This is a genomic window from Rubrivirga litoralis, from assembly GCF_031846415.1.
GTDB classification, from domain to species: domain Bacteria; phylum Bacteroidota; class Rhodothermia; order Rhodothermales; family Rubricoccaceae; genus Rubrivirga; species Rubrivirga litoralis.
In genome coordinates this window covers 1-97,888 of record NZ_JAVRHT010000010.1, presented here as the reverse complement: position 1 = coordinate 97,888, position 97,888 = coordinate 1, and the positions used below count along the sequence as shown (strand labels likewise).

At 74.5% G+C, this 97,888-nt stretch carries 74 protein-coding genes, 1 tRNA gene and 1 pseudogene; 41 read left to right on the top strand and 35 right to left on the bottom strand.

Annotation, left to right across the window (positions count from 1 at the left end):
- Positions 1-36 precede the first annotated feature (36 nt).
- The gene (locus RM540_RS06080) at positions 37-498 is read right to left on the bottom strand and encodes a type I restriction enzyme HsdR N-terminal domain-containing protein (protein WP_311662657.1); all 462 of its coding nucleotides are present in this window, start codon (positions 496-498) and stop codon (positions 37-39) included.
- Entirely contained in the window at positions 495-935 is a 441-nt protein-coding gene (locus RM540_RS06075; RefSeq protein WP_311662656.1) for a hypothetical protein, read from the bottom strand. Before RM540_RS06075 ends, RM540_RS06080 begins: the two co-directional genes overlap by 4 nt.
- Positions 936-1,111: 176 nt before the next feature.
- Here RM540_RS06075 and RM540_RS06070 point away from each other — a divergent pair, with 176 nt between their 5' ends.
- Both RM540_RS06070 and RM540_RS06065 read left to right on the top strand, forming a co-directional pair.
- Positions 1,112-2,272: a S66 peptidase family protein gene (locus tag RM540_RS06070; RefSeq protein ID WP_311662655.1), complete on the top strand. Its 1,161-nt coding sequence runs from the start codon at positions 1,112-1,114 to the stop codon at positions 2,270-2,272.
- A gap of 216 nt (positions 2,273-2,488) precedes the next feature.
- Complete coding sequence (locus tag RM540_RS06065; RefSeq protein WP_311662654.1) at positions 2,489-3,400, top strand: MBL fold metallo-hydrolase; 912 nt, start codon at positions 2,489-2,491, stop codon at positions 3,398-3,400.
- A 15-nt stretch (positions 3,401-3,415) separates the two neighbouring features.
- Here the strand turns inward: RM540_RS06065 and RM540_RS06060 are convergent, their stop codons facing one another.
- The 9 genes from RM540_RS06060 to RM540_RS06020 all read right to left on the bottom strand — a co-directional run bounded on the left by RM540_RS06060 (position 3,416) and on the right by RM540_RS06020 (position 13,582).
- Positions 3,416-3,991, bottom strand: coding sequence for a DUF421 domain-containing protein (locus RM540_RS06060; RefSeq protein WP_311662653.1), 576 nt, complete (start codon positions 3,989-3,991; stop codon positions 3,416-3,418).
- 155 nt (positions 3,992-4,146) lie between these two features.
- Positions 4,147-4,317 (bottom strand): hypothetical protein, encoded by a 171-nt coding sequence (locus RM540_RS06055; protein WP_311662652.1) that lies wholly within the window; start codon positions 4,315-4,317, stop codon positions 4,147-4,149.
- Positions 4,311-4,823, bottom strand: coding sequence for a metal-dependent hydrolase (locus RM540_RS06050; protein ID WP_311662651.1), 513 nt, complete (start codon positions 4,821-4,823; stop codon positions 4,311-4,313). The genes RM540_RS06055 and RM540_RS06050 overlap by 7 nt, the downstream gene beginning before the upstream one ends.
- 232 nt (positions 4,824-5,055) lie before the next feature.
- Positions 5,056-7,077, bottom strand: coding sequence for a murein biosynthesis integral membrane protein MurJ (gene murJ / locus RM540_RS06045; protein ID WP_311662650.1), 2,022 nt, complete (start codon positions 7,075-7,077; stop codon positions 5,056-5,058).
- A complete protein-coding gene (gene aroQ / locus RM540_RS06040; protein ID WP_311662649.1) occupies positions 7,074-7,508 on the bottom strand; it encodes a type II 3-dehydroquinate dehydratase in 435 nt (144 codons plus the stop codon). The genes murJ and aroQ overlap by 4 nt, the downstream gene beginning before the upstream one ends.
- A 158-nt stretch (positions 7,509-7,666) precedes the next feature.
- Entirely contained in the window at positions 7,667-8,800 is a 1,134-nt protein-coding gene (locus RM540_RS06035; RefSeq protein ID WP_311662648.1) for a T9SS type A sorting domain-containing protein, read from the bottom strand.
- 279 nt (positions 8,801-9,079) lie between these two features.
- Positions 9,080-10,021 carry an MBL fold metallo-hydrolase gene (locus tag RM540_RS06030; protein ID WP_311662647.1) on the bottom strand — a complete coding sequence of 314 codons (942 nt, stop codon included), beginning with the start codon at positions 10,019-10,021 and terminating at the stop codon, positions 9,080-9,082.
- On the bottom strand, positions 10,018-10,347 hold the full coding sequence (locus RM540_RS06025) for a hypothetical protein (RefSeq protein ID WP_311662646.1): 330 nt from the start codon (positions 10,345-10,347) through the stop codon (positions 10,018-10,020). The genes RM540_RS06030 and RM540_RS06025 overlap by 4 nt, the downstream gene beginning before the upstream one ends.
- 100 nt (positions 10,348-10,447) lie before the next feature.
- Positions 10,448-13,582: an Rne/Rng family ribonuclease gene (locus tag RM540_RS06020; protein ID WP_311662645.1), complete on the bottom strand. Its 3,135-nt coding sequence runs from the start codon at positions 13,580-13,582 to the stop codon at positions 10,448-10,450.
- Positions 13,583-14,166: 584 nt separating this feature from the next.
- On the opposite strand from RM540_RS06020, the gene RM540_RS06015 reads away from it, so the two are divergent.
- Positions 14,167-15,348 (top strand): citrate/2-methylcitrate synthase, encoded by a 1,182-nt coding sequence (locus tag RM540_RS06015; RefSeq protein ID WP_311662644.1) that lies wholly within the window; start codon positions 14,167-14,169, stop codon positions 15,346-15,348.
- A gap of 111 nt (positions 15,349-15,459) precedes the next feature.
- On the opposite strand, the gene RM540_RS06010 is transcribed toward RM540_RS06015, so the two are convergent.
- Positions 15,460-16,155: a class I SAM-dependent methyltransferase gene (locus RM540_RS06010; protein ID WP_311662643.1), complete on the bottom strand. Its 696-nt coding sequence runs from the start codon at positions 16,153-16,155 to the stop codon at positions 15,460-15,462.
- Between the two features lie 181 nt (positions 16,156-16,336).
- On the opposite strand from RM540_RS06010, the gene sdhC reads away from it, so the two are divergent.
- The 9 genes from sdhC (at position 16,337) to RM540_RS05965 (ending at position 29,541) form a co-directional block, all read left to right on the top strand.
- Entirely contained in the window at positions 16,337-16,744 is a 408-nt protein-coding gene (gene sdhC / locus RM540_RS06005) for a succinate dehydrogenase, cytochrome b556 subunit (RefSeq protein ID WP_311662642.1), read from the top strand.
- A 33-nt stretch (positions 16,745-16,777) separates the two neighbouring features.
- On the top strand, positions 16,778-17,356 hold the full coding sequence (locus RM540_RS06000) for a succinate dehydrogenase/fumarate reductase transmembrane subunit (RefSeq protein WP_311662641.1): 579 nt from the start codon (positions 16,778-16,780) through the stop codon (positions 17,354-17,356).
- 95 nt (positions 17,357-17,451) lie between these two features.
- The gene (sdhA, locus tag RM540_RS05995; protein WP_311662640.1) at positions 17,452-19,203 is read left to right on the top strand and encodes a succinate dehydrogenase flavoprotein subunit; all 1,752 of its coding nucleotides are present in this window, start codon (positions 17,452-17,454) and stop codon (positions 19,201-19,203) included.
- Between the two features lie 207 nt (positions 19,204-19,410).
- Positions 19,411-20,121 carry a succinate dehydrogenase iron-sulfur subunit gene (locus tag RM540_RS05990; RefSeq protein ID WP_349256300.1) on the top strand — a complete coding sequence of 237 codons (711 nt, stop codon included), beginning with the start codon at positions 19,411-19,413 and terminating at the stop codon, positions 20,119-20,121.
- Positions 20,122-20,564: 443 nt separating this feature from the next.
- A complete protein-coding gene (locus tag RM540_RS05985; RefSeq protein WP_311662638.1) occupies positions 20,565-23,129 on the top strand; it encodes a transglycosylase domain-containing protein in 2,565 nt (854 codons plus the stop codon).
- A 289-nt stretch (positions 23,130-23,418) separates the two neighbouring features.
- The gene (locus RM540_RS05980) at positions 23,419-24,585 is read left to right on the top strand and encodes an ArsA family ATPase (protein WP_311662637.1); all 1,167 of its coding nucleotides are present in this window, start codon (positions 23,419-23,421) and stop codon (positions 24,583-24,585) included.
- A 128-nt stretch (positions 24,586-24,713) separates the two neighbouring features.
- Entirely contained in the window at positions 24,714-26,156 is a 1,443-nt protein-coding gene (locus RM540_RS05975) for an alpha,alpha-trehalose-phosphate synthase (UDP-forming) (RefSeq protein WP_311662636.1), read from the top strand.
- A gap of 297 nt (positions 26,157-26,453) precedes the next feature.
- Positions 26,454-27,164: a trehalose-phosphatase gene (gene otsB, locus RM540_RS05970; protein WP_311662635.1), complete on the top strand. Its 711-nt coding sequence runs from the start codon at positions 26,454-26,456 to the stop codon at positions 27,162-27,164.
- Between the two features lie 361 nt (positions 27,165-27,525).
- A complete protein-coding gene (locus RM540_RS05965; RefSeq protein WP_311662634.1) occupies positions 27,526-29,541 on the top strand; it encodes a glycoside hydrolase family 15 protein in 2,016 nt (671 codons plus the stop codon).
- A gap of 112 nt (positions 29,542-29,653) precedes the next feature.
- Here RM540_RS05965 and RM540_RS05960 read toward each other — a convergent pair whose 3' ends face one another.
- Complete coding sequence (locus RM540_RS05960; RefSeq protein WP_311662633.1) at positions 29,654-29,911, bottom strand: hypothetical protein; 258 nt, start codon at positions 29,909-29,911, stop codon at positions 29,654-29,656.
- 280 nt (positions 29,912-30,191) lie between these two features.
- Between RM540_RS05960 and RM540_RS05955 the strand changes: the two genes are divergently transcribed.
- From RM540_RS05955 to RM540_RS05930, 6 genes are all read left to right on the top strand, one after another.
- The gene (locus RM540_RS05955) at positions 30,192-31,082 is read left to right on the top strand and encodes an acyl-CoA thioesterase (RefSeq protein WP_311662632.1); all 891 of its coding nucleotides are present in this window, start codon (positions 30,192-30,194) and stop codon (positions 31,080-31,082) included.
- Positions 31,083-31,342: 260 nt separating this feature from the next.
- On the top strand, positions 31,343-36,319 hold the full coding sequence (locus RM540_RS05950) for a PAS domain S-box protein (RefSeq protein ID WP_311662631.1): 4,977 nt from the start codon (positions 31,343-31,345) through the stop codon (positions 36,317-36,319).
- A gap of 216 nt (positions 36,320-36,535) precedes the next feature.
- Positions 36,536-36,952 carry a response regulator gene (locus tag RM540_RS05945; RefSeq protein ID WP_311662630.1) on the top strand — a complete coding sequence of 139 codons (417 nt, stop codon included), beginning with the start codon at positions 36,536-36,538 and terminating at the stop codon, positions 36,950-36,952.
- A gap of 330 nt (positions 36,953-37,282) precedes the next feature.
- The gene (locus RM540_RS05940) at positions 37,283-39,412 is read left to right on the top strand and encodes a DEAD/DEAH box helicase (protein WP_311662629.1); all 2,130 of its coding nucleotides are present in this window, start codon (positions 37,283-37,285) and stop codon (positions 39,410-39,412) included.
- A 140-nt stretch (positions 39,413-39,552) separates the two neighbouring features.
- A complete protein-coding gene (locus RM540_RS05935; protein ID WP_311662628.1) occupies positions 39,553-40,428 on the top strand; it encodes a ChaN family lipoprotein in 876 nt (291 codons plus the stop codon).
- A 233-nt stretch (positions 40,429-40,661) separates the two neighbouring features.
- Positions 40,662-42,368, top strand: a complete 1,707-nt coding sequence (locus tag RM540_RS05930; RefSeq protein ID WP_311662627.1) for a DUF8614 domain-containing protein — start codon at positions 40,662-40,664, stop codon at positions 42,366-42,368.
- Positions 42,369-42,553: 185 nt separating this feature from the next.
- On the opposite strand, the gene RM540_RS05925 is transcribed toward RM540_RS05930, so the two are convergent.
- From RM540_RS05925 to RM540_RS05910, 4 genes are read right to left on the bottom strand one after another with little or no spacing between them, the layout of a single operon-like run.
- The gene (locus tag RM540_RS05925) at positions 42,554-43,192 is read right to left on the bottom strand and encodes a SixA phosphatase family protein (protein WP_311662626.1); all 639 of its coding nucleotides are present in this window, start codon (positions 43,190-43,192) and stop codon (positions 42,554-42,556) included.
- A gap of 31 nt (positions 43,193-43,223) precedes the next feature.
- Positions 43,224-44,117 (bottom strand): Pycsar system effector family protein, encoded by an 894-nt coding sequence (locus tag RM540_RS05920; RefSeq protein WP_311662625.1) that lies wholly within the window; start codon positions 44,115-44,117, stop codon positions 43,224-43,226.
- Between the two features lie 43 nt (positions 44,118-44,160).
- Complete coding sequence (locus RM540_RS05915; protein WP_311662624.1) at positions 44,161-48,024, bottom strand: BamA/TamA family outer membrane protein; 3,864 nt, start codon at positions 48,022-48,024, stop codon at positions 44,161-44,163.
- On the bottom strand, positions 48,024-48,863 hold the full coding sequence (locus tag RM540_RS05910) for an SdiA-regulated domain-containing protein (protein WP_311662623.1): 840 nt from the start codon (positions 48,861-48,863) through the stop codon (positions 48,024-48,026). The genes RM540_RS05915 and RM540_RS05910 overlap by 1 nt, the downstream gene beginning before the upstream one ends.
- Positions 48,864-49,308: 445 nt before the next feature.
- Here RM540_RS05910 and RM540_RS05905 point away from each other — a divergent pair, with 445 nt between their 5' ends.
- The 7 genes from RM540_RS05905 (at position 49,309) to RM540_RS05875 (ending at position 60,315) form a co-directional block, all read left to right on the top strand.
- Positions 49,309-52,788 carry an exodeoxyribonuclease V subunit gamma gene (locus RM540_RS05905; protein ID WP_311662622.1) on the top strand — a complete coding sequence of 1,160 codons (3,480 nt, stop codon included), beginning with the start codon at positions 49,309-49,311 and terminating at the stop codon, positions 52,786-52,788.
- 542 nt (positions 52,789-53,330) lie between these two features.
- Complete coding sequence (gene recB / locus RM540_RS05900; protein WP_311662621.1) at positions 53,331-56,999, top strand: exodeoxyribonuclease V subunit beta; 3,669 nt, start codon at positions 53,331-53,333, stop codon at positions 56,997-56,999.
- Positions 57,000-57,130: 131 nt separating this feature from the next.
- Positions 57,131-57,562 carry a PIN domain-containing protein gene (locus RM540_RS05895; RefSeq protein ID WP_311662620.1) on the top strand — a complete coding sequence of 144 codons (432 nt, stop codon included), beginning with the start codon at positions 57,131-57,133 and terminating at the stop codon, positions 57,560-57,562.
- A gap of 24 nt (positions 57,563-57,586) precedes the next feature.
- Positions 57,587-57,823, top strand: coding sequence for a toxin-antitoxin system HicB family antitoxin (locus RM540_RS05890; protein ID WP_311662619.1), 237 nt, complete (start codon positions 57,587-57,589; stop codon positions 57,821-57,823).
- Positions 57,824-57,865: 42 nt separating this feature from the next.
- The gene (gene recD, locus RM540_RS05885; RefSeq protein WP_311662618.1) at positions 57,866-59,731 is read left to right on the top strand and encodes an exodeoxyribonuclease V subunit alpha; all 1,866 of its coding nucleotides are present in this window, start codon (positions 57,866-57,868) and stop codon (positions 59,729-59,731) included.
- Between the two features lie 60 nt (positions 59,732-59,791).
- Positions 59,792-59,998 (top strand): DUF433 domain-containing protein, encoded by a 207-nt coding sequence (locus RM540_RS05880; protein WP_311662617.1) that lies wholly within the window; start codon positions 59,792-59,794, stop codon positions 59,996-59,998.
- On the top strand, positions 59,995-60,315 hold the full coding sequence (locus RM540_RS05875; protein ID WP_311662616.1) for a DUF5615 family PIN-like protein: 321 nt from the start codon (positions 59,995-59,997) through the stop codon (positions 60,313-60,315). The genes RM540_RS05880 and RM540_RS05875 overlap by 4 nt, the downstream gene beginning before the upstream one ends.
- A gap of 17 nt (positions 60,316-60,332) precedes the next feature.
- Here the strand turns inward: RM540_RS05875 and RM540_RS05870 are convergent, their stop codons facing one another.
- The 4 genes from RM540_RS05870 to RM540_RS05855 all read right to left on the bottom strand — a co-directional run bounded on the left by RM540_RS05870 (position 60,333) and on the right by RM540_RS05855 (position 64,801).
- Entirely contained in the window at positions 60,333-61,931 is a 1,599-nt protein-coding gene (locus RM540_RS05870; protein WP_311662615.1) for a glycerol-3-phosphate dehydrogenase/oxidase, read from the bottom strand.
- A 262-nt stretch (positions 61,932-62,193) separates the two neighbouring features.
- Complete coding sequence (gene glpK / locus RM540_RS05865) at positions 62,194-63,687, bottom strand: glycerol kinase GlpK (RefSeq protein WP_311662614.1); 1,494 nt, start codon at positions 63,685-63,687, stop codon at positions 62,194-62,196.
- A gap of 142 nt (positions 63,688-63,829) precedes the next feature.
- Positions 63,830-63,905, bottom strand: a tRNA-Gln gene (locus RM540_RS05860).
- A 53-nt stretch (positions 63,906-63,958) separates the two neighbouring features.
- Positions 63,959-64,801 (bottom strand): lysophospholipid acyltransferase family protein, encoded by an 843-nt coding sequence (locus RM540_RS05855; RefSeq protein WP_311662613.1) that lies wholly within the window; start codon positions 64,799-64,801, stop codon positions 63,959-63,961.
- 54 nt (positions 64,802-64,855) lie between these two features.
- Here RM540_RS05855 and RM540_RS05850 point away from each other — a divergent pair, with 54 nt between their 5' ends.
- The 8 genes from RM540_RS05850 to RM540_RS05815 all read left to right on the top strand — a co-directional run bounded on the left by RM540_RS05850 (position 64,856) and on the right by RM540_RS05815 (position 74,206).
- Positions 64,856-65,542, top strand: coding sequence for a hypothetical protein (locus tag RM540_RS05850; RefSeq protein ID WP_311662612.1), 687 nt, complete (start codon positions 64,856-64,858; stop codon positions 65,540-65,542).
- A 56-nt stretch (positions 65,543-65,598) separates the two neighbouring features.
- Positions 65,599-66,942 carry a Fic family protein gene (locus RM540_RS05845; protein ID WP_311662611.1) on the top strand — a complete coding sequence of 448 codons (1,344 nt, stop codon included), beginning with the start codon at positions 65,599-65,601 and terminating at the stop codon, positions 66,940-66,942.
- Positions 66,939-68,084 (top strand): bifunctional diaminohydroxyphosphoribosylaminopyrimidine deaminase/5-amino-6-(5-phosphoribosylamino)uracil reductase RibD, encoded by a 1,146-nt coding sequence (gene ribD, locus RM540_RS05840; RefSeq protein ID WP_311662610.1) that lies wholly within the window; start codon positions 66,939-66,941, stop codon positions 68,082-68,084. The genes RM540_RS05845 and ribD overlap by 4 nt, the downstream gene beginning before the upstream one ends.
- Positions 68,085-68,179: 95 nt before the next feature.
- Positions 68,180-68,881, top strand: a complete 702-nt coding sequence (locus RM540_RS05835; RefSeq protein WP_311662609.1) for a riboflavin synthase — start codon at positions 68,180-68,182, stop codon at positions 68,879-68,881.
- Positions 68,882-69,372: 491 nt separating this feature from the next.
- Positions 69,373-70,890 (top strand): tRNA (N6-isopentenyl adenosine(37)-C2)-methylthiotransferase MiaB, encoded by a 1,518-nt coding sequence (gene miaB, locus RM540_RS05830; protein WP_311662608.1) that lies wholly within the window; start codon positions 69,373-69,375, stop codon positions 70,888-70,890.
- 10 nt (positions 70,891-70,900) lie between these two features.
- Positions 70,901-71,281 carry a hypothetical protein gene (locus RM540_RS05825; RefSeq protein ID WP_311662607.1) on the top strand — a complete coding sequence of 127 codons (381 nt, stop codon included), beginning with the start codon at positions 70,901-70,903 and terminating at the stop codon, positions 71,279-71,281.
- Between the two features lie 140 nt (positions 71,282-71,421).
- Complete coding sequence (locus RM540_RS05820) at positions 71,422-72,348, top strand: cell division protein FtsX (RefSeq protein WP_311662606.1); 927 nt, start codon at positions 71,422-71,424, stop codon at positions 72,346-72,348.
- Between the two features lie 121 nt (positions 72,349-72,469).
- Positions 72,470-74,206, top strand: coding sequence for a vWA domain-containing protein (locus tag RM540_RS05815; RefSeq protein WP_311662605.1), 1,737 nt, complete (start codon positions 72,470-72,472; stop codon positions 74,204-74,206).
- A 95-nt stretch (positions 74,207-74,301) separates the two neighbouring features.
- On the opposite strand, the gene RM540_RS05810 is transcribed toward RM540_RS05815, so the two are convergent.
- The 10 genes from RM540_RS05810 to RM540_RS05765 all read right to left on the bottom strand — a co-directional run bounded on the left by RM540_RS05810 (position 74,302) and on the right by RM540_RS05765 (position 83,205).
- The gene (locus RM540_RS05810) at positions 74,302-75,408 is read right to left on the bottom strand and encodes a DmpA family aminopeptidase (RefSeq protein WP_349256299.1); all 1,107 of its coding nucleotides are present in this window, start codon (positions 75,406-75,408) and stop codon (positions 74,302-74,304) included.
- A gap of 105 nt (positions 75,409-75,513) precedes the next feature.
- Complete coding sequence (locus tag RM540_RS05805) at positions 75,514-76,281, bottom strand: aspartate/glutamate racemase family protein (protein WP_311662603.1); 768 nt, start codon at positions 76,279-76,281, stop codon at positions 75,514-75,516.
- A gap of 268 nt (positions 76,282-76,549) precedes the next feature.
- Positions 76,550-77,320 (bottom strand): flagellar biosynthetic protein FliR, encoded by a 771-nt coding sequence (gene fliR, locus RM540_RS05800; RefSeq protein ID WP_311662602.1) that lies wholly within the window; start codon positions 77,318-77,320, stop codon positions 76,550-76,552.
- 130 nt (positions 77,321-77,450) lie between these two features.
- Entirely contained in the window at positions 77,451-77,720 is a 270-nt protein-coding gene (gene fliQ, locus RM540_RS05795) for a flagellar biosynthesis protein FliQ (RefSeq protein ID WP_311662601.1), read from the bottom strand.
- An 89-nt stretch (positions 77,721-77,809) separates the two neighbouring features.
- Positions 77,810-78,679 carry a flagellar type III secretion system pore protein FliP gene (fliP, locus tag RM540_RS05790; protein WP_311662600.1) on the bottom strand — a complete coding sequence of 290 codons (870 nt, stop codon included), beginning with the start codon at positions 78,677-78,679 and terminating at the stop codon, positions 77,810-77,812.
- A complete protein-coding gene (locus RM540_RS05785; protein ID WP_311662599.1) occupies positions 78,672-79,310 on the bottom strand; it encodes a flagellar biosynthetic protein FliO in 639 nt (212 codons plus the stop codon). The genes fliP and RM540_RS05785 overlap by 8 nt, the downstream gene beginning before the upstream one ends.
- Positions 79,311-79,772: 462 nt before the next feature.
- Positions 79,773-80,648, bottom strand: coding sequence for a flagellar motor switch protein FliN (gene fliN / locus RM540_RS05780; RefSeq protein ID WP_311662598.1), 876 nt, complete (start codon positions 80,646-80,648; stop codon positions 79,773-79,775).
- Positions 80,645-81,652 (bottom strand): flagellar motor switch protein FliM, encoded by a 1,008-nt coding sequence (gene fliM / locus RM540_RS05775; RefSeq protein ID WP_311662597.1) that lies wholly within the window; start codon positions 81,650-81,652, stop codon positions 80,645-80,647. The genes fliN and fliM overlap by 4 nt, the downstream gene beginning before the upstream one ends.
- Positions 81,653-82,052: 400 nt before the next feature.
- Positions 82,053-82,832, bottom strand: coding sequence for a chemotaxis protein CheZ (locus RM540_RS05770; RefSeq protein ID WP_311662596.1), 780 nt, complete (start codon positions 82,830-82,832; stop codon positions 82,053-82,055).
- Positions 82,833-82,836: 4 nt separating this feature from the next.
- Positions 82,837-83,205: a response regulator gene (locus RM540_RS05765; protein ID WP_311662595.1), complete on the bottom strand. Its 369-nt coding sequence runs from the start codon at positions 83,203-83,205 to the stop codon at positions 82,837-82,839.
- 161 nt (positions 83,206-83,366) lie between these two features.
- On the opposite strand from RM540_RS05765, the gene RM540_RS05760 reads away from it, so the two are divergent.
- The 8 genes from RM540_RS05760 to RM540_RS05725 all read left to right on the top strand — a co-directional run bounded on the left by RM540_RS05760 (position 83,367) and on the right by RM540_RS05725 (position 94,964).
- Positions 83,367-86,003, top strand: a complete 2,637-nt coding sequence (locus tag RM540_RS05760) for a chemotaxis protein CheW (RefSeq protein ID WP_311662594.1) — start codon at positions 83,367-83,369, stop codon at positions 86,001-86,003.
- Positions 86,000-86,473 (top strand): chemotaxis protein CheW, encoded by a 474-nt coding sequence (locus tag RM540_RS05755; RefSeq protein WP_311662593.1) that lies wholly within the window; start codon positions 86,000-86,002, stop codon positions 86,471-86,473. Before RM540_RS05760 ends, RM540_RS05755 begins: the two co-directional genes overlap by 4 nt.
- Before the next feature lie 44 nt (positions 86,474-86,517).
- Positions 86,518-88,566 (top strand): methyl-accepting chemotaxis protein, encoded by a 2,049-nt coding sequence (locus RM540_RS05750; RefSeq protein WP_311662592.1) that lies wholly within the window; start codon positions 86,518-86,520, stop codon positions 88,564-88,566.
- Positions 88,567-88,661: 95 nt separating this feature from the next.
- A complete protein-coding gene (locus RM540_RS05745; protein ID WP_311662591.1) occupies positions 88,662-89,042 on the top strand; it encodes a response regulator in 381 nt (126 codons plus the stop codon).
- Positions 89,042-90,112 (top strand): protein-glutamate methylesterase/protein-glutamine glutaminase, encoded by a 1,071-nt coding sequence (locus RM540_RS05740; protein WP_311662590.1) that lies wholly within the window; start codon positions 89,042-89,044, stop codon positions 90,110-90,112. The genes RM540_RS05745 and RM540_RS05740 overlap by 1 nt, the downstream gene beginning before the upstream one ends.
- Before the next feature lie 87 nt (positions 90,113-90,199).
- A complete protein-coding gene (locus RM540_RS05735; RefSeq protein ID WP_311662589.1) occupies positions 90,200-91,021 on the top strand; it encodes a CheR family methyltransferase in 822 nt (273 codons plus the stop codon).
- Positions 91,018-94,551, top strand: coding sequence for a hybrid sensor histidine kinase/response regulator (locus RM540_RS05730; protein WP_311662588.1), 3,534 nt, complete (start codon positions 91,018-91,020; stop codon positions 94,549-94,551). Before RM540_RS05735 ends, RM540_RS05730 begins: the two co-directional genes overlap by 4 nt.
- Positions 94,533-94,964: a response regulator gene (locus tag RM540_RS05725; protein WP_311662587.1), complete on the top strand. Its 432-nt coding sequence runs from the start codon at positions 94,533-94,535 to the stop codon at positions 94,962-94,964. Before RM540_RS05730 ends, RM540_RS05725 begins: the two co-directional genes overlap by 19 nt.
- 461 nt (positions 94,965-95,425) lie before the next feature.
- Here RM540_RS05725 and RM540_RS05720 read toward each other — a convergent pair whose 3' ends face one another.
- From RM540_RS05720 to RM540_RS05705, 4 genes and pseudogenes are all read right to left on the bottom strand, one after another.
- Positions 95,426-95,899 carry a flagellar basal body-associated FliL family protein gene (locus RM540_RS05720; RefSeq protein WP_311662586.1) on the bottom strand — a complete coding sequence of 158 codons (474 nt, stop codon included), beginning with the start codon at positions 95,897-95,899 and terminating at the stop codon, positions 95,426-95,428.
- A complete protein-coding gene (locus RM540_RS05715) occupies positions 95,866-96,600 on the bottom strand; it encodes an OmpA/MotB family protein (RefSeq protein ID WP_311662585.1) in 735 nt (244 codons plus the stop codon). The genes RM540_RS05720 and RM540_RS05715 overlap by 34 nt, the downstream gene beginning before the upstream one ends.
- A gap of 51 nt (positions 96,601-96,651) precedes the next feature.
- Positions 96,652-97,440 carry a motility protein A gene (locus RM540_RS05710; RefSeq protein WP_311662584.1) on the bottom strand — a complete coding sequence of 263 codons (789 nt, stop codon included), beginning with the start codon at positions 97,438-97,440 and terminating at the stop codon, positions 96,652-96,654.
- A 190-nt stretch (positions 97,441-97,630) separates the two neighbouring features.
- Positions 97,631-97,888, bottom strand: a pseudogene (locus tag RM540_RS05705) (hypothetical protein); the annotation flags it as partial.

The following is a 97,888-nucleotide window of genomic DNA, read 5'->3' as shown; positions in this document are numbered from 1 at the left end:
CGCTCTCCCGCTCTCCCGCTCTCCCGCTCTCCCGCTCTACCTGCTCTCGCCCTCCCCGAACGCCGGCAGCGCGTCGACGAAGCGCCACCCCGCCCCGTCGCGGACGCAGCAGTACCGCGCGGCGCCGTTGTCGACGACGAGGGCGGGGGCGTCGAGGACGGCGTTGTAGCGGGCGAGCTGGTCGAACGTCTTCTGGCCGATGGCCACGCCCGGCGCCTTGCACTCGGCGAGCAGCCGCGCGCGCCCGTCGCGGCCGTAGGCGACCACGTCGGCGCGCCACGAGAGGCCGCGGTAGGCGAGCCCCTTCTCGACGGCCAGCAGGCCGACGGGGTAGCCCAGCGCCACGAGGTCGAGCAGGAGCTCCTGGCGGACCCGCTCCTCGGGCGTCAGCGCCACCCACCGCCGGCGGACCGGGTCGTGGACGAGCCGGCGCCCGCCGTCGTCGCGCGTGCGGAGGCCGCCCCGCCCGGGCGCCCCGCCCGCGTCCGCCCCGCTCACGCCTCCTGCCGGCGGACGAGCGCGCGGTAGGCCCCGACCCACTGGTCGGCGTCGCGCGTCATCTTGCTCACGTTGACGTCGGCAAAGCGGGGGACGAGGTCGAGGAGCACGGGGACGACCTCGTCCCATCTCTGGGCGACGAGGAGCTCTTCGAGCGACTCGGCCGTCCACCGCGTCCAGCGGTAGTCCTCGCGGAGCGCCTCGGCCTTTTTCCAGTAGCCGCGGTCGTCCCACGACTGGGCGCTCCCCTCGATCGTCCCCTCGATGCCGCGGAGGTGGAAGGCGAGGAACGCGGCGAGGTCCTTGGCCTCGGCGTCGAAGACGCCGGCGGCGAGGCCGGGGCGCTGGGCGAGCAGGCGGAGGGCCTCGGCGCACGAGCGGGTGTGCGCGCGGCGGCGCTTGGCCGGCGTGTCGCCGGCGTGGATGATGCGGGCCACGGGTCGTCGGGTCGGGGGGAGGCCCCAAGCTACGCGCCCCGGCCGCCGCGCCGGGCGGGGCGGCCGTGACGAGGGCGGGGCGGCCGCACGTCGCCGCCCCGCCCGGCGATCTTTCGGTGCCAGCGGGGCCGTGCCCTCGTTACACTCGCCGCCCCGCCCGCCTGCTCCGCCCGCCGTTGTCCGACTCCCGATTCTCGTCCCGCCGCGAGGCGCTCCGCTGGCTCGGCGTCGGCGCCGCCGGCGCCGCCCTGTCCGGGTGCGGCACCGCGTGGCGCCCGCCGCCCGCCCCGCCCGCTCGTCCGCCCGCCGGCGACGTGCCCGTCGCCGAGGCCGCCCCGCTGCCTGCCCCGCCTGCTGAAGCCGCGCCGCCTGCGGAGGCCGCCCCGCCCGCGGAAGCCGCCCCGCCCGCGCAGTCCCTCGTGCTCCCGCCGCGCCTCCAGCGGGGCGGGACGGTCGGGCTGGTCGCGCCGGCCGGCGTGATCGAGTCGGCGACCCAGGTCTCCGAGGCCATCCAGGACCTCCGCGCGCTCGGGTTCCAGACCCGCCTGGGCCGCAACGTCCTGGCCAAGCAGGGCTTCTTGGCCGGCACCGACGCCCAGCGCGCCGAGGACTTTATGCGGATGGTCGAGGACCCCGCGGTCGACGCCATCGTCGCCATCCGCGGCGGGTGGGGGGCCGCCCGGATCCTCCCGCTCCTCGACTTCGACGCGATCGCCGCCAACCCCAAGCCCATCGTCGGCTACTCGGACATCACGTCGCTCCTCGTCGCCATCTGGGCGCGGACCGGGCTCGTCACGTTCCACGGGCCGGTCGGCATCTCGTCGTGGAGCGACGAGGTGGTGGAGAGCTTTTTCCAGACCGTCGTCGACGGCGAGCCGCTCGCGCTCGCGCCCGAGACGCGCCTCATCCGGGACCAGACGCAGACGGTCCGGGGCGGGGTGGCCGAGGGGCCGTTCGTCGGCGGCAACCTCTCGGTCCTGGCCGCGCTCGCGGGGACGGGCTACCTCCCCAACACGGACGGGGCCGTGGTCTTCTTCGAGGAGGTGTCCGAGGAGGCCTACCGGGTCGACCGGCTCCTCACGCAGCTCGAGATGGCCGGCTTCCTCCGCGCCCCGGCCGCCGTCGTGTTCGGCCAGTGCGCGCGGTGCACCGACGGCGACTCGACGTGGTCCGCCGAGCGGACGATCCGCGAGCACCTCCGGGGCTACGACTGCCCGACCGTGTTCGGCGCCCCCATCGGCCACACCTCGCCGGTCTACACGGTTCCCGTCGGCCTCCCCGCCCGCGTCGACGCCGACGCGGGGACGGTCACGTTCCTGGGGTCGGCGGTGGCGTAGGCGGGGGATGAGGGATGAGGGATGAGGGATGAGGGATGAGGGATGAGACGCGGGGGCGGGGTGGTGCCCGTTTTGTTCCGCCCCGCCCGCGCACGACCCCGTAGGGGCGACCGGCGGTTGCCCGTTGCCGCCCCGCCCAGTGCCGCCCCGCCCGGTGCCGCGAACGCTTGGCGGGGCGGCGCGTTGACCGACGCCACCCCGCCCGCCGGACCGCCCATGACCGCCTCGTTCGCCGTCGACCCGTTCGCCCCTGGAGTCGCCCGAGTGCCCATCGGGTTCGTCAACGCCTACCTCGTCGGGACGCCGGGCGAGCCGTGGGTGCTCGTCGACACCGGCCTGCCGAAGACGGCGGCGCTGACGCGGGCGGCGGCCGAGGCCCGGTTCGGGGCCGGCGCGCGGCCCGAGGCCATCGTCCTCACGCACGGGCACTTCGACCACGCGGGCTCGGCGCTCGCGCTGGCCCGCGCGTGGGACGTGCCCGTCTACGCGCACCCGCTTGAGCTCCCCTACCTCACCGGCCGCTCGGACTACGCGCCCCAGGACCCGACCATCCCCGGCGCCATCTCCACCCTCAGCCGGCTCTTCCCGACGACCGGGTACGACTTCGGCGACCGCGTCCGCGCCCTCCCCGACGACGGCTCGGTGCCCGGCCTGCCCGGGTGGCGGTGGCTGCACACGCCGGGCCACACGGCCGGCCACGTGTCCCTGCTCCGCGACGACGATCGCCTGCTCCTGGCCGGCGACGCCTTTGCCACAATGGACCTCGACAGCTGGACGGCCCAGGTCACGAAGCCGAAGCAGATCGACCGGCCGCCGGCCCCGTTCACGCCCGACTGGGAGGCCACGCAGGCGAGCGTCCACCGCCTCGCCGAGCTCGACCCGACGGCGGTCGGAGCCGGGCACGGGCTGCCGATCACGGGCCTCAGCGTGGGCACGCTGCTGCGCGCCTACGACGGCCACGTCGAGGTCCCCGTCGGCCACCGCTACGGGCGCGCCCCGGCCGTCGCCGACGAGACGGGCATCGTGGCGCTGCCGCCGCCGGTGCCTGACCCGCTCCCCCTCAAGCTCGCCGCGGGTGCCGCCGCGCTCGGCGCAGCTCTCGTCTGGCGCCGCCGCGCCGGCTGGTAGCGCGGGCGGGGCGGCCTAACTCACACCGGGCTCGGGGTTCGTGAACGGTCCCTGCACGGGGTCGATGTCCCAGCGCCCCTCGGCGCCGTCGACGCCCGCGAGCGCCTCGGCCTTCCCGTCCTTCACCTTCGACAGAACCGAGAACGAGCCGTCGGACTCCAAGACGACGGCCGCTGTGTCCTCGACCGAGGCCGAGCTCGACGTGCGGATCGCGTTGCGGATCTCCTCGCGCGTGACGCGCTGGTCCCGCATGGCCCGCTCGATGTACTGGCCGTCGTGGAAGATGAGCGTCGGCTGCGACTTGATCAGCTTCTCGAAGCGGTCGGACCGGATGGAGAGCCAGGTGATGAGGGTCTGGAGCACGACGAGCGCCGCGATGGCTCCGACGCCCTCGGCCAGCGAGGCCGTCGAGAGCACGGTCGAGGCCAGGAGCGACCCGATGGCGACGGTCACGATAAAGTCGAACGCGTTCATCTTCGAGAGCGTCCGCTTGCCGCCCGCCCGCAGGACGACGATGAGGAGCGGGTAGATGAGGGCGGCCGTCAGGATCGTCTTGCCGAGCGACGTCCACGACTTGAAGAGAAAGTCCATGAGAGGAGGAGAGGAGGAGAGGAGGAGAGGAGGAGAGGAGGAGAGGAGGATGGGGCGGGCGCCGCAAAAAGTTCCGCCCACCCCGCCCGTCGTAGGGGCGACCGGCGGTCGCCCGTGGGCGGGGCGGTTCCGCCACGCGCGGGACACGGCCAGGGTCACCGCCCCGCCCAGTTCGTGAGGGCGGGGCGGTCTGGGACGTTCCCGCCCGTCGCCGCCCCGCCCACGTCCCGCAGCCCGACGGCGTTGCATGCAACGCCGCTACAGCCGCCGCCCCGCTCCGGCGTGGGCGGGGCGGTGGTCTTCCGCTGCCCGCTGCCCGCTACCACCCCGCCCGGCGGCGGCGGCCCGGCAGGCGGACGACGAGGCCGTCCATGACGAGGTGGCTGAAGTAGCCCACGACGGCGGCGCCGTAGAACGGGAGCCCCGCGAGCGGCGCGTCGGGCGCGAGGACCAGGGGCAGGGCCAGGAGCGGGCTCGGGATGAGCAGCATGGCCCACGTCGTGTGCGTCCACCCGCGGTGCTTCCCCAGCGCCGGAAGGATGCAGAACAGGCCGAGGTAGGCCGCCTCCTCGGTGTGCCGCGTCGCGATCAGGACCACGTCGACGACGAAGAAGATCGAGTAGAACAGGTTCTGCCCCTTCGAGTTGGTGTCGACGTCCGGCCACAGCCCGAACATCAGGCACAGGCCAAACAGAGCGATGGGGATGGCGACGAGTTCGAGGTCCGAAAACTGGCGGTACGCCTGGTCCACGGAGTAGACGAGGGCGAGCGCGGCCAGGTAGAGGCCGTAGAAGACGGTGGCGCCGGCGAGGTGTCCGCGGTATCCAGCCACAGGGCGGGGTGGTTCAAGGTTCGAGGTTCAGACGTTCAGGGTTCGGAGGGTCAGAACCCAAACGCCAGGGTACGGGCGGCGCAGAGCGTGCGGGCGGGGCGGGGCGGGGTGGACAACGTCGGGACAACGCGCCGCCCCGCCCTCGACGCCAGGGGCGGGGCGGCCCTCATCTTCCCGAACCCCGAACCCCGAACCCCGAACCCCGAACCCCGAACCCCGAACCCCGAACCCGCTACCCCCGCTTTGCGCGGCGGAGGAACCGGCCGAGCCAGGCGTCCGATTCGGGCAGCCCGAGCAGGTGGCCCAGCGCGAGGTAGGCCAGCCCGTAGACGGCGACGACGCCGGCCCCGTAGAGCCAGACCGGGAACGGGTCGGCCGGGACGAGCCACCGCACGGCCGCCGCGGGGATCGCCGCCAGCCCGGCCAGCCCGAGCATCCGCGCCGCCCCGCCCCACGGGAGCCGGAACGCCGGCTCGTGCGCCCGGAGCGCGCGGACGAGCCGCCACAGCTCGACCCACGCCCCCACCGCCGAGCCCAGCGCCAGGCCGACGGCGCCCAGCCGCAGCGGCTCGCCCTCGGACGGGATGCCCAGGAGCCCGCTCACGCTAAAGCGGTCGAGGTAGAACATGAGCGCGGCCCCGATGACAGCCGAGACCGCCACGCGCCAGACGGCGATCCGCGCCGGCGTCTTGGTGTCGTTGAGGGCGTAGAACGCGTTCTGCAGGAGCCGCCCCGCCGTCGTCGCGGTCATGCCCAGCGTGTAGGCCATGAGCACGAACGTGACCTGCCACGTGTCGTTGAGGTCGAACTGCCCCGTCTGGTAGAACGCGCCGACGACGAGCGAGCCGAACCCGAGGTAGCCCACGACCGTCGGGACGATCAGGTAGAAGATCTGCCGGACCGACCCCGACACGCGGCCGAGAAAGCGGTCGAGCTCGGCCTTCGAGATCCGGCTGAGCTCGGGGAGCTCGCTGGCCGCCACGCTCATCCCGAACAGCGAGATCGGCAGCAGGTACAGCGTCTGCGCGTAGCCGATCGCGCCCAGCGCGCCGGCGGCTACGAACGTCGAGAGCCAGAAGTCGAGGTAGCCCGAGAGCTGGTACGCGCCCCGCCCGAGCACAACGGGCACGAACGCGCGGATCGCCTCGCGCACGCCCTCGACGCGCAGCGACAGCCGCGGCCGGAACCCCTTCATCAGCTTCAGCGCCGTTGGGAGCTGGACGCCGAACTGGAGGATCCCGCCCACGATGCCGCCCACGAACACGGCGACGAGCAGGCGGCTGAGCGCGTCGGCCGGGACCACGTCGAGCGCGCCGATCCCCAGCGGGTCGTCGAAGTAGAGCGTCGCCCCGCCGAAGAGGGCCGCGATGAGGGCCACGTTCCACGCGACCGGCGCGAAGTACGACAGCAGAAACTTCCGGTGGCTGTTCAAGACGCCGAGCGCCCACGCGCTGAGCACCAGGAACGCCGTCATCGGGAACGTCAGCCGGACCACGCGGACCGACAGCTCGAAGCGGTCGACTACGATCGTCCCCGCCCGGAGCTTGTCGGCGTCGTCCAGAAACCCCGACGCGATGACGGCCACGAACGGCTCGGCGAGGAGCACGCCCAGGACGGCCGCGGCCGACGCGACGGCGGCCAGCAGCCCGAAGATGGCGCCGGCGAACCGCCCGGCCTCCTCCTCCCGGCCCTCCTCCAGCATCCGCGAGTAAATGGGGATGAACGACGCCGAGAGCGTGCCCTCGCCCAGCAGGTTCTGGAGGAAGTTGGGCGCCCGCAGCGCGAGCCGGTACACGTCGGCAAAGGCCCCGCTCCCGAAGAAGAACGCGACGGCCCGGTCGCGGACGAGCCCGATCACGCGGCTCGCGAAGATGCCGGCGGCCACGAGCAGCGCGCCGGAGCCCGCCCCGCCCGAGGCGCCCTTTTCACCCTGCCCCGCCCCGCCCTCGGCGTCGCTGGGCGGGGTGGCGCGCGGTGGATCGGCTGGGGGCGGGGCGGCCTCGGGGTCGACGTCGGCGGCCTCGGCCGGCGAGCCCGGCGCGGCGTCGGCCTCAGCGAGCGCCTCGGCGCCGGGGTCGGGCGCGCTCAGCCCGCTCGGGGCGAGCGCGTCGTCGGGCGACGGCTCGTTGGCTTCGCCGTCCCCTGCGGGGGTCTGCGGCTCCGCGACCGACTGCGGCGCCGGCCGCACGTCGTCGGGCCGCTCGGAGCCCGCCCCGCCCGGGCGGGGCGGCTCGCCTTCGGGGCGCTCGCTCACCGCTCGGCCCGGTCCGCGAGGTACTGCACCGCGAGCGAGTAGCCGGCCACGCCGAACCCGACGATCACGCCGGCGCAGGCGGGCGCCACCAGCGACCGGTGGCGGAAGCTCTCGCGGGCGTACACGTTCGACACGTGGACCTCGATGACCGGCACCGACACCGAGGCGACCGCGTCGCGGAGCGCCACCGACGTGTGGGCGTAGCCGCCCGGGTTCAGGACCACCCCGCCCCAGCCGTCGGACGCGTGGAGCGCGTCGACGAGGGCGCCCTCGCCGCTGTGCTGCTCGAACCGGAGGTCGACGTCGGGGAACCGCCGCCGAAGTCCGGCCTCGACGTCCGCCAGCGTCTCGGTGCCGTAGACGTCGGGCTCGCGGAGGCCGAGGCGGTTCAGGTTCGGTCCGTTGAGGACCAGGACGGGCGGGGCGGGCATGCGGGCAGCGGGGGGAGCCGCAAGGTACCGCCCTGCTCTGCCGCCCCGCCCGAGTCGGGAGCGGGGTGGGCCGAAACGAGCGAGGCCGGGACCCCCAGAGGAGCCCCGGCCTCGCCGGTCGAATCGTCCGCCCCGCCCACGCGGGCGGGGCGGATGCGTCAGCGCGCCACCGTGAGCCGGCGGGACTCGGCGAACGCCTCGCCCGACACGCGGACGACGTAGGTGCCGGGCGCGAGGTCCGCCCCGCCCAGCGCCACGCGCGCCGTGGCGCCCGGGCGGACGGCGCCGTCGAACGCGACGGCCATCTCGCGGCCGAGCACGTCGTACACCGTCACACGGACGGCCTGGGGATCGGAGACCGTGAGCTCGAGCGTGGCCCGGCCCGTCGACGGGTTCGGGAACGCATCGCCGATCGTCACGCCGGCCGACGCGGCCGGCTCGGACGAGACCGGCGGGGGAAGCGGGAAGGCGCGGATTGTGCCCGTCTCGCCCGTCGTCCCCGTGCTCGACAAGTTCGGGTCCGCCACGAGGATGCGGCCGTCGGGGAGTTGGGTAACGCCGAACGGGTTGATGAGGCTTGTCGTGATCACGTTGCTGACAGTCCCATCAGGGTTGTAGAGCACGAGGCTTTTGTCCGCCGTCACCGCGATCCGGCCGTCTGCGAGCTGCGTGAGCCCTCGGGGCGCCGACAGCGTCGCGAACGTCCCGAGGAGATTCCCATCGACGTCGAAGGCTAAGATCTTGTCGTCGGGGCCGTTGGGGTCCGTTGTGTTGCCCGCGTTCGTGCTCGCGACCAAAATGCGGCCATCTGCGATCTGGATGATCCCGTTCGGAGCGCTGAGCGGGGCAGTGGTAGTGTCCGCGAACACCGACCGCGTGCCGTTACTGATCCGGCTGATCCGGCCCGACCCGCCCTCTGTGATGAGGACGTCGTTGTTGGAGAGGAGGGTCAGGCCCTGCGGGTTGCTCAGGCCCGTCGCGAATAGAGTCGCGACCCCGTCCGAGATTCGCACGACCTGGTCAGGCTGGCGCCCGTTGTCCTCGTTAAAGTCGGCGATCAGCACGTCGCCGTCGGGGAGCTGGATGATGCCGGTGGGCGTGACGAGCGCCTCGCTCCCCGGGAACAGCGCGCCGCCGGCGGTCTCCTCGGTGACGATCGTGGCCTGGCCGCCGAACGCCTCCGTGACAACGACGCGGCCGTCGGCGAGTTGGGTGATCCCGAAGGGGGCGGCGAGGCCTGTCGCGTACTGCGCGCTGGCCGGGCCAGCCGCGAGGGCGAGCAGGGCGAGCATTGAGGCCGCGCGGGTCAGGGTTTGCCGGACGAGCGGGCGGGGCGGTGACAAAAAGGGCATAGAGGAAACCGTCGTGGTGGATCGGCGCAGGGCGCCAAAATGGAGGAGAGCCAACCCGCAAGGTAGATGCCGGATTCTGCGATGCACGGCCTTGCGCCGAAGTTGGAATTGGAGTGGGGGCGCTCCCTACGCCGCCCCGCCCGCCCCACGCGCGCCGCCGGCGCCGGCCACGTGCGCTGGAAACCCCGCCGCGCGTTGGCCCCTGGGGCGGGGCGGCCGCTACGCCGCGGCCACCTCCAGCACCAGCCCGTCGTACCCCAGGCGGACGCCCGGCGGCAGCGAGGCGTCGGCCTCGACGTGCGTGACCGCGTGCGTCACGTGCGTGAGCCACGTCTCGCGCGCGCCGAGCGACTGGGCGAACGCGGCCGCCTCGGCAAACGAGAAGTGCGACGGGTGCCGCTCGGGCCGGAGCCCGTCGAGCACGAGCGTCTCGACACCCTCCAGGAGCGCCCGGCTCGACGGCGGCACGCCGTTCACGTCGGTAAGGTAGGCGAACGCCCCGATCCGAAACCCGAGCACCCGGAACCGCCCGTGGACCGCTGGCACGGGCACGACCTCGACGCGCGCCGCCGGCGCCTCGCGCGCCGACGCGACGAACGGGCCGTCGACCGGGTGGAGGTCGAGGACCGACGAGCCGGGGTACGTCCGGTCGAAGATGTACCGGAACATGTCGCGGAGCGAGTCCGCCGTCGAGGGCTGGGCAAAGACGGGGACCGGCGCCTTCGTCTCAAAAAAGAACGGGCGGAGGTCGTCCAGGCCGACGACGTGGTCGAAGTGCTCGTGCGTCACCAGGAGGGCGTCGACGGCCGAGACGCCCGCCCGGAGCGCCTGCTCGCGGAAGTCCGGCCCGGTGTCGATCTGGAGGTGGACGTCACCGGCGGCCGTGTGCGCCACGACGTGCGCCGACGTCCGGAGCCGCCGGTCGCGCGGGTCGTCCGACGTGCACACGGCGCACCGGCACCCGATGACTGGGACGCCCGTCGACGTCCCCGTCCCCAGCAGCGTCACCGTGAGCGCCGGCGCCGTCTCGGCCGGGCGCCCCTCCGCGGGCTCGCCTGCCGTCTCCGCCCCGCCCGAACTCGTCTTCTCCACCCCGCCCGCGCGGGGCGGGGCGGGAGACGGGTGCGCATCGGGCGGGGCGGGGCGGGGCGGCGTGCTCACGCGGCGTCCCCGTCCTCCACCCCGCCCGCGTCGGGTCCGCCCGCGTCGGGTCCGTCGGCGCGGCCGGCGTCGGCGGCGGCCCAGGCGTCGTCGAGCGCGGCGCGGACGGCGGGGCGGAGGTAGAGCCCGTCGTGGTCGCTCGCGCGGACCGCCTCGGCCAGCACGGCGACCTGCGCCTCGGGCGGCTGCGCCCGGTTCACGACCACCACCTCCTCGCCGTCGACCACGCACAGGCCGCCCCGGAACGGCCCCCGCTCGCGCCGCACGCGCACGCCGAGCTGCCCGAGGGCGTCTTCCAGCGCAGCGATGACGGCGGGGGGCTTCACGGGGGGAGGAATGCGGGATGGGGGAGGGATCGAGGGATGCGGGGAGGGGAGGGACGGGCGGCCCCTCTGCTTATCCCTTTATCCCCCACCCCTTCATCCCTCACGCCGCGTACTTCTTCAGGAGCGGCCGGCCCGACTTCTGGTCGCGGACGTCGAACGCGAGCGGGTCGACCGTCGGGTCGTCGTCGATCTGGAACGGGAGCCCGCGCAGGCTCAGCCGCCACCGCGTGAGCGGCGATGGGAACCCGCGGCGCAGGTACGCGCCCAGCAGCGGGTGCACGCGGACGACGATCGGGCGGCCCTGGTACTCCTCGGCGACCGACTGCCGGTAGCTCTCGAGCCACGTGCGGATGCGGCCGGCCAGCGCCTGCGGCGTGACCTCCTCGGGGGCGAGGGCGGGGCGGTCCGCCGAACGGTCTGCTGAGCGGTCGCTCCGCCCCGCCCCGCGCGCGGCCGTCTCGCGCGGGTCGCCGCGGAGGTCGTCGGGCTCGGGGACGTCGTCGACGAGCGGGGCTTCGGGCTCGGCCCGGCCGCCGACCTCGCCGATCTCGCCGGCCCCGGCCGCCGCCGCCGCGGCGGCTCCGGCGAGAGGCTCGCCGTCCTCGTCGGTGGTCCGCGTCGTGATCGACGGGCGGAGCCGCTGGCGCGTGATCTGGACGAGCCCGAAGTCGGACATGGGCAGCAGCTTCGTCACGGCCCGGTCCTTCTCGAACGCCTTTTTCAGCGCGTCGGTCACCTTCTTGCGGTCGCGGTCGTACCGGAGGTCGATAAAGTCGACCACGATGATGCCGCCGAGGTCGCGCAGCCGGAGCTGCTTGGCGACCTCGCGCGCGGCCTCGACGTTGACGTCGATAAGGTTCTGCTTCTGGCTCTTGCCCCGCCCCGCCCGGCCCGAGTTCACGTCGACCACGTGCATGGCCTCCGTCGTCTCGATGTAGAGGTAGCCGCCGCCCTTCATGTTGACGCGGCGCGAGAACGCCTCCTCGACCTGCTTCTCGATGCCGACCGACCGGAACGCCGAGGTCCGCCCCTTGTGGAGCTCGACCTTGTCGGCCATCTGCGGCGCCACGGCCTTGACGTAGGCCTTGACGTTGCGGTACACCTTCTCGTCGTCGACGAGGATGCGGTCGTAGTCGTCCGAGAACAGGTCGCGGATGACCGACGACACCATGTTCACGTCCTCGTAGAGGAGGACGGGCGGGGAGGGCTTCTCGTTGAGCTTGTTCTCCATCTTCCGCCACTTGTCGGTCAGCAGGCGGAGGTCCTGGTCGAGGCTCTTGGCGTCGCGGCCCTCGGCCACGGTCCGCACGATGACGCCGAACCCGTCGGGCTTGAGGCTCGACGCGAGCGTCCGGAGCCGCTTCCGCTCTTTCGCGCTCTCGATCTTTTTCGAGACGGCCACGTAGTCGGCCGCCGGGACGAGCACGAGGAAGCGCCCGGCCAGCGAGAGGTCGGTCGAGACGCGCGGCCCCTTCGTCGAGATGGGCTCCTTCGTGATCTTGACGATGATCGAGCCGTCGCGCCGGAGGAGGTCCTCGTTGGACGGGACCGCCCCGCCCTTCGAGGCCCCGCCCCGGCCGCCTTGGGACGAGCCGCCCCGCCCGCGGCCGCCCTGCGAGCGGCCGCCGCGCCCGTTCGACCGGCCGCCGCTGCGCGAGCGGTCGCCCCGCCCGCCGTTGGTCTCGTCACGGTCCTTCTGGTCCGGGTCGTCGGACGTGCGGCCCGTCGTCTCCGTGTCGGCGTCCGCCGAGCGGCCCCGGCGCCCGCGCGGCTCGGCCGCGCCCTGGTCGGACGACGACCCACGGCGGGACCGCCGCCGCGACGAGCTCTTGTCGTCTGCGCCGGCGTCGGCCGTGTCGGCGGCCCGGTCGGTCGCCTCCCCGCCCGCGTCGTCGCGCTGCGAGCGGCGCCGGGAGCGCCCGTCGCCGTCGCCCTTGGAGCGGGCGGGGCGGTCGTCGGACGTCGTGCCGGAGCCCGATGTCAGGTCGATGGACGACGGCAGCGTCTTTTTCGAGGACGCGCGCCCCGAGCGGCGCTTGGTCGGCGCGTCGTCGGCCTTCGGCTCGTCGTCCGCCTTCTTAGCGTCCGCCTTTGCGGTCTCGCCCGCGCCGGCGTCCGCAGCCTTTGGGGACGGGCGGGAGCGGCGGCCTCGCGGCGTGTCGTCCTGGCCCTTCTTCTTGTCCTGCTGAGCGTTGTCCTGGCCTTCGTCGCGTCGCGCCTCGGCGCCCTGCTCGGCGGCGTCGGTCGAGGCGCCACGGCCCCGACCGCCCCGCCCACGGCGGCTGCGACGGCGGCGGCGGCCGCCGGAGGAGCGCTCGTCGGCGTCGTCGGACGAGGAGGTGTCGGCGGGCTCGGCGCCCGCCGTCGAGTCGTCGGCGCCCTCATCGCGGGCGGGGCGGCGGCGCGAGCGGCGGGACGGCGAGGCGGGTTCCGCGGCCGGCTCCGCCCCGCCCGTGGTTTCCTGCTTCGTCTCCGCGGGCGTCTCCTCCCGCTTGTCGCCCCGCTTGCGGGAGCGTCGGCCGGCCGGCGCGTCGGCCGGTTCCGCCCCGCCCTCGTCGGGCGACGCGTCGGCCGCGCGCGGGCGGCGGCGGCGGGCTGAGGTGTCGGACGCGCTTTCGGAGCGGGGCTCGTCCTGGGAGCGGTCCGCTTTGGAGCGCTCCGGCTTGTCCTCCGGCGCCTCGCGGGTTTTCGCCGTCCGGCGCGGGCGGGGCGGCGAGCTCAGATCGATGACGCCGGGCAGGCTCCGGCGGCCGTCGCCGGACTCTTCCTGCTCTTCCTCCTCCTCGCGCCGGCCGCGTCCGCGACCCCGCCCGCGACCCCGCCCGCGTCCCCGGCGGCTCCGGGACGACCGGGTGCGCGACTCTTCGGCGGGCGTCTCGACTTCGAGCGTCTCCTCGACGTCGGGCTCCGACGCGTCCTCGGCGATCCGCTTGGCCGGGGCCAGCGCGAGGACCGGCTCGTCGAGTCCGGGGACGTCCTCGCCGGCGAGCGCCTGGAGCTGGGGGAAGTTGTCGGTGAGGTCGGAAAAGTGGAGGAAGCAGTCCTGCTTTTGTCCGACGTCGACGAAGGCGGCCCGGAGCGCGGGCATCACCTTCTGGACGCGTCCGAGGTAGATGTTGCCGATCGTGCGGACGTTGTCGGGGTTCTCGACGTAGAGCTCGACGAGTTCACCGTCCTCGACGATGGCGATCCGCGAGCGGTCTTTGCTCGCGTTGATGACGATTTGCTTTTTCAAGGGGTACAGGGGCGGGGCGCTCGGGCCTCCGGGGGCCGCCCGGCGCCGCAGCGCGGGGTCGGGCGGTCGGGGCGGCTCGCCGGCCGGCCGGCCGAGGGGCGGGCGGGCGGGGCGGGGCCGGAGCCCGCGCGGCGACGCGCACGGAAGGCCGCGCGTCCAGCCAGACGGCCAGGAGCGCGGCCCAACGGGCGAGCGTGCGGAGCGGGAGGGGCACCGAGTGCATGGGCGACGCGGTCGCGTCGGGGGGCGCCGAGAACCGGGGTCCTGCCGCGAAGGCGGGGGAGGCCGGGAGCTCGGCGTCGCAGAGGGGGGGCGGGGCGGGGCCGGAGCAAACAGACCAGTCAATCAGAGGGTCCGGACACACTCCTCGCGTGCGGCGAAAGTACGGCACAGCCGCACGGCCGCTCGCAGATCCGGCGCGAAGACCGCGGCGGGGGCGGCGTCTGTGGAATCCCGTGGGAATCACGGGCGGGGCGGCCGATGGGGCGGCCGGGGGCGAACCCGAAGCGCCCTGGGCGGGTAGGCTGATCTCACGCATCCCGTCTCACCGGCGGCCCGCCCCGCCGCCCCGCCCCACCCCTCCGATGGCAGAGCCTACGACCGCATCCACCTCCACCGACGCCGCCGGCAACGGGGCGCCCCAGAAGTCCCGCGGCCTCGAAGGCGTGACCGCGCTCGACACTGAGCTCTCGTTCATCGACGGCCAGAAGGGCGAGCTCCTGTACCGGGGCTACACGATCGAGGACCTGGCCCAGAACGCCTCGTTCGAAGAGACGGCCTACCTCCTGTGGAAGGGCGAGCTCCCGACGCAGAGCCAGCTCGACGACCTCAACGGCCAGCTCCGCGAGGCCCGGCAGGTCCACCCCGACCTGCTCGACCACCTCCGGCACCACACGCCGAAGGGCGCCAACCCGATGGCCGCCATGCGGACGGCGCTGTCCATGCTCTCGGCCTACGACGACGAGGCCGACGTCATGGAGCCCGAGGCCAACTACCGCAAGGCGGTCCGCCTGACGGCCAAGCTCCCCACGCTCGTCGCGGCGTTCGACCGCATCCGCAAGGGGAAGGACGTGATCGCGCCCACGGGCGAGGGCTCGACGGCCCACGACTTCCTCTACCAGCTCAACGGCGAGGCGCCCGGCCCGGCCGCCGAGGAGATCATGGACGCCGCCCTCGTGCTCCACGCCGAGCACGGCCTGAACGCGTCGACGTTCACGGCCCGCGTGATCGGGTCGACGCTGGCCGACATGTACTCGGCCGTCGTCGGCGCGGTGGGCGCGCTGAAGGGGCCGCTCCACGGCGGCGCCAACATCGAGGTGATGAAGACGCTCCTCGAGCTCGACGAGTCCGGCGAGACAGCCCAGGAGTTCGTCGACCGCAAGATCGAGAACAAGGAGAAGATCATGGGCATCGGCCACCGGGTCTACAAGACGCTCGACCCGCGCGCCACGATTCTCCGCAACCTGCTCTCCGGCCTGTCCGAGGAAAAGGGCGACACGCGGTGGCTCGAGATGTCGGACACGATCCGCTCGACGGTCAAGGAGCGGAAGGGGCTCGACGCCAACGTTGATTTCTACTCGGCCAGCGTGTACTACCTGCTCGGCATCGAGGCCGACCTCTACACGCCGATCTTCGCCATGAGCCGCATGACGGGGTGGACGGCCCACCTCCTCGAGCAGTGGCAGGACAACCGCCTCATCCGCCCCCGCGCCGAGTACGTCGGCGCGCGCGGCAAGACGGTGACGCCGGTCGGCGACCGCGGCTAGCCGCCCCGCCCGAGCGGCCTCCTGCTCCGACGGCGCTCTACGGGGGCGCGGCCTTCGGGTCGCGCCCCCGCATCGTTGTTGAGGTCGCGGGCGGGGCGGCCCTCACGACCGTCAGCCGCGCCGGAGGTCGAGCGCTTCCGAGACCACGAACCGGGCGCTGTGCGCGGCCCAGCGGGCGCGGCCGAGACTCCGCCGCAGGAGCGAGGGCGGGGCGGCCGGCGGGAGCCGCTCGACGGCGAAGATGCTCCCGGCCTCCCGGTCCGAGATCACGCGCCATCGGTCGGGGCGCGCGAGGAGGAACCGGCGCACGGCGCGGGCCTTCTGGTCGGCCCCGTGGAAGCCCGGGTAGTCGTGGACGGCCACCACCCCGCCCCCCACGACGTGGGGCGTCCACAGCCGGAGGTCGGAGAGCAGCCCGCGCGCGCTGTGGTCGGCGTCGATCCACAAGAGCTCGATGGGGCCGGACCAGCCGTGCGCGACGGTCGAAGAGCGCGCCTGCGTCTGGACGACCCAATCGGTGAGGCCGGTGGCCGCCAGATGCTCCGCGAGGCGCGGGTGCTCCACGAGGTCGACCGTGTGGACGGGCCGGCCGTCGGGGCGGGACCGCTGCGCGTGCGCCAGGGCGATCGTCGACTTGCCCGCGTGCGTCCCCAGCTCGACGACGGCCCCACGCCCCTGGAGCCCGGCCGACAGGTCGTGGAGAAATCGGGGCTGCGGCGGCGCGCACATCCGCTCCGGAATGCGCTCGATGTAGGCGAGGACCTCGTCCAACGTGTCCAGGGCGGGGCGGGATGGGTGAGGCGGCAAGGTAGAGCGCCCGGTGCGGCGCGAGCGGCGCCGGCCGTCGGGGGGAGCGTGTGCAAAGAGGGCACGAGGCGCCGGTGGCGACGTACTTTGGGCGACCGCCCGGGCGTAACTTTCACTCCAGAGTGAAACCTCGCTGTCTGCCGGGCGGTAGCCCTTTTCCACCCCCAGGCCCCACGCCGCCATGGCCGTCGCCGCCGACACCGTCCGCGAGTACACCCCGAAGACCGTCCAGCGCTACCGCGTCCGCGTGGGCATGCTCGCGTGGATGCTCCACCGCCTGACGGGGCTCGCGCTCGTGGGCTACCTCGTGGTCCACGTGTGGGGGCTCAAGGCGGTCACGAACCCCGACGCCTACAACGCGCTCATCACGAGCTACCACGCGCCCATCTTCAAGGTGGGCGAGTTCCTGCTCCTGGGCGCCGTGATCTACCACGCGCTCAACGGGCTCCGCATCGTGCTCATCGACTTTATGGGGTGGAGCCCGAACCAGCAGAAGCTGTTCTGGACGCTCGGCGCCGTTGCCGCCGTGCTCTTCGCCGTCGGCGGGTACCCGTCGATCGCCGCGCTCGTCGACTGGTTCAGCAGCTAAGGACCGCCCGGTCTACCCCACCCCGCCCTCGCCATGGCAACGTCTTACGGCCGCACGGCCCGCTCCAGCGCCCTTCAGTGGTTCACCCACCGGATCACGGGCACGTTCCTCATCTTCCTGCTGATCACCCACTTCTGGGTTCAGCACTACGACCGCACGACGGCGTCCATCTCGCACTCGGTCGTGACGGCCGAGGACGCCGAGGCCGGCGTGCTCCCGCTCTACAGCGAGGAGGCCGCCGAGGCCGTCCGCGCCGCCCGCCTCCGCGACGGCGTGCGCACGGTCGAGACGCCGCGCGTGGTGCCGGCCCAGGACAGCGAGATCGTGGGCGGGGCGCCCGGGCCGACGCACCCGCCGGGCGAGGCCAGCGTGACGCCGTACGACGTCCTCATGCTCCGCCTCGCCGATCCGGTGTATTCCGTGCTCTGGAAGGGGTTCAACCTCTTGTTCCTGCTCTTCGCGCTGCACCACGGGTTCTACGGGCTCAACAATGTCCTCACCGACTACATCCGCAACGACCTCGCCCGCGTCGGCGCGACGGCCTTGTCGTGGACGCTCGCGCTCGTCCTGCTCCTGGTCGGCTCGTACTCCGTCATCGTCGCCGGCTTGTAGACAGAGGGGTGGAGGGATGGGGCATGGAGGGATGAGCAGAACGCGCATTCCTCATCCCTCTCGCATCCCTCTCCATCCCACATCCCTCCACTCCCATGACTCTCTCCCACGACATCGTTATCGTCGGCGCCGGCGGGGCCGGCCTCATGGCCGCGCTCTACGCGAGCGAGGGCGGGGCGGACGTCGCCGTCGTCTCGAAGCTCCACCCGCTCCGCAGCCACACGGGCGCGGCCCAGGGCGGGATCGGCGCGGCGCTCGGCAACGAGGAGGAGGACCACTGGCTGTGGCACGCCTTCGACACGACGAAGGGCTCGGACTACCTGGGCGACCAGGACGCGATCGAGCAGATGTGCAAGGACGCCCCGCGCACGATCATCGAGCTCGAGCACTACGGCGTGGCGTTCTCGCGGACCCGCGAGGGCAAGATCGCGCAGCGCCGGTTCGGCGGGCACACGCGCAACTTCGGTGAGGCCCCGGTCCGGCGCGCGTGCTACGCGGCCGACCGGACGGGCCACATGATCCTGCACACGCTCTACGAGCAGTGCGTCAAGAACAAGGTCACGTTCTACGACGAGTACCAGGTCCTCGACCTCATCACGGCCGAAGACGGCGAGGCCGTCGCGGGCTGCGTCGCCTACGAGATCCTGACCGGCGAGGTCCACACGTTCGAGGCGTCCATCACGTGCTTCGCGACGGGCGGCTACGGCCGGGCCTTTAAGACGACCTCGAACGCGCATGCCGGGACCGGCGACGGGTTCGCGCTCGCGCTCCGGGCTGGCCTTCCGCTGGAGGACATGGAGTTTATCCAGTTCCATCCGACGGGCCTCTACCGCCTGGGCATCCTCATCACCGAGGGCGCGCGCGGCGAGGGCGGCATCCTGCGCAACTCCGAGGGCGAGCGCTTTATGGAGCGCTACGCGCCGACGGTGAAGGACCTCGCGCCGCGCGACATGGTCTCGCAGTGCATCTACAAGGAGATCCGCGAGGGGCGGGGCGTGAACGGCAAGGACCACGTCGTGCTCGACATGACGGGCGTGGGCTCGGACGTGCTGGAGCACAAGCTGCCTGAGATCTCGACCTTTAGCCGCGTCTACCTCGGCATCGACCCGGTCAAGCAGCCGATCCCGGTCGCCCCGACGTGCCACTACGCGATGGGCGGGATCCCGACGAACGCCGACGGCCAGGTCGTAAAGTCCTCCAGCCGCGACGATAAGGTGGAGGGGTTCTACGCGGTCGGCGAGTGCGCCTGCGTGAGCGTCCACGGGGCCAACCGGCTCGGGACGAACTCGCTCCTCGACCTCGTCGTGTTCGGGCGCCGGACAGGCATGGCGATGGCCAAGCAGATCCGCCAGGAGGGGAACGCGCGGCTCCCGCTCGGCGACAAGCCGGAGGCCCGGACGCGCGAGATGCTGGACTCGATCCTGAGCCGGCCCGTCGACGCCGGCGAAAAGGCTGTCGTCGTCCGCACGGACCTCCAGGAGACCATGATGAAGAACGTCTCGGTCTATCGGACCGACGACACTCTGCAGGACGCGCTCGGCGACCTCCAGTCGCTCCGCGAGCGGGCCGCCCACGTCACGTGCGACGACAAGGGCAAGCGGTTCAACACCGACCTCATGGACGCCGTCGAGGTCCAGTTCATGGTCGACTACGCCGAGGCGATTACGGTCTCGGCGCGAAACCGGACCGAGAGCCGCGGCGCCCACCTCCGCGAGGACTACTCGGAGCGGAACGACGACGAGTGGCTCAAGCACACGCTGTTCTGGAGCGACCAGAAGGGCGGGGTGGAGATCGGCTACAAGGACGTCGTGATCACCCAGTTCCAGCCGAAGGAGCGGAAATACTAAAGGAGGGATGGAGAGGGATAGGGGATGGGGGACGAGCAGAACGCCGTCCCGCCCCGCCCGCACTTCTCCACCCCGCACCCCTCGACCTCTCATCCCATGACCGACGATCCCACACCCGTCACCGAGCCCATCGAAGACCGCGTCGAGGAGGCCGAAAAGTCGCCCTCGAACACCCCGCGCCGCCGTGCGGGCGGGGCGGCGCCGACGATGACGCTGACCGTCAAGGTCAAGCGGTTCAACCCGGAGACCGACGAGCGCCCGCACTTCGACGCGTTCCAGGTCCCGGCCGAGGCCATGGACCGGGCGCTCGACCTGCTCCACTACGTCAAGTGGCACCTCGACGGGACGCTCACATTCCGCAAGAGCTGCGCCCACGGCATCTGCGGGTCGGACGCCATGAAGATCAACGGCGAGAACCAACTCGCCTGCTCGATCCTCGTCCAGGACCTCGGCCTGAAGGACGGCGACACGGTCACGTTCGAGCCGCTGCCGGCGGCGCCGGTGATCAAGGACCTGGTGGTCGACCAGTCGCGATTTTTCGACAAGTACCGGGCGGTCATGCCGTGGCTCATCAACGACGAGGCGACGCCGGTCAAGGAGCGGATCCAGAGCCCCGAGCAGCACGCGGTGATCGAGGACGCGACCAAGTGCATCATGTGCGGGGCGTGCACGCACTCGTGCCCCTCGACCTGGGCCGACCCGGACTACCTCGGCCCGGCGGCCATGCTCAAGGCGTACCGCTACGTGTTCGACAGCCGCGACACGGAGCCCGAGGAGCGCCTGAAGGTGGTCGACTCGAAGGACGGCCTGTGGAAGTGCTACACGATCTTCAACTGCGTCCAGGCGTGCCCCAAGGGCATCGACATCACGCGGTGGCTGAGCGCGCTCAAGCGGAAGTCGGTCACGACGCGGTACTAGCAGGGGAAACGGGGGCGGGGAAAGAGGAAACGAGCAGCCGCCCCGCCCCGTCTGAGAGGCTGTTAGGTAGCCTGCTTCGAGTCTCCTCCCCCCAGCGGGGGAGGCCGGGGACCGTCAGGCCGGCGCAGCCAGGGGGGACCCGTGTCGGCCGCCCCGCCCTCGGCGGTCGCTCCGACGTCTGTCCCCCTCCCGGCCCTTTGGGTCCGGCCCTCCCCCGGTGGGGGAGGGAGAACCTCTACCGAACAGTCTCTGACAGCCCCGCCCGGTGAGGGCGGGGTGGCGTGCCCGTGCCGGCCGCCCCGCCCGCGCTCGGCCGGAGGCTCTGCAACCTACGGACCTCCCGCTCATGGCCCGTCTGGTGCGAGGGCGCTGGGCGGGGCGGCCCGACGGTGGCACGGCCTTCGCAGGCGTCGTAGGCTCCCGGTCTCCTGCCCGCCCCGCCCGTGTCGTCCCGCCGCTCCATCGGCCGCCCCGCCAAGCGCTGGGCGCCCGCTCGCCGATCGTGGAACCCGCTCGTGCGGTGGGCGCAGGCCGTCCGTGACCCGGAGGCGGGGTGGGGGCGCCGGCTGATGGCGGCCGTGGGCGGGGCGGTGGGGTTCGCGCTCGCGCTCGCGCTCGTCGGCGCGCTCGCGTTCGCGGGCTACGCGTGGCGGCTCGCGGAGAGCACGCCCGACGCCTACGCGCTGGCCCGGGCCACGCGGTCCCAGCCGACGGTGGTCCTCGACGTACGCGGGAAGCGGCTGACGCAGTTCGAGCCCGACTTCCGCGAGTGGGTGCCGCTCGACTCCATCCCGCTCCACCTCGTCGACGCCCTGCTGGCCACCGAGGACCGCCGGTTCTACGCCCACGGCGGCGTCGACGTCCGGCGGACGGCGGCGGCCGTGTGGAACACGGCGAGGGGGCGCCGCGAGGGCGGCTCGACGGTCACGCAGCAGCTGGCGCGGAACCTGTTCCCCGAGGAGATCGGGAGCGAGGGGACGGTCCGCCGGAAGACGATGGAGATGTTGGCGGCCCGCGCCATCGAGCGCGACCACACCAAACGCGAGATCCTGGAGGCCTACCTCAACACGGTCCCGTTCCTGTACAACGCGACCGGCGTCGAGCTCGCCGCGCGGACCTACTTCGGCGCGCACGCCCCCGACCTGACGGTCCCGCAGGCGGCCACGCTCGTGGCCATGCTGAAGGGGCCGGACGCCTACAACCCGGTCCGCCGCCCCGAGGCGGCCAAAAAGCGCCGCGACCTCGTGCTCCGGCTCATGGCCGACACCGGCGCGCTCTCCCGCGCCGACGCCGCGCGCTACCAGGCCGCCCCGCTCGGCGTCGAGCTCGCGCCGCAGCCGTCGACCTACAGCGCCGCGCCGCACTTTACGGCCGCCGTCCGCGCCGCGCTCGACGCGTGGGCCGTCCCGCGCGGGTACGACGTCGACCGAGACGGGCTCGTCGTGTGGACGACGCTGGACCTGGGCCTCCAGCGCGAGGCCGAGGCCGCCGTCGCCGAGCGCGCCCAGCGGCTCCAGCGGACGGCCGACGCCCAGTGGCGGCGCGGGCCGCCCCGCCGCGCCCTCGACGCCGCGCTCCGGCGGACCGACGCCTACGCCCGGCTCCGCGACGGCGGCGCGTCCGAGGCCGACGCGCTCGCCGACCGCGCGCTCGTCGACTCGGTGGGCGGGGCGGTCCGCCGCGTCGAGGCCGCGCTCGTGGCGCTCGTCCCCGAGACCGGCGCCGTCCGCGCCTATGTGGGCAGCCGCGACTTTGCCGTCGACGAGTACGACCACGCCGGCGTCGCGCGGCGCCAGCCGGGCTCGACGTTCAAGGCGTTCGTGTTCGCGAGCGCGCTCCAGCGCGGCTACGCCCCCGACGATGAGATCGAGGGCGGGGCGGCGACCGTCGAGTTGGACGACGGGACCGAGTGGACGCCGACCGGCGGCGTCAGCGCCGGCACGCTCGAAGACGCCCTGGCCTACTCGAAGAACGCGGCGACGGCCCGGCTCACGCAGGAGGTCGGCCCGCACCGGGTCGCGCTCGTGGCCCAGCAGATGGGGGTCGAGAGCCCGCTCGACGTGGTCCCGTCGATCGGCCTGGGCACGAGCCCGGTCACGCTGCTCGAAATGGTGAGCGCCTACGGGACGGCCGCCAACGAGGGCCTCCGCCGCGCGCCCCTGCTCATCACGCGCGTCGAGACGGCGTCGGGCCAGGTGCTCGACACGTTCGGCGGGACCGGCGCGCAGGTGCTCACGCGCCGCGACGCCCGCAACCTCGTCCAGATGCTGCGCGCGGCCGTCGACCGGGGGACCGGCCGCGACCTCCGCCGGCTGGGCGCGACCGGCGACCTGGCCGGCAAGACCGGGACCACGCAGCGCTACGCCGACGGCTGGTTTATCGCGCTCCGCCCCGGCCTCGCCGTCGGCGCCTGGGTCGGGTTCAACGACCCGCGCGTCACGTTCCGCTCCAAGGCGACCGGCGAGGGGTCGAAGACGGCGCTGCCCGTCGTCGCCGGCTTCCTCTCGCGCGTGCAGGACCGGCTCCCGCCGGCCACGCTCCCCGCCCCGCCCGAGACGTTCGACTTCGCCTTCGGCGCGGACTCGCTGACCACGGGCGACCCCTGGGGCGGCGGCTCGTGGGAGGACGACCCGTGGGGCGACGGCGCCTACGGGGCGGGGTGGGACGTCGACCGGCCGCTCCGCGGCGACAGTCTGGACATCGAGCGGCCCGAGCAGGACCGCCCCGCGCTCGGGTCGGGCCGCCCCGCCCGCGACGCCGGGTGGAGCGGGGCGGCCGACCGCGGCCGCATCGGGCCGCCGGACCCGCGGGGCCAGCCACCGCCCCGCCTACGCGGGCCAGGCGCGCCGCGCGCGCCCGAGGCGCCGCGCGAGCCGGCCGGGGCCGCCCCGCCCCGGACTGCCCCGCCCCGGGAGCCCGCGCCCGTGACGAACCCCAACAACCGGGGTGGCCGGACAGCCGAGGAGATGATCCGCGACGCCCGCGACGGCGGGGCGGACGACGGGTGACGGACGGGGTGGTCGGACGGTGGGCGACGAGTGAAGAGTGACGGGCGGGGCGGCTGGTGCTGTGCCAGGGGTCTCGTGAGGAGTGGGTTCGCCGAGCCGGGGCGCGTGATTCGTGATGCGTGAGGTCGCTCTGGGGCACCCTCACGCATCACGAATCACGTGTCGATCCCGAAGCCGCTGGCCCGATCTGGCCTGACGCAGCACAGGGCGGACCCAGAGGGCGGGGCGGCCGGAGGGAACGGCGCAGCCTCTGGACCCTTCACCCATCACTCATCACCCGTTACTCGCCATGCCTCGCGTCCTGCTGTTTACCGGAAAGGGCGGGGTGGGGAAGACGACCTGCGCCGCGGCCACGGCCCTCGCCTGCGCCAAGCAGGGGAAGCGCACGCTCGTCCTCTCGACCGACCCCGCCCACTCGCTCGCCGACGCCGTCGACCGCCCGCTCGGGCCGGAGCCCCAGGAGATCGCCCCGCGCCTGGACGCGATGGAGGTCGACATGTACTACTCGATGCGGAAGTACTGGGGCAACATGCGCGAGCTGGTCCGGGCCGTCCTCCGGTTCCAGGGCGCCGACGCGATCGCGGCCGAGGAGCTCGCCGCGCTCCCGGGCATGGGCGAGGGCTCGGCGCTGCTCTGGCTCGACCAGTTCTACCGCTCGGGCGACTACGACGTGATCGTGCTCGACGCCGCCCCGACCGGCGAGACGCTCACGCTCCTCACGCTCCCCCAAGTCACGCAGTGGTGGCTCCAGAAGGCGTTCCCGCTGCAGAAGACGGCCATCAAGACCGTCGGGTTCGCCGTCCGCAAGACGACCGGGATCCCGCTGGACCGCGGCTACGAGGAGCTCGACGCCCTGTTCGGGAAGCTGGGCGAGGTCCAGGAGGTCCTGCAAGACCCGCAGGTGACGAGCGCGCGCCTGGTCATGAACCCCGAGCGCATGGTGATCCAGGAGGCCAAGCGCGCCTACACCTACCTCCAGCTCTACGGCTACGGCGTCGACGCGGCGATCGTGAACCGCGTGGTGCCCGAGGACGAGGCAGGCGGCGTGATGGCAAAGTACGTCGAGGCCCAGGCGGGCTACTTGAGGGAGATCGAGGAGACGTTCGCCCCGCTCCCGGTCCTGCGCGTGCCGCACCTGGGCCAGGAGGTGTTCGGGCTCGACCTCCTGGAGCAGATCGGCGCCGGCCTCTACGCCGATCGCGACCCGGCCGCCGTCTACCACGCCGAGCCGTCCTACACGGTCGAGAACGAGGGCGACGCCTACACCGTCTCGATCAAGGTCCCCTACGCCGACGACGCCGACGTCGAGGCCGAGCAGTTCGGCGACGACCTCGTGGTCCAGGTCCGCAACCAGCGCCGGAACGTGACGCTCCCGGCGTTCCTGGCCTACTACCGGCTCGCGAGCGCCGGCGTCGACGGCGGCTGGCTCCGCGCGCGGTTCGTGCCCGAGCCGTAAGGCGCGGGCGGTGCAACGCCGGTCGCCCCGCCCGCGCCGTCAGGAACGCCCTGGGCGGGGCGGCGGCGGCGGCCGAGGCGAACAGCGCGGGCGGGGCGGCGTACCCACACGACACTCCCGCCCCGCCCGTGTCGCTCGTCCTCGTCGCCAACCGCGCCCCGATCCGCCCGACGTCGACGGGGTGGGCGCCCGCGTTGGGCGGGCTCGCGTCGGCGCTCCTCCCCGTGCTCGAGGCCCAGGGCGGGGCGTGGGTGGCCATGCAGGAGCCCGACGAGCGGACCCCGCTGTTCCAGCGCTACCCCGACGACGACCCGCGGTTCACGGTCCGCCGCGTGCCGCTCGAGGAGCCCGAATACGCCGCGTTCTACCAGGGCATGGCCAACCGCGTGCTGTGGCCGCTGGCCCACTACCTCGTCGAGCACGTCGAGCCCGAGCGCACGTTCCGCGACGCCTACCGCGCGGTCAACCGCCGGTTCGCGCACGCCGCCCTCGACGTGGCCCGCGAGCAGGGCGGGGCGGTCCAGTTCTGGATCCAGGACTACCACATGATGCTGGTCCCCGAGATGATCCGCGGAGCGCTCGCGGGCGCCCAGGTCGGCTTTTTCTGGCACGTCCCGTGGCCGGCGTCCGAGGTGTTCCGCATCGTGCCGTCGGCGACGGCGCTCCTGAAGGGTTTGCTGGGGTCGGACCTGATCGGGTTCCACACCGAGGGCTACGCCGAGAACTTCCGCGAGTCGGCGCGCGACCTGCTGGGGGCCGAGATCGACCCGGAGGGCGTGCACTGGCAGGGCCGCCACGTCCGCGTCGAGGCGCACCCGATCGGGATCGACGTCGAGCGGTTCGTGGGGTTCGGGGAACGGCCCGAGACGCAGGCGCAGGCCGAGGCGCTCGTCGAGGAGCTGGGCGACGTCCAGATCGTGCTCGGCGTCGACCGGCTGGACTACACGAAGGGGCTCCTGCTGCGGATGGAGGCGTTTGAGCGGTTCCTCGAGCTCTACCCCGAGATGCACGGGCGCGTCACGCTGCTCCAGGTCGCGACGCCGTCGCGGACGGGCGTGCCGGCCTACGACCGGCTCCGCCGCGACATGGACGAGATCACGGGGCGGATCAACGGGCGGTTCGCGCAGGGCGCGTGGGCGCCGGTCCGCTACCGCTACCGCTCGTTCACGCAGGAGGAGCTGGCCGTCCTCTACCGCGCGGCCGACGTCGCGTTTGTGACCCCGCTCCGCGACGGGATGAACCTCGTGGCCCACGAGTTCGCCGCCGTCAGCGAGCGGGGCGCGCTCGTGCTCTCCGAGCTCACGGGCGCGGCCGACTACCTCGACGGCGCCGTGTTCGTCAACCCGTACGACGCCGAGGGCATGGCCCGGTCGCTCCGCGAGGCGCTCGACCTGCCGGAGGACGACCGCCGCCGCCGGCTGGCCAGCCTCCGCGCGGCCGTCGAGCGGCTGGACGTCCACGTCTGGGCCGACCGCTTCCTGACCTCGCTCGACGGCCGCCCCGCCCCGCCCGCAGACGGCGAGGGCGGGGCGGAGCCCGAGGGCGCCGAGGCCGTCGCCGACCCCGCCTGAGAGGCTGTTTGGTAACCAACCCTGACTCTCCTCCCCTCAGCGGGGGGAGGTCGGGAGGGGGGATGTGGAGTGGCCGCCCCGCCCGCGTGCTGGGGCGGGGTGGTGGGGCGATACCCTTGCTGCCGTCGCCGCCGCGGCGTTGTACCGCCCCGCCGCCCCGGCGTCGTACAGTCTCGTCGCTGCAAGCCCGGCGTTGCATGCAACGCCGCTACAACGGCCGCCCCGCCCATGGAAAAGGCGGGGCGGGGTGGGCATCTTCCGCCTTCCGCCTTCCGCCTTCCGCCTTCCGCCTTTCCGATGCCGCCCGTCCCGCCCCGCCCGCTGCTCTTTCTCGACTACGACGGGACGCTCGCGCCCATCGTGGACGACCCGGCCGCGGCCGTCCCGCACCCGGACGTGCCGGATTTGCTGGCCCGCCTGGTCGACGCCCACCCCGTCGTCGTGATCACGGGCCGAGACCTGGCTGCGCTGGGGCGGCTCCTGGGCGGGGCGGGCGGCCCGCGCGTCCGCGCGGTCGGGCTCCACGGCGTCGAGACGGGGTGGAGCGACGGGACCGTCGAGGAGCGGGCGACCGAGGCGCACGGCGAGGCGCTCGACCGGCTCCGCGCGGCCGTCCCCGACGCCCAGGGCGTGGTCGTTGAGGACAAGGGCGCCGCGTTCGCCGTCCACTACCGGGCGGCGGCGGACCCCGACGCGGCCCGCGCCGCGCTGGAGGCGTGGGCCGAGACCGTGCCGGACGGGCTCACGCCGATCTGGGGCAAGCGCGTCGTCGAGCTCCGCCCGGCCGGCGTCTCGAAGGGAACGGCCGTCGCCGCGCTCGCCGCCGAGCACCCGGACCGGACGCCGGTCTACCTCGGCGACGACGTGACGGACGAGGACGCCTTCCGCGCGCTCCAGGCGCTCCGCCAGCCCGCTGTGACGGTCAAGGTGGGCGAGGGCGAGACGGTCGCCGGCCACCGCCTGCCGGACGTCGACGCCGTCGTCGCCTACCTGCGGGCGTTCCTGTAAGGGCGGGATCAGGGCGGGGCGGCCCTGCCCGCAGACCGCCCCGCCCGCGCGTACGTCCGTTGCTGCGCTCTCCTGGGCAGGGCGGTGGGTGCGCGCTCGCCGGCCGCCCCGCCCCGGTACGAGCGGGACGGTTGTAAGGAAGCGCCGGAACCGTTTCGCGGCCCGCCCCGGCCCGCGCTCCGGTGCGACCTTGCACCGGCTCAGGACGTCTACGCGCCCCGCCCTCAGGCTCCCGCCCGCTCCGCCGGGCGGGGCGGCGGACGTGCCGCACGACGGCGGAAGCCCGCCACTGGCGCCCGGCACGGGCCTTGCCGGCCGACCGGCTCCCGACCCGCTCACACCGCCCCCTCCCCGTCGTCCCATGGCCTCTTCCAACGGCTCCGCCCCGCCCGGCTACCTCCCCATCGAGGACTACGGCCTGATCGGCAACATGCGGACGGCCGCGCTCGTCGGCAACAACGGGTCGATCGACTGGCTCTGCCTGCCCCACTTCGACAGCCCGAGCGTGTTCGGGGCCGTCCTGGACGCCGAGCGGGGCGGGCGCTTCCACGTCGAGGTCGAGGGCGACCTCACGGGGCGCCAGACGTACCTCCCCGACTCGAACGTGCTCGTCACGCGGTACACCGACGAGAACGGGGCCGCCGAGGTCGTCGACTACATGCCCGTCGGCGACATCGGGCCGGACGCCGGGTACCACCGGCTGATCCGCCACGTCCGCGTGCTCCGCGGGCGCGTCCGCGTCCGGGTCCGCGTGGCGCCGGCGTTCGACTACGGGCGGGCGCCGCACACGGTCGAGCTGACGAGCGAGGGGGCCGTGTTCTCGGCGCCGTCGGGCGGGCCGGACGGCGGCCCCATCCGGCTCGGGCTCTCGACCGTCCGCGCGCTCCACGTCGACGACTCGGACCCCGAGCGGCCGGCGGTCGTGCGCGAGTTCGAGCTCGAACGGGGCGACCGCGTCACGCTCGAGCTCCGCTACCTCGACCCGCTGGGGACGCTCGAGGAGCCGCTCTCGCGCGAGCACGAGTACGCCCTGTTCCGCAAGACGACCGACTTCTGGCGCGACTGGCTCCGCGGCTGCACCTACACCGGGCGGTGGCGCGAGACGGTCCGCCGGAGCGCGCTCCTGCTCAAGCTGCTCACGTTCGAGCCGACGGGCGCCATCATCGCCGCGCCCACGACGTCGCTGCCGGAGCACATCGGCGGCGGCCGGAACTGGGACTACCGCTACTCCTGGATCCGCGACTCGGCGTTCTCGCTCTACGGCCTCCTGCGGATCGGGTTCACGACCGAGGCCCGCCAGTTTATCGGGTGGCTCCGCGAGCGGTGCGAGGCCGGCATGGTCGACGACCCGAACGGGCCGCTCCAGATCGTCTACGGGGTCGACGGGCGCCGGACGCTGACCGAGTTCGAGCTCCCGCACCTCGACGGCTACATGGGCTCGAAGCCGGTCCGCGTGGGGAACGGGGCGGCCGGTCAGCTCCAGCTCGACATCTACGGCGAGTTGTTGGACTCGGTGTACCTCTACGACAAGTACGGGACGCCGATCGCGTGGGAGTTCTGGCAGGACATCTGCAAGTACGTCGACTGGGTGTGCGCCAACTGGGAGCGCCCGGACGAGGGCATTTGGGAGGTCCGCGGCGAGAAAGAGCACTTCGTGTACTCGAAGCTCATGTGCTGGGTGGCGCTCGACCGCGCGCTCCGGCTGGCCGACAAGCGGAGCCTCCCCGCCCCGCGCGCGCGGTGGACGGCCACGCGCGACGCGATCTACCGGGCGATCATGGAAAAGGGCTGGAGTGAGGAGCGCGGCGCGTTCGTGCAGGCGTTCGGGAGCGACGCGCTCGACGCCTCGAACCTGCTCATGCCGCTCGTCTTCTTTACCGGCCCCAACGACCCCCGCATGATCTCGACGCTGGAGCAGACGCTGAAGGCCCCCGAGGAGGGCGGGCTGACCTCGGACTGCCTCGTGTGGCGCTACAACACGACCGAGGTCGACGACGGCGTGGGCGGCGACGAGGGCGCGTTCAACATGTGCTCGTTCTGGCTCGTCGAGGCGCTCGCGCGGGCGGGGCGGGTCGAGCCGGCCTACCTCGAAAAGGCCCGGGTCATGTTCGAGAAGATGCTGGGCTACTCGAACCACCTCGGCCTGTTCTCCGAGATGACCGGGCTCCGGGGCCAGGCGCTCGGCAACTTCCCGCAGGCGTTCTCGCACCTCGGCCTCATCTCGGCGGCCTACAACATCGACCGGGCCATCGACGCCGGCGGCAACCGCCGGCGCTCGAACCAGACGCCGGAGGCGCCGGAGCAGGCGGCGACGTCGAGCGCGCAGCGGCTCCACCCCGGCGCCGCGCCGGCCTCGCAGCCCGGGCCGACCGGCTAGCCGCCCCGCCCGCGCGCGCCCCCCAAACGCGGACCGCCCCGCCCCCCAAACGCGGACCGCCCCGCCCGCAGAGCGCGGGCGGGGCGGCCACGGTCCAGGCCGGGGGCCGGGACTACATCGTCGTGCCGTCCTGGACCGGGGCCTCGCCCTCGACCGGGGCGGCCACGCCCTCCTCGGTCAGCGGCTCGGCCGTCAGCTCGGCCTCGGGGGCGACGAGCGTGTCGGTGGCGAGGGGCTCGGCGACGACGGCCGGGGCCGCGAGGGCGGGGGCGTCGGTGGCGGGCGTGACGGCCTCGACGGCCTCGTTGTCGGCGCAGCCGGCGAGCGGGAGGCCGACGACGGCCAGGGCGACGAGCAGGGTCTTCTTCATCGGGGGGAGGGTGCGCCCGGGGGCGCGCGTAGGGTGATGGCCCCGCACGCCGGCTCGGCCTGCAGGGCGCGCGAAGGTAGACCGCGGGGGGCGCCCCCCTCCAAGCGTTCGGCCCGTGAAATGACGGCGAGCCGCCCCGCCCAAGCCGTCCAGGGAGGCGCGGCGGGCGGGGTGGCCTCCCAGCGCGGACGGTGCGCGCCCGGCCGCCGTGAAATCCCGGTCGCCCGCCCCGCCCGCGCGGGCGGGGCGGTTTCTTGGCCCGCCCCGCCCCACGCGCCCCGTGACCGCCCTCGACGACCTCCTCGACCTCCTCGACCTCGAACGGATCGAGGACCACATCTTCCGCGGCCGGAACCGGCCGCTCGCCAGCCCGCGCGTGTTCGGCGGGCAGGTGCTGGCCCAGGCCCTCGTCGCCGCCGACCGGACCGTCAACGGCGGCGCAGGCGGGGCGGGGCGGCCGTGCCACTCGCTCCACGCCTACTTCATCCTCCCCGGCGACGTCCAGGCCCCCATCGTCTACGAGGTCGAGACGCTCCGCGACGGGCGCTCGTTTTCGACGCGGCGCGTGACGGCCGTCCAGCACGGGCGGCCCATCTTCAACGCCTCGCTCTCGTTCCACGTGGCCGAGCCCGGCCTCGACCACCAGGACGACCTGGGCCGCAGCGTGGACGGGCCGGACGGGCTCGCCAGCGAGCGCGACCTCGTCGAGTCGCTGGGCGACCGGGTGCCCGAGCCGCTGCGGACCGTGCTCACGCGCGACCGGCCCTTCGACTACCGGCCGGTCGACCCCGCCGACCCGCTCCGCCCCGACCCCCGCCCCGGCACGGCCGACATGTGGCTCCAGGCGACGGGGCCGCTCCCCGACGACCCGGCCATCCACCAGGCGCTGCTGGCCTACGCGAGCGACTGGGGCCTGCTGGGGACGGCGCTGCTCCCGCACGGGCGGAGCGTGTTCGACGGGTCGATCCAGGCGGCGTCGCTGGACCACGCCATCTGGTTCCACCGCCCGTTCCGCGCCGACGGCTGGCTCCTCTACGCCATCGACTCGCCGACGGCGGCCGGCGCCCGCGGGTTCACGCGCGGCGCCGTCTACGACGCCGAGGGCCGGCTCGTGGCCAGCGCGGTCCAGGAGGGGCTGGTGCGGCCCGTCGACCCGAGCCAGGCGCGGTAGGACCGCCCCGCCCGTGTCCGAGCGGGAGGAGCCGGCGCCGCGGGCCGCCCCGCCCGAGCACGCGCCGCCGCCCCGCTCGGGCGGGGCGGTATGCCTCCGGCTGCACCGTCAGGGCGCCGGAAGGCCGCAGCGGGCGGGGCGGTGTCACGCGGCCTTCGAGCCTTTGTCTCACGCCCTCCAAGTCGTTGGCGAACGGCGGCGTGCGCTTTTCGTAGATAGGGGGATCCTCCAACGCGCGGGCTCCCTCCCCCTGGCCACACATGCCTCACACCCCCGAGGGCGACGCCCCCGACGACCGCCCCGCCCCCGAGTCCGAGATGGACGCGAGCGGCGCGCTCGGCCCCGACCGCGACCCCGACGCCTCGCCGTTCCTCGTCGTCGGGCTGGGCGCGAGCGCGGGCGGGCTGGAGGCGCTGGAGGCGTTTTTCGCCGGGCTCCCCAAGACCGACGGGGCCGCCTTCGTCGTCGTCATCCACCTGGCGCCGGACCGCGAGAGCCAGCTGGCCGAGATTCTGGAGCGGTCCGTGCCGCTCCCCGTCACGCAGGTCACCGAGCGCGAGGAGGTCCGCCCGGGGCACGTCTACGTGATCCCGCCCAACCGGAACCTGGTCATGGCGGACGGGCACCTCCTTCTAGCGCCGCTCGAAGACGAGCGGCACCGGCGGCGGCCGGTCGACCACTTTTTCCGCACGCTCGCCGAGGCCTACGGCGAGCACGCCGTCGGCGTGGTTCTCTCGGGGACGGGGCAGAACGGGACCGTCGGGGCGAGCCGGCTCCAGGAGGTCGGGGGCCTGGTGCTCGCGCAGGACCCCGCCGACGCGGGCTACGACGAGATGCCGCGGAGCGCGATCGCCGCCGGCGTCGCCGACACCGTCGGGACGGCGGGCCAGCTCGCCCGCGAGGCCATCGCCTACGGCGACCGGCTCAAGGCCGCCCGGCTCCCGCCCGACGAGGACGCCCTCGGCCGCGACGACGTCCGCGCCGTGCAGCAGGTGCTCGCGCTCCTGCGCGCGCAGACGGGCCACGACTTCGCCCACTACAAGCGCTCGACGGTCCTCCGGCGGCTGGCCCGGCGGATGCACGTCGTCGGCGCCGACTCACCGAGCGCCTACCTCGACGCCCTCCGGCGAACGCCCGGCGAGCCGGCCCGGCTGCTCGACGACCTCCTCATCTCGGTCACCAACTTTTTCCGCGACCCCGAGGCCTTTGAGGTCCTGGAAGCGGCCGTCGTCCCGTCGCTGTTCGAGGGGAAGGGACCCGACGACGAGGTCCGCGTGTGGGTGGCCGGGTGCGCGACGGGCGAGGAGGCGTACTCCGTCGCCATCCTGCTCGCCGAGTTCGCCGGGCAGCTGGCCGCCCCGCCCCGCGTCCAGGTGTTCGCCACCGACCTGTCGGAGCGGGCCGTGGCCGTCGGGCGGGCCGGCGTCTACCCCGAGTCCATCGAGGCCGACGTGAGCCCGGAGCGGCTCCGCCGCTTTTTCCGGCGCTCGACCGGCGGCTACCGCGTGACGGAGGCGCTCCGCGAGACGGTCCTGTTCGCGCCGCACAGCCTGCTCAAGGACCCGCCGTTCGCGCACCTCGACCTCGTCACGTGCCGGAACCTGCTCATCTACCTCCAGCGGTCGCTCCAGCAGCGCGTGCTCGAGCTGTTCCACTACGCGCTCGACCCGGGCGGCGCCCTGTTCCTGGGCTCCAGCGAGACCGCCGACGCCGCCTCGGCGCTCTACCAGGCCGAGGACAAGGACGCCCGGCTGTACCGGCGCCGCGACGTCGAGGTCGCCCTCCCCGCCCTCCCACGCTCGCCGCGCATCCCGTCGGTGGGCGTCGCGCCCGCCCCGCCCGCGCGTCCCGACGGCGAGGTCGGTCCGTCCGTGTCGTTTGCCGACGTCCACCGGCGGCTCCGAGCCGAGGCCGCCCCGCCCAGCGTGCTCGTCGGCGAGACCGGCGAGGTGGTCCACCTGTCGGGCGGGGCGGGGGCGTTCCTCCAGATGGGGTCCGGCGAGCCCACGCGGAACGTGCTCCGGCTCGTCCTCCCCGCCCTCCGGCCGTCCGTGCAGGCCGCGCTCTACCAGGCCCGCCGCGAGGGCGGGGAGGTCGCCTCGGGGCCGGTCCGCGTCGAGGTCGAGGGCGCCGAGCGGGCCGTCCGCGTCCGCGCCCGGGCGACGGCCGAGGGCGACCTCGTCCAGGTCCTGTTCGAGACCGCCCCGCCCGCCGAGGGCGGGGCGGCGCTCGGCGACCCGTCCGACCGCGAGGCGGCGCTCCAGGCCGAGGTCCAGGAGGTCCGCGAGCAGCTCCAGCTCTCCATCGAGGAGTTCGAGACCAGCCGTGAGGAGCTCAAGGCCCAGAACGAGGAGCTCCAGTCGATCAACGAGGAGCTGCGCTCGACGGCCGAGGAGCTGGAGACGTCGAAGGAGGAGGCGCAGTCGATGGCCGAGGAGCTCCAGACGGTCAACGACGAGATGAAGGCGAAGGTGGACGAGCTGGCCCGGGCCAAGGGCGACCTCGAAAACCTCATCACGTCGACCGAGATCGCCACGCTCTTCCTCGACCGGAGCCTCCGCGTCCAGCGGTTCACGCCGAGCGTCCGCGACCACTTCCGCCTCCGGCCGTCGGACCTCGGGCGGCCCTTGTCCGACTTTGCCCCGACGTTCGGCGGCGCCGTGCTGGCCGACGACGCCCGCGCCGTGCTCGACCGGCTCGAAGTCCAGGAGCGCGAGGTCCAGGGCGCCGACGGCCGGTGGTACCTCGTCCACACGCGGCCCTACCGGACGGTCGACGACCGGATCGACGGCGTCGTGGTCACGTTCATCGACATCACCGCGCGGCGACAGGCCGAGGAGGGCCTCCGCCGGAGCGAGGAGCAGTTCCGGGCGCTCGTCGAGGCCTCGGCCCAGATCGTCTGGTCGGCCGACGCCGAGGGCCGGATCGTCGAGGACTCGCCGTCGTGGCGGGCGTTCACGGGCCAGACCGCCCCCGAGTGGGAGGGCCAGGCGTGGGCCGACGCCGTCCACCCCGACGACCGGGCCGAGGCGCTCGCGGCGTGGCGGCGGGCCGTCGCGGCGGGCGCCGACTACGACCACCAGAACCGGCTCCGCCACGGCCCCAGCGGGACCTGGCGGTGGACGCACACCCGGGCCACCCCGCTCCGCGACGGGGGCGGGGCGATCCGCGGCTACGTGGGCATGAACGCCGACGTGACCGAGCAGCGCGAGGCGGCCGAGGCGCTCCGCGCCGGGGCGGGGCGGGACGCCTTCCGCGCCGCGCTCGCCGACGCGCTCCGCCCGTCGGCCGGCGCGCTCGCCGTCGAGGGCGCGGCGGCCCGTGTGCTGGGCGAGTACCTGGGGGCCAGCCGCGTCCACTGCGCTGCGGTCTCGGCCGACGGCGCGACCGGCACCGTCCGCACCGACTACCACGACGGCGTGCCCAGCGTGGTCGGGACGTACGACCTGGACGGGTACGGCCGGGCGGCGATGGACGAGTTCCGGGCGGGGCGGACGCTCGTGGTCCGCGACGTGGCGGCCGACCCGCGCCTGGGCACGGCGGCCCGCGAGGCCACGCTCGCGCTCGACATCGGGGCGTACGTGCTCACGCCGGTCGTCCGCGACGGGCGGGGCGTGGCCCTGTTCGTCGTCCACAGCGCGGAGCCCCGCGACTGGACCGACGCCGAGGTGGCGCTGGTCGAGGAGACGGCCGAGCGGGCGTGGGAGGCCGTGACGCGGGCCAACGCCGAAGCCGACCTTCGGGCGTCTGAAGAGCGCTACCGCGTGCTCGTCGAAGGCGCCACGGGCTACGCCATGTTCATGACCGACGCCGAGGGCCGCGTCACGATGTGGAACCGGGGCGCCGAGGCCACCTTCGGGGTCGCCGAGGCCGACGCGCTCGGCCGCCCCGCCCGCTTCATCTTTACGCCCGAGGACCGGGCCGCGGGCGTGTTCGAGGCCGAGCTCGACACGGCCCGCGAGACGGGCCAAGCCGCCGACGACCGCTGGCACGCCCGGGCCGACGGCTCGCGGTTCTGGGCCAACGGCGTCATGATGGCACTCCGCGGCGAGGGCGGGGCGGTCCGCGGGTTCGCCAAGGTGCTCCGCGACAACACGGCGCACAAAGAGGCTGAGGACGCACTGCGGGCGTCGGAAGAGCGGTTCCGGCGGACGGCCGAGACCGTCCCCGACATCTTGTTCACGGCCGACCCCGACGGCCGGATCGGCTACGTGAACCCCCGGTTCATGGAGGTCACGGGGCAGACCGCCGACGCGGCGCTGGGGACGGAGATGTGGGAGGACCTCGTGCACCCCGACGACCGGGCCGCCGCCGAGGCCGTGCTCGATGCGGGGCGGGGCGGGACGGAGCCGTACGCGGCCCGCTACCGCATGGAGGTCGCCGGCGGCCAGTACCGCTGGTTCCTCACGCGCGCCCAGCCCGTCCGCGACGACGCCGGCGCCCTGACGGGGTGGTTCGGGACGGTGACGGACATCGACCAGATCGTGCAGGCCGAGGAGGAGATCCAGGCCCTCAACGAGACGCTCGAACGCCGGGTCCGCCAGCGGACGGCGCTCGCGCGGCGCCTGCTGGCGCGGCTGACCGTGGCCGAGGAGGAGGAGCGCCGACGGATCGCGCAGGTCCTCCACGACGACCTCCAGCAGCAGCTCTACGGCCTGTCCATGACGCTCTCCGTGCTCCGCCAGGGCGGGGCGGCCAACGCGCCGCTCCTCGACCGCGCGACGGCCACGCTCGACGACGCCGTCGCGCTCACGCGGACGCTGGCGTCGGAGCTCAGCCCGGCCGTCCTCCGCATGGAGGACGTGGTCGAGGTCTTCGAGTGGCTGGCCGAGCACGTCCGGGCGCGGTACGGGCTCGCGGTCGAGGTCGAGGTCGAGCCCGGCTGCCGCATCGCCGACCGGAGCACGCGGGCCACGCTCTACCAGGTGCTCCGCGAAGCCCTGTTCAACGTGGTCAAGCACGCGGACGTCGAGCGCGCCCGCCTCACGGCCCGCCGCGACGGCGGCACGGTGGTCGTGGCGGTCGAGGACGAGGGCGCCGGCTTCGACCCGGAGCAGGCCGCCGGGCGGGGCGGGACGGGGCTCGGGCTCGAAAGCGTCCAAGGCCGCCTCGACCTCGTGGGCGGCCGGGTCGAGATCGACTCGTCGCCCGGCGGCGGCACTCGGATCGCGTTCGTCGTGCCGGCGGAGCGGGCCGTCGAGGGCGGGGCGGCTGGCGAGGGCGGGGCGGAGGCCTGACGCGCGCCCACCCCGCCCGCGGCGTTCGGGCGGGGCTTTGCGTCCGGCGGCGGTACCCATCCGGTGGGGCTGCGTGGGGATTTCCCTGGTTGCCTCTACCTCCAAGAGCGGGGGGCACCCGTCGTCCTTGGCCCGGCTTGCCCGCGCAGGCGCGCAGATGTCCCGTCCGTGCTCCATCTTGCGCGTGCCGCCCCGCTCACACTGCGCGCGCTTCCCATGTTGTCGTCCCCCCACCGTGTCTTCCTCGTGGAAGACCACCCCGTCATGCGAGAGGCCTACGCGGCTTTGCTCGCGACGGAGCCCCGGCTCGTGCTCTGCCAGTCCGTCGAGACTGCGGAGGAGGCGCTGGAGGCGCTGCGGGAGACGCCGTGCGACCTCGTCCTGACCGACCTCCGGCTGCCGGGCATGAGCGGCGTCGACCTCGTGCGGCGTCTGAGCGAGGAGCGGCCGAGCCTCCCCGCCCTCGTCATCTCGGCCCACCACGAGGAGGTTTACGCGCGGCGGGCGCTGGAGGCCGGGGCCGCCAGGTTCCTCCCCAAGCAGGGCCTTGCGGCGCGGCTCGTGTCGGTGATCTTGGAGGTGCTCGACGAGGAAACGCCCGAGGCGGCCTTCATCGCCAACTCAGGCGGCTAACCGGCGCCGGGCGGGGCGGTGCTCGACGCGCCCGCCCCGCCCGTGTCTGCCGCCGAGGGCGGGGTGGCGGCGCGGCCAGGGCGACCGCCGGCCGCCCCGACGGAGATCGCGCCCGCCCCGCCCACGGCGGGCCGTGCCCGGGGCGGGGCGGTGAAGAACTCGGGCGGAAGACGCCGCGCGTGGGGACGACCGCGCGCGGGCGGCCCGTAGTCTCCGGCGACGCGGCGCCTGCCGCGTCGGCGTGCGGCCTCGTGGCCCCGCGCCTTGCGACGCCGGTCGGGCAGTGACAGGGACCCGGGCGGCACCCCACCCCCAGACCCCCGACGACACATGGCGTACGAAGCCGTCTTCGACTTTACGCAGAAGGCCCAGAACGAGGCTAAGGCCAGCCGCCCGCTTCAGACCCCGTTTTCCGAGCCCGACCCCGACGCCGAGGCGGTCTCGGTCCAGGACCTCCCCGCCCGGCTCCAGGCCGGCATCCAGGCGCTCGGGTGGCCGGCGCTCATGCCGGTCCAGGCCGAGGCGCTCCCGTACATCCTCGACGGCCAGGACCTCGTGGTCCAGAGCCGGACGGGGAGCGGCAAGACGGGCGCCTTCCTGCTCCCGCTCCTCGAAAAGCTGGACCCCGACGAGGACACGTGCCAGGCCCTCGTGCTGTGCCCCACGCGCGAGCTGGCCCGCCAGATCCACGACGAGTTCCAGCGCATGAACGCCGGGCTCGACGAGGCCGACCGCCTCCGCGCGGTGCCCGTCTACGGCGGGACGGCCTACGGGCCGCAGATCGAGGCGTTCGAGAAGGGCGCCCACCTCGTCGTCGGCACGCCGGGCCGCGTGCTCGACCACCTCTCGCGCGGGACGCTGAAGCTGGACCGGCTGCGGACGATCATCCTCGACGAGGCCGACGAGATGCTGTCGATGGGGTTCTTCCCCGACATGCTCAAGGTGCGCCGCTACCTCCCGCGCGAGCGCGACTCGTACATGTTCTCGGCGACCATGCCGTTCCAGGTCCAGCGGATCGGGCAGGAGTTCCTGACCGACCCCGTCTTTATCGCCACGGCCGGCGGGACGGTCCACGTCGAGCGCATGACGCACCGGGCGGCCCAGGTGGCGCCGATGGAGAAGGACCGCGCGCTCGCCACGCTCATCGAGTGGGAGAACCCGTCGAGCGCCATCATCTTCGCCAACACGCGGCGCGACGTCGAATACCTGGCCACGTTCCTGAACAACTACGGCTACAACGCCGCCGGCATCTCGTCCGACCTCACGCAGAAGGCGCGCGAGAAGACGATGAAGCGGCTCCGCGACGGCGACCTCCGGTTCCTGGTCGCGACCGACGTGGCCGCGCGCGGGATCGACGTGGAGGACCTCAGCCACGTGTTCCACTACGACATCCCGCAGGACCGCGAGTACTACGTCCACCGCTCGGGGCGGACGGCGCGCGCGGGCAAGGCCGGCGTGTCGATCGCGATCACGACGGCGTCCGACATGCCGACGCTCCGCCAGATCGCCAAGAAGTACGACATCCCGCTCGACGAGATCGACCTGCCGACGCCGGACGAGCTGGGCAACCGCGTCGGCCAGCGCCTCACGCGCATCCTGGAGGACGACCTCCGCGGCCGCTCGAACCTGGAGCGCGAGCGCCAGAAGCGGTTCGTGCCGGTCGCCCGCCAGTTTGTCGAGGAGGGCGAGCCCGAACTGCTCGCGATGCTCCTCGACCGGGTCTACCAGGCGAGCCTCCACGACACGCCGGCCGGCCCGGCCATGGACCGGACGGAGAGCGAGTACGACGTCCAGCAGCGCGAGGCGAAAGAGGCCCGCGAAGCGCGCGACGGCGACCGCACCGGGCGGGGCGGCGACGAGCGGGGTGGCCGCTCGCGCCGCCGCGACGACGAGGGCCGAGGCAGCGAGGGCCGCTCGCGCCGCCGCGACGACGACGACCGCCCCGCCCGCGACGACGACGACGCCCCGCACGCCGACGCCCGCGACGACGTCTCGGCTCGCCCCGCCCGCGAGGAGCGGAACGGGGAGAGCGACGGGGACGACCGGAACGGCGAGCGCGGGCGGGGCGGCCGGTCCCGCCGCTCCCGCCGCGACGAGCCGGCCGGCCGTGGCGACCAGCCCACCGACCGAGACGGCGACGACGACCGCCCCGCCCCCGCCGAGCGCGGCGAGGCCCAGCGCGACGACTCGGACGACCGCTCGGCCCGCAGCGAGCGGGGCGGCCGCTCGGGCTCCCGCCGCTCCGGGCGGGGCGGCGAGCCCGAGGCGGCCGCCGGTTCGCGCCGCCGCCCCGTCGACGAGCCTTACGCCTTCACGGCCGAGGGCGGCGTCGCCCTCGCGGCCGGCGCCGACGCGGAGTTCGATGACGCCCCCGCCGACGACCCGCAGGGCGGGGCGGCCGACAACGGCGAGGCCACGAAGCCGAAGCGGAAGCGCCGGCGGAGCAAGAAGAGCGAGTAAGTCGGCGAGGTTCAAGACGGCCACGGCCTAACGCTTCTCGCTGACCCACTGCTCCACGGTTCTACCGCCCCGCCCTCGCCTGACCGGGGGCGGGGCGGTCCGTTTTTGTGACGCCCTCCCCCCGACATTTTCCCACGCCCATGCTCCGCCCCGCCCTCGTCGCCGTGCTCCTGCTCGCCTCCGCCGCCTCGGCCCAGCCGGACTCTCTAGCCGGCCGCTACGCCGTCTACGTGGACGGCGAGCCCAGCGACCTCGCCGCGGTCGTCGACGCGGCGGCGGCGGCCGACGTGGTGCTCCTCGGCGAGCGCCACGACGACACGGTCGCCCACGCGCTCCAGCTCCGCGTGCTCCAGGGCGTCCACGAGCGTATGGGGGCGGGGCGGCCCGTCGCGCTCGGGTTGGAAATGTTCGAGGCCGACGTGCAGCCGGTGCTCGACGAGTACCTGGCCGGCGTCGCCGAGGAGCGGGACCTGACCGAGGGCGCCCGCCCGTGGTCCAACTACGCCGACTACCGGCCGCTCGTGGAGTATGCCCGCGCGCACGGGCTGCCCGTCGTGGCGACGAACGCGACGGCCCGGCACGTCCGCCTCGTGGCGCGCGAGGGCGGGGTGGAGGCGCTCGACCGGCTGCCGGCGGCGTCGCTCGCCGTCTACCCGCCCCGCCCGCTCGCGGGGCCGTCGGACGCGCTCGCGGCGGCGTTCGCGGACGCGATGGGCGGCATGGCCGGGCACGGCGGCCCGTCGGCCGGGGGGATGCTGGCGGCGCAGAACCTCCGCGACCTCACGATGGCCCACCGGATCGCGGACGCTGGACGGGGCGGGGCGCTCGTGGTCCACCTCAACGGGAGCTTCCACAGCGCGGGCGGGCTGGGCATCCCGGAGCACCTCGCGCGCGAGGCGCCGGACGCCCGCGTGCTCGTGGTCACCTTCGAGCCGACGGACGACTTGACCGCCCCGCCCCCCAACGGCGAATCCAACGCGAGCGGGGTGGTGGTCCTGACGCGGGCGGACGGGTAGGGCGGGGCGGACGCGCGGCCCGGTATCTTGGGCGCGGGCGCCGCCCCGCCCGCGTGCCGCGTCGCCCGTGGGCGACCGCCGGTCGCCCCTACGGTCCCGCCCCGCCCGCGCGCCGCGTCGCCCGCGTGCCGCCCGACGGCCCCGCCCGACGGCGTTCCATGCAACGCCGCTACGGCCGCCCCGCCCACACCACGGGCGGGGTGGCGCATCTGCTGCCCGCTGCCCCTTCCGCCATGAAACTCGCCTGCGCCGCCCTGCTCCTCGCCGCCCTCGGGTGCCAGTTCGAGACGCCCGCCGACGGCCCGTCGCCGACGGCCACGACCGACGGGCTCGGGGCGCTCGCGCCCGAGGACTCCGTGATCCAGGACCTCCTCGGCCAGTACACGACGGTCCGCCTGGACGCCGACCTGTCCGGCCTCTCCGACTCGACGCGGCGGATGATCCCGCACCTGATCGCGGCGGCCGAGGAGATGGACGACGTGTTCTGGGTCCAGGCGTACGGCGACCGCGACTCGCTGCTCGCGGGCCTCTCGGAGCCGGCCCGGCGCTACGCCGAGATCAACGTCGGCCCGTGGGACCGGCTGGACGGCAACGCGCCGTTCCTGCCCGGCGTCGGGCCGAAGCCGGCCGGCTCGAACCTCTACCCGCACGACCTCACGAAGGAGGAGCTGCTGCGCGTGGCCGACCTCTACCCGGACCGCGGCCTCACGAGCGCCTACACGCTCGTCCGCCAGACCGAGCGGGGCGGGCTCGAAGGTGTCCCGTACCACGAGGCGTTCGCCGACGAGCACCGGCGCGCGGCGGCCCACCTCCGCGCGGCGGCCGACCTGTCGGAGAACGCCTCATTCGCGCGCTACCTCCGCCTCCGCGCCGACGCGCTCGAATCCGACGACTACCAGGCGAGCGACCTGGCGTGGATGGACGTTCGCGACAACCCGCTCGACCTCGTCATCGGGCCGATCGAGACATACGAGGACGGGCTCGCCGGCTACAAGTCGTCGCACGAGGCGTACGTGCTCGTCAAGGACCCGGCGTGGAGCGCGCGGCTCCAGCGCTACGCCGCGCTCCTCCCCGCCCTCCAGCGCGGCCTGCCCGTCGACGACGCCTACAAGGCCGAGACGCCCGGGACCGACGCCGACCTGGGCGCCTACGACGTGGTCTACGCCGCCGGCGAGGCCAACGCGGGCTCGAAGACGATCGCCATCAACCTGCCCAACGACGAGGCCGTCCAGCTCGCGAAGGGCTCGCGCCGGCTCCAGCTGAAGAACGCGATGCGGGCCAAGTTCGACCGCATCCTGGTCCCCATCGCCGACGTGCTGCTCGCCGAGGACCAGCGCGACCTCGTCACGTTCGACGCCTTCTTTGGCAACACCATGTTCCACGAGGTGGCGCACGGGCTGGGCGTCAAGAACGTCGTGGGCGGGGCGGGGACGGTCCGCGAGGCGCTCCAGGACCGGGCGAGCGCGCTCGAGGAGGGCAAGGCCGACGTGCTCGGGCTCTACATGGTCCAGCAGCTGATCGAGCGGGGCGAGTGGGACGAGGCGACGCTCGACGAGCACTACGTGACGTTCATGGCGTCCGTCTTCCGGTCGGTCCGGTTCGGGGCGTCGAGCGCGCACGGGCGGGCGAACCTGGTCCGGTTCAACTTTTTCCGCGAGCGCGGCGCGATCGTGCCCGAGTCCACGCCCGACGGCGAGGTCTGGCGCGTGGTCCCCGAGCAGATGGGGCCGGCCGTCGAGGCGCTCGCCCGCCGCATCCTGACGCTCCAGGGCGACGGCGACTACGACGCCGTCGACGCCTTCGTCCGCCAGTACGGGCGGACGGACCCGTCGCTCGCGCGCAGCCTCGACCGCGTGGCCGAGGCGGGCGTCCCGGTCGACGTCGTGTTCGAGCAGGGGACGGAGGTCCTGGGCCTGGACCCCGCCCCGCCCGTGCGCTAGGAGCCGCCCCGCCCCTGATACGGGCTCTGACGATTCGTTGGGCATCGCCCCGCCCTACGAGGTCCCCGGGAGAGGGACACCGCGCAGCGTCGGCGCAGCCAGGGTGAGGGGTGCTCGGGCGGGGCGGCGGGGTAAGGCCCGCACGAACTCCGCGACTCCGTATCACGTCGTTCCCGCCGCCCCGCCTACGCCGCCCCGCCCCCGGGCGGCGCCTCCGGCAGGCGCGGGACGTCCGGCTCGGGCGGGGCGGCCGTGCTCTCGGCCCGCTCGCGGGCCTCGCGCTGGGCCTCGATCGCCCGCTCGATGCTGTCCTTCAGCTTCCGGTACGCGTTCGGGCGGAGCGAGCGGGGCGGCAGGAGCAGGGCGAGCACGCCACGCCCCGCCGCCGCGTCGGCCCAGCGGTCGACGTCGAGGTCGACGCGCGCAAGGGCCGCCGTCTTCATCTCGACCGCCCCGCCCCCGATGAGCAGCGAGACCAGCGCCGACCACGTCGGCTCGTGTCCGACGACGACGAGCGTGTCGGCGTCGTCGGGGGTCGCTCGGATCTCGCGGAGGACGGCCTCGGGCGTCGCGTCGTAGAGCGCCTCGGTCACGCGCGCCGGCCCGGTCCACCCGCCCGACTCGGCCGCCGTCGCCAGCGTCTCGCGGGCGCGGACGGCCGACGACGTCAGCGCCCGGTCCGGCACGAGCCGGGCCGTCGTGACAAACCGGCCCATCTTCCGCGCGCCCTTCTGGCCCCGCTCCGCGAGCGGCCGGTCGTGATCGGCCCCGTAGTCGGCGTCCCAGTCGGACTTCCCGTGGCGGAGCAGGAGGAGCGTCTTCATGCGGGGGGCGGTGCCTGGGGCGGGGTGGGGGCTACGGGAAGATGCCGCCGGTGCCCGGCTGCGCGCCCGGCGGGAGCGGCGTGCCGTCGGCCGGGGCGACGGGAACGGGCGCCTCGTACGTGACGACGGTTCCGTTGGGGCCGGACTCGTAGGCCGCCGCGTACCAGAAGGTGGCGATAAAGGCGACGACGCCGACCACGAGCGCGGCGATAAAGATGGTGTACGACTTGCGCAGCAGCTCGTACTTCTTCTGGAGGACCGACCCGATGCCGTAGACGTCCTTCATCATCATCTCGTAGATCTGCGTCGGGTCCTGGACCACCTGCTTCATGGCGAAGACGTACTCGGCCTGCGTCATGTGGTGGAAGTTGCCGAAGAAGAGCAGGTTCGTCCGGTTCTGGAGCGCGCTCTCGACGGTCACGACCGTGCTCTGCACGCGCGGCCGGGCGGCGAGGACGGCGTACACCAGCGAGCCCAGGCACCCGATAAGGATGAGCGACGTCGGGTAGTAGAGCCACGTGTTGGCGTCGACCTTGGGGGCGATCGACGCGATCAGGATCGAGACCATGAGGCCGTTGATCGAGATCATGATGTTGGCCTTCGCGTCGGCCAGCGACGTGAGGTCCATGTTGGTCCGGTAGCTCGTCCGAAACAGGGTCTCGATGCCCCGCTTCGTGCCCAGGTCCACGAGGTTCTGGTCGGCCGTCGAGAGGGCGCCGTCGGTGGGGCCGACGGCCGTCATCGACGTCTCGTTTTTCTTGCCCGGTTTTGCCGGCTGGGGCACCGCCGGACGCTCACCGGCCACCTGCCTCATGTCGAGCGTCTCGGCGGGCGGGGCGGGCGTCTGAGGGGCGAGCGCGACGCCCGGCGAGCCGTCGCCGATGGCGTCGTCGGCCGGGGGCGTGGGCGGGGCGGGGTCGGCCATCGGAGTGGGGTAGAAAAGGGGGCAGAACGCGCCGGCGCTGAACTTAGTAAGCGAACCCGAGCCCGACGCTCACGAGCGTCGACTCGTCGGAGACGCCGACGGTGACGTTGGCGACGGCCCGGTCGAGGAACCCGAACCACAGGCCGCCCCCGTACCCAAACTGGAGGCCGTCGCCCGCGTCGGGGTCGACGCCCTGGAAGTCGACGAGGGCGCACGCCTCGGGCGAGAGCGCGTCCGTGCACTCGGGCGTGTCGGCCCAGACGCGGCCGCCGTCGACGAACCCGAGCACGCCGACCTGGACCGGGAGCACGTAGGTGCTCACGTCGAACAGCGCCGCCCGGACCTCGGCGGACGCCGACGCCGCCGTCCGCCCCGAGAACCGCTCGCGGCGGTAGCCGCGGAGTGTGCCCAGCCCGCCGATCACGGCCGCGTCGTAGAACGGGAAGTCGCCCACGCGCGTCTCCGCCCCGCCCCGGAGCGCGAGCGTGACCTGGGGCGCGGCCGCGACCGGGACGTAGGCGGCGATCTCGCCGAGGACGGCCCCGTACGTCTCGGCCGGCCCCGTGAGGCCGGCGAGCACGTCGCCCTCGACCGCGATGCGGACGCCCTGGCGCGGGTTCACGGCCCGGTCCAGCGCGGCCACCTCGAACCGCCCGAACGCGCCCGCGTGCGTCTGCGGGTCGAAGGCGTCGGCGCCCAGCGCGAGCGCGGGCGGGGCGGGGAGGACGACGGTGCCGTTCGGCCGGTCGAAGCCGAGGTCGAGGTCGAGGTCGTCCAGGTCGGGCGCGCTCGCGTCGGCGTAGCGGACGCTCGGCCCGAACGAGACGAGGGCGCCCTGGCCGAGCGGCGTGCCCAGGCCGGCCCGCACCTGCGCCCGAGCCAGGTTCACGCGCGCCAGGTCGGAGCCCACGTCCGCCGTCCCGTTCCCGAACCCGTAGAAGTTGCGGGCGTAGCGCGGCGTCGACGCCTGCGCGTCGAGCGTGAGGCTGAGCGGCCCGATCACGTGGCGCATGTAGCCGGTGTAGCGCGCGGCCACCCCGCCCGTGGCCGTCGCGATGTTGGCCGAGACCGAGTGGACGGCCGCGTAGGGCCGGAGCCGGAAGCCCGGCACCGACCACGTGATGCCCGCCCCCAGGATCACGCCGTCCGTCGACTGGTAGCCGACGTCCGGGAACACCCGGCGCATGCCCCGGACCCGTTCGGTCGGGTCGTAGAGGTTGACGTCGGCGTCCTCGGAGCGCCGGTCCTTGACGCCGGGGCCGCGGGCCTCGAACACCGCCCCGCCCGGCGTGTCGTAGAGGGCGAGGTGACCGGCCGGGGCGTCCACGACGTCGTCGCCGGCGCCCCCGATGATGCGGAGGCCGATGTCGTCCGGCCCGTCGCCGACGACGCGGAACAGGTCGTCGCCGGCCATCCCGTAGAGCCGGACCTGGACGGTCTCGTCGGGCGAGAACGTGCGGGCATAGAGCTCGCGGCCGACCTCCCCGCCCTTGTACGAGCGGACGGTGACGCGGAGGCGACCGTCGGCCAGCCGCTCGATCTCGAACGCCTCGCGCTCGTCGCTCCCGAGCACGTCGACGATCCGCGCCTGGATGTCGTAGTAGCGCCGGGCGAGGTCGACGAGCCGGTCGCGGCGGCCTTCCAAGGCCCGCTCCCACCCGGGCGCCAGCTCGTCGTAGACCGGGGCGGGGAGGACGTCCAGCGACCGCGCGATGACGGTGTCGGAGAGCGCCGCCTGGACGTCCCGGGCGATGGCCTCCCAGTCCTCGCGCGTGAGCGCGTTGAGGAACCGGCGGTCCTGGTCGAACCCGTTCCGCGTCAGCCCGGCGATGCTCCCGTACGACTCGCCGATGCCCTGGAGCCGGTCGTCGAACGAGAACAGGGCGGGTTGGAGGAGCCCGCCGATCCCGTAGAACGCCCAGTCGTGGTCGCGGGGGACCGGGAGGTACACCTTGCCCTTGGTCGCCGCGTCGCCCGTCAGCGTCGAGTCCAGCTCGCCGGGCTCGAAGGCGCCCCACCGGAACTGGCCCGCGTGCCGGTCCCAGTCGGCCACCAGCATGTCGACGAGCCGGGCGCGGAGGAACGCCCGCTGGTCGACGTAGTGGTCCTGGTCCTCGCGGAGCTCCTCGCGGAGCTTCTCGTCGGAGATCACGTCGGTGAAGCCTTCGAACTCGGGCACGTCCGAGACGTCGTCGTCGGGGCGGAGCTCGAGCGTCGCCAGGCGGTCCCCGAACTGGTCGCGGTAGCGGCCGAGTCGGGGGTCGTCGGGGACGTAGACGATGCGGGGGCGGGGCGTGGGCACGCCGACCGCGTTCGACAGCTCGGCCGTCACGATCGCGCCGTAGGGGATGGCCGCCGCGCGGAGCTCGAGGACCACGTCGGACACGAGCCCGTCGCGGAGATCGGCCGGGACCTGCCCCGTCCCGCCCTTTTCGAGCAGGCGGAAGTCGTACACGTGGCCGTCGCCGCTCTCGAGCCGGAGCCCCGTCGTCTGGTTCCCCCCGCTCCGCTTGATCGGCGTGAGCCCGCCGGCCTCGGTACCCATGTCCACGACGGGGACCTCGACGCGCGTGTGCCACGCGTCGCGGTAGCGGTCGCCGAAGAGGGTCCGCGCGACGGCGCCGTCCGAGAACCGGGGGGACTGCGAAAAGCCGGCGTCCAGCTCGGCCACGACCGTCTCGCCCAGCGTCTCGGGCAGCTCCTCGGCCTCGACGTCGGTCGGCACCTCGGGGTCGACGAGCTCGGGGATCGGGCCGGCCAGCTCGGTCCGAAACGCGACCTCGGCGGCTCCGGTCTCGGGGTCCACCTCGACGGTCTCGGTCCACAAGCGGCCGTCGGGGTAGTAGAGCAGCCGCTGGTAGCCCGGCCGCGCGGCGACGTGGAGGGCGCCCTCGGACGAGACCGGGTCGACCGCCCCGCCCCCGGTCCCGCTCACGAGGTTGAACTGGCGGACGGTTACCGAGCGGTCGGTGGGGAGCGTCTGGAGGCTGTGGTCGTGGGAGGCCGCCCACACGAGCCGGTCGTGCCCGGCCGTCGACGCTTCGAGCACGGCGCGCATGGCCCGGTACTCCGGCGAGGCCAGGTCCTGGCGGTCCCGCCCGAACGTCCGCGCGGCGAGCGCGCCGATTCCGAGCGTGGCGAGCGTCTGGCCGACCGTCCGGTAGCCGGCGTGCTCGCCGCGCGAGGCGAGCGGGTGGTGGGCGAGGACCACGATCCGGCTGTCGTCGCGGTCGACCACGATCTGCCGGAGGATGCGGGCCACGTCGCCCGGCGTGCGGACGTCCTGGCCTTCGGCCTCGCCCGGCGGGCGGGCGTCGGCGTCGAGCAGCCACCAGCCGGTATCGAGGGCGACCAGGCGGAGGCCCTCGGCCGGCTCCCACTCGCGCGGGCCGCCGGACTGGTCGCCGGGCACGAGCGCGTCGCCGCCGAACAGGCTGTCCACGACGGTTTCGAGCCGGCGCACGCCGTTCTCGCCCTGCCTCCAGTCGCGGTCGCCGGGGACGACGACGACCTCGCCCTCGAAGGCCCCGAGCGCGTCGGCGAGCGCGTCGAGCTTGTCCAGCGCCTCGGCTCGGTCGCCGGCACCGGCGGCCGGCACGCCGTCCGTCGTCACGTCGCCCAGGAACGCGACGGTCGCCGCCCCGCCCCGCCCGCGGGCGTCGGCGCCGAGCGCGCGCAGCACGGCCCCCGTGTCGAGGTCGCCCGTGTTGCCGGTCAGGAAAACCGTGTGGGCGACCTCGTCGGCGGGGAGCGGGGGGACCGGCTCGTCCTGGTACGCGCCCGCCACGTACGTCCCCGTCGACGCGCACGCCGAGGCGAACAGGACGCAGAGGCCGAGCAGGAGCAGCCGCACGGGCGGGGCGGCGAGCGGGGCGGGGCGGGGCCTCGAAAACGGGGTCGGCGGCATCAAGCGTCAGGGGGCGCGAAGCGGAGGAGGGTGCCGGACCCGACCGGCCCCTCGTTCGAGATGAACAGCGTGCCGTCGGCGGCGAACGCGATGCCCTCGGGCTGCGGGTAGAGGGCGGGCGGAAGCTCGACGACGGCAGAAAGCGTGCCGTCGGGTTCGACGACGGCCAGCGCCTTTCGGACGGACGACAGCACGTAAACCTGACCCGTCGCCGGGTGAACAGCGAGTGCAGACGGCTTGAACGCGTCGTCGCCGTCGACGCGGGCGCGGTCGAGCGTGAACACGGGGCGCTCGGAGAGCGCGAGCGTGGCGAGGTCGAAGGCGTAGACGGCGCGGACGCCGCGGAGGTCGAGGCCGGGGTCCTCCTTGCACGCGATGAGCAGCCGGTTCTGGGCGAGGTCGTAGCCCAGGCCTTCGGCGTCGTTCCGGCTCGCGAGGGGCGTCTCGAACAGGTCGGCCTCGACGCGCCCGTCGTCGGTCTGGCGCACGCGGAACAGGTCGCCGTTGCTCTTGAGGGTCCAGATGGCGTCGGTCGTGAGCTCGACGCCCTCGAAGTCGCCCGCGCCGTGGAACCGCTCGCGCGTGAGGACGGCGCCGCTCCCGGGGTCGACCTCGTAGATCAGGCCGTCCTCGTCCTGGACCGCCCCGACGCGGCCCGTGGGCAGGAGCGTGAGGCCGGACACCTCGCGCAGCTCGGCCGGGAGCGTGAGGGCGAGGTCCGGCTCGGCCAGCCGATACGGGACGGCGGCCGTCGCGCTCGCCGCCCCGCCCGCCGCCGGGGGCGGGGCGGGGCGGTCGCACGCGGCGAGGAAAACGGCGGCGAGGAGGAGCAGGCGCATGGGCGGCGTCGAACGCGCGCTCCTGCGGCGGGTTCGTGGGGCGGGGCGGGCGGAACGCGGTGCCCCCGGGCGGCGGGTGCGGGCGGGGCGGTCTGGACGTGCGCCGGCCCGCCCGGTGCGACCCGCCCACCGGCGGGCACCCGTAGGGACACGACTCGTCGTGTCCGGGGCGAGCGGGGCGGTTCGGTCAGGCGCCGCCCCGCCCGTGCCAGGCGCCTCGGCCGCGGGCGCCGTGCCCGAGGTGCGGGCGACCGCCGGTCGCCCCTACGACGTCCGCCCCGCCCGGGCGCCGCGGCCCGACGGCGTTGCATGCAACGCCGCTACGTCGGCCTCACCGCCCACGCATGGGCGGGGTGGTGCATTCTGCCCGCTGCCCACTGCCCGACGCTTCGGGCGGGGCGGGGTGGTTTGTAGCTTGCCGCTCCGCCCGTTTCCCCCCGCCCCTGTGGCCCCGCCCGGCCTCTCCGTCGTCACCGCCCCCGGCCTCGGCCCGCTGTTCGAGCGGCTGGCGGCGACGCTGGAGGCCGCCCCGCTCCCGCCGCTCCAGCGCGAGACGGTCGTCGTGTCGCGGAACGCCGGGCTGCGGGCGTGGCTCACGCACGCGCTCGCCGAGCGGCTGGGGTGCGCGGCGTCGCTCGACCTGCCCGCCGTCGTGGGCCTGGTCGACCGCCTCGCCGGGACGCACCAGGGCGACCAGCCGTTCGAGGCCGGCCCGCTCGCGTGGCGCCTCGCTCCGATTCTGGAGGCTCTCGACGGCGACCCCGTCACCGCCCCGCTCCGGTCGTACCTCGACAAGACGGGCCAGACGATGCCGCTGGCGTCGCGCCTCGCGCGCCTGTTCGACGATTATCAGGTGTACCGGCCCGACGTGCTCGCAGCCTGGGCCGAGGGCGCCGATCCGGTCCCTGGCTTCGCGCACGGGGCGTGGCAGGCGGCGCTCTGGCGGGCGCTGCTCGCGGACGGCCTGGAGCACCGCGGGCTCCTGCTCGACCGGCTCCGCGCCCAGCTCGACCGCCCCGCCCCGCGGCTCGCGCTGCCGCCGCGGATCTCGGTCTTCGGCGGCCTCGTGCTGCCGCCGGTCTACGCCGGGATGCTCGCCGCGCTCGCGCGCCACGTCCCGGTCACGGTCTACGCCGTCACGCCCGGACACGAGCCGACGACGGAGCCGCACGCACACCCGCTGCTCCGCGCCCTCGCCGGCCGCACGCGCGACTTCTGGAGCGTCCAGGCCGAGCTGGGGGCGCCGGCGCCCGAGCGGCTGGCCGCCCAGCCCGAGGGCGGGGCGGGGCGGGCAAGTCCCCCTCCTGGCCAGGAGGGGCTAGGGGTGGTGGACCGGGTGGGCGCCCCGTCTCCGTTCGCCGCCGACGGGCGGGGCGGGACTTTCCCCTCCCCCCGACGGGGGGAGGCCGGGAGGGGGGGCGACCGCCCCGCCCCTACCGACGTCTGTCCCCCACCCCAGCCCTCCCCCGGTGGGGGAGGGGGACCTCGGACAGCCGCGGCCGCCCCGCTCGCGGCGCTCGACCAACTGCGCGCCGCGCTCGGCGCCGACGCCCCGCCCGCGGCGCCCGTCCCGCTCGACCCCGCCGACCGGTCGGTCCGCGTCCACGACTGCCACTCGCCGCGGCGCGAGCTGGAGGCGCTCCGCGACGCGCTCCTCGACGCCTTTGCCGACGTGCCCGGGCTGCGGCCGTCGGACGTGCTCGTCGTCGTCCCCGACCTCGCCGTCTACGCCCCGCTCGTCGACGCCGTGTTCGAGGCCGAAAGCGCGACCGGCGACGGGGGCGGGGCGGTGGTCCGGCTCCCGGTCCACGTCGTGAACCACCCGCACGCGCCGGCGCTCCGTGTGGTCGAGGCGTTCCGCAAGGCGCTCCGCATGCACGACGGGCGCGTGACGGCGTCGGAGCTGCTCGACCTGCTGGGCTACCCCGTCGTACGGCAGGCGGCCGGCATCCGCGAGGATGAGCTCCCGCGGCTCCGGGCGTGGGTGAAAGAGGCCGGCGTGTGCTGGGGGCTCACCGGCGAGCGCAAAGAGCGGTTCGGGCTCCCGGCCGACGACCTCCACACGTGGCGCTACGGGCTCGACCGGCTCCTCCTCGGCGTCATGACGGGCGGACCCGACGCGGGCGGGGCGGGGGAGGACGCCGCGGGCGGGGCGGAGGGCGGGGCGGGCCTCGTCCTCGGGCACGCCGCCTGCGACGCGGCCGGGCTCGACGGCGCCGACCTCTTGGGCCGGTTCTGCGAGTGGGCCGAGGCCCTGTTCTCGGCGCTCGGCGCCATCGACCGCCCCGCCCCGCTCGCTGAGTGGCCGGGGCACCTGCTCCGGTTCCTCGACGGCGTGTTCGCGGCCGAGGCCGAGGAGGAGGTCGAGGCCGTCGTGTTCCTGCGCGGCCTCGCCGCCGACCTCGCCGGGCTGGACGAGCTGGCATCGTCGCCCGGGGCGGACGTCCCGTTCCGCGTGGTCCGCGCGCACCTGGACGGCGCGGCCGGTTCGTTCGAGCAGCGCGAGGCCGTCCTCACGGGGCGCATCACCGTCGCCGACCCGCTCGTGCTCCGCCACGCCCCGTTCCGCGTCGTCGCGTTCCTGGGCTTGGGCGACGGCGTGTGGCCGCGGCCCGAGACGCCGGCCGGGTTCGACCTGCTCGCCCAGCACCCGCACCCGGGCGACGCCTCGCCGCGGGCGACCGAAAAGCAGCTGTTCGTCGACGCCGTGCTGGCCGCAGGCGACCGCCTCGTCCTGTCCTACGTCGGCCGGTCCGAGAAGGACAACGCCGAGCGCGCCGCCTCGGTCTGCCTCGACGCCTTCCTCGACGCCTGCGACCTCCACTGGGGGCCGGCGGGGCGCGCGCAGTTCGTGGTCCGCCACCGGCTCCAGCCGTTTGCCGAGAGCTACTTCGACCGTGCCGGCCCGACGAGCTACGCCGGCCAGCACCTCGTGGCGCGCGGCGCAGCCGCCCCGCCCCGCCCGTACCACGACGGCGGCCCGCTCCCCGACGAGGACGACGCGGGTGAGGTGACGCTCGCCGACCTCGCCGCGGCGTGGACGAACCCGAGCCAGTTCGCCGTCCGCCGCCGGCTGAAGGTGTCGCTGGACCTGGAGGAGGACGCCGTGCGCGACGACGAGCCGGTGACGCTGGGCGGGCTTGAGCGGTGGCGCGTCCGCGAGGCGGTCGTCGAGGGCGCGCTGGGCGGGTTGAGCGATGCCGATCTGGAGGCGCTCCTGCTCCGCGGCGGCCTGCTTCCGGGCGGGGCGCCCGGCGCCGCGCTCCTCCGCCGGATCCGCGCCGAGGCCGCCCCGGTCGTCGACGCCGTCCGCGCGTGGGGGCCGACGGAGCCGCGCGCGGTCGAGGTCGACGTCGCCGGCACGCGCGTCGTGGGGACCGTCCCGCACCTGGGCGAGCGGGGCGCGCTCCGCTACCGGGCCGGCGCCGTCCGCCCGCGGCACCTCGTGGCGTCCTGGCTCGACCACCTCGCGCTGTGCGCGGTCGAGGGCGGGGCGGGCAGGTCGTGCACGGTCGGCATCGACGGGACGGCCCACTTCGAGTCGGTCCCCGCCCGTGAGGCGCGGGCGCTCCTCGGCGCGCTCGCCAAGGGCTACCACCAGGCGCGGGCGGGGCGGCTCCCGGTCTACGAGCGCGCCTCGCACGCCTACGCCGACAAGCTCTCCTCGCGCGACCTGGCCGACTACGCGGGCCGCGTGGTCGAGGGCCGCCGCTCCCGGTCGTTCCGGCCGGCGACGGGCGCCGTCATCGCCGCGCGCAAGGCGTTCGACCCGTGGGGCGACGCCCGCGGCGACCGCGACGACGCCTACGTCGCGCTCGCGACGCGCGGCCGCGACCCGTTCGAGCGCGAGGAGCCGTTCGCCAAGTGGTCGCTCGCGCTGTGGGCGCCGCTCCTCCACGCCCGCCGCGAGGGCGTCCCGTCGTGAGCCAGCGGTCCCTGTTCGACGGCCCGCCCCCCGAGGGCGCCGCCCCGCCCGGCGGCGAGGCCGGCGGCGACGGCGCGGCCGCCCCGCCCGTCAGCGAGGGCGGGGCGGGGGACGAGATGGGCGCAGGTGCTGAGCCGACTCCAGAAGGGCGGGGCGGAGACAGTCCCCCTCCTGGACAGGAGGGGCTAGGGGTGGTGGAGGAGTCGAGCACGGCGTCCCGACCTGCCGCTGACGGACGGGGCGGGGTGGACCCCTCACCCCAGCCCTCCCCCGGTGGGGGAGGGGGACTCCGAACAGGTGCCGCCGCCCCGCCCGAGGCCGCCCCGCCCGAGGCTCCCCCCGCTTCCCCGCCGGTCGCTTCGCTCCCAGGCAGGAAAGCTGTCCCCCTCACGCGTGAGGGGGACAGTCCGAGCGCCCGTGAGCGGCGGCGGAGCCGGAGCGATGGGCGGGGGGACGGGGGGAGCGAGCGGGCAGAAGCGGCCGCCCCAGACCGCCTCGCCCCGCCCCAGCCGCCCGAGCGGGGCGGGGCGGCCCTGTCCCTCGTGCCCCGCCCGGGCGGGGCGGCCGACGTGCCGCCCTTCGAGTACTGGGCCACGCCCGTCGAGCCCGGGCGGACGCTCGTCGAGGCGAGTGCCGGGACCGGTAAGACGTTCGCCATCGCCGGGCTCGTGCTCCGCCTCGTGCTGGAGGGCGAGTGGCTGGGCGCGGCGCCCGACCTCCGCCGGCTGCTCGTGGTCACGTTCACGAACGCGGCGACCGACGAGCTGAGGACGCGCGTGCGCGCGGCGCTCCGGCAGGCGCTCGCCGTCGCGCGTGGGCAGGTCGAACCCGACGACCTTACGCGGCCGCTCGCCGAGCTCCTCGCCCGCGACGGCGCGGAGGGCCGGCTGCTCGCCGCGCTCGACCGCGTGGACGAGGCCGGCATCTTCACGATCCACGGGTTCTGCCGGCGCGTGCTGGAGCAGGCCGCGTTCGAGAGCGGGACGCCGTTCGACCTGGACTTTGTCGAGGACGCCGACAGCGCCGCCCTCCGCGCGCGCGCCGCCGCCGACGCCTGGGCACGGCTCACGCACGCGAACCCGCTCCTGACGGCGCTCGCGCTCCACCACGGCCGGACGCCCGACGCCCTCGTCGCCCACCACGCGGCCGTCGCCGACTTCCCGCACGTCCGCGTGCTGCCCGAGGCGCCGGACCTGGACGCCGCGCTCGACGCGCTCGCCGAGGCCCGCGCCGCGCTCGACGCCGCCTGGGACGCCGACGCCGTGGGCGCGCTCCTCGGTGCCCTCGACTGGAACCAGGACGCCCCGCTCGATGGGCCGGGCGGGGCGGACGTCCTCCGCCGCGTGGCGGCGTTCGCGGGCGGGGCGGAGCCGGACGCGATCGCGGCCGTCGCCTTGTGCACAGCCGAGGCGGTCCAGAAAAAGGCGACGACGCGGAGCAAGGCGCAGAAGGCGGCCGTCGCGGCGGCCCTGGCCCACCCCGCCCTCGCCGCGTGCGAGGCGGTCATGGAGGCCGCGCGGGCCGTCGACCTCGCGTTCGTCCGCCGGTTCATCGTCGAGGTGGAGGACCAGATCGAGGCGATCAAGGAGCGGCGCGGGCAGCTCACGTTCGGCGACCTCATCACGCGGCTCCACGACGCGCTCCACGACCGCGCGACCGGCCCGGCGCTCGCCGAGACGATCGGCCGCCAGTTCTCGGTCGCCCTCATCGACGAGTTCCAGGACACCGACCCGCTCCAGTACGCCATCTTCAAGACGGCGTTTGCGGGCCGCCCGCTGTACTTCGTCGGCGACCCGAAGCAGGCCATCTACGCCTTCCGCGGCGCCGACGTCCACGCCTACCTGGGCGCGCAGCGCGAGGCCGACCGCCGGTTCACGCTGGGCACCAACTGGCGCAGCGCGGCCGGCCTGGTCGACGCCGTCAACGCCGTCTTTGCGCGGCCCGAGCGGGCGTTCCTGTTCGACGACATCCCGTTCCGGCCCGTCCAGGCCGCGCGCCGCGAGCCCGCGTTGCAGGACGGCGGAGCCACCCCGCCCCTCGTGTGGTGGCCGATGCCGACGAAGGAGGACGGCAAGCCGATGGGGAAGGGGGCCGTGCAGGCGGAGATCCCGGCGTTCGTGGCCGCCGAAGTGCGCCGGCTGCTGGCCGAGGCCCGGCTGGGCGATCGCGCGCTGGAGCCCGGCGACATCGCCGTGCTCGTCCCCACGCGGTTCCAGGCGAACGACGTGCAAGCGGCGCTCCAAGGCGTCGGCGTGCCGTCGGTCGTGTCGCGGTCGAACGACGTCCGCGACAGCGCGGCGATGGCCGACGTCGAGCTCGTGCTCCGCGCCGTGCTCCGGGCGGGCGACGAGCGCGCGCGCCGGGCCGCGCTCTCGACCGAGCTCTGGGGGTGGACCGCCCGCGAGATCGCCGGCCTCGACGACGACCCCGAGACCGACGCGGCCGTCGCGGGGCGGCTCCGCGAGTGGCAGCGGATGTGGCGGCGGGGCGGCGTGCTCGGCGTGCTCGTCGCCTTCCAGGAGGCCGAGGGCGTGCTCGACCGGCTGCTCGCCCGGCCCGACGGCGAGCGCTGGGCGACCGACCTCCGCCACACGGCCGAGCTCCTCCACGAGATCGAGCGGGCCGGCGCGCGCTCGCCCGACGACCTCCTGCACTGGCTCCGCCACCGGACGGAGCAGGCGCTGCCCTCGCGCGGCATGAAGGAGCTGCGGCTGGAGCGCGACGCGGCGGCCGTCACGATTACCACGCACCACAACGCGAAGGGGCTGGAGTACGAGGTCGTGTTCCTCCCGTACCTCTGGGCCGTCAGCGAGCGGGCGTACAAGCGGCAGGACCCGGTGCTCGCGCGGACGCCAGACGGCGTCGTCTACGACCTGGGCTCGCCCGAGGCCGACGACCACGACCGGCTCCGCCAGGCCGACGCGCTCGCCGAGGGCGTCCGCACGGCGTACGTGGCGCTGACGCGCGCGCGCGAGCGGTGCTACGTGGTCTGGGGGCCGGTCACGTCGTGGCGCACGCGGGTCGACAACGTGTCCAGCCTGGGCTACCTCTTGTGCGGCCACGACGCCGAGCGGGGCGGCGGCCTGGCCGACCACGTCGAGGCGGCCCGCAAACGCGCGGCGCAGGACGACGTGCTCGCCCCGCTCCACGCGCTCGACCCGACCGGCCGGCTCATGGCCGTCGTCGACCCGCCCTCGCTCGACGACGCCGCCCCGCCCGCCCCGCCCGCCGCCGCGCGGGGCGGGGCGGCGCTCGCGCTCCCGGACGACGCGCGGCGGCGGCTGGACTCGCCCTGGAAGCGGGCCTCGTTTACGGCATGGACGGCCGGGCGCGACGCGGACGGGCGGGGCGGCGGGCTCGCGGCGTCGGACGAGCCGGCCGCCCCGCCCGAGGCCCGCGCCGACGCCGAGCCGACCGGCCTCCACGCCTTCGCCGCCGGCGCCGGCCCGGGCACGTGCCTCCACGAAGTCCTCCAGTACGCCAAGTGGGGGGACGACGAGGACGCCGCCGAGGCCAACCGCGAGACGGTCGCCCGGCGCCTGGAGCGGCACGGGCTGGCTCTGCCGCGACGCCACCGCGCGCGCATCGACCCGGCGGCCGAGGTCCTGGCCCTCGTCGAGCGCGTGGCGACCGCCCCGCTCCTGGGCGGGGTGGCGCTCCGAGACGTGGAGGCGGCGGCGCTCGCGCCCGAGTGGGACTTCACCCTGCCCCTCGCGCGCGTGGCGCCGGGCGCCCTCGCCGACGTGTTCCGCTCCCACGGCGCCGCGCCCTTTGGGGCCGACTACGCGGACGCCCTCTCGCGCCTCTCGCCGGCCGCCGTCGACGGCTTCCTCGTAGGCTCGGCCGACCTCGTGGCGTTGGCCGACGACCGCTGGTGGGTGGTCGACTGGAAAAGCAACCGGCTGGGCGCGGACGCCTCGGCCTATGCGCCCGACGCGCTCCAGGCGACCATGCTGGAGCACCACTACGGCCTCCAACTCCACCTCTACACGCTGGGCCTCCACCGCTACCTCCGCTCGCGTCTGGGCGCGGCCTACGCCTACGAGACGCACGTGGGCGGGGCGGCGTACGCGTTCCTGCGCGGACTGGGCGGGGCGGCCACCCCGCCCGACGACGCGGACGACGCAGGGCGGGGCGGGGCGGCGGGGCTGTTCCGGCACCGGCCGTCGGCGGCGCTCGTGGAGGCGCTGGACGGGCTGCTAGCGGGGTAGAGCGGGGGCGAACGGATCGAGTGTTGCGGAGCCTCGCGAAGCGCCGAACCCGTTGAGGCTACGGTCCCGCTGCCCTTCGGCTGTGTAGCTGGTCCCGTTGCGCGGCGGGCGGCTCCGTATTCTGGCGGCCGATGAGTCGTCCGCCCCAGATCGTCATCGACACGAACGTCGTCGTCGCGGCCCAACGGTCAGGGCGCGGGGCCTCGTCGCTCCTCCTCTCGCTTATCGGGACCGGCGCGTTCGACATCCACCTCTCGGTCCCGCTCGCGTTCGAGTACGAGGCCGTCCTGACCCGCCAGCGGAAGGAGATCGGGCTGTCTCGGCGCGATGTGGACGACGTAGTGGACTCGCTGTGTGCCCTGGCCGTCCCCCATCGGATCTACTTCCTGTGGCGGCCGTACCTCCGGGACCCGGACGACGAACACGTCCTCGAGCTCGCCGTGGCCGCCGGGTGCGACTACGTCGTGACCTACAACCGGACCGACTTTGCCGGGGCTGAGCGGTTCGGCGTCAGCGTGGCCGACCCGAAGGAGCTCCTCCGGGAGATCGGCGCGATACCTTAACCGTTCCACTCGCCCTCCCGCGCCATGAGCACGCTGAGCCTGAACATCCCGCGCTCGCTCCAGGAGCAAGCCGAGGCGCTGGCGGCCCGAGAGGGCGTCTCCGTCGGGGAGCTCGCTACGCTCGCGCTCGCGGAGAAGGTGGCGTCGGTGGCGACGGTGGACTACCTGGCCGAGCGGGCAAAGCGGGGGGGGCGGGAAAAGCTGCTGGCGGTGCTGGCGAAGGCGCCGGACGTGGAGCCGGAGGCGCACGACCGGCTGTAGGTACCCGGGGGCGTAGACCCCGCCCCGCCCGCACCCCGCCCTATGCGTAGGCTCCCGCACGCCGTCGCCGACGCGCTCGACCGGCTCGCCGAGGCCGAGGCCGCCGCGCCCATCGACCTCGCGCTCGGGCGGATGGTCGCTGGCCTCGACGCCGAGCACGGCGCGCCCGACGCCGACCGCGCGCGGGCGCTCGCGCTCTCGACGGCCCTCGTCAGCCGCGCGCGGCGCGACGGCCACAGCGCTGTCGCCCTGGGCGAGCACGCCGGCCTCCCGTTCCCCGAGGACGAGCACGCGCCCGCTTCCGCAGGGCGGGGCGGGCGCGGCCTGCCGATCCTCCCCGCTCTCGACGCGTGGCGCGCACACCTGGAGGCGAGCCCGGCCGTCGGAGCGGCCGCGGGCGGGGCGGCCCCGCTCGTCCTCGACCGCGACCGGCTCGCGCTGCGCCGGTTCGTCGACGCCGAGCGGCGGACGGCCGCGGCCGTGCTCGCGCGCGTCGGCCCGGCGCTCGCCGCCCCGCCCGCGGCGGCCGCCGAGGCGTTCGGGGCGCTGTTCCCGCCGCGCGCGGATGGAGCGCTGGACCGGCAGGCGCTGGCCGCCGCCGCCGCGCTCCGCCAGCGCGTCCTGCTGGTGGCCGGCGGGCCGGGCACGGGCAAGACCTACACGGCGACCCGCATCCTCGCCCTCCTGCGCGCCGCTCAGCCCGACCTCCGCGTCGCGCTCGCCGCGCCGACGGGGAAGGCCGCGGCCCGCCTGAGCGAGAGCCTCGCGGGTGGCGTCGCTGACCTGGGTGAGCGCGGCGCCGGCCTGCCGACCGAGGCCGTCACGCTGCACCGGCTGCTCGGGGCGCACCCCGAACGCGCCGGCTTTCGCCACGACGCGCGCGCACCGCTCCCCCACGACCTCGTGCTCGTCGACGAGGGCTCAATGGTGGACCTGCCGCTGTTCGACGCCTTGCTCGCGGCGCTCCGCCCCGAGGCCCGGCTCGTCGTCCTGGGCGACCCGGACCAGCTCCCGCCGGTCGAGGTCGGCTCCACGTTCGCCGACCTGTGCGCGGCCGGCACCGGCCCCGCCCCGCCCGGGCTGGACGCGTTTTGCGGCGCGCTCGGCCTGGGCGGGGTGGAAGCAGATCCCGACGCCGCCCCGCTCGCCGCGTCGGTCGTGGCGCTCACCGAGAGCCGCCGGTTTACGGCCGACTCCGACGTGGGCGTGTTCGCCGTCGCCGTCCGCGACGGAGACGCGGGCGGGGCGGTGGCCGCGCTCCGGGACCGCCCCGCCCTGGACTTGGTGGAGGACGACCCTGCCGGGGCCGCCGTCGCCTGGGCGGGGCGGTTCGCGCCGGACGTGGTGACGGCGGAGACGCCGGAGGCGGCGCTAGAGGCGCTCGGCCGGTTCCGCTTGTTGGCGGCCGTCCGCCGAGGGCCGCGCGGGGTCGAGGGGCTGAACGAGACGGTCGAGCGGGCGCTGCGCCAGGCGGGGCACGTCCGGTGGAGCCCGTACGGCGACCGCCTCTACCCGGGCCGCCCGCTCCTCGTGACCCAGAACGACCGGACGACCGGCCTCGCGAACGGCGATGTCGGCGTGCTGTGGCGCGTCGAGAACCGCGACGTGGTCGTCTTCCCCGACCGCGAGCCCATCGCCTTCGAGCGCCTCCCCGCCCACGAGCCGGCGTGGGCGCTGACGGTCCACAAAAGCCAGGGGTCCGAGTTCGACGCCGTCGGCGTGGTCCTGCCCGAGCCGGGCACGCGCGGGGCCGCGTTCGTCTCGCGGCGGCTCCTCTACACGGCCGCCACGCGTGCCCGGGGCGGGGTGGTCGTCTTTGGCGACGCCGACGCCGTCGAGCGGGCCGTGGCGACGGACGCGCCCCGCGCGTCGGGGCTGGCGGAGCGGCTGGGCGGGGCGGCGGACTAGGGCGGGGCGGAGCACGAGGGCGTGGCGCCGTACGTTGGCTTACGCCCCACCCACGGACCGATGGACCGCGCCGACGTCTACCACTCCGACCCCGAAATCCTCGGCGGCACGCCTGTGTTTACCGGAACCCGCGTGCCCATCGACACGCTCCTCGTCTATCTGCGCAAGGGGAAGCGGATTGAGGACTTCCGCGACGACTTTCCGACGGTCACGCGCGACCAAGCGGAGGCCTTGCTTGAGCTGGCGGGGCGGGAGCTGGCCGCGTGATCCGGGTCCTCCTCGACGAAAACGTGCCGCGCAAGCTGAAGCGGCATCTGGAGGCCGAGGCGGTGACCGTGCCGGAGCGCGGGTGGGGCGGGGTCAAGAACGGGCGGCTGCTCCACCTCGCCGCGGCCGAGTTCGACGTGTTGCTCACGATGGACCGGGGCATTGAGCACCAGCAGAACCTGAGCGGGATCGACCTCTGTCTCATCGTGCTCTCGGCGGCGAGCAATGACATCGACGACCTGCTTCCGCTCGTCCCGTCCATCAACGCGGCGTTCCCTCGCGTTGCGCCCGAGCGGGTGATCTCCGTCTCACGGTAGTCGCCGCCCCGCCCCGCTCACCCCGCCCCGCCCGCGTCGTCCGGCACGAGGTAGCCCTCGGCGAGCGCCGTGTAGGCCGCGACCTGCTCGCGCTCCCAGTCGCCGTCGCGGTCTAGCTCCTCGGCCAGGAGCGCCGCCACGCGCGGGGCCATCTCGATGCTCGCGCGGGCGTCCAAGAGCAGCTCGCGCGTCCGCCGCGAGAGGACGTCCTCGACCGTCCGCGCCATCTCGTGGCGGGCCGCCCACACGACCTGCCCCGCGCGGACCGGCCGGGCGGGGTGGAGCCGCTCACCGAGGGCGGGGTGGTCGTCCATCAGCGCCTGGAGCAACGGAGCGTCGGACCCGTAGGCGGCGAGGTCGCCCGCCCCGCCCGCCTCCGCCCCGCCCGCCCCGCCCGCGCCGTGGATGGGCAGGTCCGCGGTGGGGCAGGGCCGCTCGGGGAGGCCGGCGAGGACGGCCGCCTGGTCGACCGTGTCCTCGGCCATCTTGCGGTAGGTCGTCCACTTGCCGCCGGTGATCGTGACCAGGCCGGAGTCGGCGATGTGGAGGACGTGGTCGCGCGAGAGCGCCGCCGTCCCGCCTTCGGCCGACGGGTCGGCGACGAGCGGGCGGAGGCCGGCGAACACGCTCTTGACGTCGGCCGGCGACGGGTCGCGCGTGAGGTAGCGGGCGGCGTGGCGGAGCAGGAAGTTGAGTTCTTCAGGGAGCGCGCGCGGCTCGGCCGCGGCGCCGTCGACCAGTGTGTCGGTCGTCCCCACGACGACCACGTCGCGCCAGGGGATCGCGAAGAGGACGCGGCCGTCGTCGGTCTTCGGCACCATGATGGCGCTGTCGCCGGGCAGGAAGCTCCGGTCGAGCACGATGTGGACGCCCTGGCTGGCCTGGACCATGGGCGGGGCGGCGGCGTCGTCCATGTGCCGCACGCGGTCGGTCCACACGCCGGTCGCGTTGACGACGACGCGGGCCGGAATCGTGACCGTCTCGCCCGTCTCGCCGTCACGGGCGACGACGCCCGTCACCTCGACACCGTCCTTGGTCAACCCCGTGACCTCGCAGTACGTGAGGATTGCCGCCCCCTGCTCGGCCGCCGTCTGCGCCATGTTGACCGCGAGGCGGGCGTCGTCGAACTGGCCGTCGTAGTAGACCACGCCGCCGTCCAGCCCGTCGGGCTCGATCGTCGGGAGGCGCTCCAGCGTCTCCTCGCGCGAGAGCCGGCGGCTCCGCCCGAACCCCGACCGCCCCGCCATGAGGTCGTACACCTTCATGCCGATCCCGTAGAACGGCCCCTCCCACCACGCGTAGTTCGGGACCACGAACGCGAGGTCGTGGACGAGGTGCGGGGCGTTCTTGAGGAGTGTGCCCCGCTCCTTCAGCGCCTCCAGCACGAGCGACACGTTCCCCTGCCGGAGGTACCGGACGCCGCCGTGGACCAGCTTGGTCGAGCGGCTGGACGTGCCCTTGGCGAGGTCGTCGCGCTCCAGGAGCAGCGTCTTGTAGCCCCGGGCCGCGGCGTCGATGGCGCAGCCCAGCCCGGTCGCCCCACCCCCGACGACGACGATGTCCCAGGGCTCGGTGGCCTCGTCGATGGCGCGGCGGGCGGTGTCTCGGTCCAGCATGTGGGGGCGGGGTGGGGGCGGGGTGGCCCGTACGTCGGGCGGGGCGGGGTGGTCCGGGCGTGGGGCGGGCGCCGCCCCGCCCTCGGTGGCCGCCCCAACATCCGTCCCCCTCCCCGGCCCTCCCCCGGTGGGGGAGGGAGACTCCTTGTAAACAACTAGGCTGCCCCGCCCACGGCACCACGGGCGGGGCGGGGTGGATGTGCCCGGTCCGGGGATGCCGAGGAGGCGACCGTACCGAGTACCCTGTACCTCGTACCCGCCGTCAAGCTGCGGCCCACCCGCGCGCGCGGTCGAGCGCGCGGCCCCACCCCGCCCGGCGGTCGGCGGCCTCGTCGGGGGAGATGGCCGGCTCGAAGCGGCGGTCGAGCTGCCACTGCGCGTCGACCTCGTCCTCGGTCCAGAACCCGACGGCGAGGCCGGCCAGGAGGGCCGCCCCCAGCGCCGTCGTCTCCGTCACGGCGGGGCGGACGACGGGGACCTGGAGGAGGTCGGCCTGGATCTGCATCAGGAGGTCGTTGGACGCCGCCCCGCCGTCGACGCGGAGCTCGGAGACGGCGAGGCCGGCGTCGGCCTCCATCGCGTCGAGCACGTCGGCCACCTGGAAGGCGATGCCGTCGAGCGTGGCGCGGGCGACGTGCGCCGCCGTAGTGCCGCGCGTGAGACCGAGGAGCGTGCCGCGCGCGTCGGCGTCCCAGTGCGGCGCGCCGAGCCCGGTGAACGCCGGGACGAGGACGACGCCGTCGGCGTGCTCGACCCGCCGCGCGAGGGCCTCGACCTCGGACGCCGAGCGGATGATCCCGAGCCCGTCGCGGAGCCACTGCACGGCGGCGCCGGCCACGAAGACGCTGCCCTCGAGCGCGTACTGGGCGGGGCGGTCGCCGCGCCGCCACGCGACCGTCGTGAGCAGGTTGTTCGCCGACGCGACCGCCTCCCCGCCCGTGTTCATCAGCAGAAAGCAGCCCGTGCCGTAGGTGTTTTTCGCGAGCCCCGGCGCCGTGCACCGCTGGCCGAACGTGGCCGCCTGCTGGTCGCCCGCGATGCCGGCGACAGGGACCTCGGCCGAGAGCAGCGCCCCGCTCGTGCGCGCGTAGACCTCGGACGACGACCGGACCTCGGGGAGCATCGACCGCGGCACGTCGAGGAGCGCGAGCAGGTCGTCGTCCCAGTCGCCCGTGTGGAGGTTGAAGAAGAGCGTCCGGCAGGCGTTGGTCACGTCCGTCAGGTGCTCCGCCCCGCCCGTGAGGTTCCACACGAGCCAGCTGTCGACGGTCCCGAAGGCGAGGTGCCCGGCCTCGGCGGCCTCGCGGGCGCCGTCGACGTGGTCGAGGATCCAGCGGACCTTGGTGCCCGAGAAGTAGCTGTCGAGGACGAGCCCGGTCTTCTCGCGGACCGTCGCCTCGTGTCCCGCCTCCCTCAGCGCGTCGCAGAGCGGGGCGGTCCGCCGGTCCTGCCACACAATCGCGCGGTGGACGGGCTGGCCGGTCCGCCGGTCCCACACGACGACCGTCTCGCGCTGGTTCGTGATCCCGACTGCCGCGAGGTCGCTCGGGGCCACGCCCGCGCGCGTGAGCACCTCGGCGGCCACGCCGGCCTGCGACGACCACAGCTCGGTCGGGTCGTGCTCGACCCAGCCGGGCCGCGGGAAGTGCTGCTCGATCTCCTTTTGCGCGGTCCCGGCGATCCGCCCCGCCCGGTCGAACAGGATGGCGCGGGACGAGGTCGTGCCCTGGTCGAGGGCGAGGACGTGCGTGGGCATGGGGGCTCGGGTACGGGGTGCGCGGTACAGGGTACTCGCCGGCCGGCCGCCCCGCCTACACCGCCGTGCCCGGCGCCTTCGGAAACCCGCCGCCCCGCCCGAACGCAGCGGCGGCCCCCCGCTTAGGTGCGAGGGGCCGCCGTGGCTGCCCGACAAGGAATCGAACCTTGAACCTCCAGATCCAGAAACTGGCGCTCTGCCAATTGAGCTATCGGGCAGGGTCTCCGCCGGAGCGGAGGACCGGAAACGTACGGCGCCGACCGGCCGCGGATCAACCGCGCGGGGCGGGGTGGGGCGTCTCCACCCTGTTTTCGATCTCCGCCCCGCCCGCGCCCTGCGCGCCCGCGGCGCCGAGGGCGGGGCGGGCCAGGGCGTCGACCGCGTCCGGCGGCCGCTCGCGCCACGCGGCGATCTGGTCGAGGATCATCCCGCGCACGCGCTCGCGGAGCGCCGGCACGTCGGCCTCGGTCAAGCCCTCGGTGGGGACCGGCGGGAGCACGGCGAGGCGCACGTCGGCGCGGCCGAACGTCCACCCGTGCTTGGGGATCGCGTCCATCGTGCCGTCGATGGCCAGCGGGAGCACGGGGACGCCAGCCTGCACGGCGAGCGAGAACGCGCCGTCGTAGAACCGCTTGAGCCGGCCGTCTCGGGAGCGCGTGCCCTCGGCGAAGAACATGACCGAGCAGCCCTGGGCCAGCACGCGCCGCGCGCGCAGCACGACGGCCGACCGGCTGTTCGGATCGCGGCGGTCGACGGGGATGTCCTCGGCCATCCGCTGGAGCCACCCCATGACCGGCACGCGGAACAGCTCGGCCTTCGTCACCCACTTCATCTCCCACGGGAGCTTCGAGATCACGGGGATGTCGGCCAGCGACTGGTGGTTGGAGACGACGACGTACGGGTGGCGGAGCGCGGCCGGGTCGACGCCGCCGACCCGGACTGACCACGCCGGGTTGATGCTCGGGACGAGCGCGCCGAGGTCGCGGAACGCGCGCCCGGTGCGGACGCGGGCCGGCGTCCGGTCGAACAGGCGGATGACGGCGATGACGGGGAGCGCGAGGAGGACGAGGACGGCGATCGCGGCCCACGTCAGGACGGACTGTACGGCTTTCATGCGGGCGGGGTGGGGCGGCTGGAACGCAGCACCGTCGCCGACGATTCCCCCCGCATGGACGTCGTCAAAGTGTTCGTCGAGGAGCCCACGGGCCTGGAAGTCGTCGCCGCGGACGCCGACCCCGACGCCCGACGCCGCGGCGCCGGCTTGGGCTCGCTCGACGCGCTCCTCGGCCGCCCCGCCCCGCCCTACGCCCGCGCCTACCTCGCCGGCACCGACTTGAGCGCCGCCCCGCCCCGCGTCGGCCTGACGGCGCTGGCGGAGCCGTCGGCCTGGCTCTCCCCGCTCCTCGCCTGGGCCGGCGACCGCCCGTGGACCCACCTCGGCGCCGACGGGCGGGGCGGGGCGGTGAGCGCAGACGAGGCGGCCGCCGCCCTCCGGGCGCCCGCCGGCGCGCTCGCGCTCGCGCTCGGCGACGTCCCCCTCGACGCGCTCGCCGAGGCGGCGGCAGGCGGGGCGGGCGGGGTGGAGCGCCGGGAGGCCCTCCACGCCCTCCGCCGCGTGCTCGCCGCCGAGGGCGGGGCGGCCCTGTTCCCCGAACCCGCCCACGACGGCTGGGACTGGAGCGTGTTCGCGCGGCGCCCGCTCGACGGCCCGCTCCGCGAGGCGTTCGCGCGCCACCCCGCCCCGCCCGGCGTGCGGCGGTTCGTGGCGCCGTACCGGCGCGCGCGCGGCGAGCACACGTTCTACTTCGAACAGTGGGCGCTCGACCCGCCGCCGGAGTGGGCGGAGGCGGTGTAGACGGCGCCATCTATCAGTTGATAGTAGATTGATAGATAGCTGATAAGCTACCCCGGATGAAGCTCCCCACCCCGCCCCCGGCCCGCGCCGACATGTATTCGGCCGTCTTCCAGCGGTTGGAGCCGGGCGGGGCGGCGCTCGCCGCGTTCACGCGCGAGATGGAGAAGGGGCCTGCCCCTGGTGGCAAGTACCGTCATTGGGACAGTCTCCGGCACGTCCCGTCCCCCAAGGGACTCCGCGCAGAGGATGTGTGGGCCGCGCGGAAGATGGCTCGGATGGGACTCTACCGTATGGTTCCCCTTCTCGACAAGCGGGGCGAGCCGTTCCGGTATGCCCTCGTGGATCCTGTCTTGGAGCGGCTCCACCGGATCGACCGAGACGCTGCAGGGCGCATTGCGCTTCCCGAGCGGACAGCGACGGAGGGCGAGCGGGATCGGTACCTCATGCGGTCGCTCCGCGAGGAGGCCATCGCGTCGAGTCAACTCGAAGGCGCGTCCACGACGCGGCGCGTGGCGAAGGAGATGCTGCGGACGGGCCGGGCTCCGCGGACGCGGTCGGAGCAGATGATCCTCAACAACTACCGCGCGATGGAGTCCGTCCGAGAGCGCGTCGACGAGCCGCTCACGCCGGACGTCGTTACAGACCTCCACCGGGTCGTGACCGAGGGGACGCTCGACGGCAGCGGCCCCTTCCGCCAGGCCGGCGACGGGATCGCGGTGTACGACGATCAGGACCAGCTTCTTCATGCCCCGCCGCCGCCGGACCAGATCGCGGAGCGGCTGGAGCGGATGTGCGCGTTCGCCAACGAGGCTGAGACCGGGGTCTTTCTCCACCCCGCCCTCAAGTCAATCCTCCTCCACTTCTGGCTCGCCTACGATCACCCGTTCGTGGACGGGAACGGGCGGACGGCTCGGGCGCTCTTCTACTGGTCGATGCTGCGCGAGGGGTTCTGGCTGGCTGAGTTCCTGTCGATCTCGACGGTTATCAAGCGGGCGCCAGCGCGGTACGCGAAGTCGTTCCTCTACACGGAGACGGACGACAACGACCTCACCTACTTCATCCTCGCACAGCTCCGCGTGATCGAGCTGGCCGTTCAGGAGCTAGGCGAGCACCTCGAACAGAAGTCCCGCGAGGTCCAGGAGGCCCGTGCGCTCCTTCGGCCGACGGTAGACTTGAACCACCGGCAACTCGCGCTGCTCAGCCACGCCATCCGCCGCCCCGATGCGGCGTACACGATCGCGTCGCACCGGCGGAGCCACGACGTGGCCTACGCGACGGCGCGGGCTGATCTCCTCGACCTCGCGGCCCGCGGCCTCCTCGACAAGCGGAAGCAGGGGCGCGCCTTCGTGTTCACCGTCCCCGCCGACTTGGCAGACCGGCTCAAGAGCCTCGACGCATGACGACCGACGACGACCGCTGGATGGATCGCGCGCTCGCGCTCGCCGCACGGGGCGCCGGCGCCGTCAGCCCCAACCCTCTTGTCGGCGCCGTCGTGGTCAGCCCGGGCGGGGCGGTCTGGGGGGAGGGCTGGCACGGCGCCTGGGGCGGACCGCACGCCGAGGTCTGGGCCGTCCGCGACGCGGAGCGGAACGGGTACGGCGACCGGCTGACGGAGGCGACGCTTTACGTCACGCTCGAACCGTGCAGCCACACCGGCAAAACGCCGCCGTGCACCAGTCTCGTCCTCGACCGCGGATTCCGGCGCGTCGTCGTGGCCCACGAGGACCCGTTCCCGGCCGTGGTGGGGCGGGGCGTCCGGCGGCTCCGCGCGGCCGGCGTCGACGTGGCGGTCGGGGTCCGCGAGCGGGCGGCGCGGCGGTTGAACGAGGCGTTCCTCACGCACGTTCGCACGGGGCGCCCGCTCGTGACGCTCAAGACGGCGGCGACGCTGGACGGGCAGGTGGCCGCGGCGTCGGGCGACAGCCGCTGGGTGACGGGCCGCCCTGCCCGGGCGCTCGTCCACCGGATGCGGGCCGACGCCGACGCCGTCCTCGTGGGCGCCGGCACGGCGCACGCTGACGACCCGGCGCTGACGGTGCGCGCCGCGCCGCTCGGGCCGGGTCAGCGGCAGCCGCTCCGCGTCGTCCTCGACCGCGCAGGCGCGCTGCCGCCCGGGCTCGCCCTGTTCACCGACGGCGCCGCGCCCACCGTCGCCCTCGTCTCCGACGGCGCCGCCCCGCCCTACGCCGACGCGCTCCGGCGCGCGGGCGGGGCGGTGCTCCGCGTGCCCGAGCGGGGCGGCCACCTCGACCTGGGCGCCGCGCTCGACGCGCTCGGGGGCGGGGCGGACCTGCCCAACGGCGTGCGCCCGGTGCAGTCGCTGCTCGTCGAGGCCGGGCCGGGGCTGGCGACGGCGCTTCTGGCCGCCGACCTCGCCGACCGCGTCTGCTGGTTCGTCGCCCCCAAGCTCCTCGGCGCCGGCACGCCGGCCCTGGGCAGCCTCGGGGCGGGGCGGATGGCGGACGCGCTCGCGTTCGAGGACGCGGTGTGGGAGACGGTGGGCGACGACGTTCTCCTCCGGGGCTACCGCCGCGCGGTGTAAGGACCGCCCCGCCCGCTCTCGTCTATGTGTCGCGCGGGCGGGGCGGTTGGGTCGTGCCCGCCGCCCCGCCCGTCCGCCCCGCCCGACGGCGTTGCATGCAACGCCGCGACGGCCGCCCCGCCCACACCGAGGGCGGGGTGGCGCATCTGCTGCCCCCACCACCCCGCCCCATCATGTTTACCGGAATCGTCGAAGAGGTCGGCCAGATCGACGCCGTCACCCCGCTCGCGGGGGGGAAGCGGCTGCGCGTCGCGTGCTCGTTCGCGGACGAGTTGCGCGTGGACGAGAGCGTCGCCGTCGACGGCGCGTGCTTGACGGTCGTGGCGCAGGACGGCGCGGGCTTCGAGGCCGTCGCCGTCGAGGAGACGCTGGCGAAGACGGCGCTCGGCGACCGCCGCGCGGGCGACGGCGTGAACCTGGAGCGGGCGCTCCGTCTGCCGGCCCGGCTCGACGGCCACCTCGTGCAGGGCCACGTCGACGCGACGGGAACGGTCGAGGCCGTCGACGCGCTCGGCGACTCGCACCTCGTCCGCATCGCCTACCCCGAGCGGTTCGCCGACAACCTGATCCCGGTCGGCTCCGTCACCGTCGACGGTGTTTCGCTGACGGTCGCGCGGCTGGACGAGCCGGCGGGGACGTTCGCCGTCGCCGTCATCCCGCACACCTGGCAGAAGACGTCGGCGGGGCGGTGGCGGGTCGGGCAGGCCGTGAACCTGGAGTTCGACCTCGTCGGCAAGTACGTGCTCCGCTCGACGCGGCGGCAGGACGAAACGGCAGGGCGCGAGCGGCAGGCGTAAAGCTCCGTGAAGACGGAACGGCAGGGCGCGCTAGGGGAAACTCTCAGCGGCCCCTGGGGCACTCGGGCAAGTAGCCCGCCTGTCCCTGACAGAAGGGGCAGATGGCCGCCGGTGGCACGCACCGTGCAGGGGACTCCCGCACCATCACATGCCCCCAGACGCATGACCGCCTCCTCTCTCCATTCTGCCCGTCTCGCGAGTCCGTCCGCCCTTCTGATCCGCCTCGGCGCCGTCTCGGCCGCTCTCGTCAGCCTCATGATGTTCTAGCTCGGCCTGCCCGAGCGCCCGTCTGTCGGGCGGTCCCGTCTCGGCTCCACCCCACCCTTTGGGTCCGCCCCGTTTTGTGGGCGGCACATCTCGGAGCCCCGGACCGTCGTCGGTCCACCCGCCGCCTGGCTTCTGCCGCCCCGCCCCGCCCTCACCGGCAGGGCGGGGCGGCGCTGCGTGGGGCCGTCCCGTAGCTTCGCCGCACATCCGACACACACCCGGTCATGCAGCCCATCGCCGACCTCGACGTGCTCCCCGACGCCGTCGCCCCCGTCTCGTCCGCCCCCGACACGGCGGGTACCCTCGACCTCCCGCGCCCGGTGGCGGGGCGGGGCGGGACGAACGGCCGGGCCGTCTACATCGAGACCTACGGGTGCCAGATGAACGTGGCCGACTCCGAGCTCGTGGCGTCGATCCTGAGCGGGGCGGGGTACGCGATTGCGAGCGACGAGATGGACGCCGACGTCGTGCTCCTCAACACGTGCGCGATCCGCGAGAAGGCGGAGGACCGCGTGCGCGGGCGGCTCACGCACGTCCGCGCGCGGAAAGAGCGGCAGGCGGCCGAGGGCGGGGCGGCCCTCCAGATCGGCGTGCTCGGCTGCATGGCCGAGCGCCTGCGGTCGAAGCTGCTGGAGCAGGAGCGGCTGGTCGACCTCGTGGTCGGGCCGGACGCCTACCGCGACCTGCCGCGGCTGCTGGCCGAGAGCGAGGCGACGGGCCAGGCCGCCGTCAACGTCCAGCTCTCGCGCGAGGAGACCTACGCCGACCTCGCGCCGGTCCGCCTGGACTCGAACGGCGTGAGCGCGTTCGTGTCCATCATGCGCGGGTGCGACAACATGTGCGCCTTCTGCGTGGTCCCGTTCACGCGCGGCCGCGAGCGGAGCCGGCCGGTCGCCTCGATCCTGTCCGAGGTCGGCCAGCTTGTCGACGCGGGCTACAAGGAGGTGACGGTCCTCGGCCAGAACGTGAACTCGTACCGGGTCGACCAGGGCGGGGCGCCCGTCGACTTTGCCGAACTGCTGTACCGGATCTCGCTGCTCTCGCCGGAGCTCCGCATCCGGTACTCGACGAGCCACCCGAAGGACTGCTCCGACGAGCTCCTGCACGTCCACCGCGAGCGGCCGACGGTCTGCGACTTTATCCACCTCCCGGTCCAGCACGGGAACACCGACGTGCTGGCGCGGATGCGGCGGACGTACACGCGCGAGCACTACCTGGACCTGGTGGAGCGCGCCCGCGCGATCGTCCCCGGCGTCTCACTCTCGACCGACATCATCGCCGGGTTCTGCGGCGAGACCGACGCCGAGCACGCCGATACGCTCTCGCTCATGGAGGCCGTCCGCTACGACCACGCCTTCACGTTCGCCTACTCGGAGCGGCCCGACACCTACGCCGCGCGCAAGTACGCCGACGACGTGCCCGACAGCGTCAAGCGCGCGCGGCTGTCCGAGATCGTCGCGCTCCAGCGCGAGCACGCGCTCGCCAGCCACACCGCCCGCGTGGGCCGCGAGGAGGTCGTGCTCGTCGAGGGCACGTCGAAGCGGTCCGACGCGCAGCTCCGCGGGCGGACGGACACGAGCCACATGGTCGTCTTCGACCGCCCCGCTGGCCTGGAGCGCGGCGACTACGCCGTCGTCCGCGTCGACGACTGCACGAGCGCGACGCTGCTCGGCACGTTCGTGCGCAAAACGACGCTGGCGGCCGAGACCGCCCCGCCCGTGGCCGTGGGCGGGGTGGCGTAGGGGCGTGTCCGTGAGCCGCCGCGCGCCCGACGCCGCCCCGCTCGTCGGGGACGTGCGGCCCCGGTTCGCGGCCGAGCTCGGACGGCTGCTCGCCGCGTCCGGCTTGCCGGAGCTGGCGGCGCAGGTGCGCGGCCTTCGTCTCGTCGGTCGGTGCCGGTGCGGGCAGACCGACTGCGCCACGTTCCACGTCGTCACGGCCCGGTCCGCCCCGCCCAACCCGGCGTATCGACGATTGGAGTCCGACAGCCTGGACTTGGAGGCCCGGGGCGGGGTGGTCGTCGTGGACGTGGAGGGCGGCCGGCTCCAGACGGTCGAGGTGCTCGGCTGGCCCCGCGTAAAGGAGGAGCTGGACGCCGTGCTCCCGGCCAGCCGCGGACGCCTTCCCACGTAACCGCCCCGCTCGCTTCGAGCGGGGCGGGGCGGGCGTCTTCGGCTCGGCCAGACCGCCCCGCCCATGCGCTCCGACGGGCGGGGCAGCGGCATCATCCGCTCGCCGCTCGCTACCTTCCGCCGTCTTCCCCCCAGACGCCCGTGGCCCTCTCCTACACGCTCCGCGAGGGGCTCGCCGGCTTCCGCCGCGCCAAGCTTGCGACGGCCGCCAGCGTGGCCGCTCTCGCCATCGCCCTCGTCCTCATCGGGATCGTCGCCCTGCTCGCGTGGCAGTGGCAGGCCGTGTCCGAGACGCTCCGCCAGCGGGCGTCCGAGGCCGAGGTGTTTCTGGACGAGGCCGCCGACGCCGAAGTCGCCGCCAACCTGGGCGACCGGCTCCGCGCGGCGCCCGGGGTCGATTCGGTGCGGTTCGTGTCGCACGAGGAGGCCGCCGAGATCTTCCGTGAGGCGTTCGGCGAGGGCGCCGAGATCTTCGACGACGCCCAGTTCTTGCCCGCCAGCTACCGCGTGCGCCTGGGCGCCGATTGGGCCGCGCCGGACAGCCTGGCGCGATTCGCCGAGGAGGTCACGTCGTGGGCGCCGGTCGAGGACGTGGCCTACGATCGGGCGTCGGTCGAGGCCATCGAGCGCAACCGGCGCGTGTTCTCCGGCATCGGCGCCGCCGTCGCGCTCCTCGTGGTCCTGGCCGCGCTGCTCCTCGTCGGCAACACGGTCCGCCTGTCGATCTACGCCCGGCGGATGCTGATCCGCACGATGAAGCTGGTGGGCGCGACGAACGGCTTTATCCGCCGGCCCTTCCTGATCGAGGGCGCGGCGCAGGGGCTCGCGGCCGGGCTCGTCGCCGGCGCCGTGCTGTGGACGCTCTACGGGCTCCTCCTCCGGTGGCTCGGGGCGGCCGACGTCGCCGCGGGCGGCCCCGAAGCGGGCGGGGTGGCGACGGCCGTCGGGTGGCCGGGGGGGACCCCGCTGCTGGCCGTCGGCGCCGTCGTCGCGCTGGGCGTGCTGCTTGGGTTCCTGGCGTCGACCGTCGCCGTGCGCCGGTTTATCCGGCAGGTCCGCCTCGCGTAGGACCGCCCCGCCCATGCGCTGGGCGGGGTGGGGGAGAGGCCGCCGGGCGGGGCGGCGTGACCTGGAGGGCAACGGCGGCGGCTTAGCGGTGTCTCGGGACCACCCCGCCCACGCATCCGCTATGATCCGCCCGCTCGTTTTGCTCGTGCTCGCCCTCGTCCTGGCTGCGTGCGGGACGTCCCACCCGCCGCAGGAGACGCCCGACGCCGCCGAAGTCGACCACGTCAGCGGCGGGGCCGTGGCGGCCGACATGGTGGGCGCCCCGGCGGCGGCCCCCGCCCCGCCCCAGGCCCGGGGCATGGCCTACACTGCCCCGCTCAGCGCCGGCGGGCAGCCGATGCGCGCGCCCGACCGGGACTACAACCGCGAGGGCTACGCGCCGATCGACGAGGCCGGCTTCAAGACCGTCGCGGCCACCCCGCTCTCGACGTTCTCGATCGACGTCGACCGCGCGAGCTACGCCAACACGCGGCGGTTCCTCGAAGACGGCCGGCTCCCGCCGCCCGACGCCGTCCGCATCGAGGAGCTCGTGAACGCGTTCGACTACGGCCTGCCCGGGCCGGCGGCCGACGGGCGGGGCGGGCACCCGTTCGCCGTGACGACGGAGGTGACCGAGGCGCCGTGGGCGCCCGACCACCACCTCGTCCGCATCGGGCTCCAGGGGCGGCGCGTCGAGACCGACGACCTCCCGCCGGCCAACCTCGTCTTCCTCCTCGACGTGAGCGGGTCGATGAGCGCGCCCGACAAGCTCCCGCTGCTCCAGCGCGCGTTCCGACTCCTCGTGCGCGAGATGCGGCCGCAGGACCGCGTGGCGATCGTCGTCTACGCCGGCGCCTCGGGCGTCGTGCTGGAGCCCACGCCGGGGACCGAGAAGGGCCGCATCCTGGCCGCGCTCGACCGGCTCCAGGCGGGCGGGGCGACGGGCGGCGCCGAGGGCCTCCGCCTCGCGTACCGGGTTGCCCGCGAGCACTTCGACGCCGGCGCCACGAACCGCGTGGTCCTGGCCACCGACGGCGACTTCAACGTGGGCGTCTCGTCGGACGCCGAGATGAAGCGGCTCGTGGAGCAGGAGCGCGAGGGCGGGGTGATGCTGTCGGTGCTCGGGTTCGGGACCGGCAACCTCCAGGACTCGAAGATGGAGACGCTGGCCGATCACGGCAACGGCAACTACGCCTACATCGACGGCGTCCGCGAGGCCGAGCGCGTGTTCGTCCGCGAGTTCGGGGGCACGCTCTTCGCCATTGCCAAGGACGTCAAGCTCCAGGTCGAGTTCAACCCGGCGCGCGTGGCGGGCTACCGGCTGATCGGGTACGAGAACCGGACGCTCGCGGCCGAGGACTTCAACGACGACCGCAAGGACGCCGGCGAGCTAGGCGCGGGCCACACCGTCACCGCGCTCTACGAGGTCGTCCCGGTCGGCGTCGCGGTGCCGTCGGCGGGGGTCGACGCGCTCAAGTACCAGGCGCCGCGCGAGTCCGTGCGTCCCGACCGCCCCGCCCGGTCCGGCGAGTGGCTGACGGTCAGCCTCCGCTACAAGCCGGCGACGACCGCCGGCACCTTCGCCGACGAGAGCGTCCGCCTCGCGGTCCCGGTCGCGGGCGGGGTGGTGCCGCTCGCGCAGGCGTCCGAGGCCGGGCGCTGGGCGGTCGCCGTGACCGAGGCCGGCCTCCTGCTCCGGCGGAGCGACCACGCCCCGGGCGCGAGCTACGACCACGCCCTCGCGCTCGCGCGGGCGGCCCGCGGCGCCGACCCGCACGGCGACCGCGCCGAGTTCGTCCGCCTCGTCGAGACGGCCGCCGCGCTCGCGGCGACCGAGGGCGGGGCGGGGACCGGCGGCGAGGTTACGCTCCGCGACTGAACCCAACGGCGGGAGGACGCGCGTTCCGCCCCGCCCGCTCGAAGCGAGGGCGGGGCGGTGGACGCGCCGGCGCAACGCGGCCACCCCGCCCCCGGCTAGCGGTCCCCGCCCGGTGGGAGCGAGCGGTCCCAGCCGCGGACGCCGTACGCGTCGAGCACCTCCAGCACGCGGTCCAGCGGGAGCGCCTCGACCGTGCCCCGGTGCCCCGCTACCGTCGTCGCCCGGAACAGGGAGTTGTAGACGGCCTCCTCCGTCGCCTCGGCGACCGCCTGGAAAAGGGGCGACATGGCGCTGTTGGGAACGAGGGGCTCGCCGCTCCGGGCCGTCGAGAACGCGATGACGTAGTCGCCCGAGCCGTTGGTGAGGCTCGCGCCGGTCCGCGCGAGGCCAGCCAGCGCCCGCGACGCGAGGCGCTCCAGCAGGCGGGCATCGAGGGCCGCGTCGGTGGCGACGACGATCATGATGCTGCCGTCGGCGCTCTCGCCGAGCCCGCTCTGGAAGGCGAACGGCCCCAACTCCCGCCCGACGGGCGCCCCGTTGACCGTGAGCACGCCGCCAAAGTTGGACTGCACGAGGACGCCCACCGTGCCGCCCCCGAGCGCCGGCGGCACGGCGCGAGAGCTGGTCCCGATGCCGCCCTTCCAGCCGAAGGCGACGGTGCCGGTGCCCGCGCCGACCGCGCCCTCGGCGACCGCCCCGCCCGAGGCGGCCGCGAGCGCCTCGGCCACGTGCTCCGGGCGAATGGGGCGGCGGCGGATGTCGTTCAGGAACCCGTCGTTCGTCTCGCCCACGACCGGGTTGATCGACCGGACCTCCTCCATGCCCGGCGCCGCCAGCAGGAGGTCGACGAGCGCGTCGGCCGCCGTCCAGACGCAGAGCGTGCACGTCAGGAGGATGGGCGTCTCGATCTCGCCCAACTCGCGGACCTGCGTCACCCCGAGCAGCTTTCCGTACCCGTTCCCGACGACGATGGCCGCCGGCACCGGCTCGCGGTACACGTTGCCGCCGTGGGGCAGGAGGGCCGTCACGCCGGTCCGCACCGAGTCGCCCTCGACGACGGTGGCGTGGCCCACGCGCACGCCTGCGACGTCGGTGATCGCGTCGAGCGGCCCCGGCGGCAGGATGCCAACGACGACGCCGACGTCCCGCGCCCGTGGCCGCTCCGCCCCGCTCTGCGCGTGGGCAGCCGTCGCAGCGAGCAGGAGGGCGGCGGTCCAGACCGAGAGGCGGGTCACAGCGTCGGGGGCGGGGCGGGGCGGGAGTCTACCGCTGCCGACATGGGAGCGGGGTGGCGCCGCCCCGCTCGCTCATGGATCGGTGAGCGCGGCCGGGCAGCTTTCGCGGACAAGCGCGCGGGCGAGCACCGCCGTGGCGTCGAGGAGCGGGACGCCCCCTACGGTCGGCTCGCGGAGCGCCAGCGGGATCTCCGTGCAGGCGAGCACGACGACCTCCGCCCCGCCCCGAAGGAGGTGGTCGAGCCCGCTCTGGAGGCCGCCCGCAGCCCGAGCGCTGACGGGGTCGGACACGCTCTTGAGGCCGTACGTCGGGTCGTAGATGGCCGGCTGAACCGTCGTCTGCTGGAGGGCAGGGGGGAGCTGCAGCACCTCGAGCCCGAGCGGCCCGAGCCGGTCCGGGTACACGCCCGCGGCCATGGTCCCCGTCGTCGACAGGACGCCGACGCGGCGGGCGCGGGGAAAACGCTCGGTGATCTCGCGGCCGACCTCCTCGACCATGTCCACGAGCGTGCACCGCCCCGCCACGCGCTCGCGGACCACGTCGAAGACGGCCGCGGCGTGGGCCGTGTGGCACGGGACGCCGACCACCTCGGCGCCCCCGTCGACGAGGGCGCTGGCGAGGTCGGCGATGGCTTCGCCGGGGTTCTCGGTGTCGTGGCCGAGCAGGAACGCCGTCCGGTCTGGGATCCGGTGGGGGTGCGAGAGCAGCGTGAGAGGCAGGTGGTCCTGGTCGCGCTCAGCGCGCGTCGCGGCCAGGACCTTCTGCACGAGGTCGAGCCCCGCCCGCGGACCGACGCCGCCGACCACGCCGATCGGGCGGGCGTGTAGAGGGGCAGTCATGGGCGGGGCGGCCATGGGCGGGGCGGCGCTGTCGCACCGGAACCGCTCGGCTCGGTCGTGGGATCCGCCCCGCCCCCGGCGGGCGGGGCACGCTTGCCGAGCGTCCCCGCCCCGCCGTACCTTGGGCGCAGCACTCGGCCCCGCCGGGTGACTCTACAAAACAGGGACCTCCCTGCTTGCCGGCCCGCCCGATGCGAAAGCGTCGGGCGGGTTGTTTGTAGCGACCACCCCGCCCGATAGGCTGTTCGCGGGGCGGGGCGGGGCGGGGCTAGGGCGCCAGCGCGCGCACCATCTCCGCCAGGTCGCGGATGACGCCGTCCAGCAGCGACGGCGCCAGCGCGACGAACCCCTGAGCGAACACGAAGAGCGCCGCGATCCCGAGCACGAGCTTGGCCGGCAGGCTGATCGCGAACAGGTCGGCCTGGGGCACGACGCGGGCGAAGATGCCCAGCGCCACGTCGAGGAGCAGGAGCGCGACCATGAACGGGGCGGCCAGCCGGAGGGCCGTCGCGAAAAAGGCCCCCGTCCACTCGATCAGGAGCGGCCCGCCCGCGGTGAGGCGCGCGCCCCCAAGCGGGATCACCTCGAACGAGCCCACGAGCGCGCGGACCAAATGAGCCGGCCCGTCCAGGAGCAGGAAGAGGAGCAGGAACGTGACCGAGAGGAGCTGGCCGATCGGTCCGGCGCTCCCGTCGGCCGTCGGGCTGTAGGCCTGAGCCATGCTCAAACTCATCTGGAAGCCGATAACCTCGCCCGCCGTCTGGACCGCGAAAAAGACGAACCGCGCGCCGTACCCCAGCAGCAGTCCCGTCGCCGCCTCGATCGTCAGGGCGACGGCGAAGCCGACGGGGTGCTCGACGTGGGCCGGCAGCGGGCCGGCGGCGAACCCCGCGAGCACGAACGCCAGCAGGGCCGCCAGCATCACCTTGACGAGGACCGGGATGAACGGCCGGCTAAAGAAAGGGGCCGCCACGAACAGCCCGCCCACGCGCACGAACACGAGGAGCACCCGGAAAACGGTGTCGGCCTCGATCGTCATCGCGCGCAGGACCACCCCGCCCCGCTCGCCGGCGCCGAGGCCTGAGCGGGGCGGTCGGCGGACGGGCGCACCCCGCCCCGCCCCGCCCCGGCGGGGGACGCCACGACGCGGGCGGCGGCTCGGACCCGCACTAGCGCGACACGTTCGGGATGAACGCGAACACGCTCGTCGTAAAGTCGACGAGGTGCTGGAGCATCCACGGCCCGAGCAGGATGAGGACCGCGGCGACGGCCAGGAGCTTCGGGATCGACGAGAGCGTCATCTCCTGGATCGAAGTCACGGCCTGGAACAGGCTCGTCAGGAGCCCGACCGCGAGGGCCACGGCCAGCATCGGCGCGGCGACCAGGAGCGAGACCCGGATCCCCTGCTGGAGCCAGTAAAGCGCGACGTCGCTATTCATGGGGGTACGGGGTACGGAGTACGAGGTACAGAGCGACGTTCGACGAGGGCGGGGCGGGGAGGACATTCGTACCTCGTACCCCGTACCCTCTAGGCGCCGATGTAGCCGCGGACGACGGACTCGACGAGGAGGTGCCACCCGTCCGTGAGCACGAACAGGAGCAGCTTGATGGGGAGCGAGATCATGACCGGCGGGAGCATCATCATGCCCATCGACATCAGCACGCTCGCCACGATGAGGTCGACGATGAGGAACGGGATAAACACCATGAACCCGATCTGGAAGGCGATCCGCAGCTCGGAGATCACGAACGCCGGCACGAGCACGTGGAGCGGGACGTCGACGGCCGAGGCGAACGACTGCACGCCGGCCATGTCCATGAACAGGAGGAGGTCGTCGTCGCCGGTCTGGGCGAGCATGAACTCCTTGGTCGGCGCCGCGGCGACCTCGAACGCGGCCTCCTGCGAGATCTCGCCGTCGAGGTACGGCCGGAGCGCGTTGTCGTTGACGTCGGAGATCACCGGGGCCATGATGAACAGCGTCAGGAACAGGGCGAGCCCGATGAGGACCTGGTTCGGCGGCGACTGCTGCATCCCGAGCGCCGTCCGCAGGATGCTGAACACGACGATGAGCCGCGTAAAGCTGGTCATGAGCAGCATGATCGACGGCGCCAGCGTGAGCACCGTGAGCATCAGGAGGAGCTGGATCGGCAGCTCGTAGTCCTCGCCGTCGCGCGTCAGGCGGAGGCCGGGGAGCGCCCGCGCGCCCGGGTCGGCGGGCGTGCCGTCGCCGGGCTCGACTTCGGTCGTGGGCGGGGCGGCGTCGGGCGGCGCCGCGGCCGTCGGCGCGGGGAAGGCGCCCGCCCCGCCCGCCTCTTGCGCGAGGGCCGGGCCGGCGGCGAGGAGCAGCAGGCCGAGGGCGCACAGCCCCCAGCGGCAGCGGGGCGCGGCGCTATCCATGGTGCACCGGGGCGGTCTGGGCGTGGCGCAGGAGGTCGGCAAAACCGGGAGCGCGGGGCGGGGCGGTGGCCGCGGGCGCGGTGGCGTCGGGCGGGGCGAGCGCGGCGGTGTCGGCGTCGGGCGGGGCGGGCGCCAGGGCCGGGGCCTCGCCCGCGGCATAGTGGCGGATCAGCGAGACGCCGCCCTGGGCGAGCCCCAGCAGCAGCACCTCGTCGCCGACCGCGACGAGCCGGAGCGACTGGCCCGGCGCGAGCGCGAGCGCGTCGAGCGACCGGAGCGTGGGCGCGGGTCCCTCCGCCCCGCCCGCCGACGGGCGGTGGCGCAGGAAGACGGCCCACGCCCCGCCCCCGGCCAGCAGCAGCAGGGCCGCGAGGTTGCCCACGCTCAGCAGCCCCCGCCCCGCCCGCTCGCGCGGGGCGGGGTGGGCGGCCACCGGGCCGGCGCCGTCGCGGACCGGGAGCCGCTCGGCAACGTCGGCCGGACGGGCTTCGGACGGCGCTGGCGCCGGAGCGCCGGGCGCCAGCTGGAGGGCGAGCCACAGGACGAGCAGGCCGGCTCCGAACAGGGCCGCGCGGCGCCACGGGCTCAGCGGGCGCCGCGAGAAGGCCGGAAGGGAGGGGAGGCGGAACATCGTGCCGGAGGGGCGGCAAAAGGGGGCGGGGCGGGCGCGTCCGACGGGGCGCAGGGTGGCCTCGGCGGTCTCCCCCCACTCTGGCGAAAACGGTGCCGCCCCGCCCGGAACATTCGGCCGCGGGCGGGGTGGCGTCCGGCGGGCTTCCCTGGGCGTGGCGCTGCGCTGGCTCCGCGTGCGCCGTGTGACCGCGCGCCTCTCGGGTCTTGTCCGCCCCGCCTCAGGCGCCCACCCCGCCCCCAGCGTGCAGGATGGGGCGGAGTCCGAGGTGCCGGATCCGTGGCCGGACTGCCTCGTCAAGCCGCGATCGCCGGGCGGGGAGGTCGTCGACGTCGGCAGGGACGTTCTCTTCCTGGACAACCGTGAGGCCGGCGCAGCCAGGAGGGCGACTCCTCCCGTACCAAACGGCCGAACCGCACCCGTACCGAGTACCCGGTACCCCGTACCCAGCCGGAGGGCGCCCTAGACGAGCGCCGTGCGCGGACGCGGGGTCGAGGCCAGCCCCGTCACGCGCACGCCGAACTGGTCGTCGATCACGACCGCCTCGCCCTCGGCGATCAGCCGGCCGTTGGCGAACACCGACAGCGGCTGCCCCACCATCTTGTCCAGCTCGACCACGCTCCCCGTCGTTAGGCGGAGGACGTCGGCGAGCGGGAGCCGGCGGCGGCCCAGCTCGACCGTGACCTCGAGCTCGACGTCCGAGAGCAGGTGGAGGTCCGGGGCCGCGCCGTCGCCGATGGCCTCGGAGCCTAGGTCCTCGAACGCGGCCGCCGCAACCGCGACGGGCGGGGCGGGCGCCTCAGGGGGCGCAGCGGCCTGCGGCGGCGCGGCGTCGGGCGGGGCGGCGCCCGCCTCGGTCGGGGGCGGGGCGGACACAACCTCGTCGGCGAGGAAGACGGCGCCCGCGAGCGGGCCGCCCTCGTCGGCGAGCGAGAACGGGACCCGCCAGCCGAGGCCGGCGATGTCCTCGGGCGCCGCGACCGAGAACGCGGCCTCGGGCAACTCGTGGCCGTCGGCGGCGAGGTGCGTGCGGAGCGCGCCGTAGGCCTGGCCTGCCGCCTCGCCGAGCAGGTCGCCCGCCTCGTCGTCCGGGACCGGGCCGCCGACCATGGCCTCGGCGAGCCGGGCGGCCCACCCCGCCTCCAGCACGACGGCAAACGGGGCGCCGCCCGCGGGCACGCCGCCCAGGACGACGGCGCCCTCAGGCGCAGCCGGATCGTCGGTGGGCTCCGCCGGCCCGGCGTCGAGCGGGGCGTCGGCGCCGAGGAGCGCGGCGAAAAACGAGCGGAGGGCTTCCTGGGCCTCCGCGACGAGCGGGGCGAGGGCGTCTGGAGTCATGGGGTAGGGGGAGGGGCGTGGAGGGCCACGGACGGCACCTCGAGGACGCGGAGGGCGTACTGCTTGCCGGCGCGGCCGGCGGCGGCGACGAGCGTCTCGCGCTCTCCGATCGTGACGCGGAGCGGGTCCTTCGTCCAGCGCTGGAGCGGGATGACGTCGCCTTCGCGGAGCCCGGCGATGTCGGAGATCGAGAGGCGGGTCCGGCCGAGCTCGGCGCGGAGCTCGACGTCCATCGACCGGAGGGCGCCCTCGTACTGGTCGCGGACGGGCGCCGGGACCTCCTGGGTCGCGTTGGCCGCCCACCGCCGCATGCCCGCCCCGCCCACCATCTTGTCAAGGAGCGAGTACGGGTAGAACAGGTTGAGCGGGACGAGGCGCCCCTGCACCCGCATCTCGAAGGCCGCGACGATCCCGGGCTCCATGCTCGGGAGGATCTGGATAAACTCGGCGTTGCTCTCGAAGCCGACCTCGTGGATCGTGACCTGGTGGGCCTGCTCCCACGCCGCCTCCAGCTCGGAGAACGCCTTGCGGATCACGCGGCTCATGATCCGCTGCTCGATCTTCGAGACCTCGCGGGGGACCTCCAGAAAGTGCCCGGGACCCCCGAACAGCTTCTCGACCGTGTAGATCACGAACGCCGGGTCGATCTCGAAGAGGAGCCGGTCGCCCAGCTCCTCGACCTCGCCGATGTACAGCGCCGACGGCCACGCGCTCGACGCCACGTACTCGGAGTACGTGACCTGGCCGACGGCCGTGAGCGAGACCTCGACCATCGTCCGCAGCTGGGACGAGAGGTAGACCGAGATGTCGCGGGCGAACAGCTCGTGGACCCGCTGGAGCACCCGCATCTGCTCCTGCGAGAACAGGCGGGGCCGCGTAAAGTCGTACGGCGACACGCGGGCCGCGGCGGCGCCCGCCCCGCCCCCGCCGGGCGGCGGCGGCTCGCCCCCCAGCTGGCCGCTGAGCAGGGAGTCGATCTCGGCCTGGTTGAGGGTCTTGGACATGCGGGCGGGCGGGGTGGCCGGGGCGGCCGGGCGGGGTCCCGCGGGACACCAAGCGGCGTGCCAACGCGGGCTCGCCGTCAGGAGCGGCGTCCGCAGCGGTGGCGGGCGCCCCGGCACGGGCGGCCGGAAAAATGTGCCCGGGCGGGGCGGTCGCCAGGTGCCGCCCCGCCCTCGGCGGCGGCGGCGCGTCCGCTCTCTCTGCACAGAACTTGGTGGCGAGCGGGGCGGGGTGGCGCCTCGCGCGGCGAGTGCCGGTCCGCGCAGCGCCCGCCCTCGGCGGCCGGGCGACGAACGCCGCCGTCCGCCCCGCCCGCGGGCGCCTCGCGGGGTTGCCCAAACGAGCCGCCCCGCCCGCGCCGGAGGGGCGGGGCGGGGCGGCAGAACGGTCGGGCCGCCGGCGTCAGGCGCCGAACAGGGCGTCGATGTCGTCCTGGCTCGTCGGGCCGGCCGCCGCGGAGGCGCCGTCGCCAGACGCGAGCGCCTCGGCCGCCGCGCGGTCGACGTCGGCCTGGAGCGAGTCCGGGCGCACGTAGCGGGCGTCGGCGTCGAACGTGCCGGCGTCGACCGGCGGGCCGTCGTCGTCGGGCGCCACCCCGCCCTCGGCCGAGACCCAGCGGACGAGCTTGTTGAGCCGGTAGCGGACCGACTCGATGAGGTGGTTGACCGAGGCCAGCTGCTGGGCCGTGATGTCCTGGACCTGGAGCGAGACGAGGATTCGGTCGAGGTCGCGCCGGGCCGCGTCGAGCCGCGCGGCCTCGGCCTCGGCGCGGGCGGCCTCGTCGGCGTCGGCCTCGTCGAGGAGCGCCTCGGCGTCGGCCAGGAGGGCGGCGTCGTCCAGGCGGTCGCGGAGCAGGCTGCGGAGCCGGTCGGCGGCCCCGGGCGGACCGTCGGGCGGGGCGGGCGGCGAGAGCCGGGCGCGGACGGCGTCGACGAGGTCGAGGATCTCGGTCGTCGCCACCTCCGTCGCCTCGGTCACGCTCTGGATCTGGAGCGTGGCCTCCGGCATCTGGCCGGCGCTCTCGCGGAGCGACCCGTCGATCTCGGAGAGCAGCGGGAGCACGTCGAGGATGAGCGACGAGAGCTCCTCGGCGAACGAGACCGCGCGCTGCCCGGCCTCGAACACCGTGCGGAGCTCGACGAGCCGGTCCAGGATGGGGGCGGGGTTCGAGGCCGTGGGCATGGGCTTACGCGGTTTTGAGGATGGCGTCGATCTTCTCGCCCAGGACCTGGGCCGTGAAGGGCTTGACGACGTAGTTGTTGACGCGGGCCTGCATGGCGGCGACCACGTCCTCCTTCATGCCACGCGTCGTGATCATGAGGATCGGGAGCTCGCTGAACTCGGGGTGGGACCGGACGGCCTGCGTGAGCTCGAGCCCGTTCTTGTTGGGCATGTTCCAGTCCGTGACGAGAAAGTCGGGGCGGGCGGCTTCGAGTTGGGCGAGACCCTCGACTCCGTCGGCGGCGTCGACGATGTCGGTGTAGCCGAGGTCGCGAAGCGCGTTGGAGACGATGCGCCGCATGGTCGACGAGTCGTCGACGACGAGGAATTTCATGGCGGGGTGGGGGAACGTGAGGCGGCGGTATCGGCGCGCCGCCCCGCCCCTTAAGGGCTGGCCCGCCCCCGAGAAAAAAAGGGGCCGCCGGTTAAGGGGGCGGGGCGGCCAGGCCGATAGGGTGGGGGAACCGCCCGTCCCCCCCCCCGCCCCGAACCCCTATGGAGGAGCTTGTCCAGGAGTACCTCGTCGAGTGCTCGGAAATCCTCGACGCCCTCGACAACGACCTCCTCGCGCTCGAGCGCGGGGAGAGCGACGCCGAGCTCCTCTCGCGCATCTTCCGCGGGGTCCACACGGTGAAGGGGACGAGCGGCTTCCTGGGCTACAACAAGCTCGTCGACATCACGCACGTGGGCGAGAGCCTGCTCGACCTGCTCCGCACCGGGGCCGTCGAGCCGAGCGCGGCGCTGGCCGCGGCGCTCCTGTCGCTGCTCGACGCCATGCGGCGGATCCTCGCCCACGTCGAGGCCGACGGCACCGAGGGCGACGACGACTTCTCGGCCCTCGTCGCCACGCTCCAGGCCCTCCAGTCCGGCGACGCCCCGCCCGAGCCCGCCGAGGAGCCGGCCGACACCGCCCCGCCCGCCGAGGAGCCGGGCGCCGCCCCGCCCGCGGCCGACGCGGCGCCCGACGCCCCGAGCGCGGCGGCCCCGCCCCGCCCCGCCGCCCCGCCCGCGGGGACCGGCTCGCCCGGCCCCGACGAGACGTTCGCCGTGCTCCGCTGGCTCCACGCCGACGCCGGCGGCCCCATCCCCATCGACCAGCTCGCCGAGGAGCGCGGCGTCACCGAGGGGACCGTCCGCAACCACCTCACGGCGCTCAACAAGGCCGGCCTGCTCGTCATGCACGGCGACGGCACGTACGAGCCCGCCGGCGCCGCGCCCGCCCCGCCCGCCCCGCCGGCCGACGAGCCGGGCGGGGTGGCCGAGGCCGACGAGAGCGCGGAGGCCACGCCGCCCGCCGAGGCGCCGAGCGGGGCGGCTCCGGCGCCCGCCCCGCCCGCGGTCCCCACCCCGCCCGCAGCGCCCGCCCCGCCCGCGGCGTCGTCCGAAGCCCCCGCCCGTGTGTCGGCGGCCGACAGCACGATCCGCGTCGACGTCGACCTGCTCGACGGGCTCATGAACCTCGTCGGCGAGCTGGTCCTCACGCGGAACCAGATCCTCCAGTACGCCAACGCCCGCGACGAGGCCGAGCTGCTCGTGCCGTCCCAACACCTCAACCTCCTCACGACCGAGCTCCAGGAGGGCGTCATGAAGACGCGGATGCAGCCCATCGGGAACGTCTGGAACAAGTTCCCCCGCATCGTCCGCGACCTCGCCGTCGAGTGCGAGAAGGAGATCCAGATTGAGATGGAGGGGGCCGACACCGAGCTCGACAAGACGATTATCGAGGCCATCAAGGACCCGCTCACGCACCTCGTCCGCAACGCGTGCGACCACGGCGTCGAGCGGCCGGCCGAGCGCGAGGCGGCTGGGAAGCCGGCCGAGGGGCTCCTCCTGCTCCGGGCCTACCACGAGGGCGGCCAAGTCAACATGGAGATCGTCGACGACGGCGGCGGCATCGACCCCGACAAGATGAAGGCGAAGGCTGTCGAGCGCGGGCTCATCAGCGCGTCGGCGGCCGAGGCCATGAGCGCCCGCGAGGCGCTCCACCTCGTGTTCCTCCCCGGCTTCTCGACGGCCCAGACCGTCAGCAACATCTCGGGGCGGGGCGTGGGCATGGACGTCGTCAAGACGAACATCGAGAAGATCGGTGGGACCGTCGACGTCCACAGCCGGCTCGGGCGCGGGACCACCTTCCGCATCAAGATCCCGCTCACGCTCGCCATCATCCCGGCCCTCCTCGTCAAGGCCGGGGGCAGCCGGTTCGCCATCCCCCAGGTCAACCTCCTCGAGCTCGTCCGCCTCGAGGGCGGGGCGGTCGGGGCCGGCATCGAGACCATCCACGACGCGCCGGTCTACCGGCTCCGCGGCAAGCTGCTCCCGCTCGTCTCGCTCGCCGAGCAGCTCGGGCTCGGCCCCGGCCTCCTGGCCCCCGCCCCGCCCGGCGACGGCGAGCCCGGCGGCGACGAGCCCACCCCGCTCAACATCGTCGTGCTCCAGGCCGACGAGCAGACGTTCGGGCTCGTGGTCGACGAGGTCGTCGACTCCGAGGAGATCGTCGTCAAGCCGCTGAGCACGCAGCTCAAGGCGCTCGCGACCTACGCCGGGGCCACGATCATGGGCGACGGCCGGGTCGCGCTCATCCTCGACGTGCTCGGGCTCGCCGAGCGCGCCCGCGTGCTCTCCGAGGAGGCCAAGGGCCGCGTGGCCGCCGAGGCCGACCGCGCGCGCGCCGACGACCGGGAGTCGCTGCTGCTCGCTCGCGCTGGCCGCCACGACCGGCTCGCCCTCCCGCTCGCCGCCGTCTCGCGCCTCGAAGAGATCGCCGCCGACCGCGTCGAGCGGGCCGGCGACGAGGAGCTCGTCCAGTACCGCGGCGCGCTCATGCCGCTCGTCCGCCTGCTCGGCGCCGACGCCGCCTCGGACCCGCTCCAGGTCGTCGTCTGCGAGCGGGGCGGGGCGCCCGTCGGGCTCGTCGTCGACGCCGTCGTCGACATCGTCGAGGACGCCGTCGAGGTCCAGCGCCGGGCGGCCGGCGCGGCTGGGCTCGCCGGCGTGGCCGTGGTCCAGGGCCGCGTGACCGAACTCGTCGACGTCGATCACTTCGTCGGGAAGGCCGCCGGCGCCGCCGTCCCGTCCGGCGACGGCGCCGCCACCGCCCCGCCCGCCCCCGCCTTCGACCTCGCCTCGCTATGACGCCCTCGCCCGCGGCCGACGCCGCTCACATGCAGCTCTGCACGTTCTCGCTCGACGGCCTCCACTTCGGCGTCGACGTCCTCCAGGTCCAGGAGGTCCTCCGGTTCCAGGAGATGACCCCGGTCCCGCTCGCCCCGCCCGAGACGCGCGGGCTCATCAACCTCCGCGGCCAGGTCGTCCCTGCCGTCGACCTCCGGCTCCGGCTCGGGCTCGCCGAGCGCCCGCTCGACGGACTCGCCCCCGAGGACCAGCCCATGAACGTGATCGTCCGGGCCGGCGACGACACCGTGAGCCTGCTCGTCGACCAGATCGGCGACGTCGTCGAGCCGGCCGCCGACGCCCTCGAACCGCCGCCCGAGACCCTCACCGGCCGCGTGCGCGACGTCGTCACCGGCGTCTACAAGCTCGACGGCCAGCTCCTCCTCGTGATGGACGCCGACCGCACGCTGAACCTCCCCGCCCGCGCTTAACGCGCGCCGCGCTCTCCCCCCGCACAAACCCCGCCCCCCCGACCATGGAAACGCTCCGCACCAACGGACACACCGGCCGCATCGCCGCCACCCGCCCCGCCCCGGGGCGCCCCGCCCGCCCGACCAGGGGCGGCCACCCGCTCGCCGACAGGTTTGGGATCGATGAGCAGACGCTCGACCTCCGCCGCCAGTTTATCCGCCTCGGCGACGCCGAACTCCAGATCCTCGCCGAGCTCACGCCGTGGGCCGAGGAGCACGGCCCCGAAGTCGTCCGCGAGTTCTACGACTGGCAGTTCGAGTTTGGCCCGACCGTCCGCTTTTTCGAGTCGTTCGCTGAGACCGGCGGCCACACGCTCGGTTCGCTTCGCCAGCACCTCGAAACAGCCCAGACCGGCTACTTCACAGGCTGCTTCGCCGGTGCCGCCAGCGGCTACGACGTGGCGTACTTCGAGACGCGGCTCCACATCGGGAAGGTCCACGACCGGATTAACCTCCCGTTCAAGTGGTACGCCGGGGCGTACTCCGAGCTGGGCCGGCTCACGCGCGAGCACCTGGGCCGGGAGCACCCCGACGCCGAGTACGTCGATCGCGCGATGGAGGCGCTCCAGAAGGTCTGGAACCTCGACCTACAGGCCATCGCCGACTCATTCCTCCTGAGCACCGTCGAGTCGTTCGGGATGGACGTTACGGTCATCGAGGCCGACCCCGGCACCGACCGGACCGAGCACTTTAGCCAGATCAAGGACGAGCTCAACGCGCTCCTCGAACAGAACGCTGACTTCCAAGGCCAGATCGAGGCCATCGGGAGGGCACAGGCCGTCATCGAGTTCGACGTCGACGGGACGATCCGCACGGCCAACGACAACTTCCTCCAGACGCTCGGCTACACGCTGGACGAGATCGAGGGCCGGCACCACCGGATGTTCGTGGACGCCGAACACGCCCAGAGCGCCGAGTACCGGCAGTTCTGGGAGGCCCTCGCCCGCGGCGAGTACCAGGCCAGCGAGTTCCGTCGGATCGGGAAGGACAGCGAAGAAGTCTGGATCCAGGCCTCCTACAACCCGATCTACAACCGCAGCGGTGAGCTGATCAAGATCGTCAAGTTTGCCAGCGACATCTCGGACCGGGTAAAGGCGAGGCTCCGGCTCGAGCAGAGCGTAGAGCAGATGCTCCAGACCGTTCAGGCCGCGGCCCAGGGCGACCTCACGCAGGAGATCGACGTCGAGGGCGATGACACCATCGGCCAGATGGCCGAGGGTCTCCGCCAGTTCCTCGCCGGCCTGCGAACCGATGTCGGCCAGATCGCAGAGAACGCCCAGCACCTCGCGGCGGCGTCCGAGGAGATGAGCTCGATCTCGACCCAGATGGGGACCGACGCCGAGACCACGTCGGGCCAGGCCGGCGCCGCCGCCTCGGCCGCCGAGCAGGTCGACAAGAACGTGCAGACCGTGGCGACGGGCGCCGAGGAGATGTCGGCCTCGATCAAGGAGGTCGCCGGCAACGCCGCCGACGCCGCCCGCATCGCGGCCGAGGCCGTCGCCGCCGCCGAGCGGACGAACGCGACCGTCTCGAAGCTGGGCGAGAGCTCGGTCGAGATCGGCAACGTCATCAAGGTCATCACGTCGATCGCGCAGCAGACGAACCTCCTCGCGCTCAACGCGACGATCGAGGCCGCCCGCGCCGGCGAGGCCGGCAAGGGCTTCGCCGTCGTCGCCAACGAGGTCAAGGAGCTCGCCAAGCAGACGGCGCAGGCGACCGAGGACATCGGGCAAAAGATCGAGACGATCCAGGGCGACACCCAGAACGCCGTGCAGGCCATCGGCCAGATCGGCGGAATCATCGGCCAGATCAACGACATCCAGGGCACGATCGCGAGCGCCGTCGAGGAGCAGAGCGCGACGACCGCCGAGATCGCCCGGAACGTGAACGAGGCCGCCCGCGGGAGCACCGAGATCGCCGAGAACATCACGGGCGTGGCCCAGGCCGCCGAGAGCACCTCGGGCGGCGCCCGCGACGGCCAGCAGGCCTCGACGGAGCTGGCCCGCATGGCGGCGACGCTCCAGCAGGTGGTCGCCAAGTTCCAGTACGCCTGACCCCGCGCGCCGCCCCGCCCCGCCCCGAGCGGGGCGGCCCCTTTCCACGCCGCCCGCCCCGCCCCGGGGCGGGGCGGCCTCTACCCACCCCGCCCATGCGCGCGCTCATCATCGACGACTCCCGAACGGTCCGCGCCGTCGTTCGGGCTCACCTGGCGGCGCTCGGCTTCGACGTGGCCGAGGCCGCCGACGGCCGTGAGGGCCTCGGCCGGCTCCGCACGGGCGGGGCGGTCGACGTCATGCTCGTGGACTGGAACATGCCGGTCATGGACGGGCTCGAGTTCGTCCGGACCGTCCGCGCCGACGCTGCCTTCGATCGCGTCCCGGTCGTAATGGTCACGACCGAGTCAGGCGTCGGGAGCGTCGCGGCGGCCCTCAACGCCGGCGCCACGGAGTACGTGATGAAGCCGTTCACGCGCGACGTCCTCGACCAGAAGCTCCGGCTCGCCGGGCTCGACCTCCACCCGACCTCGTGATGGCCCCGATCCGCGTCCTGGTCGTCGACGACACCGTGATCGTGCGAAAGCTGGTGTCCGACGTGCTCGAAGCCGACCCCGAGATCACCGTCGCCGCGACGGCCCCGAACGGCCGCGTGGCGTTACAGAAGGTGCCGATGGTGGCCCCCGACGTCGTCGTGCTCGACGTCGAGATGCCGGTGATGGGTGGGCTCGAGACGCTCCGCGTGCTCCGCGACGAGCACCCGCACCTCCCGGTCATCATGTTCAGCTCGCTCACCGAGCGGGGCGCGTCGACGACGCTCGACGCGCTCGCGCTGGGCGCCCGCGACTACGTGGCCAAGCCGACGAACACGAGCGGCATCCTCGACGCGCGCGAGCAGGTTCGCGAGCAGCTGGTGCCCAAGGTGAAGGCGCTCGGGCGCCGCCGGACCGCCTCGGAGTCCGCCCCGCCCGCCGTCCCGCCCGTCCGCGCAGCGTCCGGGCGCGCGTCGCGCGTCGACGCCGTCGTGGTCGGCGTCTCGACGGGCGGGCCGAACGCGCTCGTCGAGGTGCTCCCGGCGCTCCCCGCCGACTTCCCGGTGCCGGTCCTCGTGGTCCAGCACATGCCCCCGCTGTTCACGAAGTCGCTGGCCGAACGTCTCGACCGGGCCTCGGCGCTCACGGTCCGCGAGGCGGCCGACGGCGACGTACCCACGCCGGGGACCGTGTGGATCGCGCCCGGCGGCCTCCACCTCGACGTCGTCCGCGAGGGCGGGGCGGTCCGCCTCCGCACGCAGGAGGAGCCGCCCGAGAACAACTGCCGGCCGGCCGTCGACGTCCTGTTCCGCTCGGCCGCGGCCGTCTGGGGCCGGAACGCGCTGGGCGTCGTGCTGACGGGCATGGGCCACGACGGCCGCGTCGGGGCCGAGCACCTGACGCGGGCCGGCGCCCGCGTGGTCGCCCAGGACGAGGCCACGTCGGTCGTCTGGGGCATGCCCGGCGCCGTGGTCCGCGCGGGCCTCGCCGACGCCGTCGTCCCGCTCGGCTGCGTGGCCGCCGAGGTCGAAGACCGCGTCGCGCGCCGCCCCGCCCTGGCCGGCACCGGCTGACCCCGCCGGCGCTCTCTCCTGCCCGGGCTCGGGGAGGAGAGAGACATTTTTCCCTAACGGTCTTTTACTCGTCCCGTACCGATTCCCATGTCCCTCGCCGTCCACGACTCCTCCTACGTGCGCGCCCTCGTCCGCGAGCGCTCCGCGATCGTCCTCGACGAGGGCAAGGAGTACCTCCTCGAGTCACGGCTGGCCCCGATCGTCCGCCGCGAGGATCTGGACTCCATCGGCGATCTCGTCGGCCAGCTGCGGTCGCAGCCGTTCGGCGACCTCCACGCGCGCGTCGTCGAGGCCATGACGACGAACGAGACCTCGTTCTTCCGCGACGCCCACCCGTTCGACGCCCTCCAGGACCACATCGTCCCCGAGCTCATCGAGCGGCGGGCGGGCGAGCGCCGCCTGCGGATCTGGTGCGCCGCGTGCTCGAGCGGCCAGGAGCCGTACAGCGTCGCCATGCTCCTGCGCGACCGCTTCCCCGAGCTCCAGAGCTGGGACGTCGAGATCCTCGGGACCGACCTCTCGACCGAGATGCTGGAGCGGGCGCGGGACGGGGCCTACACCACGCTCGAGGTCAACCGCGGCCTCCCCGCCCGCCAGCTCGTCCAGAACTTCGAGCAGGCCGGGCCGATGTGGCGGATCAAGGCGCCGCTCCGCGAGATGGCCGAGTTCCGCGTGATGAACCTGATCGAGCCGTGGCCGCTGCTCCCCAAGATGGACATCGTGTTCATGCGCAACGTGCTCATCTACTTCGACACCGAGACCAAGCAGGACATCCTGGCTCAGATCCGCCGCGTGCTCCGCCCGGACGGGTCGCTCTTCCTGGGGGCGTCGGAGACCACGCTCAACCTGGACCCGGCGTTCGAGCGCGTCGCCTACGGCCGGGCCTCCTGCTACCGCATCCAGTCGTGAGGCCGCCCCGCCCCGCCCTGGCCCGCCCCAGCGCTCCCGCCGCCGTCCGCCCCGGCGCGGTCGTCGCCCGCCCCGCCCCGCCCGGCGAGGCCGCCCGGCTCGTGGCGCTCGACCGCTACGCGATCCTCGACACCCCGCCCGAGGAGTCGTTCGACCGGGTAGCTCGGCTCGCGGCGGCCCTGTTCGACGTGCCCATCGCGTTCATCTCGTTCCTCGACAGCGAGCGCCAGTGGTTCAAGGCGGCCGTCGGCGCTGACCTGTGTGAGGCGCCGCGGCGCGGTTCCTTCTGCGACCCGGTCATCCGGTCCGGCGCGCCTCTCGTCGTCGAGGACGCCCAGGTCGACCCTCGGTTTGCCCACAACCCGTTCGTCGCCGGCCCGGCCGGCGTCCGGTTCTACGCCGGCGCCCCGCTCACGACGCCGGACGGCCACTGCGTCGGCACGCTCTGCGTGATCGACGTCGAGCCGCGCGAGGCCCCCGAACTCGGCCCGCTCCGCGACCTCGCGGCGACGGTCGTGGTCGAGCTCGAGCTCCGCCGCGAGGTGGCCCAGCGCCGGGAGGCCGAGCGGACGCTGGCGGCCGAGAAGGAGCAGGCCGAGCACGTGCTCGAGGGCATGGGCGAGGCGCTCTTCGCCTTCGACGGGGCGGGGCGGCTGACCTACCTCAACGCTCAGGCCGCCGCGCTCGCCGGGGGCGGGGCGGACGCGCTCGTCGGGACGACGATCGAGGCCCTCGTCCCGGGCGAGCGCGGGGCGCGGCTGGCCGCGGCGTGCCGCCGCGCGGCCCGCGAGGGCCGCCCCGGTGAGTTCGAGATGGGCTCCAGCGAGGGCGACGCGTGGTTCCACGTCCGGGTCTGCCCCCACGCCCGCGGCCTGACGGCTTTCGTCTCCGACGCGACCGAGCGCCACCGGGCCGAGGAGACGGGCCGCCGCCGCGAGGCCATCCTCGAAGGCGCCGGGGCCGCCGCCGACGCGCTGCGGCGCGCGGCCGACTTCCACTTTCTCCGGGGCGCGGCCTGGGACGACGAGCTCCACGCGCTCCTCGCCCACCTCGGCCGGTCGACCGGCGCCAGCCGGGCTTACGTCATCGGCGCCCGCCCCGCCCCCGGCGGGCGGGGCGGGGCGGTCGGCGAGTGGACGGCGCCGGGCGTCGAGGCGTGGGCCGCCGGCGCGCGCGCGGCCGCCCCGCCCGGCGTGGCCGCGTGGTGGGCCGAGCGCCTCGGGCGGGGCGAGACCGTGACGGTGCGGGCCAGCGAGGCGCCCGAGCCCGAGCGCCGGCGGCTCGCCTCCCGCGGGTCCGCGTCCGTCGTCGCCGTGCCCGTCCTCGCCGGGGGCGAGTGGTGGGGCGTGCTCGGGCTCGAGACCGGGGACCCGTCGCGGACGTGGGCCGAGGCCGAGGTCGACGCGCTCCGCGTCGTGGCCGCGTCGCTCGGCGCGGCCGTCCAGCGGCAGGAGTCCAGGGTCGTGCTCCGCGAGAGCGAGGAGCAGCTCCGGCTCCTCATCGACGGCGTCCGCGACCACTCCATCTTCCTGATCGACGCCGGGGGCCGCATCGAGACCTGGAACGCCGGGGCCGAGCGGCTCAAGGGCTACACGGCGGCCGAGGCCATCGGCCTCCCGTACCGCGCGTTCTACCCGTCGGACGACGTCGCAGCCGGCGTCCCCGACGAGGTCCTCCGCCGGGCGGCCGCCGAGGGCTCGGCGACGACCGAGGGCTGGCGCGTGCGCAAAGACGGGTCCCGGTTCTGGGTCTCGGGGACCGTCACGGCCCTCCGCGACGAGCCCGGCGCGGACGGCGGCCCCGGCCGGCTCCGCGGGTTCGGCAAGGTGGTCCGCGACGCGACCGAGGAGTGGGAGGCCGCCGAGCGGCTGCGCCAGGACAAGGACCGGCTCCAGGAGCGGGTCGCCGAGCGGACGGCGGCGCTGGCCGAGACCAGCGAGCAGCTCGAGGTCGAGATCCGCCAGCGCCGCCACGACAAGCGCTGGATCACGCAGCTCGGCACGCTCCTCGACCGCGCCCAGGACGCCATCTGGGTCCTCGACGCCGAGAGCGTCACGGCCTACGCCAACCGGAGCGCCCAGCAGCTCTACGGCTGGGGACCCGTCGAGTGGCTGGGCCGCGACATCCGCGACCTCCTCGGCGCCCCGCTCGACACGCGCCACGCCGAGGCCTTCGGGACGGCGCTCGCCGAGGGCGAGTGGGCCGGCGAGCTCCGCCAGCGGACGCGGGCCGGCACCGACATCGTCGTCGAGAGCCGGTGGACGTTCGTCGAGGGCGAGGGTGACGACCTGGGCTCGATCCTCGTCGTTAACACGGACGTGAGCGAGCGGAAGGCGCTCCTGCTCCGGGCGCGCCGCGTCGAGGACCTCGGCCGGCTCGCGGGCGGCATCGCCCACGACATCAACAACGTGCTCGGCCCGATCCTCATGTCGCTCCAGCTGCTCGCGATGCGGGCCGGCGACGACGACGCGACGCGCAAGCTCCTGGGCACGCTCGAGAGCGCGGCCACGCGCGGGGCCGGCCTCGTCCGCCAGCTCCTCAGCTACATGCGCGGGGCGCGCGGCGAGTGGGCGCCGGTGTCCGTCGTGCCGCTCGTCGACGAGGTCGGCCAGATCCTCCAGGAGACGCTCCCGTCGAACGTCGCCCTCGACCTCGCGGTCGCCGACGACCTCCCGCACGTCGTCGCCGACCCGACGCAGCTCCACCAGGTGCTGATGAACCTGACCATCAACGCGCGCGACGCGATGCCGAGCGGGGGCGCGCTCGCGGTCGCCGTCGAGGACCGCACTGTCGACGCGGCCGAGGCCGAGCGGTACCGGGACGGGCGCGTGGGCCGCTTCGTCCGCGTCACCGTCTCGGACACCGGCGTGGGCATGCCGCCCGACGTGCTCGACCGGGTGTTCGACCCGTTCTTTACGACGAAGGAAGGAGGCACCGGGCTCGGCCTGGCCAACGTGGTCGGCATCGTCAAGGGGCACGGCGGGTTCGTCGTAGTCGAGAGCGCCGAGGGGGCGGGGACTCGGTTCGACGTGTTCCTCCCGGCGGCCGAGGCGACCGCCCCGCCCGAGGTGTCCGGGGGCGGGGCGGCCGAGCCCCTGGCCGACGCGGGCGGGGCGGTCCTGGTGGTCGACGACAACGCGGCCATGCGCGACGCGGCCTGCGGCGTCCTCGCGTCCCACGGCTACCGCCCGGTCCCGGCCGCCCACGGCGCCGACGCCCTCGACCAGCTCGACGCCCACGGCCCCGTCTGCGCGGTCCTCACCGACATGATGATGCCGGTCATGGACGGCCCAGCGCTGGCCCGTGCGCTGAACGAGCGCGATCCGGGCCTCCCGGTGATCGGGATGAGCGGGCTCACGACGCCCGACGAGGCCGCGGCGGGCGGCGCCCGCTTTGCCGGCTTCCTCCCCAAGCCGTTCCAGGCCGGCGCCCTCCTCCAGGCCCTCGACGAGGTCCTCGCCACCCCGCCCGCGCCGCCTGCCTCTCGCCTTCCCACCCCCCACGCCACGCCATGCCCGCGACCATCCTGATCATCGACGACGACGAGCTGTTCTCGAACACGGTCTCCTTCGTGCTCGAGCAGAGCGAGCACGAGGTGCTGACGGCGTCGAGCGGCGTCGAGGGCCTCGAGCTCGCCCGCGAGCGCCGCCCCGACCTCGTGCTCTGCGACGTCCACATGCGGAACGGCCACGGCTACGCGACGGCCCAGGCCCTCCGCGAGCGGCCCGAGACGAAGGGCGTCCCGATCGTGATGATGACCGGCAACGCGAGCCCGTTCGGCGAGAGCCGGAGCCGGATCTCCGGGGCCGACTACTACCTCGCCAAGCCGTTCGCCGTCGACGAGCTGATGGACGTCGTGCGCCAGGCGCTCACCGCGAAGCAGAGCGAGGCGCAGCGTTCGCACCACGTCATCTTCCCCAGCGGCCCGTCGCGCGTCTCGTAGCGCCGCCGCCCCGCCCGGCTCCACCCCGCCCGGAGCCGCCTGGTCCGAGTCCGCCCCGCCCCGCTGCTCCAGCGGGCGGGGCGGTGCATTTCGGGGCGGCCTGGAGAGGGCGGGGCGGGGTGGGGCACGGGGAGCCGTCACGCGCGGGCGGGGCGGGACGTCCGGGCACGGACTTGCGGGCGGGCCGTTCAGCGGGCGCACGCACGCCTTCCTGCGCGTTGCTGGTGACGGGTGACCGGCGGCTGGCAGCGGTGAGCCCGGTCCCGGCCGTGACCGTGGCGTAGTCAGCCCGCCGCCCCGCCCTCGCCGTGGGAGCACGCCGCGGAGCCCGACCGCCCCGCCCTCGCCGTGGGGCGGGGCGGTCCGCGCGCCGGAGCGCCGTAGGTGTCCACCCCGCCCGTGGCGCCGGACGTGCCCGCCCCGCCCTCGCCGTGAGGCGGGGCGGCGCCGCTGTGGGACGTCTACTGGAGCACGTACTGCGTGAAGTAGAGCCGGTCGATCTCGCCCGTGACGATCCCGTTCACGTGTGCCCGGATCGTGTCCTTTAGCGCCGCCCGTCCCGAGACGGCCGCCAGTTCGTCGACCGTCCGCTCGCCGAGGAGGCGGACGATGGCGTCGCGGATGACGACCTCGTGGGCGCCCACCTCGGCGAGCGTCTCCTCGTCGGCCGCCTCGAGCGCGAGGTCGACCATGAGGTAGCGCCGCCCGCCCGACTCGGCCGGGTTGACGATGATCCCGTCGACCTTGGCGAACTGGCCGTACTCGATCAGCTCCGCCGCCTCCTCGGCGGCGGGCTCGTCCGAGACCGTCGCCTGTTGGTATTGGTAGTAGCCGCCGCCGCCGCCCAGCAGGAGCGCGACGACGGGGAGGATCAGGAGGATCTTGCGCTTTTTGGGCGCCTCTACGGGCGAATCGGGGTCGACGACGTCGGCCATGGGACGGTGCTGATAAGGATGGTGACACGGCGGTTGCGGGCGCGCCCGGGCGCGGTCGCGTTCGAGTCGCGGGGGCGGAACTCGGCGTAGCCCGCGGCCCGGTAGCGGTCGGGCGCGAGGGCGCCCTCGTGGGCGAGCAGGAACCGGACGACCGACGCGGCGCGGGCCGTCGAGAGCTCCCAGTTCGACGGGTACGTCGCCGTCTGGATGGGCACGGAGTCGGTGTGGCCCTCGACCGACACGCTCTGGACGTCGGGGGCGACGACGGCGGCGAGCGCGGCCAGCACGCGCTCGGCGTCGGGGAGCAGGGCCGACGTCCCGGACGCGAACATGACCGAGTCCAGCATCGTGACGTGGACGCCCTCGGTCGTGAGCGAGACCTCGACGGCGTCGCTCAGCCCGGCCTCCTCCAGCCGCTCTAGAAGCTCCTCGTAGCGCTCGGCCTGCTGGACCGCCTGGTTCTCGGCCGTGGCCGGCGTCGTCGGGCCGGCCACGAGGGCCATCTCGTTCTGGAGCATCCCGGTGTGCCCGTGGAAGTAGCTCAGGGCCTCCTCGAACTTTTTGACCTCGACCTCGGACATGGCCACGAGCATCACGAAAAAGGCCAGCAGCAGCGTGACCATGTCGCTGAAGGTGGCCATCCAGAACGGGGCCGTCGGCTGGTCGTCTTCGGGCGGCGGGCGGCGGGGGCGGCGGGGCATCGGGCGGGGGCGGCGTCGGGCGCGACGGGTCGGTGCGGGCGGGGCGGCGCGCTAGGCGGCCAGCTTCATGTCGGCCGGGGGCGCCTCGGCCTCCCCGCCCTCGCCGCCGACGTACTGGCGGAGCCGGCGCTCCATGAGCGTCGGGCTGTCGCCGCGGACGAGCCCGAGCACGCCCTCACGTGTCACGTCGCACTGCTTGATGAGGACCTCGGCCTGCTCCTTCTGCTTGTTCGCGAGCGGGAGGAAGACGGCGTTGGCGAGGAACGCGCCGTAGAACGTCGTGATCATGGCGACGGCCATGGCCGGCCCGATGGCCGTGGGGTCGCTGAGGTTCTGGAGCATCTGGATGAGCCCGATGAGCGTCCCGACCATCCCGAACGCCGGGGCGTAGGTGCCGGCCGTGTTGAAGAACTTGACCAGGAACATGGCCCCGCCCACATCCCGGTCGATCCGCGTCTGCATGAGGTCGTCGACCTCCTCGGGGCCGATCCCGTCGACGGCCATCTCGAGCCCGAACCGGGTCAGGTCGTCCTCGGTCTCGCCGAGCCGGCGGTCGAGGGCGAGGAGCCCGTCGCGGCGGACGAGCCGGGCGAGCTCGACGAACTCGGCGATGAGCCCGTCGAGCGCGGGCGGGGTGTACCCGAAGAGCGACTTCAGTGCGCCCGGCACGCCCTTGACCTGCTCGAGCGTGAACGCGGCCAGGAGCGCGGCGACCGTCCCCCCGACCACGATGACGATCGACGGGACGTCGACGAACGTCTGCCAGCCGTCCCCCATGAGGATCGTGCCGAAGACGAGGACGCAGGCGGCGACGAGGCCGATCGGGGTGGACTTCTCCATGGGGGCCGGGGGGCGGGGCGGGTCGTTGCGGGGCCGCCGGGGGCGCCGCCGCACTCCCCTGTTATCCGGCCCCGCGCCGAGCGCTTAAGCGGCCGGGTGCAAAAAAACCAGGAGGCGGCGTGGTCGCGGCGCTCTCTCGCCCCAACACCCCGCCCCGCCCACAGAGACCACCCCGCCCCGCTCGCGGGCGCTAGCGGACCAGGCGGAGCCGCGGGCGCGGCGGCGGGGACGGCGCGATCGTAGACACGTAGCGCCGGAGGGCCGGGGCCTCGGCGCGGAGGAGGGCGCGGACGCTGTCCGCCCCGCCCGCGCCGGCCCACCGGTCGTCGGGCTCCGGGGCGCTGTCCGCGCAGGCCGCGGGGGGCGGGGTGGCGGGGTAGCCAAGCGCGGCGGCGCCGCGGCTGGAGGCGGCCGTGGCCCGGAGCAGGAGCCCGACGGCCGGGTCCAC

What these genes read in the sequence shown, in the direction of transcription:
- RM540_RS06065 (WP_311662654.1), top strand. Translation starts at nt 2,489, where the DNA reads ATGACCGCCTCGTTCGCCGTCGACCCGTTCGCCCCTGGAGTCGCCCGA.
- RM540_RS06060 (WP_311662653.1), bottom strand. Translation starts at nt 3,991, where the DNA reads ATGGACTTTCTCTTCAAGTCGTGGACGTCGCTCGGCAAGACGATCCTG.
- aroQ (WP_311662649.1), bottom strand. Translation starts at nt 7,508, where the DNA reads ATGCCCGCCCCGCCCGTCCTGGTCCTCAACGGACCGAACCTGAACCGC.
- RM540_RS06035 (WP_311662648.1), bottom strand. Translation starts at nt 8,800, where the DNA reads ATGCTCGCCCTGCTCGCCCTCGCGGCTGGCCCGGCCAGCGCGCAGTAC.
- RM540_RS06015 (WP_311662644.1), top strand. Translation starts at nt 14,167, where the DNA reads ATGGCAGAGCCTACGACCGCATCCACCTCCACCGACGCCGCCGGCAAC.
- sdhC (WP_311662642.1), top strand. Translation starts at nt 16,337, where the DNA reads ATGGCCGTCGCCGCCGACACCGTCCGCGAGTACACCCCGAAGACCGTC.
- RM540_RS06000 (WP_311662641.1), top strand. Translation starts at nt 16,778, where the DNA reads ATGGCAACGTCTTACGGCCGCACGGCCCGCTCCAGCGCCCTTCAGTGG.
- sdhA (WP_311662640.1), top strand. Translation starts at nt 17,452, where the DNA reads ATGACTCTCTCCCACGACATCGTTATCGTCGGCGCCGGCGGGGCCGGC.
- RM540_RS05990 (WP_349256300.1), top strand. Translation starts at nt 19,411, where the DNA reads ATGACGCTGACCGTCAAGGTCAAGCGGTTCAACCCGGAGACCGACGAG.
- RM540_RS05980 (WP_311662637.1), top strand. Translation starts at nt 23,419, where the DNA reads ATGCCTCGCGTCCTGCTGTTTACCGGAAAGGGCGGGGTGGGGAAGACG.
- otsB (WP_311662635.1), top strand. Translation starts at nt 26,454, where the DNA reads ATGCCGCCCGTCCCGCCCCGCCCGCTGCTCTTTCTCGACTACGACGGG.
- RM540_RS05965 (WP_311662634.1), top strand. Translation starts at nt 27,526, where the DNA reads ATGGCCTCTTCCAACGGCTCCGCCCCGCCCGGCTACCTCCCCATCGAG.
- RM540_RS05960 (WP_311662633.1), bottom strand. Translation starts at nt 29,911, where the DNA reads ATGAAGAAGACCCTGCTCGTCGCCCTGGCCGTCGTCGGCCTCCCGCTC.
- RM540_RS05950 (WP_311662631.1), top strand. Translation starts at nt 31,343, where the DNA reads ATGCCTCACACCCCCGAGGGCGACGCCCCCGACGACCGCCCCGCCCCC.
- RM540_RS05945 (WP_311662630.1), top strand. Translation starts at nt 36,536, where the DNA reads ATGTTGTCGTCCCCCCACCGTGTCTTCCTCGTGGAAGACCACCCCGTC.
- RM540_RS05940 (WP_311662629.1), top strand. Translation starts at nt 37,283, where the DNA reads ATGGCGTACGAAGCCGTCTTCGACTTTACGCAGAAGGCCCAGAACGAG.
- RM540_RS05935 (WP_311662628.1), top strand. Translation starts at nt 39,553, where the DNA reads ATGCTCCGCCCCGCCCTCGTCGCCGTGCTCCTGCTCGCCTCCGCCGCC.
- RM540_RS05930 (WP_311662627.1), top strand. Translation starts at nt 40,662, where the DNA reads ATGAAACTCGCCTGCGCCGCCCTGCTCCTCGCCGCCCTCGGGTGCCAG.
- RM540_RS05925 (WP_311662626.1), bottom strand. Translation starts at nt 43,192, where the DNA reads ATGAAGACGCTCCTCCTGCTCCGCCACGGGAAGTCCGACTGGGACGCC.
- RM540_RS05920 (WP_311662625.1), bottom strand. Translation starts at nt 44,117, where the DNA reads ATGGCCGACCCCGCCCCGCCCACGCCCCCGGCCGACGACGCCATCGGC.
- RM540_RS05915 (WP_311662624.1), bottom strand. Translation starts at nt 48,024, where the DNA reads ATGCCGCCGACCCCGTTTTCGAGGCCCCGCCCCGCCCCGCTCGCCGCC.
- RM540_RS05910 (WP_311662623.1), bottom strand. Translation starts at nt 48,863, where the DNA reads ATGCGCCTGCTCCTCCTCGCCGCCGTTTTCCTCGCCGCGTGCGACCGC.
- RM540_RS05895 (WP_311662620.1), top strand. Translation starts at nt 57,131, where the DNA reads ATGAGTCGTCCGCCCCAGATCGTCATCGACACGAACGTCGTCGTCGCG.
- RM540_RS05890 (WP_311662619.1), top strand. Translation starts at nt 57,587, where the DNA reads ATGAGCACGCTGAGCCTGAACATCCCGCGCTCGCTCCAGGAGCAAGCC.
- recD (WP_311662618.1), top strand. Translation starts at nt 57,866, where the DNA reads ATGCGTAGGCTCCCGCACGCCGTCGCCGACGCGCTCGACCGGCTCGCC.
- RM540_RS05880 (WP_311662617.1), top strand. Translation starts at nt 59,792, where the DNA reads ATGGACCGCGCCGACGTCTACCACTCCGACCCCGAAATCCTCGGCGGC.
- RM540_RS05870 (WP_311662615.1), bottom strand. Translation starts at nt 61,931, where the DNA reads ATGCTGGACCGAGACACCGCCCGCCGCGCCATCGACGAGGCCACCGAG.
- glpK (WP_311662614.1), bottom strand. Translation starts at nt 63,687, where the DNA reads ATGCCCACGCACGTCCTCGCCCTCGACCAGGGCACGACCTCGTCCCGC.
- RM540_RS05855 (WP_311662613.1), bottom strand. Translation starts at nt 64,801, where the DNA reads ATGAAAGCCGTACAGTCCGTCCTGACGTGGGCCGCGATCGCCGTCCTC.
- RM540_RS05850 (WP_311662612.1), top strand. Translation starts at nt 64,856, where the DNA reads ATGGACGTCGTCAAAGTGTTCGTCGAGGAGCCCACGGGCCTGGAAGTC.
- RM540_RS05845 (WP_311662611.1), top strand. Translation starts at nt 65,599, where the DNA reads ATGAAGCTCCCCACCCCGCCCCCGGCCCGCGCCGACATGTATTCGGCC.
- ribD (WP_311662610.1), top strand. Translation starts at nt 66,939, where the DNA reads ATGACGACCGACGACGACCGCTGGATGGATCGCGCGCTCGCGCTCGCC.
- RM540_RS05835 (WP_311662609.1), top strand. Translation starts at nt 68,180, where the DNA reads ATGCAACGCCGCGACGGCCGCCCCGCCCACACCGAGGGCGGGGTGGCG.
- miaB (WP_311662608.1), top strand. Translation starts at nt 69,373, where the DNA reads ATGCAGCCCATCGCCGACCTCGACGTGCTCCCCGACGCCGTCGCCCCC.
- RM540_RS05815 (WP_311662605.1), top strand. Translation starts at nt 72,470, where the DNA reads ATGATCCGCCCGCTCGTTTTGCTCGTGCTCGCCCTCGTCCTGGCTGCG.
- RM540_RS05805 (WP_311662603.1), bottom strand. Translation starts at nt 76,281, where the DNA reads ATGACTGCCCCTCTACACGCCCGCCCGATCGGCGTGGTCGGCGGCGTC.
- fliR (WP_311662602.1), bottom strand. Translation starts at nt 77,320, where the DNA reads ATGACGATCGAGGCCGACACCGTTTTCCGGGTGCTCCTCGTGTTCGTG.
- fliQ (WP_311662601.1), bottom strand. Translation starts at nt 77,720, where the DNA reads ATGAATAGCGACGTCGCGCTTTACTGGCTCCAGCAGGGGATCCGGGTC.
- fliP (WP_311662600.1), bottom strand. Translation starts at nt 78,679, where the DNA reads ATGGATAGCGCCGCGCCCCGCTGCCGCTGGGGGCTGTGCGCCCTCGGC.
- RM540_RS05785 (WP_311662599.1), bottom strand. Translation starts at nt 79,310, where the DNA reads ATGTTCCGCCTCCCCTCCCTTCCGGCCTTCTCGCGGCGCCCGCTGAGC.
- fliN (WP_311662598.1), bottom strand. Translation starts at nt 80,648, where the DNA reads ATGACTCCAGACGCCCTCGCCCCGCTCGTCGCGGAGGCCCAGGAAGCC.
- fliM (WP_311662597.1), bottom strand. Translation starts at nt 81,652, where the DNA reads ATGTCCAAGACCCTCAACCAGGCCGAGATCGACTCCCTGCTCAGCGGC.
- RM540_RS05770 (WP_311662596.1), bottom strand. Translation starts at nt 82,832, where the DNA reads ATGCCCACGGCCTCGAACCCCGCCCCCATCCTGGACCGGCTCGTCGAG.
- RM540_RS05765 (WP_311662595.1), bottom strand. Translation starts at nt 83,205, where the DNA reads ATGAAATTCCTCGTCGTCGACGACTCGTCGACCATGCGGCGCATCGTC.
- RM540_RS05760 (WP_311662594.1), top strand. Translation starts at nt 83,367, where the DNA reads ATGGAGGAGCTTGTCCAGGAGTACCTCGTCGAGTGCTCGGAAATCCTC.
- RM540_RS05755 (WP_311662593.1), top strand. Translation starts at nt 86,000, where the DNA reads ATGACGCCCTCGCCCGCGGCCGACGCCGCTCACATGCAGCTCTGCACG.
- RM540_RS05750 (WP_311662592.1), top strand. Translation starts at nt 86,518, where the DNA reads ATGGAAACGCTCCGCACCAACGGACACACCGGCCGCATCGCCGCCACC.
- RM540_RS05745 (WP_311662591.1), top strand. Translation starts at nt 88,662, where the DNA reads ATGCGCGCGCTCATCATCGACGACTCCCGAACGGTCCGCGCCGTCGTT.
- RM540_RS05740 (WP_311662590.1), top strand. Translation starts at nt 89,042, where the DNA reads ATGGCCCCGATCCGCGTCCTGGTCGTCGACGACACCGTGATCGTGCGA.
- RM540_RS05735 (WP_311662589.1), top strand. Translation starts at nt 90,200, where the DNA reads ATGTCCCTCGCCGTCCACGACTCCTCCTACGTGCGCGCCCTCGTCCGC.
- RM540_RS05725 (WP_311662587.1), top strand. Translation starts at nt 94,533, where the DNA reads ATGCCCGCGACCATCCTGATCATCGACGACGACGAGCTGTTCTCGAAC.
- RM540_RS05720 (WP_311662586.1), bottom strand. Translation starts at nt 95,899, where the DNA reads ATGGCCGACGTCGTCGACCCCGATTCGCCCGTAGAGGCGCCCAAAAAG.
- RM540_RS05715 (WP_311662585.1), bottom strand. Translation starts at nt 96,600, where the DNA reads ATGCCCCGCCGCCCCCGCCGCCCGCCGCCCGAAGACGACCAGCCGACG.
- RM540_RS05710 (WP_311662584.1), bottom strand. Translation starts at nt 97,440, where the DNA reads ATGGAGAAGTCCACCCCGATCGGCCTCGTCGCCGCCTGCGTCCTCGTC.